Below are 115,343 nucleotides of genomic sequence, written 5' to 3'. Positions count from 1 at the left end.
GCGCTTCCACTGCGAACGTGCTTTGTTTATTGCGCTGCATATGGGCATTCAGGCGCAGTGTTACGCGGTACCTTCACCCAAAAATATGCTGACAGTACGCCTGCGCGAATTTGGCGCCCGCTTTAGTGCGCTGGCGGATCTCTATATTTTTAAACGCGAACCACGTTTTTTAGGCCCGCTGGTTCCTATCCCCACGCAGCATCAGGTGCCGGACGACGCCCAGGGGTATCCGGCAGTTACACCGGAACAATTGCTTGAACTGGAAAAGAAAAAAGGGAAATGATCATGGATGTACAGACGATATTTGTCGCATTAGCCTTTCTGCTACTCCCGCTTTTTTGCTTCCGTGAGGCCTGGAAAGGCTGGCGAACCGGCGCGGTAGATAAAATTGTCAAAAATACGCGAGAACCGGTTTATGTCTATCGCCATGCCGATCCCGTACAATATTGGTCTTATCTTTTTCTTTATACCGGATGCGGTTTTTTATTTACTGGAATGATTATTTATCTTCTTTTTTATCGTTAATCTATTTATTATCCCTTTAAAATTGAGAATGGTTATTATTATGATATAAGGAACAAATGCTGTTTTGCATTCTGGTTTCATTTTTTTGTGAATTCTTTCACAGAATACCCTTCTTTCAATGCTTAGGCTGGCGGTAGATTTTAGATCATTAAAACGCGTTATTTGCGTTTCGCCTTAATTTATTCAAGCATTAAGGAAGATTATATGCCGCAACAAAATTATCTGGATGAACTCACGCCTGGTTTTACGCCATTACTGGCAATAAAAGAGGCTTCACGTTGTTTATTATGTCACGATGCGCCCTGTAGTCAGGCTTGCCCGGCGCAAACCGATCCAGGGAAATTTATTCGTTCTATTTACTTTCGCAATTTTAAAGGCGCAGCGGAAACTATCCGGGAAAATAACGCGCTTGGCGCTGTCTGCGCCAGAGTCTGTCCGACGGAAAAATTATGCCAGCGCGGATGTACACGTTCCGGAATAGATAAACCTATTGATATTGCACGCCTGCAACGTTTTATTACCGATTTTGAACAGCAGACTGCCATGCAGATTTATCAGCCCGGGAGTAAAACACGCGGGAAAGTCGCGATTATTGGCGCGGGTCCGGCAGGTTTGCAGGCAAGCGTGACGCTCACGCATTTAGGCTATGACGTCACCATTTACGAAAAACAGCCGCAGCCCGGCGGATGGCTGCGTCACGGCATCCCGGCATTTCGTCTGCCGCAAAGCGTTCTCGATCAGGAAATTGCCCGCATTGTAGAAATGGGCGTCAATATTAAATGTAATTGTGAGGTGGGCGAGTCGCTATCGCTTGCGCAACTCAAAGCCGAATATCGCGCCGTGCTGATGACCGTCGGGATGTCCTGTGGTTCTGATTTACCGTTATTTGAGCAAGCCAATCACGTAGAGATTGCCGTTGATTTTTTACAGCGCGCCCGTCAGGCCGACGGCGATATTAGCGTTCCGCGTAGCGCATTAATTATTGGCGGCGGCGACGTAGCGATGGATGTCGCCAGTACGTTAAAAATTCTCGGCTGTCCTTCCGTCACCTGCGTGGCGCGGGAAGAATTAGCCCAATTTCCCGCCAGCGAAAAAGAATTTACCAGCACGCAGGCATTAGGCGTATCGATTATTGATGGTTTTACGCCTGTCGCCGTCAGCGGAAATAAAGTGACCTTCCACCATGTACGCCATTCAGGAGAACTGACGCTGGAAGCGGAACGTATTATTCTGGCCGTGGGGCAGCACGCGCGACTGGATACCTTTGCGGAGATAAAAGCGCAGCATAATATTATCGACACTCACGATTATCAAACCGCCGCCCCGGCGCTCTTTGCCGCTGGCGATATTATTAAGGGCGATAAGACCGTCGTTTATGCGGTAAAAACCGGAAAAGAAGCCGCTCAGGCTATTCATCATTATTTAGAGGAGGCCTGCTCATGTTAACAAAAGATTTGTCTGTTACCTTTTGCGGCGTTAAGTTTCCCAATCCGTTTTGTCTCTCTTCTTCTCCGGTAGGCAACTGTTATGAGATGTGCGCCAAAGCCTATGATACCGGCTGGGGCGGGATCGTTTTTAAAACCATTGGTTTTTTTATTGCTAACGAAGTCTCTCCACGTTTTGATCACCTGACCAAAGAAGATACCGGTTTTATTGGTTTCAAAAACATGGAACAAATCGCTGAGCATCCGCTGGAAGAGAATCTGGCCGCCATTCGACGGCTAAAACAGGATTACCCGGATAAGGTGCTGATTGCTTCCATCATGGGGGAAAATGAGCAGCAGTGGCAGGAACTGGCGCGTCTGGTTGAAGAAGCCGGCGCGGATATGATTGAGTGTAACTTCTCTTGTCCGCAGATGACCTCGCACGCCATGGGAAGCGATGTAGGACAAAGTCCCGAACTGGTTGAAAAATACTGCCGCGCCGTAAAACGCGGTTCATCTTTGCCAATGCTGGCGAAAATGACGCCGAATATTGGCGATATGTGCGAAGTCGCGCTGGCCGCCAAACGCGGCGGAGCCGACGGTATCGCCACCATCAACACCGTGAAATCCATTACTAACATTGACCTGAACCGCAAAATCGGGATGCCGGTGGTTAACGGTAAATCCAGCATCTCCGGTTATTCAGGGAAAGCGGTGAAACCCATTGCGCTGCGTTTTATCCAGCAGTTGCGGATGCACCCTGAACTGCGCGATTTCCCGATTAGCGGTATCGGCGGCATTGAGACCTGGGAGGACGCTGCCGAATTTCTGCTGCTGGGCGCGGCGACCCTACAGGTAACGACAGGCATTATGCAATACGGTTACCGCATTGTAGAAGATATGGCGAGCGGCCTCAGCCATTATCTGGCCGATCAGGGGTTTGCCTCATTACAGGAGATGATCGGGCTGGCGAATAGCAATATTATCCCGGCGGAAGACCTGGATCGCAGCTATATCGTCTATCCGCAGATTAATCAGGAGAAATGCGTCGGCTGCGGACGTTGCTATATCTCTTGCTATGACGGCGGTCATCAGGCGATGGAGTGGGATGAACACAGCCGCACGCCGCATTGTAATACGGAAAAATGCGTCGGTTGTCTGCTGTGCGGTCATGTCTGCCCGGTCGCCTGTATTGATTTAGGCGAGGTCAAATTTAAAAAAGGCGAAAAAGAACACGCGTTAACTCTGTAGCTCATGGTGTGAAGCCCGGCGCGAAGCCTCGCTGCGCCGGGTAAGCAAAGCAATACGCCTGGATAACTACTTCTTACGCGCGTATTTCAGCGAGTCCAACGCCACGGCGAAAATGATAATGCCGCCTTTGATAATGTACTGCCAGTACGGGTTTACCCCGATATAGGTCAGGCCATAGTTGATGACGGTAAAGATAATGACGCCGGTTACCACGCCGAAGACCGTACCCACCCCGCCGCTAAACGATACGCCGCCGACGACGCACGCGGCAATCGCATCCAGCTCATACATAAAGCCGAGGTTGTTAGTGGCAGAACCAATACGCCCAGCTTCCAGTAAGCCGCCGAAGGCATAAAACACACCGGAGAGCGCATAAATCATCAGCAGGTTCAGCGCCACGTTTACCCCGGAAACTTTCGCCGCCTCCGGGTTGCCGCCAATAGCAAAAATGTTTTTACCAAAGCGGGTCTTATTCCACAGGACCCAGACAAACGCTACCGCAATCAGGGCGTAAAAAGTGATATATGAGAGCCGGAAGCTACCCATCGCCACAAAGCCCTGCGCAAAGGTGGAAAAACCGCTGTCAAAGCCGGAAATGGGCGAAGCGCCAACAAAGTCATAGTAAAGGGAGTTGATCCCGTAAACGATAATCATCGTGCCAAGCGTGGTAATAAACGGTGTCACATTCAGGTAAGCAATAATGATGCCGTTCACAAGGCCAATCACCGCACCAATCGCGCAGACAATCAGGATGACCACAGCAATCGGCATGGTCGCCATTTCCGGAAACACTTTATTAGCGTTTTCCATCGATTGCAGTAATGTTGCCGCCACCACCGCCGCCAGCCCTACCTGACGCCCCGCCGACAGGTCTGTCCCCTGGGTGACGATTAATCCCGCCACGCCCAGCGCGATAATGATACGTACCGAAGATTGCGTCAGAATATTACTTAAATTCAGCAAACTTAAAAAAGTCGGGTCCTGGAAAATAATAATCGCCAGCAACACTAAAAGAACGACGTAAATTCCGCCCTCTTTCAGCCAGGTAAGAAAGCTTTTCTTATTTAACGCACTCATAAGGAGCCCCTGATCTTAAAGGTGCAAAGAAGCAAGACGCAAAATTTCGTTTTGCGTTGTTGTTTTAGTATCGACAATGCCGGAAACGAGACCATTGCTCATCACCAGGATACGATCGGTAATGCCTAATAGCTCCGGCATTTCAGAAGAGATAATGATGATTCCCTTGCCTTTTTTCGCCAGCTCAGCCATAAGCTGATAAATTTCAAATTTTGCGCCGACATCAATACCACGAGTCGGTTCGTCGAGCATTAATATTTCCGGCTGCGTTAATAGCCAGCGACCAATGATCACCTTTTGCTGATTACCGCCGGAAAGCGAACCAATTTGCGTACGATGCCCCGGCGTTTTTACCCGCATGGAATCAATGACCCATTGGGTATCGCTTTTCATGCGGGAATTATCCAGTAACCCCACTTTATTTTTATAATTACGGATATTCGAAATTAACGAGTTAAATCCGATATCCAGATAGGCGTAAATCCCGGTGGAACGACGCTCTTCCGTCACCAGCGCAAAACCGTGGTTAATCGCTTCGTTCGCAGTGTGATTGTTAATTTTCTTGCCATGTAAAGTGATTGTCCCGGACGACTTCTCACGAATGCCGAACAGCGTTTCGACGATATCGGTACGCTTTGCCCCAACCAGACCGGCAATGCCCAGAATTTCGCCCTTATGCAAATCAAAGGAGACATCACGAATGGAAGGCTGGCGCAGCGAGGTCAGGTTACGCACCTCCAGAATCACGTCGCCCGGCTTATTTTCTTTATCCGGAAAACGCTGGTTCAGGGAACGTCCGACCATCATCGCAATGATCTTATCCATATCCAGCCCTTCCAGCGGCTGGGTGGCAATCCACTGACCGTCGCGCAGGATGGTAATTTCATCGCACAATTGGAAAATTTCTTCCATTTTATGCGAGATATAAACAATACCGCAGCCGCGTTCTTTCAGCTTGCGAATAATGGTGAACAGATGATTAACCTCTTTCTCAGTTAACGATGAGGTCGGTTCATCCATAATAACGATCTTAGCGTTATAGGAAAACGCCTTCGCAATTTCGATCATCTGCATTTGCGAAACGGATAACGTTCCCACGCGCGCGCGCGGGTCAATATCGATATCCAGTTCATCAAATATCGCTTTGGTATCCTGGTACATTTTATCCTGGTCGACAAACATACCTTTGGTAGGATAACGCCCCAGCCACATGTTATCCATGACCGAACGTTGCAATACCAGGTTTAACTCCTGGTGTACCATAGAAATCCCATTCTCCAGCGCTTCTTTCGCGGAATGGAAATCCACTTCTTTTCCCTGAAATACAATGCTGCCGGAATCTTTTTGGTAAATACCAAAAAGACATTTTAATAATGTTGATTTGCCTGCGCCGTTTTCGCCCATTAATGCATGAATAGAGTGCGGACGAACGTTTAAGTTGACATTATCAAGCGCTTTCACGCCGGGAAATGATTTGTTAATGCCACGCATTTCCAACAAATATTCACCCGACGACGGAGAAATCGTGCTGACCATAATGATACCCTGTCGGCCTTTTTAATTATGACTATCCGTGCCGGATGTCAGAAGAAATACTTTATCCGGTCTACGGCGCGTCACCCTTCCACAGTTTCAGGGCGCAACGAAATTGCGCCCACAGACGGGAAACTTATTTCTGGGTAAATTCGCTCAGATTGTCTTTGTCCACGCCAACATAAGGCACGCGCACAATTTTGTTCTCAATCTTCCAGTTGGTGCCGTCAGCCGCGCTCTTGCCTTCTGCGAGGTTTTTCGCCAGATCGAATGTCGCTTTCGCCTGATTGTTGGCGTCATTCAGTACCGTACCGGCCATCGCGCCCGATTTCACCAGCGCCAGAGCTTCCGGTAACGCATCGACGCCAAAGACCGGAATCGACGATTTATTATGCGCTTTCAGCGCCTCTACCGCGCCCATCGCCATCGCATCGTTATTAGCGATAACCACTTCAATCTTGTTAGCGTTCGGGCCAGACAGCCAGGCATCCATCTTATCTTTTGCCTGCGCGGTATCCCACATGGCGGTGTCTAACGCCAGTTGCTCGGTCTGAATACCTTTATCATTTAACTCTTTCACCACATACGTCGTACGGGCTTCCGCATCCGGATGCCCCGGCTCGCCTTTCAGCAGGACATACTGAATTTTACCGTCTTTATTCAGATCCCAACCCTGATTAGCCTGCCAGTGTTTGGCAATCAAGTCGCCCTGAATCACACCGGATTCTTTAGAGTCAGTCCCGACATAATACGCCTTGTCATAGCTGTCCAGCGCTTTGCGGGAAGGCTCTTTGTTAAAGAACACCACCGGCACATTTTGCCCGCGCGCTTTTTCAATCACCGTACCAGCGGCAGCCGGGTCTACCAGGTTAATCGCCAGCGCTTTAACCCCTTTCGCCAACAAAACGTCAATTTGATCATTCTGTTTGGACTGATCGTTTTGCGAGTCATTCATCAGTAACTGAACATCCGGCGCGGATTTGCCATCTTTTTCAATAGCCTTACGCACGACGGACATAAAGTTATCGTCATATTTATAAATCGTCACGCCAATACGAGTATCAGCCGCGTGCGCGTGCGCACCGAATAACAGACTTGCCATCACGGCAGAAAGGGTCAATACCTTCTTATTCATGGTAGCTCCGGTTTTATTATGTAGGGTATAGCGTAAAAAAATGCCCGGCTGCTCAGCATGTTAACGTCGTGTTACTGAACGCCGAAGCGTATTTATTCAACTCTTTATTTTGTGGCCGGTAGTCGCGGGATAGGGTGATAACGGTTTTTATAAGCGAAATACCCCTGCAAAACTGATTACCAACTGTTACATATCAGTTACAGTGCGACAAACGTTGTCATCATAGCTATCGCAATGTTAATAAACTGTGAATTTACTCACAGATTGAAAACGGTTATATGCGGTGCGTAATCAGTTAGTGATCAGCACCGCATTCTGTCGCAACGCCACCGAATGGCGCCGCACCAGCGTCGGCATGAAGCAATGCGTCGCCGTAATATCCAGCGTGCCTGCGGCGCCCTGTAACGCCAGTTCGGTCGCGATTTTCGCCATAGAAGCAATAGGATAGCGCACGGTAGTCAACTGAGGATCGGTATAACGAGCGATAGGGATATCATCGAAACCGATGATAGACAGATGCAAGGGAATGGCGATGCCATTATCTTTTAACGCCGTCAGCGCGCCCGCGGCCATGTTATCGTTATAAGCAAATACCGCCGTCAGTTGCAGATTGCGTCCCAACAACTCAACCATTGCCGACTCGCCGCCCTGCATATCCGGGGTGCCGATGCCAATCCAGCTCTCCGACGCAGAAATCCCCTGTTCTTGCAGCGCGTTTAACCACCCTTCTCTGCGCATCGCGTCATCTTCAATACGGTGGCTGGAGGCAAGGTAGCCGATGCGCTGATGTCCATTATTCAGCAACATGCGGGTCGCCATTCTGGCGCCGCTCACATTGTCAAGACAGACACAACGATGCGCATAACCCGGCACGATACGGTTAATCAGCACCATGCCGGGGATCTGATCCATAAAGTCGCCCAGCTCGCGATCGGTTAAGGCTTTTGAGTGAACAATCAATGCGTTACAACGCTGGCGGATCAAGACTTCAATAGCATGTCGCTCTTTTTCCGCCTCATGATAACTGTTGCCAATGAGAACATATTTCTGGTGCTGCTGCGCGACCAGATCCACGGCTTTCACCAGCGCGCCGAAAAAGGCATCGGAAACATCCATGACCACGACGCCGATGGTGTCGCTCACCTGCGTGGCCAGCGCTTGCGCATTCGCATTTGGCCGATATCCCAATAGCGTGACAGCCTGCATGACGGCGTCACGGGTGTCGGGACTGACCAACGCGCTGTTATTCAGTACGCGAGAAACGGTCGCTACAGACACGCCAGCCTGGCGCGCTACATCACGAATGGTGATCATATTCACTGCCCTGTTTGAGTTCAAAAATACTCACAAATGCCCCGTTAGCAGGCGGCTATTTTGTCAGCACCCTGCACAGGACTGCGTGAGAAACATCACAGGGATGGAAACGGTTACAACCATTTTGTTAATGAATGTGATCCAGATCGTTATCTGGATGATCCTGACGCGCGCAACGTGAGTTGGCGCCATAACCACTCGACCGGTCCCTGTCGCCAGAAACGTAGCCAGATGACGGAAAAGAGAAGGTTTATTGCCCATACCGGAACGACAAAGAACAAGAGTTCCAGCCGATTGAATTTCATAAATAAGCCAAACTGATAAAACAGCGTGGTACAGATGATCGTCTGCAGCAGATAATTGGTCAGCGCCATTCGCCCCACGCAGGCAATGGCAAGCGTCAGTCTGCATCGGCTAAGCTGCGGCCAGAAGCCAAACATCAGCGCGGCATAGCCCAGCGTTTGCAACGGCGCGCTCAGTTCGCGCGGCGCCTGCAATAAGAAGGCGCACCAGCGGTACGCCCAATCCAGCCGCCATTGTAAAATGACCGCAGGAAGGTTGATCATTAGCCCTAACGCCACCAGCAGCCCCCCGGTACGGCGATAGTGCCGCAGACTGTACTGACCTTTCAGCCAGCCGCTACGCATTAGCGCGGCGCCCAGCAGCATCATACCCGCCAGTTGCCAGCCATACTGCGCGCCGAGCGCCAGTAAATTATTCGACAACATCTCCGCCCGGTTGCTGATAGCCTCCATGCCGCCGTTCAGCTTCCAGTATTTTTCATACAATATTGCGGAAGCATCCGGCGTCCAGGCGCGACTGGTTTCGCTACTCGATACTACGCCCAGCAGCAGCAGCACGCCAATCCCGACCAGATAAAGGAGTACGCCGGTATTAAACAGGCTTTTTACCGAAGGCGCGTCACGTACCAGCCGCCAGCAGATTAACCCGACCAGACCGTAGGCCAGCAGAATATCGCCGTCCCAAAAGAATAACGCATGGATAAAACCTAACAGTACCAATAGCGTTAAGCGCGACTGAATCCACTGTGTACCACGCGGAAGCAGCATTTGTAACCCCGCGCCAAACAACAACGCGAATAGCGTAAGAAACTTAGCCTGCGCCACAATATCGAGAATCGCCCAGGACCAGGCGTCTTCGGCAATAATCGAGCCGTACCAGGCAGGGTTAAGATAAGCCGCCTTTGGCAATCCAAAGGCGCTGATGTTAAGAAGCAGGATACCGAGGATGGCGACGCCACGTACAAAATCCAGCGTGACATTACGCTCCATCGTCTCCGCCTTAATCAGTGATGATGGCGAACGGCGCGCAGGAACTCCTGGCGCGTATTCTGGCTGGACTTAAATAATCCGCCCAGCGAAGTCGTCGTTGTGGCGCTGGTTGCGTCACGAATACCGCGCGCTTTCACGCAGTAATGCACCGCATCAATCGATACCGCTACATTATTGGTGCCGAGCAAGGTTTGCAGCGCCGTCAGAATTTGCTGGGTTAAACGTTCCTGAACCTGCGGACGTTGGGCGAAGAATTGCACGATACGGTTAATTTTAGACAGGCCGATCACAGAATCTTTGGGGATATACGCGACGGTCGCTTTGCCGTCAATGGTTACAAAGTGATGTTCACAGGTGCTGGTCAGCGTGATATCGCGGACGGTGACCATTTCATCTACCTTCATTTTATTTTCAATGAGGGTAATTTTCGGGAAATTGGCATAGTCGAGACCGGCGAAAATCTCATCAACGTACATCTTAGCGATACGATGCGGCGTTTCCATCAGACTGTCATCGCTCAAATCGAGATTTAGCAACAGCATAATCTCAGTCATATGCCCTGCAATAAGGCTTTTTCGCGTTTCATTATCTAATTCATCCATAGGCGGGCGCAACGGCGTTTCCAGCCCCCGGGCAACTAGCGCTTCATGAACCAGGGCCGCTTCTTTACTGAGTGATGGCATTAATCGTGTTCTCCTGCAGGTGTGGCGCCTTTGCCCTGCGTGGGGCAAAGTTTGTCAATATTGTGACAACGTGATTATTGTGCGTGAGGTAGCGCACATAATCCAGTATTCACGCCCATAATTGTTGAAATTGTCGCTGCCTTTCATGACATCTTTTCCGGCGCGAGAATGATGGCAGGGCAAAGGGCATATTTGTTAACGCAACGTTATTTAAATGATGAAGCATGTTTATGTATTACGGAAGTGAAAGTTACTCACAACGCGGTGAATAATCTGTATTATGAAGAATCTGCATACCTTATCAGGTTCACTATAAAAGGAGCCCCGCATGGAAATGCTCGAAGAGCACCGATGTTTTGGCGGCTGGCAGCAGCGCTGGCGTCATCATGCCGCCACGCTAAACTGCGCCATGACATTCAGTATTTTTCTTCCGCCGACTCAGGATAATGAACCGCCTCCGGTGCTGTACTGGTTGTCCGGGTTAACCTGCAATGATGAGAATTTCGCCACCAAAGCAGGCGCGCAGCGTATCGCAGCAGAACTGGGCATCGTATTGGTGATGCCGGATACCAGTCCACGCGGCGAACAGATCGCCAACGATAGCGGATACGATTTAGGCCACGGCGCCGGGTTTTATCTCAATGCCACGCAGCCGCCCTGGGCCAGCCATTATCGCATGTATGATTACCTGCGCGATGAGCTTCCGGCGCTTATCCAGACCCAGTTTAACGTCAGCGACCGTTGCGCCATCAGCGGGCACTCGATGGGCGGTCATGGCGCGTTGATCATGGCGCTGAAAAATCCGGGCAAATACTCCAGCGTCTCTGCATTTGCGCCTATCGTCAACCCCAGCCGCGTGCCGTGGGGAATCAAAGCGTTTACCGCCTATCTCGGCGAAGATGAATCAGCCTGGATTCAGTGGGATAGCTGTGAATTAATGCTGACCAGCCAGCCGCAGGACGCCATTCCTGTGCTCATCGATCAGGGCGACAGCGATCAATTCCTTGCCGACCAGCTTCAGCCCGCCGTGCTGGCGGAAGCCGCGCGACAAACCGCCTGGCCGATGACGCTACGAATTCAGCCCGGCTACGATCATAGCTATTATTTTATTGCGTCCTTTATCGAAGACCATCTGCGCTTTCATGCCCGGTATTTGCGAGGCGAGCGTGAGGCGTCACCAACATAATGAATTTTCCAGCGCCGCGCTGTAATTCACCTCCTCCGACTGCGGCGCGGAAGATTTATTATTTAAATCCGCGGCCTGCTGGCGTACCTGAAGGCGGCCGCTGCCCTCTCCGCCTTCATAACTTTCGTGAAAATTACGCAGCTCGGATTCAAACAGCACCGCATCAAGATTATGCAACTTATCCAGAGCCCGCAGGAGAGAAATTAACGTATCAAGATTCAGCCCTCCCCCTTTCTCGATACGCTTGATGGTAGCGATGCCAACTTGCGCGCAATCGGCAAGCTGCTGCTGGGTCATCGAAAGAGACAGACGCGTCTCCTTTAAGCGGGCGCACAACGACAGGATAATCTCATCGTTATTCATCGTATTGTATTTCACTCTGTTACCCTCTCTTGCGCGGCTGAATTTTCCCCAGCGAACCATGATACGTTTCACGGTATTTAGCGCTCATGTCTTTACCGGTCTCGTACATCGCAGCAATGATCTCATCGAGCGAAATACAGGGTTCGCTTACGCGGCTCATCGCCATCGTCGCCGCGTTTATCGCTTTCACGGCAGAGATGGCATTTCTCTCTATGCAGGGAATTTGTACCTGCCCACCCAGCGGATCGCAGGTCAATCCCAGATGATGTTCCATGGCAATTTCAGCGGCACTCAGCGTTTGCTCCACGGATGCGCCCATCAGTTCAGCCAGGCCCGCCGCCGCCATTGAGCACGCCACGCCGATTTCCCCCTGACAGCCGACTTCAGATCCCAGAATAGAGGCGTTTTGTTTAAACAACATCGCGATAGCGGCGGCGGTCAGGAAAAAACGGGTCAGCGCACCGAGATCCAGCGGCGTGACAAATTTATCATACCAGCAGAGCGCCGCCGGAATGATGCCGCATGCGCCATTAGTTGGCGCGGTAACAATCTGTCCGCCGCTGGCATTTTCTTCGCTTACCGCAATCGCGAAGGCATTGACCCAGTTCAGAGCGGTTAAAAAATCACTGGCGGAACGGTTGGCCTGTAACGTTTTATGTAACGCGCAGGCGCGCCGCGGCACCTGATATGGGCCGGGTAACACCCCCTCAGTATGTAACCCGCGATAAACCGCCTGCTGCATCACGTCCCATATCTGCGCCAGATAATTTTGCAACGTCTGTGGCGAGTGGCGGCACAGCTCATTTTTCATCATCAGCGCCGCCACAGACAGGCCATTACGCCGACACAGCGCCAGCAACTGGGCGGCATGACTAAATTCAAAGGGCGACACTGTACGCAAAGGAAGCGATGGCGTCAGCGGCTCGCCATGTTTGCGAACCTGCCCGGCGCCTATCGAAAACCAGGTCTCTTCATACACCGTGAAATAATCATCCCTGGCGCGAAACGTCATGGCATAAGGATGCCCTGGGTGCGCCTGATGATTGGCGATAATCTTTACTTTTATCGTAGTTTCGCCCGCGTCGGAGAGCGGGAGTTCGATTTTATTTTCATTTTCCGCACGCTTAATCACCGACATATGCGAACGGAGATCGACATTCTCCGGCTGATAGCCCAACAGCCCAAGATAAAGGGCGGTATCCACATTGTGACACTTGCGGCTTAGCGATAAAGCGCCATACAGCTCGATTTCAATTTCCCGAATTAGCGGCAACGTCTCTTGTTCTCTGAGCAATGAAATAAAGAGCCAGGCGGCGCGCATCGGCCCTACGGTACGTGAGCTGGATGGACCTATTACTATTTTGAATATATCAAGGCAACTCTCCATCGTTATATCAATCCTTTCAGTCTCATTCGCGTTCAGTAATAAATACCATCCTCGCACAGTTGGCATATCAAAAGTGATACCTTTTGTGTCTGAAGTTTACCGGGTATCAAAAACAATGCTTTTTTAGCGTTTTCCTGGCAGTGATATCTGTGATAGCACAAGATTCCACGTCCAAAAAGAGTCATTATAATACCCGTAAATTAAGGGAGTTATCGTATGAGTGTTATTTATTTTATTACCACACAGGATATCGATACGTTTCAGAAAAAATTACAGGAAACGTTATTTAATGCCGTTACCATGCCGTTCCCACTATTATTTGATAAACGTTATGCCGCGCTTATCGATACCGACTATCTAAAATTCACGCTGCCAGCGGAATGTCTTACACCTGAATTTTATCGCTATTTACGCGAGCTCTCATTACAGTGGCAGTTTGATTTTTTTATTAAGCCGCAGCCACTGCCTGTTAACGGTATTATCGCGTTTGATATGGACTCCACGTTTATTGCGGAAGAAGGCGTGGATGAGATTGCCCGCGCGCTTGGCATATCGACGCAAATCGCCGCCATTACCCAACAGGCAATGGAGGGCAAACTTGATTTTAACGCCAGTTTTACCCGACGTATCGGAATGTTGAAAGGCACGCCGAAAGCGGTGCTGAACGCCGTATGCGATCGCATGACCCTTTCGCCAGGCCTGTTAACTATTCTGCCAGTCATTAAAGCCAAAGGATTTAAAACCGCGATTATCTCCGGCGGGCTGGATATTTTCACCCAGCGTCTAAAAACGCGATATCAACTGGATTATGCCTTTTCGAATACGGTTGAAATACGCGATAACGTTCTGACAGATAACATTACTTTACCGATTATGAACGCGGCAAACAAAAAAAAGACGCTGGCTGATCTGGCTGACCAGTTAAATATTGCCACGGAGAATATTGTTGCCTGTGGCGATGGTGCCAACGATCTGCCGATGTTACAGCATGCAGGCACCGGTATTGCCTGGAAAGCAAAACCGGTTGTACGGGAAAAAATCCATCATCAGATTAATTATCACGGTTTCGAATTGCTTCTTTTTTTTATTGAAGATGAATTATAACGCGACGCGCCTCGCCGGAAGGGAATTTTAAAATGAGTATAAAAACATGTATTTTCAGCCAGCCCGATAAGCCGATTGTTAAAGAGAAAAAAGAGATAGACCAGACCTATAAAAAATTTCGTCTTGAGATTATCGCCTCGGTCTTTATCTCTTATGCCGTCTTTTATCTCACCCGTAAAAACTTCTCCGCCGCAATGCCGGCCATGCTGACGGAAACATCGCTGACCGCAGAAGACTTCGCCATTATGTCTTCTATCTTCTACATTCTTTATGGCGCGATGAAGTTTGTCGGCGGGATGCTGGTCGATAAAATTAACCCGAAAGCCATGACCGGCCCGGTGCTGATTGGCGTGGGGATTGTGAATATTCTGTTTGGCTTTTCCGATAGCGTGGCGGCATTCTACGTGCTGTACAGTCTCAACGCGATATTACAGGGCACCAGCTTTCCGCCGATGGCGAAAATTATGGCCTCGTGGTTTTCGAAAAACGAACGGGGACGCTGGTGGGCTATCGTTGAAGCGGCGCACAATATCGGCGGCAGCCTCGCGCCGCTACTGACCAGTTTTGCTATCGCTTTTAGCGGTAGCTGGAAAATGGGGTTTTATGTTCCCGGCGCCATTTCGCTGCTGATGGGGATAGTGGCGCTATTTACTATTAAAGACCGTCCCGGTACGTTAGGTTTGCCCAACGTGGGGCAGTGGCGTAACGACACGACGGAACTGGCCCAGGTCAAGGCCAGCCCGGTCAACCTGAGCTTCTGGCAAATTTTTGTGAAATATATCCTGACCAATCCACTGGTATGGATCATTATTATCGGCGATATGTCGGTTTATATTGCGCGCACAATCCTTAACGACTGGCCGCAGATTTACTATTCGCAGGTTCACGGCTGGAGTCTGATAAAAGCGAACTCGATTATTTCCTGGTTTGAGGCGGGCGGACTGGCGGGCGGGTTGCTGGCAGGCTACTTGTCTGACTTTATGTTCAAAAGTAACCGCTGGATGACCGGATTAATCTTCGCGTTAGCGCTGTGCATATGCATCGTGCTGGTGCCGCTGGTTCAGGACACCTCTTACACCCTCACCGCGATTCTGTTCACCATCATGGGCTTCGCCTTATACGGACCGCATATGCTTTTTGCCGTCGGCTGTCTGGATGTGACCCATAAGGATGCGGCGGGATCGATTACCGGTTTTCGGGGATTGTTCAGCTATGTCGGCGCGGCAATGGCCGGTGTGCCAGTAATTATGGTGAAAAATAGCTGGGCGTGGTCGGGCGTTTATATTTATGCGTTGATCGCCATTCTGCTAACGACTCTGTCGCTGGCGCTACTCTCCAGGCTGCATCGTTTGTAACATTCTGGCGACAGCGGCAAAACGCGGCTGTCGCCAGTCTCTGTCAGAACCGGTAATCCACCGCCATAAAGTAACGACGTCCGTCTTCGGTATAACCGTAGTCGTCGCGTTTGAGCTCTTTATCGCCCACGTTCAGAACGCCCGCACGCAGTTTAACGTTTTTCGTCGCCTGCCATGCCGCGCCGGTATCCCAGACCACATACCCGCCAGGCGTCTTCGCCGTTGCGCTGTCGGCCCGCTTACGCCCGGTATAATTCCCCGATACGTAGAACGACCAGTCTTCAAGCTGCGTCGGTTTCCAGTCCAGCGTACCGTTCGCGGTGTGGAACGGCAGATCGGAAAGCGGCTTGTTCCCGCCATTGCTAATGTCGCGTCCGTCGTTATAGGTGTAATTCAACGACAGTTTCCACGCCTCGTTAAACGGAACTTTCAGCTCGGTTTCCACGCCCTGAATACGCGCTTTATTCACGTTGTAATAACGGAAGACCGGAACGCGCTGTCCCCGACTGTTGGTTTCGAAACCGACAAAGTTGGAATAGCCGGGCGCGGCGTTAACATTAGGGGTACGGCTAATGCTGATGCGATCGTCCACATCGTTACGGAACGTAGTAATGCTCGCTTCTACGCCATCCAGTATGCCCTCTTCGCCACGGTAATAGAGGCCAAGCTCCCAGCTTTCACTGGTTTCAGGTTTCAGATCCGGGCTACCGACAATGCGACATCCGCCACGGCAGGAATTGGTTGCCCAGTCCGGGCTTAATTGCAATAGCGACGGCGCCTTAAAGGCTGTGGCCCATCCACCTTTCACCGTCAGGGTATCCGTTGCGTTATAGACCAGATAAGCACGTGGGCTCCAGTGATCGCCATAGGTTTCATGGTCATCCATACGGATGCCCGTGGTCAGCGCCAGCGGTTCGAAGATCCGCCACTCATCTTCAAGGAACAGAGCGTACTGGCTGGCGGAGGTTTTAGTACTGGAACCACCGGTCAGGTTCACCGCATCGCTCAGTTTATCGTGACGCCATTCGCCGCCGAAGGTGACGAACTGGTTGACAGGCGCTAACGGCAGAACGTATTTCCCGTCAATAGAATTGCTTTCTGACGTGATGGGGCTACTGTTACCGGGGTTTTTGTTCTCCACTTTTTCGCCGTAGAACTTGAGCTCGCTATTGCCGAGATCCCAACGTCCGTTATGGCTCAACGCGTAGTTTTGCCGCTCCAGACGGTTTTTATCCAGCGAGTCGGAGTCCCGGTCCTGGCGGTCAAAACCGTAGCCTGCGGTAACGTCATGATTTTCGTTCGGCGTCCAGGCAAACTCGACGTTTCCATCCCGGCTGGTAAATCCTTCAATGCGCGGCGTTTCACCCGTAGCGGTGGTGGCGGAACGCTGCTGCTCGTCTTTGCCGCGTTTCGCCAGGCTGCCATAGGCTTTCATCCCCAGCACGCCGTCGATCAGCGGGCCGCTGGTAAAGAACTGACCGTTATAAGTGTCGCCACGGTCGCGATGTTCCTGAAGAGTGGAATCAACCGTGACGCTGCCGTGCCATTTCTGACCAATTTTTTTGGTGATAATGTTGACCACGCCACCCAGCGCATCGGAGCCATACAGCGAGGACATGGGCCCACGCACCACCTCAATGCGTTCGATAGCGTCAACCGGTATCCAGTTCAGATCAAAATCATTATGGCGGAAGACCGCGTTACGGGAGTTGACGCGCTTACCGTCGATCAGGATCAGCGTATAGCTGCTATCCAGACCACGAATACTCACGCCTTTACGGTTATCCCCTTCGCTGGTGAGCTGCACGCCCGGTACCTCTTTCAGGACATCTTTCAGGTTTTGCACGGGCCTGCGCTGTAAATCTTGCTGGGTAATGACGCTGATACTTGCCGGTGCGTCTTTCAGATTTTGTTCGATGGCGGACGCGGTAACGACCATGGTTTCACCATCATCTGTTGCTGCGGCAACCGGCCAGGCCAACGTTACTGCGGACACACAAATCCCTACCCGAACGAAAGGGTTCAACCTAAACATTCCATTTCTCCATGAGATAAATACGACAAAAAAATCGGTTATCGCTCACAACGCATTACGTTTCGCCTGCGATAACGGTTATCACGGCGAACTCTTTTTATGCAGGCGAGTCGGGCTGATTAGCGATGGCCGCCCCCGAATCTCTATCCTTCTGATTTTGAGCGTAACGATAAAGCAAACGATAATAATTATCAATTTAATTGTTAATAATTATGTCGCCAGAAGCCAATTGTGGAGAAAAAAACAAAAAACCCTCTCGAATGAGAGGGTTAGAAGGGGCAGTTCAGGCGGTCAGTACCGGATGTCGGCATAAAACCTTATCCAGCCTACGGCGAGAATACTGCGTTACTTTTTAACGCGTTCCGGGAAGTGCATTTCGCTATAGCGCACAAAATGCGTGCCTTTTATCAGCTTGTAGCCGAACCAGATAATCAGGAACAGAGGAATACCGATATAGGTCGCCGCGACGCCGCCCCAGTCGATGGTATCTTTCAGAAACGCTTCATAGTTCTGCCCTAACGTAATAATCAGGCACAGTACGAAGGCGAAGATCGGCCCCAGCGGGAAGAACCCGGAACGGTATGGCAAATCATTCACATCATACCCTTGCATCACGTAACCGCGACGGAAGCGATAATGGCTAATGGCGATCCCCAGCCAGGCGATGAAGCCCGTCATACCGGAGGTGTTCAACAGCCACAGATAGACCGTCTGGTTGCCGAACATTGAGGTCAAAAAGCAAAGACCGGCAATCACGGTGGTGGCATAAAGCGCATTGCGCGGTACGCCGCCGCGGGACAATTTAGCAAAAATACGCGGAGCCTTACCGTCACAGGCCAGGGTGTAGAGCATACGGGTAGAGGCATACATCCCGGAGTTGCCCGCAGACAGTACCGCCGTCAGGATAACCGCATTCATTATCGCCGCCGCAGACAACAAGCCCGCATGCTGGAACACTAAGGTAAACGGACTGACGCTAATGTCTTTGACGTCGTTCCGCAGCAGGTTCGGATCGGTATAAGGAATGATCAGGCTGATAATCAAAATCGCGAAGACATAAAACAGCAGGATACGCCAGAAGACCTGACGCACCGCGCGCGGAATATTCTTCTCCGGATTTTCGGATTCCCCGGCGGCAATACCAATAAGCTCGGTTCCCTGGAAAGAGAAGCCCACGATCATCGCAACGCCAATCATTGCCGCAAAACCGCCAGCGAAAGGCGCATCGCCCGTCGTCCAGTTGCTCCAGCCGACCGGCTCGACACCTTTAAAGATGCCGATAATCATCGCTACGCCAACGATGATGAAGATAATAACGGTCGCCACTTTAATTAACGAGAACCAGTACTCCGCCTCGCCAAAACCGCGCACGGAAATGTAGTTCAGCAAGAAAATGACGCAGAGGAATAGCGCGCTCCAGATCCAGCCCGGCGTATCAGGGAACCACCAGCCCATCACCAGCTGTGCGGCGACCAGATCAACAGCGATAGTCACTGCCCAGTTGTACCAGTAGTTCCAACCCAGCGCGAAACCAAAGCCTTCTTCCACATAGTTCTGACCATACGTCGCAAACGAGCCAGATACTGGCATATAGGCCGCCAGCTCACCAAGACTGGTCATCAGGAAATAGACCATCAAACCAATCAGAATATAAGAAAACAGCGCGCCGCCTGGCCCCGCCTGAGAAATTGTCGCACCAGATGCAACGAAAAGACCTGTCCCGATGGAGCCGCCAATGGCAATCATCGTCAGGTGACGCGCCTTTAATTCGCGACGTAGCGCGGGCGCTTCTGTGGTTTTAGTTTTGGAACCCATGTGAAAATGCTACCCATCCAAAAAATGAGGCGCGATTGTAACAGACGAAATGCTATCCTTCCGGCACAAATGCGCGGTTATAAGAGACCTTCATGACCGGCCACGGATTATAAGTAAAGCAGAGAATAACGTATACGTAAGCGGATACTAAAAATGGCGATGCCGCCCGGGTAGCCCTCCTCTTCACCCTTATTCACAGTAACTCAAAAAACGCTGCAACGCGTTAGAAAGATGTTTCTGCCGATGATGAACACGCCACAACGTGCGCACCAGGCGCGGTAACGGCACCGCGACTTCGCTCAGGGTTCCCGCCTGGAGTTGTTCAGCAATCACCCGGCGCGATAAACAGCTTATCCCCAGTCCATGACGCACCGCATGTTTGATCGCTTCTGAATTCCCCAACTCCATCGCCATATGAAAACGCGGCAAATGCGACAACAGCAAATAATCGACAATTTCCCGCGTACCGGAACCGCGCTCGCGTAAAATCCATGGGGATGCCGCAAGCTGTTCCAGCGTCACCGGCCCCTGCGTCAGCGGCGAGGACGGCGCGGCAAAGACCACCAGCTCATCTTCCAGCCATGGCTCAGAGATAATCTCTGTACTGTGACACGGTCCTTCAATCAGGCCGATATCGACCCGAAAATCCAGCACCGCGTTAATCACGTCCTGGCTGTTTCCCACGCTGAGTTCCAGCGGCAAGGCCGGATAATGCTGGCGATAGCGGGCAATCATGGCGGGTAAAATGTAATTGCCGATGGTGCTACTGGCATAAACCCGTATCGCGCCGTTATCTTCACGAAATAGCTGCTCAATTTCTACCGCTTGCTCCAGCAACGCCAGCGCGCGCGGATATAACAAGCGCCCATGTTCGTTGACCACCAGCCGTTTACCCACCCGGTCAAACAACTGTACGCCGAGCTGACCTTCCAGATCGGTGAGCGCGGCGCTAACGGCGGACTGCGATAATGACAGCATGACCGACGCCTGGGTTGTTGAACCGCTTTTCAGTACTTCAGCAAACACTTCAAGTTGTCGTAGCGTAATATGCATAGTCGTATCCCACCGATAGCGTTTCACTTACCACTTATAAAGATTGATTATAAATATATAATCAATTTTATTTTTAAACCAGATCACCGTAACCTTATTGTCCATATACAGGAGAAGGTTATGACAGAAATCACCTTGCAGAAGCATCGTCGTACAGTGTGGCATTTTATACCGGGGCTCGCTCTGAGCGCCGTCATTACAGGAGTCGCCCTGTGGGGCGGCGCTATCCCTGCCGTCGCAGGCGCCGGGTTCAGCGCCCTGACCCTGGCAATCCTGCTGGGTATGGTTATCGGGAATACCGTCTATCCACAAATATGGAAACAATGCGACGGCGGCGTGCTGTTTGCAAAACAACATTTGCTGCGTTTAGGGATTATCCTTTACGGTTTTCGACTTACCTTTTCACAAATCGCCGACGTGGGCATTAGCGGTATTGTGATTGACGTATTAACGCTTTCCAGCACGTTCATGCTGGCCTGCTTCTTAGGCCAAAAAGTCTTTGGTCTGGACAGGCACACCAGTTGGCTGATTGGCGCCGGTAGCAGTATCTGCGGCGCAGCGGCGGTACTGGCGACAGAGCCGGTGGTAAAAGCGGAAGCCAGTAAGGTTACTGTAGCCGTAGCGACTGTCGTTATCTTCGGCACAATCGCCATTTTCCTTTACCCGGCGATGTATCTGCTGCTGGCACACTGGTTCAGCCCGGAAACTTACGGCATCTATATCGGCTCAACCATGCATGAAGTCGCGCAAGTGGTCGCTGCGGGTCACGCTGTTAGCCCGGATGCGGAAAATGCGGCGGTTATCGCTAAGATGCTGCGTGTTATGATGCTGGCGCCGTTCCTGATCATTCTGGCGGCGCGCGTTAAACAGCTTTCACCGGCGGCCGGCGCGGAAAAAAGCAAAATTACTATTCCGTGGTTTGCTATTTTCTTCATCGTAGTGGCGATCTTCAACTCTTTCCACCTGCTGCCGAAAGCCGTGGTGGATATGCTGGTGACGCTGGACACGATACTGTTGGCGATGGCAATGGCGGCATTGGGTCTGACCACTCACGTTAGCGCCTTGAAAAAAGCAGGGGCGAAACCGCTGCTGATGGCGCTGGCATTATTCGCCTGGCTGATTATTGGCGGCGGAGCTATTAACGTCCTAATCCATAGCCTTATCGCATAAACTATTACGTTTCACGCCTGTTAACCCGTTATCATAGCGTTCGCAATGAACCGTATAGCGGGTTTAACAGGAGTCTTTTATGAAATACATCGGAGCACACGTCAGCGCTGCTGGCGGTCTGGCTAACGCCCCTGCCCGCGCGGCTGAAATTGGCGCAACGGCCTTTGCGCTTTTCACGAAAAACCAGCGTCAGTGGCGTGCCGCCCCCCTTATTCCCCAAGTCATTGATGACTTTAAAATCGCCTGTGAAAAGTATCATTTCTCAGCGGCGCAAATTCTTCCCCACGATAGTTACCTGATTAATCTGGGCCATCCGGTCAGTGAAGCGCTGGAAAAATCGCGCGATGCTTTCCTCGATGAAATGCAGCGCTGTGAACAACTCGGCTTAACCCTGCTTAATTTTCATCCCGGTAGCCATCTGATGCAGATTGCACAGGAGGATTGCCTGGCGCGGATCGCTGAATCTATCAATATCGCCCTCGCGCAGACCGAGGGCGTCACGGCGGTCATCGAAAATACAGCCGGTCAGGGCAGTAATCTGGGATTTGAGTTTGAACAGCTAGCCGCCATCATCGACGGCGTAGAAGATAAGTCGCGCGTCGGCGTCTGTATCGATACCTGTCATGCCTTTGCCGCCGGATACGATCTGCGTACGCCAGAGGCGTGCGAAAAAACGTTTGCCGAATTCGGGCAAATTGTCGGATTTCGGTATTTGCGCGGGATGCACCTTAACGACGCCAAAAGCGCCTTCGGTAGCCGCGTTGACCGCCATCACAGTCTGGGTGAAGGCAATATCGGCCACGATGCGTTTCGTTGGATTATGCAGGATGCACGTTTTGACGGTATTCCGCTGATACTGGAGACCATCAATCCTGATATCTGGGCGGAAGAGATTGCGTGGTTAAAAGCCCAGCAAATTGCCGAAGCGATGGTCTGACGCTCCATGTTCTTCAGGCAATAAAAAAGGCAGAGCGCGCTCTGCCTTTTTTAGCGTGTATCTCTTATGCCGCTTTTGCCGCGACTTCCGTCTCCGGACGTTTTATGACGGCATAAGCCAGCCCTGCTACCAGCGTACCGGCTACAATCGCCAGCAGGTATCCCAATACCGGCGTAATTGCGCCTGGGATAAGCAGAACAAACAGACCGCCATGCGGCGCCATCAATTTTGCGCCTACCGCCATAGAAATAGCCCCGGTCAACGCGCCGCCAACGATACAGCACGGTAGTACACGCATCGGATCGCGTGCGGCAAACGGAATAGCGCCTTCAGTGATAAAGCACAGCCCCAGTACCAACGCCGCTTTACCGCCCTCCTGCTGCGCTTTGTCGAACTTACGACGCGCCACCATCGTCGCCAGACCCAGCGCTAACGGCGGTACCATACCTGCGGCCATGATCGCCGCCATCGGCGCGTAAGTTTGCGTACTCAGCAGACCAACGCCAAACGCATACGCCGCTTTGTTCACCGGGCCGCCCATGTCGGTACACATCATCCCGCCGAGAATCGCGCCCAACAGCACCGCGTTTGCGGTCCCCATGGTTTGCAGCCAGTGGGTCAGCCCTTCCAGAATCCCGGCAACCGGTTTACCGATCAGGTAAATCATCGCCAGCCCCACCACCAGACTGGAAATTAACGGAATGATCAGGATCGGCTTCAGCGCTTCCATACTTTGCGGAAGTTTCAGTTTGGTACTGATAAGCTTCGCCATATACCCGGCAAGGAAGCCGGCAATGATCCCGCCGATAAAACCGGAACCGGTACTAACCGCCAGCATACCGCCAATCAGACCCGGCGTAAGGCCTGGACGATCCGCGATGGAGAAAGCGATATAACCCGCCAGTACCGGCACCATCAGCGCAAATGCCGAACCGCCGCCAATCTGCATCAGCGCCGCCGCCAGCGTGCCCGGCTCCTTAAAGGCTTCAATACCAAAGGCAAAGGAAAGCGCGATACACAGCCCCCCGGCAACCACCATAGGCAGCATGTAAGAAACGCCCGTCAACAGATGCCGATACGCGCCAGCGCTCTCTTTCTTCCCTTCGGTCGCCGCTTGCGATGCCTTACCCGCCGGTTGATACGGCGTCGCTTCCGCTACGGCTTTATCCAGCTCCTGCGCCGTCTTTTTCAGCGCCAGGCCGGTCGATGTGCGGTACATCGGGAGACCGGCAAACTTCGCCAGATCCACTTCGATATCCGCCGCCACAATCACTAAATCCGCTTCCGCCACCTCTTCCGGGGTGATGGCATTGCCGGCCCCCACGGAGCCGCGTGTCTCGACTTTTACCCACCAGCCGCGTTTTTTCGCTTCTGTTTCAATGGCTTCAGCCGCCATAAAAGTATGGGCGACGCCGGTCGGGCAGGCCGTTACCGCTACCACGCGTTTCGGACCGCCGCTCGCCGCAGGAGCAGCCGCAGCAGGGGCGTTGTAAGGGGTCGCATGGCTTTTGGCTTCACTCAGAAACAATTCCGGATGCGCGACGGCGCGACCAATATCCCCCAGCCAAACCTTTTTGCCGTTCAGAGCATTGTCGTTCGGCAGAGATTCGCCCAGCACGATCGCCAGCTCAGCATCATTCGGATTGTCGATAATTTCCAGATTTGCTTTATGCGCCGCCGCTCCAAGCAGGGTTTTCGCCATGTAAGCGCGAGCCTGGCCGAGATTAGCGTCAATTATCAGCAGCGTTTTCATTATGCCTCTCCTGCTGTCAGTTAAACGGTTGTAAGTCGACGCGCGCCATCATTGCGGCCAACTGAGGACGATCGGTAATACCTACATTGCTCTGGCTGACCGCCAGCGCGGCAACCGCCGTCGCCAGACGCAGCGTATGTTCGCTGGACTCGCGCATCAGCAGGCCGTAAATCAATCCGCCAACCATGGAATCGCCCGCGCCGACGGTACTTACCACGTCAACCGCCGGTGGTTTAGCGATCCATTCTCCCGAGGCGTTAACCCACAGCGCCCCTTCCGCTCCCAGCGAAATCACCACATGGGCGATCCCCTGTTCGCGTAACGCGTGCGCCGCATCAATCACATCTTTCATTTCCGGGAGCTTACGACCCGCCCAAATTTCCAGTTCGCGGCGATTCGGTTTCACCAGCCACGGCGCAGCTTTAAGACCAGCGACTAAGGCTTCACGGCTACTATCAAAGATAATGCATGGACACTGGCTGCGCAGACGCGTCATCCAGTCGGTGAACGCTTCCGGACTCACGCCAGCCGGTAAGCTACCGCTGACGCAGACCATATCGAACTGACCCAGCCAGCTCAGGGAGTCGTTAACAAAGCGTTCCCAGTCTGCAGGGGTCACGTCAAAGCCGGAAAAGTTGAAGTCGGTCACTTCGCCATCTTTTTCCGTCAGCTTCACGTTGATGCGGGTCCGTCCCTGAACCACCTGAAAGCGGTTAGCGATACCCAGTTCGCTGAACAATTGCTGAAAACCGTCCTGGTTATCTTTACCGAGGAAACCACCGACGGTGACGTCGATGCCTAAGTCTTTCAGCACCCTGGCAACGTTGATGCCTTTGCCCGCCGCGTGCAGGCCCGTGGTTTTCACCAGGTTCACTTCGCCGCGTTCAATTTCAGGACAAAACCCGACCAGATCATAAGCCGGATTAAGGGTGATGGTGGCGACACGTCTGCTCATTATGCACCCTCCCCGAGACCGGCGGCGATCGCATCGCCAATCGCTTTCAGCGCCTGTTCAGCATCTTCACCCTGCGCGGTAAAGCGCAGACGATGGCCTTTCTTCACGCCTAACGCCACCACTTTCATCAGACTACGTCCGTTTGCCGGCTTGCCGGTTCCATCAAGGTTTGTCACGGTAATTTCACTGTTAAATTGTTTAATCGTATTCACCAGCATGGTGCCCGGACGGGCATGGAGGCCATGCTCATTACGCACTACAAATTCCGCGCTCAGTACATCGTCAGTCAGCGCATCATCACTGGTCAGCAACGCCAGCAGCGTCGCGGCGTCCGCGTTCAGCAGACGATCGGCTTTATTGTCCAGCAACAGGTCGCCGAGGCGTTTTAACACGGCAATCGGCTGCTCGTCGTTCATCGCGACAGTGACTAATAAGGCCGCTTTTTCACCCTCTACGTCAAACGCCTGTGTCGCACGGCTTACTGCAACAGCGCTGCGCAAATTGCCTTCCGCGCTATCGTTCAGCCAGATGCCTTGTCCCAGATTCATCGGACTATCGTTAATCGTTTTTGCGACGAACGCGGCATCAACCGCTCCCGCCTCTTTCAAACGCGCCGCATTTAGCGCCTGCAATGTGACCAGCGAGCTGGCGATGACATCCAGCATCATCGTCTCGTTATCAAGTTTTAATTGTTCACTTTGCTTCTCGCCCATCAGCAATGCGCGCAGCTCTTCCGCCGTTGTCGCGGATTTCAACTGTTCAGCCACGGAGTCATCGCTCAACACATGCGTCAACTGACGCAGCAGGCCGAGGTGTTCGTCCGAACTGGCGGCAATACCAATCGCCACGTAGGCGACCTGACCTTCTCCCCAGGTAACGCCCTGCGGGAATTGAAAAACCTGCACGCCGGTTTTCAGCACCTGATCGCGCGTATCTGTTGTGCCATGGGGAATCGCAATACCATTGCCAAGAAAGGTCGAGGTTTGCTGTTCGCGCGCCAGCATACCGTCAACGTAGCCGCTCGCCACATTCCCCGCCTGCGCTAACGCGGCGGCGATTTGCCGAATAGCCTCTTCTTTATTTCCGGCCTGCTCGCCCGGATGAATGTCCTGAACCGATAACTGGAACATGTGTCTCCTCTCCTGCTGAATTGAAACGATTCAGCCAATATGAGAAAAAAGGCGCCAATCTGGCTTATCAAAAAAACAAGATAGCGCTGAAACGTTTCAATAAGTCTGGATCTTTCTGCTTCAGCACGCAAGAAAAGTTGCCGGGTTTATGGTGATTTTTTGAGGTATAGCACATTTTTTCCCCAATAAACGCTCAAGAGCTGACGCAAAAAAGGCTTCAGCACTTTTCTTTCAGCTACCGTCAGCACGTACTGGTAACAAATTGAAATGCTATTTTGATTTTTCGTGTCGATTTTGATTCAGACACCTGTTTATTTTCTGACGGGCAGCGTAAACTCCGCCTCTCTTCACATCACTGATAAAGAAACATGCACAACAGTCCCGCCGCCGCTGCGCCTAAATCGTTCGACCTGACGTCTACCGCCTTTTTGATCGTGGCTTTTCTCACCGGTATTGCCGGTGCGTTACAGACGCCGACGCTCAGTATTTTTCTGACGGATGAGGTTCACGCCCGCCCCGGTATGGTGGGATTCTTTTTTACTGGCAGCGCGGTTATCGGCATTATCGTGAGCCAGTTTCTGGCGGGTCGCTCAGATAAAAAAGGCGATCGCAAAAAACTGATCGTTTTCTGTTGTGTGCTGGGCATGTTGGCCTGCGTGCTGTTTGCCTGGAACCGTAACTACTTTATTTTGCTGTTCATCGGGGTCTTTCTCAGTAGCTTCGGCTCTACCGCCAACCCGCAGATGTTTGCGCTGGCCCGTGAACATGCCGATCGTACCGGTCGTGAAGCGGTGATGTTCAGCTCAATCCTCCGCGCCCAGGTCTCATTGGCCTGGGTCATTGGGCCACCGCTGGCCTATGCGCTGGCGATGGGTTTTAGCTTTACGGTGATGTATTTGAGCGCGGCGGTAGCTTTTATCGTCTGCGGCGTCATGGTGTGGCTGTTTTTACCGTCAATGCGCAAAGATGCGCCGCTGGCAACCGACGTGCTGGAAGCGCCGCGTCGTAATCGCCGCGATACGCTGTTGCTGTTTGTCATCTGTACGCTAATGTGGGGGACTAACAGCCTGTATATCATTAACATGCCGCTGTTTATCATCAATGAGCTGCATCTTCCGGAAAAACTTGCAGGCGTGATGATGGGTACCGCAGCCGGACTGGAGATTCCCACAATGCTGATTGCAGGTTACTTCGCCAAACGGTTGGGGAAACGCCTGTTAATGCGCATCGCCGTTGTCGCCGGACTGTGCTTTTATGCGGGTATGTTGCTGGCGCACGCGCCGGCGACGTTGCTCGGCTTGCAGTTGTTGAACGCGATTTACATTGGCATTCTCGGCGGAATTGGGATGCTCTATTTTCAGGATCTGATGCCGGGTCAGGCGGGTTCTGCTACCACTCTGTATACCAATACCATACGCGTCGGCTGGATCATTGCCGGTTCGCTGGCAGGAATAGCGGCAGAAATCTGGAATTACCATGCGGTCTTCTGGTTTGCGTTAGTGATGATTGTCGCCACAATGTTCTGCCTGGCGCGTATTAAAGATGTTTAACTCGCAAGCCTAATACTTTTGCTATTCGACGCATTTCAGCGCAGGGTTTATCTCTGCGCGATGTTCCCTACGCTGTCCTTCACTGTCTTTTTCTCAACACGATATTCTGTTAGCGCCCTTTTACATAAAAGAGTAGCTATTGAAAAAATGAAGCCCATCAGCCCGCAAAGGGCCAACACTAGGCGCATCTTATATTGTGGCGTAATAGCAACATCTATCACTTCAATGTTGGCATTATTTTTAACTGCCTCCGACAGCAATGATAGTTTTGCATATGTTTCCGTTTGTAACATATTTTTATGCAAACTATAGCGTTTAATATCACCATCATCGATATACCATGCCGCCATTTTATCAACGCTATTTCTCAGTGTGGAAATAATATTATTGATGCTTTCCTCTCTCCCCTGCGCCTTAAAAAGGATAAGTTGATTTTTCGCCTCGAAGCTTATTTTGTTTTTATACTCCGCAGGCAAAAAGCGGCTAAACCGATTAAGAATAACCGTTACTTTACATTGAATATCATTGATATAGCCGCATAACGCATAGGTAGCAGGCGTATCCAGATTGGGTTTAATTTTAATACTCACAACCCTGGTATCGTGTTGCAAGTTCACAAAAACATAACCAATGGCAACAAAAATAAGGGTAGTCATTACAATACTTAACCATTTTCTTATAAGAAAAAAAGAAACATCGACTAAATCAATTTCACTATTTTCACCCTGCATTTCACATCCCTTTTAAAACGCTAATTGTCAGCCAGGACACTAAAATAACAAAAAGCAACACCAGAGTAAAAATAAACGCCCTGGCTGCGAACGTATATTTCTTCATAAGATAAAACCCGTCCATAAGAATGTGAGTATTTTAAAAGAAAATAACAATACATTCACACTGGTTATATCGATCGGTGAAACCACCAATGATAGGTATAAACTATCGAATTTTCAATATTGATCGTTGTGAATAATTAAAATAGATCGAAACCCCTTGTTTTAATAGTCAAAGGCTATCATATAAATAAAATTGATCGTTTTTGCTTTGTGTGGCAGCTTATTCAGTACACGTTCAGGCGCCGACGACCATGAGCGGCAGTATTTACCGCTTCAGAAGCCACGAAATAAGGGAAGCATGTATTACGCCATTTAACGGTAAAAGGAGGTAATTTGATGTTCAGCTTTTGCAGACTATTTCAGGATATAACGCAAACCCCTACGCGTTTACCAAAAGCGGTTTATCTCATGGTAAGGTTTGCTGTTCGAGTTCCAGCAAATAAATCATTGCCTCTTCCCGGGTCGTTAAACACATATCTCTTGCCGGTTGTAGGCCTGAACACACTTTTGGGCGTAAAGGTGAGCCAAAGATAAGGCACAAGTTATCTTCCGAAAGCTGCACGCATCGAGTATTCATCGGCTTGCCATTCGGCATTCCGGGTATCGGCGACGAAATTGAAGGCGCAATACAGCAAGCGCCACAACCGCTACGACAATCCATGCTCGATCCCTCTATTTATAACCAAATGAAAGATAACAGAATTTGCCCAAAGCAAAATCCAGACTTAAAATGTGGACGTCATCATGAGCAGGTCTGCTCTCAGACATTCCGGAAACAGAAGGGACAACACAGCGCATCCACCATCCGGGCGACATGCCATCGCGTATTCTCGTTGAACGCGGAGCTGAAGCGGGCGAACAGTATCACCTTTTTTGCCCCAGCAAAAGTGACAATTCCACTTGCCTGAACGGCCCGGCGCGAGTAGTTTGACGCGATATTTTAGATAATCTCTACAACAGGATCTCCTCGATGCCAAGAGCGAACGAAATCAAAAAGGGTATGGTACTGAACTACAACGGCAAGTTGCTGATTGTGAAAGATATCGATATTCAGTCGCCTACCGCCCGTGGCGCCGCCACACTGTATAAAATGCGTTTTTCCGATGTCCGCACCGGTCTGAAAGTGGAAGAACGTTTCAAAGGCGACGATATCGTTGATACCGTCACCCTGAGCCGTCGCGGCGTTGACTTTTCTTATGTCGATGGCAACGAATATGTGTTCATGGATAAAGAAGACTATACGCCGTATACCTTCACCAAAGATCAGATTGAAGAAGAGTTGCTGTTTATGCCTGAAGGCGGAATGCCGGATATGCAGGTTCTGACCTGGGACGGCCAACTGCTGGCGCTGGAGCTTCCGCAGACCGTGGATCTGGAAATCGTCGAAACCGCGCCGGGTATTAAAGGGGCGTCAGCCAGCGCACGTAACAAACCCGCTACCCTGAGCACCGGTCTGGTGATTCAGGTTCCCGAATACCTGAGCGCAGGTGAGAAAATCCGTATTCATATCGAAGAGCGCCGTTATATGGGACGCGCGGATTAAGTTTCGCGTTTTTCGGCTGCGCCCCAGGGCGCAGCCTGCCCCTTTTCTTTAGTGGTTTCGACAGTCAACGTCATCCATTAACAGTGATTGCAGATACTGCGCATCCTCGCGCATAAAATGCACCATCATCACTACGGCGAGAACATAAAATCCCCTGGCGTCCCGTTGCTGGCAGCTCGCCATAAAAAGCGGCGCCCAACACAGAATATGGTGTTGCAAAAAATAGTATTGCGTCGCCACTGGCGCTTCCCTGCTGACCTGTTCCGCCATTAACGCCAACTGAATCGCAATATGATCGGAGGCTTCATTTTCTCGTGGCGCCAGTTCTTGTTCCACCAGTAGCGCATTCATCTGCCGCCGCTCTTGCGCTGGCGTAGTATGAGGATAATGTCCGGCATACGGCGAGACGCCCACTGGCGGCGCCAACAAAAACAGCGAGGCGAAGTCTGCCGCCAATTCTTGCGCCCGCGCTGCGCGCTGCAAAACGCGCGTCAGGCTACGTTCAAATCCTTTGATGTCGGAAGCCAGGCCAGGAATGGCGGAGAGCGAAGCAATCCAGACTCGGCTCTCCTGACTGCCAAGCGCGGCCAACTGCGCCTCACTCAGCTCCTGAAACAGCAGTTGCGAAAACCACTGATATATCGCCGCGCGCCGTGAGGTAAGAGGACTATGCCGCATTTTCGCCCTCCTCTTTTACCGTATCCGGACCGCCGAATCCCGTCACGTCAGGCGCCTGCGGCTGATAGCGTTCCACCTCCACCAAAACCGTGTGGGCAGATGGCCCCTGCGCCAGTTGCGACGTGGCGACGTCCGCGCTCAGAACATTGGGATCGCCGTAAGTACACAGCGTTCCCGCCTTGCCGCCTTTCTGCGGAGAATACCAGGCACCCTCGTGAATACGAATGACGCCGGGGACATAATCGGCGCTAATCACCACGCCCGCCAGCACCTGGCCGCGGTCATTAAAAACGCGCGCGATATCGCCGGCTTTCAGCCCGCGCGCCCGGGCATCCTGCTCACACATATAAAGCGGCTCCCGCCCTGCGACGGCGTACGTTTTGCGAAACGCGTCGCTGGAACAAAGTTGAGAATGAAGCCGTTTATCCGGATGGCAGGATTGCAGATGTAGCGGATATTTTGTTTTCGCTTTGCTGTGGCTGCGTTCGAACGGCTCCATCCAGACGGGATGCCCGGGACAATCCGCATAGCCAAATCCGGCTATCGTCTTACTGAAAATTTCGATTAATCCCGAAGGCGTTCCGAGCGGGTTCAGGTCAGGCTGCTCGCGAAACTCGCTATGGCGCACCCACGGCTGCCCCGCCGGATATTCAATGTAGCCTTCGCCCTGCCAGAAGCTGTCGAAATCCGGCAGAGTAACGCCCAGCGCCGCCCCGGTTTTCACCCCTTCATCATAAATAGCATTAATCCACTGCATTTCATCGCGATTTTCGCGGTACGCCGCCTCGCGATCGAAGCGTTTGCACAACCCGGCGAAAATATCAAAATCATGCCGCGCCTCGAATTGCGGTTTGACCACCTGATGCAACGCCATCAGACCTTTATTCGAATGCGTGCCGAACTGTTCAATATCATTACGTTCAAAGCGCGTAGTGACAGGCAATACGATGTCGGCGAAACGGCAGGAGGCGGTCCACTGATGGTCCAGCACCACCACCGTTTCCAGCTTCTCCCAGGCCTCAATCATACGGTTGCGATCCTGCTGCGCATGAAACGGATTCGCCGCGCTATAAATCGCCATTTTGATATCCGGGTAGGTTAATGTCTCTCCGTTAAAGGCGATTTTTTTACCCGGCGTCAGCAGACAATCGACAATTCGCGAAGTGGGAATATGTTCTGACGCGCCGCGAAAATCCGGCTTATATTTTGCCGCTGGCGGATTAGCAATACTGCCAAGCCCGGACAGCACCGGCCCCGCGGAAGTCACGGTCCCGCCGCCGTTATAGTGCCAGCCAAATCCAACGCCGCCGCCGGGCAGACCGATTTGTCCGACCATACTGGCAAGCACCACCAGCATCCACGGATACTGTTCGCCGTGATGCATCCGCTGTACGCACCAGCCGCCCATAAACTGCGTACGCCCACTGACCAATATGCGGGCGAAATCCCGGATGTTTTCCGCGCTCAGGCCGCAAATTTCCGCCGCCCACTGCGCATCTTTCGGTTGCTTATCCGTCGTTCCCAATAAATAAGGCAGGAACTGCTCAAAACCGACGGTGTAATCATTAATAAAATTCACATCGTAACGTTTCTCGACATACAGGGTGTGCGCTACCCCCAGCATCAGGGCGACATCCGTTTGCGGACGCAGCGGTAACTGTTCACAATTAAGATAGTTTTGCGTCTTGCTTCGCACCGGATCGACGCTAATCACGCGTATTTTTCCTTGCGCCACCGCCTCTTTTATCTGCGCCCAGTAGCCGAACGCATCGTGATCGGGCACCAGAAATTCGATCTGCAAATTTTTGATCGGATCACAGCCCCACAGCACAATAGTCTGGCTATGTTCAATCACCAGCGGCAGCGAGGTTTGTTGCTCATAAACTTCCAGTGAGCCAATGACATGCGGCAGAATCACCTGCGCTGCGGCCGCAGAATAGTCGCCAACAGTGGTCACATAGCTCCCATGTAGCCCCAGCCCTCTATCCATCGCTCCGCCAGCCTTATGATATTTCCCCACCATTTGCCAGTCGGCAAGGCCGGTAAACACGCCGGAAGATCCGTAGGTTTTTTGTACCCGCTCCAGCTCCTCATAAAAAAGATCTAACGCCCGATCCCAACTTACACGCACAAAACGATTATCGCCCCGCTGGCGACGATCGGATTTTTCACGCTGACGCAGCCAGTCAAGCCGGACCATCGGATAGCGAACGCGTGAAGGGTTATACACCACCTCGCGAACGGCGTTGAGCATATCGCAGGGATATTTATCCTGTTTGAATGGCCGGGTCGCAACCCACTCGCCATTCATCACTTTTGCTTCAAAAGCACCAAAATGCGAGCCGGACTGAATCCAGTGTTCAGGATTTTCACCGGCAGCCCACGCTTTTTTGATCAGCGGGGACGGCGCAAGCGCGCTGGCGGCGCCCACCGCCAGCATAGCGGTCAGAAAACGTCGACGCGACGCGTTAATCTCTTGGCTATCCATAACTTCTCCTCATTTTTTCTCGGATGTGGTCACATCGCTGGCATGGGTCTGGAGGTATTTCAGCAACGTGCGCTCTTCCACCGGGTTAAGCCGGTAATAGGTGGACATGGCTTTCAATCCGGCTATCCAGCCGTTGGCGGTATAACGGGTCGGCGGCGGCGTGCTATGGCAGGCGCTACAGGTGGATTGCAGCATTTGATCGGCATACTGCCAAAGCGGATCGACGTTATTGATAAATCCCGTTGCGGGACTCCAGGCGGTGACGCTCACCTGCTGCCACTGCTGATGAGATTCAGGATCGATCTGCGTTTGCAGCACTTTGACGTTGTCCATCAGCGTGGCATCCAGTACGGCGGAAAACACGCGCTTGCCCCTGAATTGGGTGATCACTCGCCCGCGGCCTTTACTTTCCCGCCAGCCGGTCACTTCCACCAGAAAGTTACCTTTCTCTCTTTTCAGTACTTTCACCGGCGTTGCCGGGAAAAGCAGAGCTTTCCCGACTGGCGCTCCGGGCGCGGCGGTAAGCGCGTTTTCACTTAGCGTGTACAGCGTGTCGGTATCCGCCTGGGCTTCACCCTGGCGTAGCAATTGTTGATAACGCTCGCGAAAACCGCTGCTCATATCCGGTTTGTGGTGCGCTATTCCTTTGTGACAATCGATACAATTGCTGTTTTTCGCCGCGGCAGCGGACATTTGCGCCGCGGCGTTAGCGGATTGCTTCGCGTGATCCATTGCCTCATAGCGATGACAGGATTTGCAGGTCGCCGAATTGTTGGCGCTCATCCGTTGCCATTCGCGCTGCGCCAGCTCCGCGCGTTTCCCGGCAAATTTTTCAGGCGTATCGATCGAAGGGGAGATAAAGGTGTGGTAAAGATCGTTTAACGCTTCGGTTTTACGCACCAGTGTCGGCACAATGCCGGGGGGAATATGGCAATCTTTGCACTCAGCGCGCACGCCAGAGGCGTTACGAAAATGCGTACTGCTGCGATATTCCTCGCCGACGGTGCGCATTGCATGGCACGATAAACAAAACTCCGTCGTACTGGTGTAATGCACCCCCTGCCAGGTTCCCGCAATAACAAGCACCATCGCCGCCGCGCCGCCAAATCCCCACCATAGCGCGCTCTTTTTTATCCACGACATATCTGCCTCCATTATTTTAATACCGGCACGCTAAGCGATATTAAAAAACGAAAATAGAGACACCCGTGGTGAATGATAGGAACACGCTTCACACTATGAGGCGCATCAAAATAACCGGCTTGCGTAATTCGTAATATACCGTTAGCGCAATAATGAGGAATCTCTTATGCTGTCATTATCTCTGAACAGGGAAAGCACCACGCCGCTGCAATTACAAATATTTCAATATTATTTTCAGGCCATTCAGCACGGCGATTTACTTTGCGGCGATAAGCTTCCCTCCATTCGCGAACTGGCGCTGCGGTTAAATGTGGCGAAAATAACGGTGGTGATGGCTTATGAAAAATTAACGGCGGCAGGGTATATCAAAAGCCGACGAGGAATTGGCTATGAAGTTATCTTTACCGCCCCGTTACGCAGCATCCAGCCTGCTATGCTTTCTGTGACGGGCTCCCCTCCGCCTACCCCAGGGCCGCCAGGCGTAGCCAGCGACGTGTATAGCGAGCAAGGGCGGGAGATCTATTGCCGTATAGGCATTCCCGATCCTAACGCGTTTCCCTGGTCAAGCTGGCGCAAGTGGAATAATGTGCCGGCACTGCAAAAAGAACAATTAATGACCAGATATCATTCACCAAGTGGATTATTTTCACTCCGTGAACAAGTGGTTCGCTATCTTAATTTGTCCAGAGGTATTAATACCTCGCCGGACAATATCATTATTACCAATGGTATTCAGGAAGGACTCTCCCTTCTCAGCCAAATATTTATTCTACACCAGGCGCAGCAGCGGCAAGAAAAATGTCATATTGTGACGGAATCCCCTTGTTATTCCGGCGCCTGGCATCTTTTTAATTATTACGGCGCCGCCGTTACGCCTGTCGCAGTCGATCGACAAGGCATTTGTACCGATAAATTACCTGAATGTAACACCCAACTTTGTTACGTCACGCCAGCGCATCAGTATCCGCTGGGCTATACGCTTTCGTTGGCGCGGCGAGAGGCCTTGTTAAGCTGGGCGCTGCGCGTCGGCACTTATATTATTGAAGACGATTATGATGCGGTCTTCACATACAGCGATAATCCCTTGCCTGCGCTGAAAGCGATGGATTATCACGATCGGGTCATTTATACCGGCACCTTTTCTAAAACGCTGGGGCCAGGGGTGCGTCTTGGCTACCTCATCTGCCCGGACGCGCTGCTTCCCGCCCTGCAAAATATGAAAGCGCTGAGCAATAATGGCAGTCAGTGGCTGCTACAACAGTTTTTAGCGGAGCTGATGCAAAACCAGGTTTTTTATACTCACATCAGTAAACTGGCCTGCCAGTATGCCGCCCGCCAGGCGCTATTACGTACGGGCCTGACAACGCTTTTTAGCGAAGGGGAAATTGGCGGCGCATCCGCAGGGCTGCATCTGTCGTTGCGCATCCCGTGGCCCGCGGCGGTCGTCGCGCAGCTACGCCAGCGCTGTCTGCGCGCTGGTATTTGCTTCGATACGTTGATGGAGATAGAAAACGGCTCCGAAATCGCCTGGCGAAAAGAGAATCACGAAACAGTGATGCTTTTTGGCTTTGGCGGTCTGCCAATACAGCAAATCCGCAGGGTACTGGCTGTCCTGCAACAGGAAAGAGAAGCGTTAAAAAGTTAACATTTTCTGCTCTTAAGAGGGGAGAAGTACGACTTTGTCAACTCGCCTCTTCTCTTTTTCACATTTCTTCGCCAGGATTATTGAAAGTTGTTATGTTGTATCAATACTCTGGAGCTAACGTGACCAAAACCAATCTTATTACTGGATTTCTCGGTAGCGGAAAAACAACCTCTATCCTTCATTTATTAGCCCATAAAGATCCGGCTGAAAAGTGGGCCGTCCTGGTCAATGAATTTGGCGAAGTGGGTATTGACGGCGCGCTACTTGCCGACAGCGGCGCACTGCTAAAAGAGATCCCCGGCGGCTGCATGTGCTGCGTCAACGGGTTGCCTATGCAGGTGGGGCTCAACACGCTGCTGCGCCAGGGCAACCCTGACCGGTTGCTGATTGAACCGACCGGTCTGGGACACCCAAAACAGATTCTGGATTTATTGACTGCGCCGGTTTATGAGCCGTGGATTGATTTACGCGCCACGCTCTGCATCCTGGACCCTCGCCTGCTACTGGACCAACAGAGCGTCGCCAATGAAAATTTCCGCGATCAGCTCGCCTCAGCCGATATTATCATCGCCAATAAAACCGACCGAGCCACGGCGCAGAGCGATGCCGCCCTGCAACAGTGGTGGCAACAGTACGGCGGCGATCGTCAACTGATTCATGCCGAACATGGACAGATAGACGGTAAGCTTCTGGATTTACCGCGACAAAATCTGGCGAAACTGCCGGCCAGCGCCGCGCATTCTCACACTCATGCCAGTAAAAAAGGACTCGCCGCGCTAAATCTACCCGCACAGCAGCGCTGGCGACGCAGCCTCAATAGCGGACAGGGTCATCAGGCCTGCGGCTGGATTTTCGATGCCGATACCGTGTTTGACACCATTGGCCTACTCGAATGGGCGCGTCTGGCGCCGGTGGGCCGGGTGAAAGGCGTTATGCGCATACAAGAGGGGCTGGTACGCATCAATCGCCAGGGCGATGACCTGCACATCGAAACACAGAGCGTTGCGCCGCCGGACAGCCGGGTTGAACTTATCTCAAACACAGAAACCGACTGGAATACGTTACAGACGGCCTTGTTGAAGCTTCGTTTAGCGACGCACGCGTAAGGTTGCCACCGTTTAAAACTATGGCGAAATGACGATGAAAACCCGCTATCCCTTGATAATTCTACTTAATGTCGCCGGTCTGGCGCTGTTTTTGTCATGGTATCTTCCCGTCAATCACGGTTTCTGGTTCCCCATTGATTCTGGCATATTCCACTTCTTTAACCAGAAACTGGTGGAAAGCCACGCGTTCCTCTGGTGGGTCGCCATTACCAATAAGCGAGCGTTTGACGGCTGTTCGCTGCTGGCGATGGGGGGGCTGATGCTCAGTTTCTGGCTGAAAGAAAGCGCGTCGGGTCGGCGGCGCATTGTGATAATCGGGTTGGTCATGCTGTTAACAGCGGTGCTGCTTAACCAGCTCGGTCAGGCGTTGATCCCCGTCAAGCGTGCCAGCCCAACGCTCTCTTTTGAGCATATTTATCGCGTCAGCGAGTTGCTGCACATCCCGACAAAAGACGCGTCAAAAGATAGTTTCCCGGGCGATCACGGTATGATGCTGCTGATATTTTCCGCCTTTATGCTGCGTTATTTCGGCAAAATGGCGGGGATTATCGCCCTTATTATATTTGTGGTTTTCGCGTTTCCGCGCGTTATGATTGGCGCTCACTGGTTCACCGATATTGCGGTCGGTTCGCTCACGGTTATTTTGATTGGCCTCCCCTGGTGGCTGATGACCCCGCTCAGCGACCGGGCGATAGCGCTTTTTGAGAACTATCTTCCGGGCGGAAATAAACAAATTTTAAACAAATAGCCCGTGTAATTAACATTACCTTCAGCGATACTTTTGCATCGTTGAAGGTAATTTATGATGATCCCCCCCGCCTATCATCTTTTGGTCATATTATTCCTCTGCAAAATGAACAGATTGCCCACTTTTTAAACGATTTGCACTTAATTTGACCAGTCCTGATGGCTCACTTTTCGTATCATAAATTCTTATAAAAAATCACGCGAAATCGCTCGCAATGACAGCAACGATCGGGTAATCTCAAATTCGTTTTGCCTCGCCAGATAATTATTCTCATTGCGAATAAATTTGTGCGTTCCGCCACAGATTTGTGCTCAAAGAATTGTCTCAAGCTGTGCAGGTAATTAGTCTCATCACGTTTGGCATTTTTATAACGATATTTATCGTTAAGGACTTCAAGGGAAAACAAACAACATGGTCAAATCTCAACCGATTTTGAGATATATCTTGCGCGGGATTCCCGCGATTGCAGTTGCGGTTCTGCTTTCTGCTTGTAGCACGACCACCAATACCGCAAAGAATATGCATTCTGAGACGCATGCTGTGGGCAATAGCGATAGCTCTTCACTGCAAGCCTCTCAGGATGAATTTGAAAGCATGGTGCGTAACCTCGACGTTAAGTCGCGGATTATGGATCAGTATGCTGACTGGAAAGGCGTGCGTTATCGCCTGGGCGGCAGCACTAAGAAAGGCGTCGACTGTTCCAGCTTTGTACAACGCACCTTCCGGGAACAGTTTGGTTTAGAGCTTCCGCGCTCAACCTATGAACAGCAGGAAATGGGCAAAGCAGTGTCACGCAACAACCTGCGTACGGGCGATCTGGTTCTGTTCCGCGCCGGCTCCACTGGTCGTCATGTCGGTATTTATATCGGCAATAACCAGTTTGTCCATGCGTCTACCAGTAGCGGCGTCATTATCTCCAGTATGAACGAACCGTACTGGAAAAAACGTTACAACGAAGCGCGTCGAGTTCTGAGCCGCAGTTAATCTTCGTCAGGCAGCACTTCCCTTGGCTTACCTGATGAGACGATATCAAAAGCACTGCTTCGGCAGTGCTTTTGCTTATTATCCCTTCTGAATCCGTTTTGCAGAATAGCGTATTCGGCCTGGCAGAATACACCGCCAGGCGACGATATACCGGATGGCGACGCGTGGCGTCTTATCCGGTCTACAACACACGAACATAGGCCTGATAAGCATAGCGCCATCAGGCATTCAGGTCGTATCACCCAGCCACTACTGTGGCAATACGCTTTCCTGCGCATCACAGAAAAGCATGACTATACGGGGTAATCCAGGCTATAGTCTTATAAATCAACCAGTTTAACCGGCATCCGCCCTTTCAGGTCACACCAGGAATTATGCTTACACGCGACTCCTCTTCCGGTCGGAAAATCCTGCTTACCTGTATCATTACGGGGATGGCGGCAGCATTACTTATTGGTAGCCTGCAATTTTTCCTGTCGTGGCATAAACGGGATGTTAAATACAATACGCTCCTTTCTGATGTACAACATTATCTTGTCAGCTATTTCGCCGACCTGAAAGCCACCACCGATATTCTTCAGCCGTTGACGATCAACACCTGTCAGCAGGTTGGCGCAGAACTCACCTCAAGAGCCGCTTTTAGCCTCAATGTGCGCGCCTTCTTATTGATTAAAGATAAAAAAGTCTTCTGTTCTTCCGCCACTGGCGTCATGAATATGCCGCTTCAGCAACTGGTACCGGAGATAGATATCCGTAAAAACGTTGATATGGCGATTCTGCCCGGCACGCCAATGATGCCCAACAAACCGGCAATGGTGATTTGGTATCGAAATCCATTATTAAATGACAGCGGCGTATTCACATCGCTGAATATTAACCTGACGCCCTACTTACTCTATACCACGCGCCAGGACGATTTTAACGGCATCGCTCTGATTGTCGGCAATACCGTGCTGTCGACCTTTTCTTCGCGTCTGCTGACCGTCGCGGAGCTGCCAGGCACGCCATCACGACAGGCAACCATCAGCGGCCTGCCGCTTAAAATACAGCTTTATGCCGATAGCTGGACCTACAATGATTTGTGGTATGCGTTGATGCTGGGCTGTATTAGCGGCATCGTGGCGGGGTTTATCTGTTACTTTATCTATGCCCTCCGGACGCGACCAGGCAAAGAGATTTTAACGGCAATCAAACACGAGCAGTTTTATGTGGTTTATCAGCCCGTCGTCGATACTCGTACGCTGAGCGTCACCGGGCTTGAAGTCTTACTACGCTGGCGTCACCCTACGGCAGGAGAGATTCCGCCGGATGCCTTTATCCACTATGCCGAAGCGCAGCAACTTATCGTACGGTTAACGCAGCATCTGTTCGAGCTGATCGCCCGCGACGCTCCCACGCTACAGAAGGTGATGCCCGTCGGCGCCAAATTTGGCATTAACATCGCGCCGGAACATCTGCACAGCGACAGTTTTAAAGAGGATATGCACCGGCTCAGGGACGCCCTGCCCGCGCGCCATTTTCATATTGTGCTGGAAATCACTGAACGCGATATGCTTCAGCAGCATGAAGCGGCCAAGCTGTTCGAATGGCTGCATTCCGCCGGGTTTGAAATCGCCGTGGATGATTTCGGTACAGGCCATAGCGCCCTGATCTATCTGGAGCGATTTACGTTAGATTATCTGAAAATTGATCGCGGCTTTATCCAGGCGATCGGCACGGAAACCGTCACGTCGCCGGTTCTGGATACCGTGCTGACGCTCTCCAGGCGCCTGAATATGCTGACGGTGGCCGAGGGCGTTGAAACGCCGGAGCAGGCCCGTTGGCTACGCGATCATGGTGTTAATTATTTGCAGGGGTACTGGATTAGCCGTCCTTTACCCCTTAAAGATTTCGTGCTGTGGATGTCGGCGCCTTCTGTGCCTGAATGGTAGTCCCCTTATGGTTTTAACGGATTCACATCAGACGCGACGTCACTTATTATTCAGCGAGACGCCTGTTGGCTTGCAACAGACGATACGATAAGGAAACCGCCTTCAGATGATTGCGCGCGTAATGCTTCTGCTTGTCGCCCTGGTTAGCGCTGGTGCCCAGGCCCAAGCCCAGGCGATCAAAGAAAGCTACGCTTTTGCCGTACTCGGCGAACCTAAGTATGCTTTTAACTTTGATCACTTTGATTATGTGAATCCTGCTGCGCCGAAAGGCGGTCAAATGACGCTTTCCGCTATTGGCACGTTCGATAATTTCAACCGCTACTCGCTGCGCGGCAATCCCGGCGTACGTACCGAAGCCCTTTACGATACGCTTTTTACCACCTCGGATGATGAACCCGGAAGCTATTATCCACTGATTGCCGACCATGCCCGCTATGCCGCCGACTATTCCTGGGTGGAAATTACGATTAATCCCCGCGCCCGTTTTCACGATGGTACGCCCATTACCGCCCGCGATGTGGTCTTTACTTTTCATAAGTTTATGACCGAAGGTGTACCGCAGTTTCGTCTGGTCTATAAAGGCACTACCGTGAAGGCGATTGCGCCTTTAACCGTGCGAATTGAGCTGGCGAAGCCTGGTAAAGAAGACATGCTTAGCCTGTTTTCATTACCGATCATGCCCGAAAAATTCTGGAAAAATCACAAACTCAGCGATCCGCTTTCAACGCCTCCCTTAGCCAGCGGGCCATACCGGATTACTCAGTGGAAAATGGGCCAGTACATTGTCTATTCACGCGTCAAAAACTACTGGGCGGCTAATCTGCCGGTCAATCGTGGACGTTTTAACCTCGACACTATCCGCTACGATTACTACCTTGATGACAATGTCGCTTTCGAAGCGTTTAAAGCGGGCGCATTTGATCTACGGCTGGAAAACGATGCTAAAAACTGGGCGACGCGCTATATCGGTAAAAATTTCGATAATCATTACATCATTAAAGAAGAGCAGAAAAACGAGTCGGCGCAGGACACTCGCTGGCTGGCCTTTAACATTCAGCGCCCGGTATTTAAAGACCGACGGGTACGTGAAGCCGTCACCCTGGCCTTCGATTTTGAGTGGATGAATAAAGCGCTGTTCTATAATGCCTGGAGCCGAACCAACAGTTACTTCCAGAATACCGAATACGCCGCCAGAAATTACCCTGACGCCGACGAACTGGTATTACTCGCGCCGATGAAAAAAGATCTTCCTCCTGAAGTCTTCACTCAGATCTATCAGCCGCCGGTCTCTAACGGCGACGGCTACGATCGCGAAAATCTTCTTAAAGCTGACGCCTTGTTGACGCAGGCCGGATGGGTGATCAACGGACAGCAACGGGTCAATAGCGTCACCGGTAAGCCTCTGACGTTTGAACTTCTCCTTCCTGCCAGCAGTAATAGCCAGTGGGTTCTGCCCTTCCAGCATAATCTTCAGCGTCTGGGCATTACGATGACTATCCGTCAGGTTGATAATTCTCAACTCACCAATCGGATGCGTAGCCGCGACTATGACATGATGCCGAGGCTATGGCGGGCGATGCCCTGGCCCAGTTCCGATCTACAAATCTCATGGGCGTCGGAGTACATTAACTCCAGTTATAACGCTCCCGGCGTACAAAGCCCGGTGGTTGATAAACTGATCGCGCAAATTATCGCAGCGCAGGGTGATAAAGCGAAACTGGTGCCGCTGGGACGGGCGCTGGATCGCGTGCTGACCTGGAACTATTACATGCTGCCGATGTGGTATATGGCGCAAGACAGGCTCGCCTGGTGGGATAAATTCTCCCATCCGGCGATTCGCCCGGTATATACCATCGGGTTAGATACCTGGTGGTATGATGTCAACAAAGCCGCCAAACTACCGGCAGCCAGGAGGTAGCGAGAACGAATGGGCGCCTATCTTATCCGCCGTCTGTTACTGGTGATCCCCACGCTATGGGCCATTATTACCATTAACTTTTTTATCGTGCAGATCGCTCCCGGCGGCCCTGTCGACCAGGCGATTGCCGCAATTGAGTTTGGTCAGGGCGGCGCGTTGCCCGGCGCCAGCGGCGAAGGCGTTCGCGCCAGTCATGCGCAAACCGGCGTCGGCAATATCAGCGACAGCCATTATCGCGGCGGCCGAGGGCTCGATCCGGAGGTGATCGCGGAGATCACCCATCGCTACGGCTTCGACAAACCGCTGCATGAGCGTTATTTCAAGATGCTACGGGACTATCTCTCTTTTGACTTCGGCGACAGTCTGTTTCGCAGCGCATCCGTACTGACGCTGATCAAAGATAGTCTTCCCGTCTCTATTACCTTAGGTTTATGGAGTACGCTGATTATTTATCTGGTGTCTATCCCGCTGGGGATTCGCAAAGCCGTCCATAACGGCAGCCGCTTTGATGTGTGGAGCAGCGCGTTTATCATTATCGGTTATGCGATCCCTGCCTTTCTGTTCGCTATTTTATTAATCGTCTTTTTTGCCGGCGGCAGCTACTACGATATCTTTCCGCTGCGTGGCCTGGTCTCCGCCAACTTTGACACGTTACCGTGGTACCAGAAAATCACCGATTATTTGTGGCATATTACGCTACCGGTGTTGGCGACCGTCATTGGCGGTTTTGCCGCCCTGACGATGCTGACGAAAAATTCGTTTCTCGACGAGGTACGTAAACAGTATGTCGTTACCGCTCGTGCTAAAGGCGTTAGTGAAAAAAACATTCTCTGGAAACACGTATTTCGTAACGCCATGCTGTTGGTCATCGCCGGTTTTCCCGCCACCTTTATCAGTATGTTTTTTACCGGATCGCTGCTGATTGAAGTCATGTTCTCGCTCAACGGCCTGGGACTGCTGGGTTACGAAGCCACCGTTTCGCGCGACTATCCGGTGATGTTCGGTACGCTTTATATCTTTACCCTGATTGGCTTATTACTGAATATCCTGAGCGATATCAGCTATACGCTGGTCGATCCACGCATTGATTTTGAGGGACGATAATGCCGCGATTAAGCCCGGTCAATCAGGCGCGCTGGGCGCGTTTCCGCCATAATCGCCGGGGCTACTGGTCGCTATGGATTTTTTTGGTCGTATTCAGCCTGAGCTTATGCGCGGAACTGATTGCTAACGATAAACCATTGCTGGTGCGCTATGAAGGCCAGTGGTATTTTCCGCTGGTGAAAAATTACAGCGAGCGCGATTTCGGCGGCCCGCTGGCGACAACAGCGGATTATCAAGACCCCTGGCTACAACGGCAGCTTGAGAATAGGGGCTGGGTGTTGTGGGCGCCCGTACGTTTTGGCGCCAATACCATTAACTTTGCCACTACACAACCTTTCCCCTCCCCGCCTTCGGCGAAAAACTGGCTGGGCACCGATGCGAATGGCGGCGACGTTTTCGCCCGCATCCTGTACGGCACCCGCATTTCTATTTTATTCGGCCTGATGTTAACGATTTGCTCCAGCGTCATGGGCGTACTGGCGGGCGCGTTACAGGGCTATTATGGCGGCAAAGTCGATTTATGGGGACAACGTCTCATTGAAGTCTGGTCGGGGATGCCGACCCTGTTTCTGATCATTTTACTTTCCAGCGTGGTGCAGCCTAACTTCTGGTGGCTGCTGGCTATAACCGTGCTGTTTGGCTGGATGAGTCTGGTGGGCGTCGTGCGCGCCGAGTTTTTACGGACCCGCAATTTTGACTATATCCGCGCCGCGCAGGCGCTTGGCGTCAGCGATCGTGACATTATCCTGCGTCATATGTTGCCTAATGCGATGGTCGCTACCCTGACATTTTTACCGTTCATTTTATGTAGTTCCATCACTACTCTGACGTCGCTGGATTTTCTGGGATTCGGTCTGCCGCTTGGCTCTCCTTCTCTCGGCGAACTTCTCTTACAGGGGAAAAACAACTTACAGGCACCCTGGCTGGGGATCGCCGCCTTTCTGTCTGTCGCCATTCTGTTATCGCTGCTGATTTTTATTGGCGAAGCGGTACGCGACGCCTTTGATCCTGCCAGGGCGGTATAAGATGACATCTCCATTGCTTGCAATTGAAAATTTATCGGTAGGTTTCCGTCAGCAACAGAACGTGCGTCCTGTCGTTAACGCCATCTCGTTACAGGTGAACGCCGGGGAAACGCTGGCGCTGGTCGGCGAGTCCGGGTCAGGAAAAAGCGTGACGGCGCTTTCCATTCTGCGTCTTTTGCCTACCCCTCCCGTCGTCTACCTCTCCGGCGATATTCGTTTTCACGGCGAATCATTGCTTCATGCCAGCGAGCAGACGCTACGCGGCGTGCGCGGCAATAGAATCGCCATGATTTTTCAGGAACCGATGGTTTCACTTAACCCGCTTCATACGCTGGAAAAACAGCTCTATGAAGTACTGTCGCTCCATCGGGGAATGCGTCGGGAGGCGGCAAGGGCTGAGATTATCAATTGTCTCGATCGGGTCGGCATCCGCCAGGCGACTCAGCGTCTGCGCGATTATCCTCATCAGCTTTCCGGCGGCGAGCGCCAGCGCGTCATGATCGCCATGGCGCTGTTAACACGGCCGGAATTACTTATCGCCGATGAGCCGACCACCGCCCTCGACGTCTCCGTACAGGCGCAGATTTTACACCTGCTGCGGGAACTCCAGCGCGAGCTCAATATGGGATTGCTGTTTATCACCCATAATCTCAGCATTGTAAAAAAACTGGCGGATTCGGTGGCGGTAATGCAATACGGCAATTGCGTAGAGTACCAACGCGCCGACACGCTGTTATCCGCGCCGACTCATCCGTACACGCAAAAACTACTCAACAGCGAACCCGCAGGCGATCCGGTCCCTCTCCCCGCCGGGCAGGCGCCATTGCTGGAAGTGGACAGGCTGCGTGTCGCCTTCCCGATCCGCAAAGGCATTCTGAAGCGCGTCGTGGATCATAATGTGGTGGTTAACAATATCAGTTTCACCCTGCATCCAGGCGAAACGCTGGGTCTGGTCGGCGAGTCAGGGTCGGGGAAAAGTACCACCGGTCTGGCGCTGTTACGGCTTATCCACTCCGAAGGCCGCATCGTATTTGACGGTCAATCGCTGGATACGTTAAACCGCCGCCAGCTTTTACCTGTTCGCCACCGTATCCAGGTCGTATTTCAGGACCCGAATTCATCGCTAAACCCGCGTTTAAACGTCTTGCAAATTATCGAAGAAGGCTTGCGCGTCCACCAGCCCACGCTTTCAGGCGCGCAGCGCGAACAGCAGGTGGAAGCGGTCATGATGGAAGTCGGCCTGGACCCGGAAACGCGGCATCGTTATCCCGCTGAGTTTTCCGGCGGCCAGCGTCAACGTATCGCCGTCGCCAGGGCGCTGATTTTAAAACCGTCGCTTATCATTCTGGATGAACCGACCTCATCGCTGGATAAAACCGTTCAGGCGCAGATTCTTGCTCTCCTGAAATCGCTACAGCAAAAGCATCGTCTGGCCTATATCTTCATTAGCCACGATCTGCAGGTAGTCCGCGCGCTGTGTCATCAGGTTATCGTGCTGCGGCAGGGGGAAGTCGTTGAACAGGGGCAATGCGAGCGCGTGTTTACCGCACCGCAACAGGCGTATACGCGTCAGCTACTCGCGTTAAGCTGACGCTTAAAAAGGATTATGGTTAGAAAAAGGTTCCGCTATCGCCACGCCGAAATTTTTCAACCGGCAGGTGGCGGCGAACTCATCCTGACGATTAACGAACAGGCATGGTTCCCCTTCGCACTCCAGCACGGAGCAAGGGACTTCAATATCGCTTAGCGCCTGGCTGAGCTTATGCATCACCGACCACGCGCTATCGCCTGCCGGACTCAACAGTTTAAGCGCCACCAGACTATTCTCGGTGCTCTGCCCGTTTTGCGGAATCGGTTCAACCTTTGACCCCGCGAAACCCGCCGACCAGCGATAGTTTTGCGGCAGGCGATGAACAATTGAGAGCTGTAATGTATTCACTTTCTTTCCCCGGAAGCACAATTACTTCACAATTTATTTACATCAATATTAACACATCATTGACAATCCGTCCTTAAACAGATTGCTAACGCCCGTATCTCCGTCAGTGGCTCTACAGCAAGCGGGTGTTAAAATATTTTTACCGGCGCGGAGATAACGGCGGGCTATATGTACCCGTTTCTGCGATCTAACTCAACCTTTTTAACTACAATGATGTGACTTTTTACATAAATGGATTTTACATAAAATAAACATAAAGAAGGGAAATGATGAATTGGTAATTGATATACATCAACTACGGAAGCCGTTTGGCTTTGCCATCGTGTAGCTGATAGCGTCCCTCAACGCTTCCTGCGCGTTCTTCGCCAGTCATTTGAGGGACACACCACGCCGGTCACCGTTTTTTGGGACGGCTGGCGTAGAGATAAAACAGAATGGAACAGGCGGCGCAAAGCGCAATCGACCAGATCATCGGCCACGCGCTGGTAAAGGTAGCCAGTGACAGCAACGCGCCGACGATGGCGCCAATACCAAAACGGAAGGTGCCCGCCAACGAAGATGCCGTTCCGGCCATATGCGGAAACTCATCCAAAATGACCGCCATCGCATTGGACGAAACCATCGACACACAGCCGACAAACGCCGCAACGCCGACCACCAGCGCCCAGAATCCAATGCCCATCAGCGCGCTGAAAACCATCCACGCCGCCATCGCAAACTGAATCCATAGCCCGGCCCGAAACATGTTTAACGCCCCTACTCGTCTGACAAAACGGCTGTTGATAATCGTCATCACAAACAGGAATACGATGTTCAATGCGAAGTAGTAGCCGAAATCCTGCGGCGGAACATGATTAATTTCGATATAGACAAATGGCCCTGCGCTCAAAAAAGAGAACATACCGGCAAAACTAAACCCGCTCGCCAGCATATAACTCAGTACGCGTTTGTGGCGAAACAATGCAGCAAAGTTACCTATTGTGGTACGAATATGAAAAGGCTGACGCCGCTCAACGGGAAGCGTCTCTTTAATCAGAGCAAAGATCATGACTGACGCCAGAATCGCCGCGATGGCCAGTATCCAGAAGATATAGTGCCAGCTTAACCATACCAACACCCAGCCGCCGACAATGGGCGCCATTAACGGCGCTATCGTGGTGACCAGCATGACAAACGACATCATGCGCGAAAACTCTTCCTTTGGATAAATATCCCGCATCAGCGCATTGATGACGACGCTTGCCGCCGCTGCCGCCAAACCGTGAAAGAAACGCATCACGATCAGTTGATCGATAGTCTGCGCCAACGCACAGGCGACCGCCGCTGCGGCAAACACCAGCGTCCCGCCCAGGATGACTGGCTTACGCCCGAGGCTATCCGCCATCGGACCATAGATAAGCTGACCCAGCGCAAACCCCAGAATATAGGTGCTGAGCGTCATCTGCGCGCTACCGGCAGGCACGCCGAATTGTGCAGAAATCACCGGCAGCGCTGGAAGATACATATCAATCGACAGCGGCATTAACATGGCCAAAAGGCCAAGGATAAAGACAATGGCAAAGGAAGAGTGCTGCCGGGTAGTCACATCGAGCTCCTGAATTTAACGAGATAGTTAGCCGACGCTGGCGATTTCTTCTTCAGTCAACGGGCGATACTCGCCGGGAGCCAGATTCTCATCCAGCGTAATGGCGCCAATCCGTTCGCGGTGCAGTTCCACAACGTGATTGCCTACCGCGGCAAACATGCGCTTCACCTGATGATAACGGCCTTCGCTGATGGTCAGACGGACCTGCACAGGCGTTACCACCTCCAGCGTAGCGGGTTTAGTAAGATCTTTTTCATTATGCAACTGCACACCTTTAGCAAATTGCGCCGCCGTATCGTCTGCCACCGGAGTCTCCAGGGTCACCAGATAGGTTTTTTCACAATGATGGCGCGGCGACGTAATGCGGTGCGACCACTGACCGTCATCTGTCATTAACACCAGACCGGTAGTATCGATATCCAGACGTCCTGCGGCATGCAGCTTATACGCCACCGGCTCATCCAGGAAATACAGCACCGTTGGATGATCGGGATCGTCGGTTGAACAAACGTATCCCTGCGGCTTGTTAAGCATAAAATAGCGTGGCCCGTGTTGCTGCGCTAAGGGATTACCGTCATACGCAACCGCATGTTCCGGGAGCAGTTTGAAGGCCGCATTTTTAATGATGTCGCCATCGACGGTAACGCGGTTACCACGAATTTCACGCCCGGCAATAGCGCGGCTGACGCCAAGCTGCTGAGCGATAAATTTATCAAGTCGCATGTATGTGATTTAGCCTGTAAGAATACGGAAATCGGGCATTCTACCCGAAAAAAGGAAATTGCTATCCGCTCAGTATAGCGGGCTAACTATATCCCTCAAGGGAAATGATTCATGGCATACTATTCCCGGAACCGTTTAATGTAGTGAGACCATGATTTTTACACTCCGCCCCTACCAGCAAGAAGCCGTAGACGCCACGCTCAGCCACTTTCGCCGCCACCGTACCCCTGCCGTGATTGTTCTGCCGACCGGCGCAGGTAAAAGCCTGGTGATCGCCGAACTGGCTCGCGTCGCCCGCGGACGGGTACTGGTGTTGGCGCATGTGAAGGAGCTGGTCGCGCAGAACCACGCCAAATATTGCGCTCTGGGGCTGGAAGCGGATATTTTCGCCGCCGGCCTCAAACGTAAAGAAAGTCAAGGTAAGGTCGTGTTCGGCAGCGTACAGTCGGTGGCGCGTAATCTTGACGCCTTCCAGGAGGAGTTTTCGCTGTTGATTGTCGATGAATGCCACCGCATCGGCGACGCTGAAGATAGTCAGTATCAGCAAATCCTCACTCACCTGAGTAAAGTTAATCCTCACTTACGTCTGCTTGGGCTAACCGCCACGCCTTTCCGCCTCGGAAAAGGCTGGATTTATCAATTTCATTATCACGGTATGGTGCGCGGCAACGAGAACGCTCTGTTTCGCGACTGTATTTATGAACTGCCGCTGCGCTATATGATTAAACACGGCTATCTGACGCCGCCGGAGCGTCTTGATATGCCAGTCGTACAATATGATTTCAGCCGCCTGCAGGCCCAAAGCAATGGGCTGTTCAGCGAAGCCGACCTGAACCGCGAGCTGAAAAAGCAGCAACGGATTACGCCGCACATCATCAGCCAGATTATGGAATTTGCGCAGACGCGCAAAGGCGTGATGATTTTCGCCGCCACGGTCGAACATGCGAAAGAGATTGTCGGCCTGCTTGCGGCGGACGACGCGGCGTTGATTACCGGCGATACGCCAGGGCCCGAGCGCGACGCGCTGATTGATGATTTCAAGGCGCAGCGTTTTCGCTATCTGGTTAACGTCTCGGTGCTGACCACCGGCTTTGACGCCCCGCACGTTGATCTCATCGCGATTCTGCGCCCCACCGAGTCAGTTAGTCTTTACCAACAAATTGTCGGGCGTGGTCTGCGCCTTGCGCCGGGAAAGACCGATTGCCTGATTCTTGATTACGCTGGTAACCCGCACGACCTGTATGCTCCGGAGGTCGGCAGCCCGAAAGGAAAAAGCGATAACGTCCCTGTCCAGGTATTTTGCCCGGCCTGCGGCTTTGCCAACACCTTCTGGGGGAAAACCACTACCGACGGTACGCTGATTGAACACTTTGGCCGTCGCTGCCAGGGCTGGTTTGACGATGACGACGGCCATCGCGAGCAGTGCGATTTTCGCTTCCGCTTCAAAAACTGCCCGCAGTGCAATGCCGAAAACGATATTGCCGCCCGACGCTGCCGGGAATGTGACGCCATTCTGGTCGATCCGGACGATATGTTAAAAGCGGCGCTCAGGCTCAAGGATGCGTTAGTCCTGCGCTGTAGCGGAATGACAATGCAGCATGGGCAGGATGAGAAAGGCGAATGGCTGAAAATCACTTACTATGACGAGGACGGCGCGGATGTCAGTGAGCGCTTCCGCTTGCACACGACCGCCCAGCGTACCGCTTTCGAACAGCTATTTATTCGCCCGCATACCCGCACGCCCGGCGTTCCTTTACGCTGGATCACGGCGGCGGATATTGTCGCGCAGCAGGCGTTGTTGCGGCATCCCGATTTTGTGGTCGCACGGATGAAAGGCCAGTACTGGCAGGTGCGTGAAAAAGTGTTCGACTATGAAGGCCGCTTCCGCCTGGCGCACGAATTACGTGGTTAATCGCACTTTTCATTGATGTAACGGCGATTTGAGTATAGAATCTCGCCCGCTTTTGCATACGCAAAGCAGATCACTTACCTGTTGCTGGGTCGCCTGTAGCAGGAATTATTAAAGAGAGATTTAAATGTTTACTATCAACGCAGAAGTACGTAAAGAGCAGGGTAAGGGTGCGAGCCGCCGCCTGCGCGCCGCTAACAAGTTCCCGGCAATCATCTACGGCGGTTCTGAAGCCCCGATTGCTATCGAACTGGACCACGACCAGGTGATGAACATGCAAGCTAAAGCTGAATTCTACAGCGAAGTTCTGACCCTCGTTGTTGACGGTAAAGAAGTAAAAGTTAAAGCTCAGGCTGTACAGCGTCACGCTTACAAACCAAAGCTGCAGCACATCGACTTCGTTCGCGCGTAATTGTCGACACGTTGCAAGAACCCCGCTCCGGCGGGGTTTTTTTATGGCGTTTTTGGTTTTTGTAGGCCGGATAGACGCCGCCATCCGGCATTGCCTGATGGCGCTACACTTAGGTTACTTTCCGCCCGACGTGCGCCGCTGCAACTGATCGCGCAAATTCGGCGGCGTCCCTTTGATAGTCAGCGTATCGGTTGCCGGGTCCCAGAAAATCCGCTCGCCCAGTAGCATCGCATCAAAGTTAATGGTTAACCCGCCGCCGCTGCCGGCATATTTCGTTAGCTGGCGCAGCGTACTCCGATCCGCCGGAAAACTCTCTTCCAGCTCATAGCCTTTTTCAGCGGTAAATTCGCTGAAACTTACCTCACTGACGCCGGAAAGCTCCTTCGACAGCGATTCCAGCTCAATCTCTTCCCCGGCTTGTAACTGTTCGTTACAGTAGCTGTAAACCTGTTGACGCACGTTCTGACGTTCTGCTTTATCCAACTGCGCTTCTGCGGTGAAATCATCTACCGCCTGCAACAGGCCTCGATTCTGCGCTTTGGCATTCAGCCCTTCACTGGCGCCGAGGAAATCCATAAAAAAGTCAGCGACCTTGCGCCCTACCCGACCTTTGAGAAACGTCAGATAGCGGGTCGATTGCGGATTAGTTTCCCACTCGGTAAGATCGATACGCGCCACGATATCCGCATGGTTGATATCAAGATAATGCGTCGGGTTAATGTCCAGATTTTCATTTACCCGCATACTGCTCAGGTTGTTCAGTACCGTAACCAGCAGATACTCCACCGCCAGGTAACGATAATGGCAGAACAGCACAATGCCGCCGTCCGCAAAGGGATACTTCGCCAGTTCGTCCCGCAGGCGTCCGGTCGCCGCCCGGCTAAAGGCAAGAAAATCTTCTTCCCCCTGACGTTGCAACCGCAGCGCTTGCGCCAGTTCACTCTCTTCGCTAAACAGGCCATACGCCTTATTCTTGGCGCTATAGACCCGATGCAGTTCAGCCACCATCTCGACAACGGTGGTTGTCGGCTCCAGCAATGAATCGCGCAAGACCAGCTCAAGATTTTGCTCATCGCGCTTGATAAGCTGGTGCAGGGCAATCTGGTTGATATCCAGACTCATGATAAACTCTCCTTTAAGACCGGGCGGTATTCAACCACCGCCTGCCGGAAGACGCAAGCCGATCGCCCTGTCATTTCAGGCGTTATCCGTAACGCGAATGATTTAGGGGATAAAAATGCAGAAAAAAAACTGTTGCTACGGTAATATGTTGCCCTTTCATGAACAAACAGATTTTGATTTATGCCACAACTCTCCCGCTATAGTGATGAACATGTTGAACAATTACTGAGCGAACTGCTCAGCGTACTGGAAAAACATAAGGCGCCGACCGATCTTTCCCTGATGGTGCTGGGAAATATGGTCACCAACCTTATCAATACCAGCGTTGCACCAGCTCAACGCCAGGCGATTGCGAACTCTTTTGCCCGCGCATTGCAGTCTTCGATTAGCGAAGACAAAGCGCACTAAAAAGCCGACTCCGGAGAAACAAGCGACAGGTATGGTAACTCATCGTCAGCGCTACCGTGAAAAAGTCTCCCAGATGGTTAGCTGGGGGCACTGGTTCGCTCTGTTCAATATACTGTTGGCTACGCTGCTCGGCAGCCGTTACCTGTTTGTCGCCGACTGGCCGACAACGCTTGCAGGTCGTATATACTCTTACCTGAGCATTGTCGGGCACTTTAGCTTTCTGGTGTTCGCCGCCTATTTGCTTATTCTTTTTCCGCTCACGTTTATCGTGATGTCCCAGCGGCTGATGCGGTTTTTATCGGCTATTCTGGCGACGGCGGGTATGACGTTATTGCTTATCGACAGCGAGGTCTTTACCCGTTTTCACCTGCATCTTAATCCCATTGTCTGGGAGCTGGTCATCAACCCTGACCAGAACGAAATGGCGCGCGACTGGCAGCTTATGTTTATTAGCGTGCCGGTTATCTTATTGATTGAGATGTTATTTGCGACATGGAGTTGGCAAAAGCTGCGCAGCCTCACGCGCCGCCGCCATTTCGCAAGGCCGCTTGCGGCATTCTTTTTCGTCTCCTTTATCGCATCGCACCTTATCTACATCTGGGCAGACGCTAATTTTTATCGGCCGATTACCATGCAGCGGGCAAACCTGCCGCTCTCTTATCCGATGACGGCGCGACGTTTTCTTGAAAAACACGGTCTGCTGGATGCGCAGGAGTATCAGCGCCGTCTGGTAGAGCAAGGCAATCCGGAAGCGGTCTCCGTACAGTACCCGCTCAGCGATTTGCACTATCGCGACATGGGCACCGGTCAGAATGTGCTGCTCATTACTGTAGACGGCCTGAACTATTCTCGCTTTGAGAAACAGATGCCGGAGCTGGCTAAATTCGCTGAACAAAACATCGACTTCACCCGTCACATGAGTTCAGGGAATACCACTGACAACGGTATTTTCGGCCTATTTTATGGTGTATCGCCGGGCTACATGGATGGCGTGTTATCCACCAGAACGCCTGCGGCGCTCATTACCGCGTTGAATCAGCAAGGCTACCAACTGGGACTGTTTTCCTCGGATGGCTTCACCAGCCCGCTTTACCGGCAGGCATTACTGTCCGATTTTTCGATGCCGGCAGCGCAGACGCAGTCTGATGCGCAGACGGCCAGCCAGTGGATAGACTGGCTTGGGCGCTATGCACAGGAAGATAACCGCTGGTTCTCATGGGTATCATTTAACGGTACTAACATTGATGACAGCAATCAGAAGAATTTTGTTAAACGCTACGCCAGCGCCGCCAGCGACGTGGATGCGCAAATCAATCGGGTTCTGAACGCACTGCGTGAGGCCGGTAAACTCGACAATACCGTCGTGATCATTACCGCTGGTCGCGGCATACCGCTAACGCCGGAAGAAAACCGCTTCGCCTGGTCGCGAGGACATCTGCAAGTGCCGCTGGTGATCCACTGGCCGGGGACGCCTGCGCAGCATATTAATGTGCTTACCGACCATACCGATGTGATGACTACGTTGATGCAACGCCTGTTACACGTCAGTACGCCAGCGAACGAATATTCACAGGGCCAGGACATCTTTACCGTTCCACGTCGCCATAACTGGGTAACGGCGGCAGACGGTAGTACACTGGCAATTACGACGCCGCAAATGACCCTGGTGCTCAATAATAACGGTAATTATCAGACATATGACTTACACGGCGAAAAGATCAAAGATCAGAAGCCGCAGCTCAGTCTGCTGCTGCAAGTGCTGACAGATGAGAAACGTTTTATCGCTAACTGATTAATTATAAATCAGTTAGCACCGCCTCCCCTTGCATTCGCGATGGAAAGCGGTAGTATTAGCACCCACAAGTCGGCACGTAGCGCAGCCTGGTAGCGCACCGTCATGGGGTGTCGGGGGTCGGAGGTTCAAATCCTCTCGTGCCGACCAAAATCCCTTAGAAAAACCAACCACTTAAGGTTGGTTTTTTTATGTCTGTTTTTTGTACGGGGAAGATTTCGGGAGCTATCGGGGAAAAACCCCCGAGGCCATTCATCTATTACAGGGCATCAATTCAGCAGATTACATCACCTGACTCCCGTCAAACTCCCCTGATCTTGCATCGCTAATGACACACTGATCATGCCAAATACCGACGGAGCACGACGATACCCGTCTTCATCCGCTGGTAGCCGCTCTTTTTTTGACTCCAAATTGCCTGGTGAAGCCGCGGATAGCTTCTGTACTGCTTAATACGTAACCGGCTGATAAATTCCTATGCCACGCTGTAACCCGGGCTGTCGTAAATGTAAAAAATCAGGGAGCAGATTTAATTAAACCTGTCACTTAGCCTGAAGCAGGTCTTCTCCGATCATGATGGTTGCCGGCATCCACGTTACAAACTGCCCCGAAAAATATTCCTGACCTACCCCCTATTGACGATACCCTGCGCCCACCAGACCCGGTGACATCCCCGGTTCATAGATCACCGGGGGCAGTAATCATGCCGGATCTGGCGGACTAATACCCCATTATAAGGGGTTAGAATAAGGCAATGCGGGTAACAGGGTTACCTACGGGTAAAGGACAGTGTCGCGGCAGTCATCGTTTCGTCGCAACGGGAAATATCGCTGTAAGCCGATTTCTGCTTTGTTAACAACAGCCATTCTCCGGCAGGCAGTTGATTTACGGTGATAATCCCTGTTGCATCACTTTTTAATATCATTTGCGAGGCATGCTCATGATGTTCAACTGTGTTTCTGTGAGAACGGTGATCGTGGTGATGCTGAGAAACATACTCCGCAGAGTTGATCTCCACTTCCGCATTCTCCAGGGGGACGTTTTTATACATTATCCTGAATTTTGCAGGATGCTCGCTGGCTTTCAGCGGATTCGTCACAGGAATGATCTCCAGCTCCTGGCCTGTCGGTTGGGCTATGACAGCCATATCAGCCGGACCTCCGGTGCCTGTGATGGTCCGGGCATATTTTGTGGCAAATTCACAGTAGGTCACATCCGGCCGCTGCTTTTTATCGGCAGCCCTCCAGCCTGCTGAGGTACGGGACCAGAACGTCGGTTTCATACTGGCGGTAATAATATAGCTTTCTGGTACCGGGATATTTTCAGCCCGATAGATATAGGCCTCCCGTGTGGGCTGCAGTGTGATGATCTGTTTTCCATCCGTCAGTCGGGGAAGGGAGAAGTAATGTTTTCTGCCAGGCAGCGTTCCCCTGTCTGGAAAATGGTGACCGTAACCAATCACTGCCACAACCTCCCTCTGTTCAGAATGAGACGTCACCCAGACATCGTGCGCCCGCACGCTGAAAGCCATAAGGGAGAGAAGAAACGTGGCTGAAACGGGTAGTGTTTTCATTTGATGTTATTCCTTTTACCATTGGTAACTCAGAAAGAAATTCAGTGAACGCCCGGGAGACGGTAGCCCCTGTACGCTATAAGCCTGCTGATTAAAAGCGTTATCCAGCACCAGAGACGCTGTCATCCCCGCTTTAGTGTCAGGAAGATGATAATCAAGCGAGAATGCATGCAGGGCATATCCGGGCTGTGTTTCTGCATCTGCTTTTACGTGACGGGCGGGAGCAACAAAGGTACTGCGCCATCCCGCCGCGAGTCCCTGACCGGGAAGGGGGAATGCCAGAGTGCTGACAACCGTGTCCGGGTTCAGCGTTCCCAGCCACTCCCGGCTGGCATCATCCATCCCTTCCGTTCGGTTATATGACAAATCCCAGTTAAACCACCGGGTGGCGTAAGCCGCCTGAACGTCCCAGCCCCAGATTCTGGCGCGCGGAACGTTATAGGAGTAGGTTCGTTTTCCCGGCATATCGACTCGTGTGGCAATGTAATTTCTGGCATGCGTACTGAAATAGCTGCCTTTCAGCCGAAGCTCATCATCTTCCGCAAACAATGAAACAAAACGCAGTCCGGCCCCTATTTCCTGAGAAGTATTGGTCTCCGGTTTCAAATCGGGATTTGGAACCCAGTAATTAGGCCGGCCGCGGGCATAAAAATGCAGGCCATCCCGGTACATTTCCTCCATTGTCGGTGCCCTGAATGCGGAAGAAACGGACCCATATATGGTGAGCCATTCAGTTGGACTGAGGGTCAGTGCCATTCTGGGCGATAATTCCCCGGCCGTCAGTTCCCCGTACTGGGGATTGATACTCTGGTAATGATCGTAACGGATACCCGCCACCAGTGAGACAGGAAAATTCCGCAGAGTGATTTCATCCTGCAACAGGCCGGAATAAAAATTAATTTTGCCCTCCGGATAACGCGTTTCGGCTCCGGAAGGCGTGTGGCGCTGCTGGTAATACTCGACTCCCCAGGAGAAATGATGGGCTGTTGTCTGTGTCTGAATCTCACTACGGTTAAGGACCTTCATGCCGTAGGTTACGCTCTGGCGGTTCTGACTTTCCCGGCCATCAGGCCTGGCCTTAATCCGGACGTCTGAGGTATACAGACGGGTTTCCAGATCCAGCCAGCTCTGATCGGCAGGATGCAGGTTATAGTTCAACTGCGCATCGCGTTGTATGATATGCCGTAAATACGCCGCCGGATTGCCGTTGCCCGGGCGACTCAGTGTGGGGTTACCGGGTTCTTCTGATGTATTATCATAGAGTCGGATACTGCCGCCTAAAGACTGAGCATGATCGAACTGATAGAGGCCCTTTGCGAGCAGAGCCCCAGGCTTCTCGTCATCAGGGGCGGTTCCGCCGTCACTTTGTCGAATATTTCCCCGCTGGCGTTTAATTACGGACAGGAGCCCGTCAAAGTTGTCGGTACGACCGAAGGCGGAAATACCGCCTCCCAGACTGCGATCGCCCGTTGCTCCGGAGGAAAAAATGCGCCAGCCCGCATGCCGGCCATTTTCCAGTAAATCTGCGGCACTGACGGTCTGGTAGCTGATGACCCCACCAAGGCCTCCGCTGCCATAGAGACTGGACATTGGTCCCCTGACGACTTCCGCTTTTTTGATTAATGCCGGCTCCAGGAAAGTGGCGCTGCTTTTATCCATCCCACTGTCCTGTCTGACACCGTCCACCATAACAAGCACACCGCTTTTGTCATAACCCCGCAGGTTAAATGTTTGTCCGTTGGTTCTGCCGACCCCCACGGGGGTGATACCGGCAATGCCCCGAAGAAAGTCGCCGGCGGTAAAGGCTGTCCGGGTATAAGCCGCATGATTATCAATCACGTTGACGACAGAAGGTGCCTCAAAAGCTGAGATTTCGGTCCCGGTTGCGGTAATGGTCATAGTGTCCTCTGCGGGAGAGGACGCATGGCTGAAGGCGGGCATACAAAGCACAAAAATGGGATAACAGTGAATGGTTGGTAATTTCATCATGGTGTAAGAATTGTAAAAAAAGAAATGTTATAACATAACATTTTACAAAAAACACCATTTGGATATGAAGTTAACGGTTTCCCCCGTGCCACCTCCCCAGGCTGTTATCCGTAATATATTATCGTATATTACGTAATAACCTGTTTCTGACCCCCGGCTGAATCTGGGCAGCCGATGAGTATCATCCACCTTCGCTGTTTTCAGGTACAGGCTACAGTGGACCTGCGGAGGAAATGCATTCAGAACAGCATTAAATCCGGTAAATTCAATATATTTAATCTGAGTATCACCACCGGTATGTCACAGTTAAATTGTTTATCCTGCCCTGCAGTCGCATTTCCTGTATTTTTTGTATAGATCAGAATATTTCCCATAATGGTATAAGCGGACCGCAGTGTGATTTTGGTTGTCCTATATGTCGAGCCTGTCCTCACTGCCGATAGGTATAGATCGACAGCCACCGTCTATGGGAATTAACTGAACTGTCGGACGCAACTGTAACCACTTTATTATGAACTCAAATTATGGCTTTTATAAATTTTCTGTATCGTATCGATAGCCCTACATCATAAATAGTGGTCAACCGCTGGTTCGATTCTTTAATAAATTGATGGAATAATTAATCATCATTTAATTACCGTGCTAACCTTTTGAAGAGAATTACCTCAAAAGACGGTTCTGTGCTATTCGTCACATAAACAGCAATAGCGGTAATAATATGTTTGACCAGACATCTACTTAATCGCAAAATACTGTACATATATCCACTACTGGGTATATGTACATATAAATTCATTAAGGAAGGAAAGAGTATGACTGTAGAAAAATCCGTGGTTTTTAAAGCTGAAGGTGAGCATTTTACTGATCAGAAAGGCAACACTATTGTCGGTAGCGGCTCTGGGGGAACAACCAAATATTTTCGAATTCCAGCAATGTGTACAACCTCAAAAGGTACCATTGTTGTATTTGCTGATGCGCGCCATAACACTGCCAGCGATCAGTCCTTTATTGACACAGCAGTGGCCCGTAGCATAGATGGTGGGAAAACATGGAGTAAAAAAATTGCGATTTATAATGACCGTGTCAACAGTAAACTTTCCCGCGTCATGGATCCCACGTGCATCGTGGCGAATATTCAGGGAAGCGAAACAATCTTCGTCATGGTCGGCAAATGGAATAATAATGATAAAACATGGGGCGCATACAGAGATAAAGCTCCAGATACTGACTGGGATTTGGTTTTATATAAATCAACTGATGATGGCGTTACCTTTTCAAAGGTGGAAACGAACATCCATGATATAGTAACTAAAAATGGAACGATATCTGCAATGCTTGGCGGTGTTGGATCTGGTATTCAGCTAAATGACGGTAAACTGGTTTTCCCGGTACAAATGGTTCGTACTAAAAATATCACCACAGTTCTAAATACATCATTCATATACTCCACTGATGGCATAACATGGTCATTGCCATCAGGATACTGTGAGGGTTTTGGTTCAGAAAATAACATCATAGAATTTAATGCTTCTTTGGTTAATAACATCAGAAACTCTGGCCTCCGCCGTTCTTTTGAAACAAAAGATTTTGGAAAAACATGGGCTGAATTTCCTCCGATGGACAAGAAGGTTGACAACAGGAATCATGGAGTACAAGGTTCAACAATTACTATTCCATCAGGCAATAAACTTGTCGCGGCTCACTCATCCGCGCAGAACAAGAATAATGACTATACCAGAAGTGATATCTCTCTCTACGTTCACAATTTATACTCCGGGGAAGTAAAGTTAATTGATGATTTTTATCCGAAAGTCGGTAATGCCAGTGGGGCGGGTTACTCTTGTCTTTCATATCGTAAAAATACAGATAAAGAAACACTGTATGTTGTCTATGAAGCCAATGGAAGTATTGAGTTCCAGGACCTCAGCCGTCATTTACCCGTAATAAAATTATACAATTAAACATCAAAAAATAGCCATTGCTGCTATATGTTATATATAGCAGCAGTTTCTGCTACATAGTTATATTTTTATCGCTGAGCTGGTTTTTCCGGCAAGTCAGCATTTGAGGCATCAACCCGATTTACCACCCTATATTTTTCCATTCGTCGAGCTGCGCTTTCTCATCATCTGTTGCAATTCCAGGATCAACGGCATCCGGTAATGGTGCGGCTTTCAGCCATTTAAAAACGGCGCCATGGGGTGTCGGAGGTTCTAATTCTCTTGTGCCGACCAATCAATCATCTGTACCAGTCTACAGTCATGCAGACTGTAGACTGGTACAGAACCCCCTTAAAAAGTTGTGCTCTTGCATCCATGGTTTAAATGTCTGTGCTGTGACCGATCGGTCAGCCGACCAAAAACCAACCAGCCACAAACTTACTTTTCCCTAATAAATTCAATTAATTATTGGGATAACTGTAATGCAAAAGCCACGAGCACTCACCACTATCGGGATAAAAAATACCCGCTGAATCATTAAAGTAATGGATTATGCCCTTACCCGCTCTGCAAACGCAAAACGCTGCGTGAATGACTACTGGATTTACTGATTGGTCAGCTTTATGAACATGGTTGCAGTGAACTCAAATCCCGCCTCAACCCCTCCGTTAATTATCTTCCGGGTAGTCTGTCCTCAAATGCTTTACTGGTGATCCGCAGAATAAACCAGGAAGACATCCTTGCCCGCCAGCGGTGAAGAAGAGCTCCCGCCTTAACGATAAACTGCTCGCCCCCCCTCTACAAGTTGCTCAACAGCTAAGCAGAGGGTTCACCAGTATCAGCGAAAGCAGCTTCATTGAGCTTCAGCGTGTTGCAGCCTGGATGGAAGCTGGTGCTGCAGCAATATGTGAAGCTATTAATAGCAGGCGTGACGGTGTAGTCGGAGTATGCGAATCGTCTCAAAATGCTGAAACGGCAAATGTGCGGGTGAGCCCGATTCGAGCCAATGAGACGACGGGTGATGAGTTCTCTGGCGTGAAGGGCGCTATTCCTATTGAATATAATGCATTTATTTCTTCTGTATAAAAATAAATCAGCCAGAAAACACCTCAATATTCATAATAATAACCTATTGAAACAATACAATTGATAGCCACACACTATTATTTATTAAAGCAACGTCAATACTTATCGCTTTTTGCACTAAAAACGGCAAAAAAAAATTTTTTCGATAAAAATTTCAAATTAGAATTTCCTGTAAATAAAGACTAGAATTATTACTAATTATTACTAATTATTGCCGAGTAAATAGATATGGGTATTTTCATTTCAAAAAAGTTAAAATATTTTATAATGGCTATGGAAAAGCGTTCTTTTGCCAGTGCTTCTGAAGCATTGTGTATCACACGCTCACCATTAAGCAAAGCAATCACTGAAATTGAAGAGCATCTAGACGGCAAATTATTTATCAGAAAACATAACGATTTAATACCCACACCTCTGGCAATAGAATATTATAAAAAATGCAAACCGATATACGAAGATTTATTAAAGCTGGAGCAAAACAAAACGGTAAAATCATATAAGATAATTTTCGACAGTTATTTTCCTTTGAGTTTTGTAAATTTCTTACGCGATTTTATTGAGGCGCCAGGTATTGAATTCCGCGTTGAACACACAATTATTACACCTGAGAACCTATTCTCTCTTAAAAATGAAAACAAAATATTTATAACTTTCAATGATATAATTGACATTCCGGATGAAAATAAATCCTTATTGACAACCGGAGGCTTGCTCATGATATCACCATTTATCCCATCAAATAATAACGTATTCGTATGCAAAGATATTTATATTAATTTCCTGAAAAATATATTTTCAAAAATTTTAAGAGATTCTTTACGTGACATTAACTTTGTTGAACACACTTACGATCTTTCCTCTTTGATCTACAAAGTAAAAAATGGCGACGGCCATGCATTGCTCACCAACAAATTAGCACAGTACTATAACCTCAATGGAATAAAAAAAACGCCAATAAAAGAATATAACAGTCGCTTAGTCATTTATCATGATGCGTCTGTTCTGGATAGCAAACCTTTGTTAAAATTGAAACAAATACTTAATGATTTTATTTAGTAAAAAACCGCCTTTTTAGAAGGCGGTTTTAGTACCAATACACAAGTACTAACCCAAAAAGTCAAATCGAAAGTTTTGCTAACTCTATTAGGGCTAATCTAAAAACCCTCCCCTATTTTCACTCCTGATATCCATAGCATCGCTCTTCACGTCTATAGACAGGCATCTTCTCTATAAGATCGCGTTAGTTCACTTTTCTTATCTGATGACAAAACTGCACTTATTGAGTCATTTATTGAAAAAAAAACCACCCAAAATATTTATAATACTTATTGTAGTGTGATTAAGAAAAACATAATTCATTGTCTCTATCAAAAGTAGAGACATATCAACTATACAAGTAATGCCATTACATATACTGCGTAAAAGGCATTATCTGTAACAATAAAGGATAGTAAAATGAGTATGACAGCCACTTTATCTCTCAAAAAGTTAGAGGAGCATTTTGGAATACAGGACCAATTATCCAACCGCGGATATTATTCTATATTTGATATCCTGAAGCTATCAAAAAGTGAATTTACTCGCCAGTATCAAGGCCTTTTTGGTGCTAAAGCCAGTAAAATCTACGATACCGCTTCCGGTTACGCAACGCAGATTATGCTGTTGTTTCGCAAAAATAACCTTGCTCAGGCGGTGCAGACGTCGGTGTATTCCACTCAGTTGCAGGATAACGATTCTGTAGTGCCCACAAAGGGCGGCCCGACGTGGCAAACCCTATTTGCTGATGACTGGCGTGAATATTGTCAGAATAGCGCACCGGAAGCCAATGACTCTCCGGTTTCTTATCTCTCCTGGCTGTATAATCAGGCCACGAATTTTGAATCACAGATGGGGGTCGATAATATTATCCCGCTGGCTGTCCGCCGCCCTGACTTAGCAGAGCTTATGCTGGATAATGACGCGATTAATCAGGTTGTGCCCTCTTTGCAATTGGTTAATAAAGTACTTGAGCAGTCCGTCACTCCATACGTTAATAACATCGTCCCGAATACCAGCGTTAGCGAAACGCTAGCTGCCACCCGTTATTCAACGCTTCTACCTTATCATTACCCACATCAGCAGACGTTGCTTTCTCTGAAAGCCAGTGACGAATCTCTACAGAATACAATTAAAAAAACCGATACCGCCTGGCCTTATTTTGTGAAGCAGAACCTGCGTGCAGGGAAAGCGGAAACAGCATGGCAACTGGGCAGTGATCTGGCGCCTGAGCAGCAGAACATTCTTATTGAAAATTTTGCTGATCCTACAACCGAATTAACTAATTTCTACTATCAAAGTCTTGGGTTAAATTCCAGTAATTTTGAACCTTTCGTAAATAGTGATGTTTTATGCCAGCAACTCGGCATTACCAAAGAGGAGATGGAAAACTTAATCGCCTCAACCTGCAACGAGTCTAAAGTCTCTATTTCAGATAATTACCAACCTGCTTATCAGGCATCCGGTTCTGATTTGTATGGTGCCAGTTATATTAATAGTTATCTTAACGACCCTGCATTGTTGCAGGACAGAAGTGTGGTAAAAGATGAAGGCACTAATCCGACGCCGATGTATATCAGCTCACAAGGAGTTAGTTTTGTAGCTGGCAAGTTTGGTTCAGCGTTAAAAATTGATGCGACAAAAAATGCTGAAGTCTATTTCAAATCAAATATTGCTACTGATGGTTCCCAACTTATTCCTTTTACATTATCGTTCTGGTGTAATATCCCAGCGAATATAAAGTCAAACAGTTTGGTGGTGACCAATAAAACGGATCATTATGTTTCAACTGCAAAAGGAATTACCGTTAAGGCATCTCCTGGCGAGAATGGTAATTGTAGTCTGGAATTAAGTGCGTCAGATGGCGAAAACGACCCGCTGGCCGTGTCACGTGTATTCCCTGCTGATACCTGGATTTTCGTGTGTATTGAATACTCACTCAACACGAATCTTTACTTGATAACTAATGTTAATGGTTCTGGTTCTACACACTACGACACCATACAAATAGACTCCCCAGAAAGCATCGCATTAGAAGAGGAGTATTGGGGATTTAATGGAAATTATGGCAACAAATACTATAAAGATCATAGTAGTTGCCGTTCAGTCCTTTTATATGACGATATTGCAGTCTGGAATAATAGTCTAAGCGATAGTGAGATAAATACTTATCTTTCAAAAGGTACCACAGCGCTAGCGTTAAATGATCCAATTCAGTATTATTCCTGTGATGCTGCTGACGTTTCTATCACAAAAGAAACATCGTCAAAAATAGAAGTTTCCCAATCGCAAAATGAATATTATCCAGAACTACTATCCGATAGATATGGTGGATATTATAAACTCTGCGCAACGAAAAATAACCACATCCGCCTGAATGATACTATTTGTAATCAGTTCGATGGTAATCAGGATTTTTCATTCGGTTTTTGGTTTAAATACTCCGAACGTCCAACAGACAGAACCCCGGTAGCCATGAATATATATCCACAAAATAGTGAACATGGGTTTTCCATTGAACTTTATTCAAGCGGCAGTCTTCACGTCATTGCACAAAATGATCACAACTACAAAAACCTTGATACCGCTGCATTAATTACAGACACATGGTATTACGTTGCTCTCGTATGGTGCACATCGACTATGGTTGCCACCCTATATTTGGTGGAAGAGGGTTCAAGTGATATCAACGTTTATGAAACCAATGCGGTTAACGCGGGTTCATTTACTAAAAACGGTGAATTCTGCTGGACACTCAACGAAAGTGGAAATGTTAACCGAACATGGTACACCACGGACAATGATTCTTCAGTAGCACTCTGTTTTTCTGAGCCTGCATTCTGGTCTGGCCTCATCAACCAAAATGATGTCGCGCTTATTGCCTCATTACAGAGTTCATTGAATGACAAGGATTCGGGACTCAGTTTATATCCAGCGTGTTATTTCGACTTCAATACTTGCCCGACACTCATGCATCTGAGCGATGTACGTATGCAGCGCATCAATCGCATGGTCCGTTTACAACGCTGGCTTGGCCTCTCCTTTGAAGAGGTAGATTTATTAATCAACGCCTGTATTCGCGGTCAGGGTAGCCAGAATAGCGATAACTCCCTTAACGCACAAACGCTGCGCATGTTGGGCGTTTACCGCCACTGGCAGCAAGCGTATCAGGTCACCGCTTTCCAGTTTGCCGCTATCCTGTATCAAATTACGCCTTATGCGATCTCTCCTGCTGTTCCTTTTCTGGACCAGGTATTTAATACCGCCTCCGCTTTTGATGAACCGTTCAAAATTACCGATCGGGCGTTTAACTATACCGCGCTGACCGGCGAGGATGGCCAGATTGTCAAACACATTTGCGCTGGCCTTGGCATCACGCGTACTCAGTTTCAGGTACTGGCAAAGCAGGTAAGCACTGCGCAAAACTGCGGCGCAAATACGCTAATCTGCTCATTAGATGTTATCACTGCGCTCTACCGTCTGGTGATGACGCCTCGCTGGTTGGGCCTTAGCTTTGAGGATGGCGTAGCATTATTAATGCTGGTAGAAGAAGGCAAAGCGCTGGCACGTCTTGCAAATATTCCGGTGTATACGACAGTAGAGAATAGCACCAGCGATCTGCTGGATACCCTGATGGCGCTGTCTGACGCCGCGCAGTGGCTTGCTGATAATAACCTGACGGCGACCGGCGTGCTGTCGATGTTACAAGCCGGAAATCATATTCTGCCCGCAACTACAGCAGAAATAAATTTTATCGCCGGGATTAATCAACAATTACCTTCCACCCTGTTAAATGAAAATTGTTTTTCCTCTCTTCCGCGAGATATCATTTCGGAATCGGTTTACTGTCCAAATGGTATGAATATAGGTAGCTTATATAATAATACCAGTTATGAACTTAACTCAACGGATAAACAATATGCTTGTCTGAGTGATAAAGCTAATGACATACTGAATCCAGGTTCAAACATATCAAGCACACTGGGCATGTGGTGCTATATTAAAAATGGTGCAAGTCAGGGAGCCCCTCTTATTGCCTCGGCTACCATAGAAAGCAATGGTAATGCAGAAACAGGGATTGCCATTACGCTTGGTGATAGCTACAAATTCAATATATCAATGAAAGATGCAAACGGAGAATCAGCAGATATTTCTTCGGACACAGCTAAATGGAATAAAAACGACACTTGGTTCTATTTAACCCTCAGGATGCCTGGCAATGGAATGCTGTGTCTGGATGTTTATTCAGATGATGGTAAAACCATGACCAGTTCAACCTTAGATTACAACAAAATAGGAAACTGTAATGTTGAGGGGAATCGCTGGACAATAAATGAAGATGGATCGCAAAAATTCTATTCAACACACTCAAGCAAAAAAAGCTATATTTTTATTAGCGACGTTACCGTATGGCAAAAAAATATATCAAATGAGGAATTTGAGAGTATCATACAATCATGTCGCCCCGCCAACGAAACAGTTCCAGGAGGAATTCCTTTTATTAAAAGCACCTGGATGGACTCGCTAAATAATCTTATTGATCATAGTGGTCTTGTCTTACCCATTGCAACTGACTATCAGACGATTAGCACTATAGTGCATAACGATCTCTGCTATGGTACCAGCGAATCGCAGCTGAATGAAGTCTCAAATATTATCTATCAGGCAAAACTCGCTCAACAGAATATTGCCGATAGTGCGCTGGCGAAAGCGTTTAATATTGATCACTCATATCCATCATACCTGCTCGCCTGGGCCGCATCCTCTGAATACGATCTGCTCAGCCAGAGCCTGGCGCTAAATGGTATCACGACGCCAGATACAATCCCGGATGAGTATCAACAATATCTGTATCAGATTGCCCGCCGCGCAGGGTTATGTAATACCTTTAACCTGACGCCAGCCATGCTTTCGACGCTGCTGGCCCACCCAGCCTGGTTCGGCGTAGCCGATACTACAATTGATTTTAACTTGTTGTATCTGTTCAGCCGCTATAGCGACTGGATGAAACTGGCCGATAAAGAAGACGCCATGCTGGCTTACCTGCGCCGGGTAAACGGCACGCCATCGCCTACCCCAGAACAGGCCGCCTCCTGTCTGGCGTTGCTAATCGACTGGGAAAGCGATGAAGTCTTACAGGCCGCCGCGCACGCCGACCCAGCCACAGGGATCGCCACAACACTAGCGCACATTGACGTTGTGATGCGCCTGAAAACGTTGTGTACCCATACCGGTACATCCGTTGAAACCATGCTGAATACCGGCGACCTGACCACCACCTCCACTTATCAGGAGTGGCAATCTGTCGGAGAGTCATTAGCCGCCGCGCAAAGTAATCACTAATTATCCAACCCTTTTTGCGGAGCCATCCGCAAAAAGATTTATTAATACCGTCACGGGCGGCGGGACTTTCGTCGCCCTAAAAAAGGAATTATTATGTCAACAACCATTAGCAGTGAATTAAATCAGGGCTACCGTAGTGCCTTACTCGCGTATTATATTGGGCAATATGCACCTAATAGCGGTGACACCACTTTAAGCAATATGATTAAAACATCAGACGATGTTTATGAATATTTGCTAATTGACCCACTGGTCACCAATGATGTGGAGACCTCTCGTGTAGCACAAGCGATGTCCAGTATTCAGCAATATATCAATAGTATTGCGTTGAATATGGAACCGGGCTACAACACGCAAAACCTGGACACGAATCAACTTCAACGATGGAATAAAGGTGCTGATCAATATTCTTTGTGGGGAGGGTATGTTGAACTGGATACGTACCCAGAAAACTATGTTGATCCGAGCTTACGACAAAACCAGACATCTTGCTTTAAAGATCTGGTAACTGAATTGAACCAAAATACCGTCAGTAACAACATGGCCCAGCAAGCAGTAATGAATTATTTAAATAAATTCGAACAAGTGGCCAACCTCACTATTGTTAGTGGCTATACAGACAATGAAGATCAGACTAATGGCATCTATTATTTCTTAGGGAAAACCAACACCTCCCCTGTGCAATATTACTGGCGATCTTTTGATATGCGCCTGGATGTTGATAACGTCGTGGCCTCTAACGCCTGGTCTGAATGGTATCCTGTTAACATTCCTTTAAATGATGACGTTATTCAAACCATTCCTCGTCTGGTTTATTTCAACAACCGCTTGTATCTGTTTTGGTTCGAAAAATCTGACAGTAACGGTTCTAATGAAAGCAGTATGATTACTGCCTATTCTTCATGGTGTGATTATAACCAAAATTGGTCAACACCTTACGCTATGTTATCTATTGATAACGACACCACTAACGCCAGTCACGATACGTATTGTGATTCATTGTTCACAACACAACATCTTTGTACCGCATGTGGTTATAATAAAAACGACAATAACTTAACCATTTCATTATATGATGGCGCTGGTGTCAAACCCACTGATACCGTCTCAACAAAAGGATATTCTGATTTCTCTATTAAAATTGATTACTGGTTTAATTTAACAAAAGAAAAATCTGCCAGCACCGATGACACTGCCACGTTGTTGGCTGAATATCTTTTCCACTTCATTGGCAATGAAAATTGCCCAGAAAACCAAAAAAAAATACAGTCCGTTTATTCACTGGGGTTATTTGATATATATGAATTCAGTTCAACGACGAACACCGATGGGAATAATTTTATTAACTGTGATTTTACCCTGCCAGTTTTGAGCAAAGAAAATTTTTCTGTAAATTACCAGGCAGATGGCACATTCACATTAAACGGCAATATTCCGCAAAATGTAACCACAGGCATTTTTTATAAAAATACAGCAACAAGCGTATACTCTTCGACCGAAAGTGATGTGGGTAGTTTTAGTATGGACATAGCAATTCCATCTAATTCATTAAATACTTGCATAATAAAAAGCATGACTCTGGTAACAAATAAAGATGAGGACGAAATTGGCGGCATAGATCTTGCTCCTTACCCGTCATCTAGTACAGATTATGAAAAATTGTTATTTTCTAAAGGCTATACCTATAATGAAAAAGGTTATACTTTCTCTTCAGAATGGGTAAACCCACAAGCCTTATGGTTTAACTATAAAAATGGCATTACTATTTATTTTACTGATACAAATGGTTACCAGGAAAATTCAGGTTTAATTTCTGAATTTGACAGTATCGATAAGAATAATATCTCACCGTGGAGTTTCACCGTTCGCGATAGCACAGCCTCTGGTTGTTGGCAATCATCTACTGCCAATACGCCTTTCACGCTAACAAAAGATTCATTTACCGCAAATAACTCATCATGGTCTTTTGGTATTAATGATTTCACCAAAGATGAAATAGATGCTGATCATATCATCAGATATATCGCATTTGGTTACACAGACGCCTCAGGTCACGGTCTTTATAATGAGTATAAAGTTACATTACAAACGACAACCAACCTGCCTGAAACGCCGGTTATCTCTTCTCGTGAAGATAGCAACCTGGGTACGGCTGTATTCCTGCAATTTACCGGAAATTTCAGTACTGGCACCCCTATTTCTCCCGTTCGTCTGAACACCTTGTTTGCTAAAGAGTTAATCAATAAAGCCAACGTCAGCATTGATGATCTGCTCGCCTGGGACACCCAGCTAACGCTGGAACCCGCAATGGTCAGCGGCGCCAGTCCGACGCCAATGGATTTTTATGGCGCGAATGGCCTCTATTTCTGGGAACTGTTCTTCTATATGCCGTGGCTGGTCGCCAGCCGCCTGAGCCAGGAAGGCAACTACGCCGACGCGCAAAAATGGTTTAACTACATTTTCGACCCTTCCGCCTGCGGCCGCGTAAGTTCAAATGCCGATTACCCGGAGCCGGATTACTGGAGCGTGCGCCCGCTGGTTGAAACTAACTCGCAGGAGAGTCTTGCGGCGTTGGTTCAGCACCCAGACGATCCGGATATTATCGCCAAAGCCGACCCTGCGCATTATCAGAAAGCGATCGTCATGGCGTATCTGGCAAACTTGATTGCGGCTGGTGATGCTGATTACCGTCTTTTAACCAACGATGGACTTGCCCAGGCCAAACTGCGCTATATGCAGGTTAAAACGCTGCTTGGTCCTCGCCCGGATACCTCAACGCTACAACAATGGCAGCCTGATACGCTGGAAAATATTGCCAGCCAGCGCAATACCGACCTCACCGCGCTGGAAGATAGCGCCAGCATCTCGCTGCATGCCTTCTCAGGAAGTAGTACGGTTGCACAGGAAGTTGCCATTAACGACGCGTTCTCGCTGCCGTTAAATGCGCAGTTGCTGAACTATTGGGACGTTATCGACTCGCGGCTTTACAACCTTCGCCACAATCTGTCTATTACCGGTCAGCCGATTACTATTCCGCTGTACGCCACACCGGTTAACCCGGCATTGCTGGTGCAGATGAATGCCACCGGAGGTTCATTGTCAGGCCAAGCTTCTACGCTCAGTATGACCATCCCGCCTTACCGTTTCGCCTCCATGCTACAACACGCCCGCGGCGCGGTCAGCACCTTAAGCCAGATGGGACAAACCCTGCTCAGTTACTATGAGCGTAAGGAATCCACCGGATTACAGGAGTTGCAGCAGCGGCAGGCGCTGGATCTCTCTTCCTTTACCATCAGTCTGCAAAAACAGGCGATTGACGCGCTTCAAGCCGATCAAAAAGCGCTGGAGGCCAGCAAAGATATCGCCCAGCAGCGCTATGACTACTATTACGACCTGTACACCACTGGCATCTCCACCAGCGAGCAGGAAGTGATGAATATGCAATCTTCCACCAGCGCGCTATTTACGTCCGCAGAACCCTTCCTGACGACCGGCGCGGCGTTAAATATGGCGCCGAACATCTTCGGCCTCGCCGATGGCGGGGCCGTCTGGGGTGCCGCGCTCACCGCCAGCGACATGGTATTACAGTTAAGCGCTAACAGTGTGCAGGCCGCGGCGCAGCGCATCCAGGTATCGGAAGAGTATCGCCGCCGCAGCGACGAATGGAAACAGCAATACCAGCAGGCGGATGCCGAGATGACCAGCATTGACAGACAACTGGATGCGCTTGCGATACGCCAGCAGGCGGCCCAGACCTCGCTGCAACAGGCACAGACCGAACAGGCAAACCTGCAGGCCACAATGCAGTACATCTCCAGCCGATTCACGCAATCATCGCTATATAGCTGGCTTATCGGCCAACTGGCGGCGCTTTACTACCAGGCATATGACGCGGTGTTGTCGCTGTGCCTGAGCGCCGAAGCGTGCTGGCAGTATGAAATGGGTGATTTAACCAGCCGTTTCATTCAAACCAACGCCTGGAACGACAGTTATCACGGTCTACTGTCGGGCGAAACACTGGAGCTAAACCTGCAACAGATGGAATCCGCCTGGCTGTCACGTAACCAACGCCGGCTGGAACTCACCAAAACCGTGTCGCTGAAAACCCTGCTTGGCGATTCTGACTTCGCCAATCTGATCGCGGCCGGAACGGTAAACTTTAGCCTTGATGAGAAGCTGTTTGACAACGATTATCCCGGCCACTACCTGCGCCAGATTAAGTTTGTCACGCTCTCCCTGCCGACGTTGCTTGGCCCATGGCAGGATGTTCGCGCCACGCTCACGCAAACCAGCAGCAGCACGCTTCTGAAAGCGGATATTAATGGTGTGAATTATCTCAACGACACCACCACCGGCAATGCTGCGAACGTGGTCACAAACCTACGCGCCAGTCAGCAGATTGCCGTCTCTTCCGGCATGAACGACAGCGGACTGTTTGAACTCAGTTTTGGCGACGAACGCTACCTGCCATTTGAAGGTACCGGCGCAGTATCCAGTTGGCAGTTGAGTTTCCCTCGACCGAAAAGCAGTGAGCAGAAGGCCATTCTCGATAACCTGAGCGACGTCATTGTGCAGGTGCATTACACCGCCGTCTCTGGTGACAGTGACTTCGCGAGCACCGTTGAAAAAACTCTGTAATTTCCCTTGAAAAGTCACCGGCCAGACCTGGCCGGTGACTGGAGCAAAAAAATGTTAAACGAAAATGCATCTTCATCCACGGCCTCACTTATGGTAACCCCCCCTTCCTTACCAAAAGGAGGCGGCACCTTAAGCGGTATGGGAGAGGCGCTCGGTCAGGCAGGTCCTGACGGCATGGCGTCAATGACATTACCTCTTCCCGTAAGCGCGGGTCGCGGTTTTACACCTTCATTGTCACTGACTTACAGCAGCTCTGCGGGAAATAGTATTTTTGGTATTGGCTGGGCGTGCGCTACGCTGCGCATTAGTCGACGAACCAGTCATGGCGTACCGCAGTATAACGACAACGACGAATTTCTTGGCCCTGATGGCGAAGTGCTGGTCAAAACCATTAGTACAAGTAAGACCCCTAACCCCACCACCTGCCAACAATATGGCAGTACGAAACTATCTCAAACCTGGACGGTTACCCGTTATCAGCCACGTACAGAAGGCGCGTTTCATCGTCTGGAGCGCTGGCAAGGTAAGGCCCCAGAGGATGATTTTTGGTTACTGCATGAAAGCGCGGGTAATGTGCATATGCTGGGTAAAACCGCATCAGCTCGTATCAGCGACCCGCATAATACCGCACATATTGCTGAGTGGCTGGTAGAAGAGTCGGTCAATCCCGTAGGGGATCATATTTATTATTGCTGGCAAGCGGAAAATGACAGCAATATCAACCAGGTAGACAAAAATAATCAGCGAGATTGCTCCACACAACGCTATCTCGCCAACGTACAATATGGCTGTCAAACGCCCGCTGCTGATTTGTATCTCTGGAAAAGTGATAAACCTGACGCAAAATGGCTGTTCACGCTTATCTTCGACTATGGCGAACGGTCACTCGATCCCGGCTCGGCCCCTGCTTTCTCAACGACGACAAGTTGGCCTGCTCGTCAGGACGCGTTTTCCCGCTACGAGTATGGGTTTGAGATTCGTACACATCGTCTGTGTCATCAGGTATTAATGTTTCATCATTTCCCTGATGAACTAAAACAAGATAATGCCCTGGTTTCACGCTTATTACTGGAATATAACGAAACGCCGGTGCTCAGCCAACTGTCATCGGCACAAACGCTTGCCTATGACGCTGACAGCTCGGTACTCTCATGCCCGCCATTAGAGCTTTGTTATTCACAACCTGATATATCTGATACCCAGTGGCAAGAGATGTCATCGCTTGCCGGCCTCGATTCCCCGCCTTATCAGTTGGTGGACCTCTATGGTGAAGGCGTACCGGGCATACTGTGGCTTAATGGCAAAGACTGGCGTTATCGCGCGCCTTGCCGGGGCAAAACGGGTACAGACGAGGTTGTCTATGCCGACTGGGTTAACCTGCCGCAAATCCCGGCCTTGCAAAACACAGCCGCCCGCCTGATAGATATCGACGGCAACGGCCGGCTCGACTGGGTAGTCGCAACACCAGGCATGGCAGGTTTCTTTACTCAACAATCAGATAAAAGCTGGAGCCGTTTTACCCCGTTCAGCGCCCTACCTGAAGAGTTTTTTCATCCACAAGCTCAGTTTACAGAGTTAATGGGGTCCGGACTTATCGATCTGGCGATGATCGGGCCAAAAAGTGTGCGTCTGTATGCTAATGAGGGCAGCGCGTTCAGCGCAGGACTGAATATTAATCAGGATGAAAATATTGAACTGCCAGGCCCTGGGCGGGATGCCCGCGAATTGGTGCTTTTTACCGATATTCTGGGGTCAGGGCAATCACACTTATGCCGCATCCGTTATAACAGCGTTACCTGCTGGCCTAATCTCGGCGGCGGTCGTTTCGGCTCGCCTGTCCAGTTGTCCCTGCCATCGCCGTTAGACAGTGAAGAACAGTTTAATCCTGAAAATTTGTTGTTGGCTGATACCGATGGTTCCGGCGCGCCTGATTTAATCTATGTGCAGCATAACCAGGTGACGGTTTGGTTGAATCAGGGCGGTAATGGTTTCGTTTGCGGTCCAGTATTGCTTTTCCTGACGGCGTCGTTTATGACCGTCTTTGCCAGCTTACTGTGGCGGATATTCAGGGCAATGGCATGGCTGAACTGGTTCTTACTGTTCCCTGGCCAACCCCTGCGCACTGGCATTTTGCTTTTTGTGCACAAAAACCCTGGCTCCTGGCGGGCACGAATAACAATATCGGCGCCAACACCACGCTCTTTTATCGCAGTTCAGCGCAAGAATGGCTGGATGAAAAACAGCAAAACCCACAGGCGACGCCGGCATTACCTTTCGCTATGCATCTGCTGGTTAAAACAACCACAGAGGATGAAGTTACCGGCAACCAGCTTAGCCAGAGCATCCGTTATCGTAAGGGGGTTTATGATGGCAAAGAGCGTGAATTCCGTGGTTTTGGTTATGTCGAAACTGAAGATACCAATGATGATGCGCTCCCGGTTGGCGACGATACCCCTGTCGCCGCAACGCTCCTGATAAAGTCCTGGTTTCATTGTGGCCGTGAAGAGGATGAAAACACACTATTTGGCACGCCCTGGCGCGGTGATACAGAAGAGATCGCGCTTAATGCCACGCTTCTGACAACCTGGCAGTCAGGAGAGGATCAAGTGTTGAACAACGCCGATGAAGCCACGCGCTGGTGGATGTTCCGTGCATTAAATGGAACAGAGCTGCGCAGCGAAACCTATGGACTGGATAACAGTAGCGTCGCCACTTCTCCTTATACCACCACACAACAGCGAATGCAGGTTCGTCTGGTTCAGGATGGCGCGATGCCCGTTGTATTGCCCGTCGCACTGGAGCAAATAACGCATCATTATGAACGTCTGGTTGGCGACCCACAGGTTTCACAACAGGTGACGCTTCAGGCTGACGACTATGGTTGCGTTACCCGGCAAGTTAGCGTTGCGTACCCCCGTCGCGCTTATCATGCCCTTCAACCCTACCCGGCCAACTTGCCTGATGATGCCTGGGAAAATACCTATGATGACCAACAGCAAAAACTGCGGCTGGTAGAGAGCCTGGCATCTTTTATTCACCTGGAAAATTCACAAACCTGGCGATTGGGGCTTCCCTCTCAACAACGGGTAAATCAACTGCAATTCGATTCTGTTCCCGCTAGCGGTATCAGTTACGAAACGCTTCGGGCAGATAACGGCCTGTTAAGTGCCGGACAAACTCGCTATCTGGCCCAACAAAACGAAATTATCTACACGTCGACGCCCCCTGATTTGCCGGCGCTGGTACACTATCAACGCACGGCGGTACTGGATGAAACAGCGCTTAAAGCCTATGACGGGATAACTATCCCTGCTGAATACAGTTTCGATAAGCTAGGTTATGTTAAGACACCGGCACTCTTTTCCTTTACAACCGAAGCCGACCTTTGGGCAGTTGAGCACAGCTTTACGCTCTATAACGATGCCAGCCAGTTCTCAACGGTTGCAAGCCAGCAATCTACTGGACTCGTCGGGGCTATAACCTGTCAGTACGACTCGTATTATCTGGTGCCAATTAGCCAACAAGATGTGCTGGATAACACCGTTAAAATGGAATACGACTATCGTTTCCTGAGCCCATGGCGCATCACTGATATCAATAATAATTATCAGGAGTGTCAACTGGATGCGCTCGGCCGTCTGCTGGCAACCAGTGTATATGGAACAGAAAACGGTGGTCAGGCGGTAGGGTTTGCAAAAATCGCAGACTATCCGGTCTCGTCTTCGCTTACCGTTGAGCAAGCCATTGCGATGGCGACAACGGCGGGGTATCTCCAGCAACTGGCCGCCATCAACGTCACTGATATGTTCAGTTGGATGGGGTGCATTTCCGCTGACCAGGCAAACAGTGTCACTGCTGATGGCTGGTCGACTCTGCTGCAGAACCGCTTTATTACCTTTACCGGGCATATTCGTTCATCAGGTCATCTTTGGGCGCGTAAAAATCCACAACATCCTCTGGCAAATTTACTGGCTGAGGCAACCCGTAATCCCATCCACAATGTGACCCTGACCGCAGATAACTATCCTGCAACGCTTGATCCAGATGACTCAACGACACCCTTGCAACAAACCCGTATTTCGCTGAGCTACAGCGATGGTTTTGGCCGGGCATTGCAGCAATGTGTCCTCTTTCCGGATGGGAAAGCCTGGCACAGAGAAAGCGATGGGGAAATCAGTACAACAGAGATTGATGCCAGCCCTCGCTGGGCCGTTTCCGGACGCACTGAGTATGACAATAAAGGCCAGCCGGTTCGCAACTATCAACCCTTTTTCCTTGATGACTGGCACTACGTTGTCGATACCGCTATGCGTACGAATGGCTATAGCGACACGCATTATTACGATGCAACGGGCCGCAATATTCGCACGGTTACGGCTAAAGGCTATCTGCGCCGCAATACCTACTATGCCTGGTTTACGGTCGCAGAAGATGAAAACGACACGGTGGGCCTGGAGAATATTCCCGTATGACTTTAGCAATCGCCACGCCGGTGATTGCCGTCTGCGATAACCTCGGTATCACCATTCGTACTCTTAACTGGAACCGCGAGGATAAAGACAGTCCGCGCCGGCTTCTGGTTAACCACACCCGGCTGGATACGGCCAGCCGGGCCACCGTACAGCGCGATCCTCGCCGTTTCGCCGCCTGGCAACAGGACGATACGGCGTTGCCGAACCTGTACTGTATGGCATCGTTGACAAGTCAGACGCTGAAACGCGCCAGTACTGACAGCGGCTGGCAGGTAACACGCTTTGATGCCGCCAGCCGCCTTGTGTGGTCCATTGATGGTCGGGACGCCGTACACGCTCAGGTTTACGATACGCTGGGCCGCCCGCAGAGCGGTAGCGAACAGCTAAAAGGCGAGGCATTGCGGGTAAGCTGGCGTCACGCCTACACGGATACCTGTTCTGCAGATGCTAACGCGCAGAAAAACAACCTGCGCGGATTATGCGTACAGCGCTGGGATGATAGCGGTCTGCAAACTGTCGAATCGATGGCGCTGAGCGGAGCAATTCTCTGCCAGACGCAGCAGTTCCTCTTATCTGCGCAAGCGCAGCCTGACTGGCCGGAGGATGATGCCGACAGACAGGCGCTACTGGAGGATAAGATTTATGTTTCGACAATATCTGCCGATGCGCGCGGTATTAGCCTGAACCAGACCGATGCAATGGGGAATCAGCAGAGCTGGCGTTATGACGTCAGTTCCCATGTAAAAAGCCAGTATGCGACACTTTCAGAGGGTAAAAAACAGACACTGCTTGAGGACATTATGTGGAATGCCGCAAGCCAGGTTCTGGTGGAAACCACGGGTAACGGCGTGACCACAACCTACAGCTATGAGCCCGAAACACAGCGTCTCTCGGCGATGAGTGCACTACGCGCCGACAGCGCTCTGCTTCAGGATCTGGTCTACGGCTACGACAATACTGGTAATTTAATTTCAATTACTGATAACACCATTGCGACCCACTACTTTCAGAATCAGCAAACCGACGGATTAAGGGAGTTCACTTATGACGCACTCTACCAATTGCTGGAGGCAACCGGGCGCGAGAATGCCGGTAATACCGCCGTCCCGTATGCTGCTCTCCCCGCCTCTATCCCAATAGACAGCAATCAAACCATCGGTTATACCCGCTCCTTTCGCTATGATGACAGCGGTAATCTGCTCTCCCTCTCTCACCAGGGCGCCGCAAGCTTTACCCGTACAATGGTGATAAGTGATATGTCCAACCGCAGCAGGTTGCAAAACGACACCGGAACGCTGACGCCGGATGACGTTGATGCTGCGTTCGACCCTGATGGCAACCTCCTCAATCTGCAGGTGTCTGCCACTGCCTCTGACCCACTCATCTGGGACGCCAGTAACCATCTACAAACGGTCAACCTACTTGATCGTAACGGCGACATCCAGCAGAGCGATCGGGAGATTTACCAGTACAGCGCCGGGATACGCATGCGCAAACAGACACGCCGCCTGACAAAAGCCGAAGATAACCGGTGGACTGTTGATGAGGTGCGTTACCTGCCCGGTCTGGAACTGCGACGTCACTGGCAGGAGACGGTCAGCGGCGACACCATTACGCCGCAGGCGGTTACTGAAGAACTGCATGTGATAACCACCCAGGCGGGGCGCGCCGGTGTCCGACTGCTGCACTGGAAAACAGGTAAACCTGACAGCATTGATAATGACCAGGCACGCTGGCAGTTGAGCGACAATATTTATGCGCTGGAGCTGGATGCGCAGGGGCAAACTATCAGCCGCGAAGAGTACTACCCCTTCGGCGGTACTGCGGTGTGGGCGACACGCAGTGAGGTGGAGGCCGATTATAACGTGATTCGCTATTCCGGCAAAGAGCGTGACGGCACCGGATTGTATTACTACGGCTACCGCTATTACGCTCCCTGGCTGTGCCGTTGGACGGCAGCCGATCCGGGCCAGGAAATTGACGGGCTGAATCTGTACCGCATGGTGAGAAATAATCCGATCACGTTGACGGACGTTGACGGATTAATGCCTAAATTAGCGTTGACGAAGGAGGAAATCGCAGAATTTGAGCATTTATATGAAAGCGCGCTGAAAAGTGGAAAATATGAAAAAAATTCCCCTGCCATGAAACGCTTCGTTCTCACCAACCATTCACGCGCCAGTACATATTCCTTAAAAAGCGAAACCATTATAAATGTTCTTTTTCACATCATGTATGAACAGTCAAAATATGTCCTTCCACCTGCATCCTCACAGAAAGCCATGAGTGCAAGTAAAGAAGCAAAAGCTAAAGCAGCTCAGGCGGCTGCCGACAATGGGAAAAAAGCAATACTCTATGTTTGGGCTGCACAATCCCCCTTGATACAAAACGCCTCTCCCACAGATAAATTGAACGCAGACAAAATTGTTAGACATATAAGAAAACTAAACAGAGATCCAAATGCAACCAGAGATCGGTATGACATTTTCGAGCAAAACGCACATAAAGGTGTGGCGAACGGCATATATGAACTTGATGGTAAGACTGGCGCAGAACTTGCCGACCTTCTTGATGACTATATTAAGAATCACGCCACATTAATAAAGAAAAAACTCTATCGGGGAACAACGGCATTGCCATCCGTTAGGCCTGGTCAATTCACCGCGACATCGGAAAATCGGGATATTGCTGGATTGTTCGGGCCACATATCGAAACCTTTAGTGGCGGATATGCAGTACGGGTACCCAATATTTATTGCAACAGAGATGAAAAAGAATATTTATTCAGTCGGATCGCCCCGCCCAAACTGGCTCACTCTACTAATCCTCGCCAGAGAGCATTAGATCCTGGCGCTGGGTGTAGTAAAGCCGCCTGAGTCTTCATGTCTTGTCTCATTCCCATTACGGGAATGAGGCTTTTTAAATAATGTTCGGCATTAACCACAATGCGTTGCATTCTGTATTTCCCACTGAAGTGACTATCAATTCAATATTTTTAACTTTTACTCGCCTGATATTCATCATTCTCCATCTATGCCATACAGCGTGCTGTTATTGCACCAGTTACCTCCTTATTTAGCATCATTTCCAATGTTTATCTGGCTACGCTGACAGGATGCGTAATTAACAAGCGTAATACTACTGAGGAGTGAAAATAATGTGCACTGTAACAGTTGCTGCAGGCACTCCGGTTATCAGCGTTAATGATAATCGGGGATTTACCGTACGTATACTAAACTGGAACCGTGAAAAAGCGTCCGTTCCACGGCGTCTTTTGGTTGACCACAGCTACCATGCTGATGAGAGCCCGGTGGAAGAAAAACGTGATCCCAGGCTATTTTCAGCATGGCTAAATGACCGGAGTGTGGTGGCAAATTTGCGCAGTATGTCATCTCTTGCCGGGCAGGTAATCAAAAGGGAGAGTACCGACAGCGGATGGTTGGTCACGCTTTTTGATGCCGCGGCTCGCCTGGTGTGGTTCACTGATGGTCGGGGCACCACGCAAGAGCAAACCTACGATGAACTGGGCCGACCGGTACAGACAAAGGAGCAGCAAAAAGGCGGGGAAAAACGCGTCAGCCGGATAACTGAATATGGCGATAAAGGTCTGGAGGGCGATAATCTGAAAGGGCTACCTGTACGGCAGTATGATGACAGCGGCCTGCAAATCATCGATTCTGTCGCGTTGAGCGGAGCAACCTTACAAATATCGCAGCAATTCCTGGCGTCAGGTGACATCGCGCCAAACTGGCCCGCAGACGACACTAGCAGAAAACGTCTTCTGGATTCGGAAATCTATGTGACTTCACTACAAGCAGATGCTTCCGCAAATACGCTAAACAGAACCGACGCCATGGGGCACCAACAAAGCTGGCGCTATGATGTCAGCGGAAAAGTAACAAGTCAGGCCATAAAACTGGCTGGTGAAACTAAACAGACGTTACTTGAACATATCAGTTGGAGTGCGGCGAGTCAGGTTTTAGAAGAGAAAACAAGCAACGGCGTAACCACGGCATACGGCTATGAGCCTGAAACACAATGGCTATCGACACTGGCAGCACAGCGCGCTGATAACACAGTACTTCAGTCACTGGTATATGGTTACGACAATACAGGAAATGTCACCTCGATTACGGATAACCTGGTAGCAACACGCTACTACCAAAATCAGGTCACGGACGGGCAGAAAGAATTCAGCTATGACGCCCTCTACCAGTTGCTGGAAGCCACGGGGCGGGAAAACGCCGGGAACAAAATAATACCCTACAGCAGTTTACCTGCCGCACTGACGCCTATCCCCACGGACAACAGTCAGTATGTAAACTACACCCGCACCTGGATCTGGGATGACAGCGGCAACTTGCAGTCACTGGCTCACACAGGGGCCGGAAACTATACGCGAACGATGGTAACAGAGACGACATCAAACCGTAGTGTACAAATGAACGACGGTGGAGCGCAGGATTCAGATGAGGTAAGCCAGTGGTTCGATAACAATGGCAACCTGAAGCAGTTACAGATTTCGGCCTCTTCATCCAGTAATAACATGCTCTGGGACGGCAGCAATAACCTGCAGACGGTAGTGCTACTGTGCCGCGACGCCACGGATATGACGCAGAATGATCGGGAAATTTACCAGTATAGCGGCAGCAGGCGCGTGCGTAAGCAGACCCGCACCCTGACGAATGCCAGCCAGCAGCTTTGGAGCGTAGATGAAGTACGCTACCTGCCGGGTCTTGAGCTACGGCAAAGCTGGCAGGAGTCAGTAGAGGATAACAACGTTATTTCAGTAAACACATCGCAAGAACTTCATGCCGTAACCGGTCAAATAGGCCGTGCCGGCATACGGATATTGCACTGGGAATCAGGTAAACCGGATGGCATTGATAACAATCAGCTACGCTGGAGCCTTTGCGACAATATCGGCTCAGCATCGCTGGAACTGGATGCTGATGGCCAGCAAATTAGCCGGGAAGAGTACTATCCTTTCGGCGGTACCGCGGTGTGGGCGGCACGCAGCGAACTGGAAGCCAGCTATAAAGTGATTCGCTACTCTGGTAAAGAACGTGACGGCACCGGATTGTATTACTACGGCTACCGCTATTACGCCCCCTGGCTATGTCGCTGGACAGCCGCCGACCCGGGGCGGGAGATCGACGGCCTGAATTTATACCGGATGGTGAGAAATAATCCACTGACACTTGCGGATGCCGAAGGCCTCGCTCCGACAGCATCAGGTAGCGCTGAGACGCCCAAACTCTAAGCAATTTAAGGAAGTCAACGGAGTCTATAAAAAAATGGCAACGGGTAAACTCTGGCAGAGGAAACCCAATGGTCCGGCAGTAAGTATACCTGGCTCAACTTATGAGGTACGTGCCATCAGCGCCAGGAACATCGAAAATCTGAAAAAAAGGTTGGGGAAAGCAAGCCAGGAACAACTAGATTTTTTTCAAAGGCTTAAGCAGCTTGAATTCCAGATGGTGCATCACACCAATGCCTGGATAACCAATCCTGAAACATTAGAAACGACTTTTTTAAGCCGCGATGAGTTAATAAAAAGAAAGATGGTGTTTGATAAAACCCATACCACCAAAGCTGATGTTGTTCAACTTGCTAATACCGGGTTCGCTTTCTTTGCCCTTTCGGTTAAAGGGATTAAACTGCAAAAGAACAGTAGTCGCTTTGGCAGCAACGCGCATGTGACATCGATAGACAAGGCGAAACAGAAAAGTCCCTATATGGCTGAAGCGCATATGATTCTTAACGATACATTAAAATTCCAGGAGAGAAAAGTATCAGATAGATTAGTTACCCTACTGGGTGGGGATGATATAGCGCGTAAAGATGCGATAGCGTTTAGTAAGCAGGTTGTCGCAGAAAATGCCGTAGATACGCTTTTTCATATTGATGATCTTCATATGGGCCTTTCGTTATCTATTCTCTGGAGTATTAAAACAGCGCCCATTTCGGAAAGATCCAGGAAAATTTTATTGGGTGTTAAGGGCGAAGCACAGTTTGAACAATTAATTACTACCTTATTCAGGCCCCAGATACTGGTTCCTGTGGAATTGACGGTTTAATATTACAGTATACCTACTGTATTAATTGTCTATATAAAAACATACGGCCAATTTTGAACATTTCAGGTTGGCCGCTCATAACATCATACAAAAAATAAGAAACACGTTCACCATCACCCAATAAATAGTGGATAAATCGCTAAACGAGATCGGCTGTAAAATGGAGTGATTCAGAATGCAATGCTTTCGCCTGACTATGCTGGGCCGTCTTTATCGTCGTGATCACCGCCGCGCTAATTACCTGAATTTGCGCGTTTCCCTAAGTATCCGAAGGGGATTGAGCTACAGATAATTTGCCCACGCATTATCTGCCGTCCAGTCAATTACTGCCTCCCGCGATGCTTTACCATATTGATCGACGACATATGTCGTTAAGGTAATCGGAGCATTACCGCTTGCGATAGCGCTCGTTGTCAACGCCACGATGTTTGACCGTTATTTGCCATTTTCATGCCCGCTAAGATACTTTCGTTACTGATGCTGTCCGCTTTTCACCATTTCATCATCACTGATTGGCGTTGTGTTTTTGGTCAGCACTCCAGCTTTACGTTTCTCTTTTAACCGGTAACTCTCTCCTTTGATATTCAGCGTGGTTGAGTGATGTAGCAACCGATCCAGTATCGCTGTTGCCAGCACGTGATCTCCGAACATTTCTCCCCAGTCTGCGAACCCTTTGTTTGACGTCAGTATGATGCTCGCTTTTTCATATCGACGGTTCAGTAGCCGGAAGAACAGGCTGGCTTCCTCTCTGTTCATCGGCAGATAGCCTATTTCATCCAGGATCAACACCCGGGCATAACTCAGTTGCTGCAGCTGACGCTCCAGACGGTTTTCCTGTTTCGCTTTCATCAGTGTCGCGATCAGTCTGTCCAGTGGCATAAACAGTACCCGATGTCCCGCATCCACCGCTTTCACGCCAAGAGCTATGGCCAGATGAGTTTTTCCGACACCAGGAGGTCCCAGCAGGATCACGTTTTCGCTGCGCTCCACGAACGCCAGACCAGCCAGTTCCCGGACAACCTTACGGTCGATGCCCGGCTGGAAGGTAAAGTCGAACTGCTCCAGCGTTTTGACCCACGGCAGACGAGCCTGCTTCAGCCTGGACTCCATACCGCGCTGATGCCTGCCGTTCCATTCCTGCTGTAGCGCCATGCACAGGAACTCCCGGTAGTTCAGCTCTTTTTTAGCTGCCTGTTCCAGCAGGCTTTCAACGTGATAACTCAGATGCTCCATTTTCAGGCGACTCAGCAGGACTTCCAGCTCATGCATCACAACAGCTCCTCATAGGCACTCAGTGGTCGATGTTCCACCTGACTGACCTGCTGCCAGAGCGGGGCGTGATGCTCCGGCACTGTCTGCCAGCCAGACGATGCCGAACAGAGGCGATGTGAGGCCACCAGTTTCTCATTACTGTAGATCCGCAACTCGTCATCCAGCGATATTCGTATCGATACCGGCTGACCACACAGCGCTTCGGGAACGCTGTAACGATTACCACCAACCTCGATATAGCTGTCCCAGGACACATGGCGGATATCGAAGTAACTGGTATCGAAGTCCGTATCCGGTAACGGCTGCAGATGTTCCTGCTCCAGCGCGAAGCGCTGTTCCGGCGTTTCTTTGAACTGGCGAAGTTCCCGTTTGTCAGCCACATCGGCTATCCATTGCTCCAGTTGTTGATTAACATGAGTGAAGCTGTCGAACCTGCGGTACCGGACGAAGAAGTTCTCCTTGAGGTATTTCACCATTCGCTCAACCTTACCTTTTGTTCTGGCCCTGCGTGGACGGCATGCCCGTGGCAGGAAGTTATAGTGGTCGGCCAGCAACAGGAATCCGGAGTTGAACACGACTTTCCCGTTGTTATTCTTCAGCACCGCAGCCTTCTGGTTATCAACCAGCACCGTTTTCACACAACCACCGAAGTAGCGGAAGGCGCGAACCAGTGATTCGTAGGTATGCTCAGCATCCTGTTTTGGTGCTGCGAAGACATGGAAGCGGCGGGAGAACCCCAGCGTATTAACCGCAAAGTTAACTTTGCACCGTTGCCCGGCAACCTCCACCTCAACTTCGCCCCAGTCGTGCTGGAGCTGGTATCCAGGCTGAGTTTCGAAGCGAACTGTTCTTTTTGACGGACGCATTTTACGTTTGGGCTGGATGTAGTAACGCAGCATGGAACGTCCGCCCGTATAACCCATTGCCTTAATCTCCGCGAAGATAACCTCACTATTCCAGACATTCTCTGCCAGGCGCATGTCGATGTAATCCATAAACGGTTTCAGCTTAACCATTTTGTGGCGGGTCTTTCTGGCTGGCGGTTCAGGGTATTTGAGGTAGCGTCTGACCGTCCGTTCAGAGCAACCAATCTGAGTCGCAATATCGACAATGTACGCGCCCTGCTGGCGCATTTGCTTTATCATGTAAAAGTCCTCTCTGCTCAGCATGTTGATGTCCTTTCTGGTGTGAGAACCTTAAGGAAACAACATGTTGGGTGGAGCGGACAATCCAAATGGTGAATTACCGTCTTATATCACTGGCGCTGACATCGTGGCTGACGCATCCAGCCTGGTGAGAAGCGATGCCGTCCAGTGTATAGTTATTGACGCCGCTGCGCTGCCAGGCTGGCAGCGCTATCACAAATTGCTCGGGGCTACTGGTCGTGATTTTAACGCCGTGGTTGAAGAAGGTACCACCGTGCCATTCAATATGATCCAGGCCATATTTGGTTTTCACTTTTGCCATTATTGCCTGTTTTGTCTGCTTGCCCTTTGCCAGTGCAAGAGGTAATGAAAGTGAAATCAGATCCTGTTTACGGCGCTCAGGGGCAATATTAGTTATATATGATTACTCTTGTCCGCTTGTAAATCAACTATCCGTTTTCCTAAAAAAACGAGTACACGAATAGAAAGCGTAGAGGCAACAACAGCCCCAACGGACGAAGGGATTATTAACATCACAGAGAAGTGTTTATCAATTAAATGCGTTAATGCTAACGCAACCAAATCAGCGCATATAATACCTATAATTACTGATACAACAAAAAGGATAATGCGGACAGATAGTATATACTCCGACGCCGACACTACAAATACTGTACTTCCAGCAATTGCCCCAAGAATAATCCATACTGTATCTTGCCCAAGTAACTGGAGCATTGATTCCTCCTTACCTTCTTAAGTTAATATCCTTATGAGCTTACATAAATTATAAAAACCGTATTATCCTGAAAGGATCTATTGGTTAATAACAAAATTATATACCGGTGCCCATTGTCCTGTTTCGATTACTGTAGCATGTCTTTCAGCCCGTTCCGGTGTCTGTTTTGCCCAAATACTCCTTCTCATTTCATCTGCTGCGTTATTCCAATCCTGCCCAGTTATCGCCACGAGCATATTATTAAAACCAGCAAGACCATTCACCCCCATCTGATATGCCATTGATATCAGGATATCTGCACGTACTGAATTGCTGTATAACAAAGCCCGATTGATCTTCTCATTCCGTTGCATGCTCCTGTAAACCCTATCAATATTTTCCTGAAGCCAGGCCTCGATGACATTATCTGTTAAACAAAATGTATAGTTTTTCAGACTAGCACCTTGTGGACCAAGCTTAAATCCAACGCCAACAGTAGGATAACCGAGACTATCAATATAAGGTTTATGACTAACTCCCTCTTCCATTTTTAGCAATGAGAAAATTTCGCTATTTTTATACATTTATCTAACCTTACATTATTTTAGATAACCTTTTTATAGTTTACTGTGTCGCTATTATTTTATAGCGATAGACATTAAACCGATTGAATCGATTATACCAGGATATAAAATTACACAATCCACTGGTTATAGTCGTGATTGTTTTTAATTCAATCTCGCGATAACAAGTTTAATAAAATATTAAATTTGTTTTTACAAAAATATTTCCCAAGCTATTACATTGTGTAACATCATTTAAAAATACTTATCAAGTATAAATTATTCGGTGCCATTACCTTTTACTACTCTCCGTGAATGCAATAATGATAGCTTGTTAAATATAGTGTTTTTATCATTTTTTACGCAAATCTGCTCAAATCTAAAAACAATGATTAGGTAGTGAATTCCGCCTGTACCTACTACAATCAATTGCATGAAAATAACTAATCATTTGAAATTAATAATATTTAAAAATAATGCCGTATGATTTAACTTAACAGAAGTCCTTTTGCCGGATGGCGGCGCAAGCGCCTGCTCCTCGGACAAGCAGGTATTCATGTCATTTATCCCTTTACAGGTTTTACTACTAACCCATGCACTAATTAGGGTAAAATTTACGCTCTTGGCAATGTGGTGAATCTGGACGATTTCCGCGCTGAAAACAATAATCATTCTAATAAAACTCAGGAGATACAGCATGCCTGAAGTAACACCTTTTCAGGTGCTTATTGTGGACGACCATCCACTTATGCGGCGAGGTATTCGTCAATTACTGGAACTGGACCCGGCTTTTCATGTCGTTGCCGAAGCGGGCGATGGGGCAAGCGCGATCGATCTGGCGAATCGCATTGAGCCCGATCTGATCCTACTGGATCTGAATATGAAAGGTCTGAGCGGGTTAGATACCCTGAACGCGCTACGCCGGGATGGCGTGACGGCGCAAATTATTATTCTTACCGTCTCGGATTCCGCCAGCGATATCTACGCGCTGATCGACGCCGGCGCCGACGGCTATCTACTCAAAGATAGCGATCCGGAGGTACTGCTGGAGGCCATTCGCAAAGGCGCTAACGGCGGTAAAGTCTTTAGCGATCGGGTTAGCGAATATCTGCGTGAGCGCGAACGGTTTGGCGTGCAGGAAGATCCCTTTAGTATTCTGACCGAACGAGAGTTAGATGTCCTGCATGAGCTGGCGCAGGGGCTTTCTAACAAACAGATTGCGTCAGTGCTGAATATTTCTGAGCAGACGGTTAAGGTGCACATTCGTAATCTGCTTCGCAAGCTTAACGTGCGCTCGCGCGTCGCGGCGACCATTCTGTTTTTACAAACGCGCGGAATGCAGTAACAAAGTATGCCCGATGGCCTGGCACCACCGGGCCGTCAGGGCATTATTTCTCCTGCGCCAGCGCCTGGTGGATACTGCGCTCAATCACCGCCCGCCGGGCGTCGCCAGCCGGCAGTAACTTCAGCATCATCTCCCAGGCCGCCACCGCCTCGCCAGAGCGCCCCTGCTCAAAGGCGCTGAACGCATACAGGCTTAACACCCGGATATCCGTGTGGTCGCGGCTCACCAGCCGGCGCAGCAGCTCCCCGCCGCGACGGTTATCCTCCGGGTCGGACGAGCGCGTCAGCGCCTCCGCGTAGCCCAGCGCCGCCCCGCGGTTTTCCGGGTCCAGACGGTAAGCATTCGCATACGCCCCTGTGGCGGTACCGGCGTCGCCCAGCGCCATGCCGGCCCGGCCGAGCATCATCCAGCCTTCGGCGTTGCCGGGGTCGCGCTGCAGGCGCGTGCGCAGCCCCAGCGCCAGCCGCGCCATCTCTTCCTCATTCAGCGGCTGCGCCGCCGGGTCCAGCGCCCTGTCCAGCAGCCCGGGCGCCTGCGCCGTCGCCTGCTGCCAGGCCCTCACCTGCGGATAACTGCCGGTCAGGGCGTAGCCGCCGGCGCTGACCGCCAGCGCGATGACGGCCCCCGGCACGTAAACGCCCCACCCGGCGCGCGCGCCGGGAGCCGGGGGGTCCGCCGGCAGCGGCTCCCGGCGCAGGCGCACCCGCCGGCGCGTGCGGGCGATGATTATCCAGCCGCCCGCCACGATGGCGGCCAGCGGCAGCACCCACAGCAGCACCGTCAGCGGGGTCAGCGGCGGGTCGTAGGTGACGAAGTTGCCGTAGCGCGCCACCATGTAATCGATGATTTCCTGCCTGCTCTTCCCCTCCTGCATCAGGTCATACACCTTCCGGCGCATGTCGGTGGCTATCATCGCGTTCGAGTCCGCAATGCTGTTGTTCTGGCATTTCGGGCAGCGCAGCTGCTCCGTGAGCTGGCGGAACTGCTGCTCCTGCGCCTCGTTTCTGAACGGCATCACGTCGGTGGTCGCCCGCGCCGGCGCGGCCATCATCAGCACCAGCATCAGCATGCCCGGTAAAAATCTCATTGCGCCGCCTCCCGGCTGTATTTATCCCACAGCGGTTTCATTTCACTTTCCCACACCCGGGCGTTCAAATCGCCCGCATGGCGGTAGCGGATAATCCCGTTGCCGTCGATGAGGAAGGTTTCCGGCGCGCCGTACACGCCCAGGTCCAGCCCCAGCATCCCGTCGCTGTCCGATAAACTCAGCGCATACGGGTTGCCCAGTGTGTTTAACCAGGCCACCGCCTTCGCCCGGTCGTCCTTATAGTTCAGTCCCACCACCCGGATACCCTGCGCGGCAAGCCGGTTCAGGTACTGATGCTCGGCGCGGCAGGTCGGGCACCAGGTGGCCCAGACGTTAAGCAGCACCGGTTTCCCCTGCGTCAGCGCCCCGGCCCCGTAATACTGCCCCGGCCGGTCCAGCGACTCCAGGCGGAACGCCGGCACCGGCTTCCCGGTCAGCGCCGACTCGAGGGCCGTCGGGTCATCGCCCTGCGCATTGCGCGCCAGTTGCCACAGCAGCGCCGCGGCAATCAGCAGAAAAATCAGTAACGGTAATAACAGTACGTTGCGTTTCATACGGCCTCCGGCGACGGGCGGCGCGGGCGGCGGTAGCGCGGGTCCGCCAGACTCAGCAGTCCGCCCAGCGCCATCAGCAGCCCCCCGGCCCATATCCAGCGGACAAACGGCTTGTAGTACAGACGCACGGCCCACGCGCCGTTGTCCAGCTCCTCCCCGAGCGCGGCGTACAGGTCGCGGGTCAGCCCGCCGTCAATCGCCGCCTCGGTCATCACCATCCGGCTGGTGTTGTAGAGCCGTTTCTCCGCGTGCAGCACCGCCTCCGGCGCCCCGTTGCGCGTCACCCCGATGATGGCCACCCCGCCGCGGTAGTTGGGTCCGGTGATGTCCCTCACCTCCCGGAAGGTGAAGCGGTAGTCGTGAATGGTCACGCTGTCACCCGCCCGCATCCGCACGTCACGCTCCACGCTGTAATTCTGGCTGAAGGCGATGCCGGTAATCGTCACCGCCAGCCCGAGGTGCGCCGCCACCATCCCCTGGTAGCTGAGGGAAATCCTGGCGCCGCGGGACACGCGCTGTACGGCTTCGGCCACCGCCAGCACCCCAATCCAGCAGGCCATCGCCATCCCGGCCACCGTCATGGCGGCGATGCGGTCCTGAAACAGCCACGGCAGCAGTACCGACAGTGCCAGGGTGGAGACCAGGGCGGTGAGCAGCAGCGTTCTGATTTTACGCGGCCGGTCCCGGCCCCAGCGCACCAGCGGCCCCACCCCCAGCAGCAGGGCAAAGGGGACCATCAGCCCGCTGAACATGGTGTTAAAGAACGGCTCCCCCACCGAAATACTGCCCAGCCCCAGCTGCTTGTGCACCAGCGGCAGCAGCGTGCCCAGCAGCACCACCAGCATGGCGGCCATCAGCAGGACGTTGTTGCCGAGCAGCAGCGACTCGCGCGACCACAGCGCATTGTTCACCCGCGAACGCACCCTGTGCCCGCGCACGGCGAACAGCAGCAGCGAACCGCCGGTGACCAGCACCATAAAGGCGAGGATAAACATTCCGCGCGCCGGGTCGGAGGCGAAGGCATGCACCGACACCAGCACCCCGGAGCGCACCAGGAAGGTGCCCAGCAGGCACAGCGAGAAGGCGCAGATGGACAGCAGCAGCGTCCACGCCTTAAAGCCGGCGCGCTGTTCGGTGACCGCCAGCGAGTGCAGCAGGGCGGTGCCCGCCAGCCACGGCATAAAGGAGGCGTTCTCCACCGGGTCCCAGAACCACCAGCCGCCCCAGCCCAGCTCGTAGTAGGCCCACGCGGAGCCGAGCACGATACCCAGCGTCAGGAACACCCACGCCGCCAGCGTCCACGGGCGGGCAAAACGGGCGAACGCGCTGTCCAGACGCCCGCCCAGCAGCGCGGCGATGGCGAAGGCGAAGGCCACCGAGAAGCCGACATAGCCCATGTACAGCAACGGCGGGTGGAAAATCAGTCCGGGGTCCTGCAGCAGCGGGTTCAGGTCGCGCCCCTCCACCGGGAAGGCCGGCAGCGTGCGGGCGAACGGATTCGAGGTGAACAGGATGAACACCAGAAAACCGGCGCTGACCATCCCCATCACCGCCAGCACCCGGGCCACGATATCCGCCGGCACCGGCCGGCTGAACACCGCCACCGCCAGGGTCCAGCCGCTCATCAGCAGCACCCACAGCAGCAGCGAGCCCTCGTGCGCCCCCCAGGTGGCGGCCACCCGGTACCACACCGGCAGCTGCGTGTTCGAGTTGCCGGCGACATAGGCCACGGTGAAGTCGTTGACCACAAAGGCGTGCACCAGCACGAAAAACGCACCCGCCACGCAGATAAACAGCAGCCAGGCGAACACCCCGGCCGACGCCATCATCCGCGCGTCGCCGCGCGCCGCGCCCCACAGCGGGTAAACGGACAGCAGCAGCGCCACGCCGAGCGCCAGGCACAGCAGCGCGTTGCCGTATTCAGGCATCATGATGAGGTGTCCTTATCGATACTTTGCGGACGACGGTGGTTTTCCTGCATCGCCTTTTCCACTTCCGGCGGGGTGTAGTTCTCGTCATGTTTGGCCAGCACCTCCTGCGCCAGGACGTGGTTGCGCGTATCCAGCTCCCCCTGGACCACCACACCCTGCCCCTCGCGGAACAGGTCCGGCAGTATCCCCTCATAGCTCACCGCCACCGAACCTTCAGCGTCGTAGAGGCTGAAGTTCACCTTCAGCGAGTCCGGGTCGCGCCTGACGCTGCCGGGCATCACCATCCCGCCGACGCGCAGGCGCTGGCCCACTTCCGGCAGCTGCTGCGTCTCGCGCTTGCCGTAGAGAATTTCGCCGGGGGTATAGAACAGGTCGATATTCGCGCGCAGCGCGTACAGGACCAGAGCGGTGGTCAGCGCCAGACCCGTCAGCACCGCGCAGGCCACCCATAACCGGTTTCTGCGTCGCTGGTTCACGCGGCCTCCTGTTGTGCCTGTGCGGCACGCATCCGCGCCTCGCGCGCCCGCTGCTGCGCCACGCCGCGCAGAATGGCCCGGCGCTGCAGCACCGTGTGCAGCGCCAGCGCCGCCAGCGGCACCACGGTCATCGCCACCGCCAGCCAGACAAAAAAGGCGTACCCGCCCATGGCGAAAAAATCGCTCCACGATGAAAATGCCGTTCTCACCGGCGCCCCCTTTTCAGTATCAGTTCGCCCACCCACGGGCGGCGTTTTTCCATGAGTAAAATCAGGTTGCGCATCCGCATCAGCGAAAGCGTCATAAAGAGCAGCAGGTAGCCGGTGATGGCCCAGCGCAGCGGCGAGCGCATCGCCGGGTCGATACTCTGCTGCATCCGCGTCGAGCCCTGGTGCAGGGTGTTCCACCACTCGACGGAATAGTGGATAACCGGCAGGTTCACCACGCCGACCAGCACCAGAATGCCCGCCGCGCGCCCGGCCATTCTGCGGTCGTCAAAGGCGTGCCACAGGGCGATGACCCCGGCGTAGAGAAACAGCAGCACCAGCTCCGAGGTCAGGCGCGCGTCCCACACCCACCAGGTGCCCCACATCGGTTTACCCCACGCCGAGCCGGTGACCAGCGCGATGAAGGTGTACACCGCCCCCACCGGCGCCATCGCCGCGACGGCAAGGCTGGCCATTTTCATCTGCCAGACCAGCCCGGTAAACGCCGCCACCGCCATCGCCGCATAGATACCCATCGACCAGATGGCCGCCGGGACATGCAGATACATAATGCGGTAGCTCTCCCCCTGCTGGTAGTCCGCCGGGGCGAAACCAAAGCCCCGGACCCAGCCCGTGGCCAGCGCGATGATACCGGCCACCGCCAGCCACGGCACGAGCCTGCCGCAAATCTGATACAGCCGGGGCGGCACTGCCAGCTGATGAAGGGTTTTCCACATAGTCGTCACCTGACCTCCTGAAACCAGTAAAATGTCCGTGGTGCCGGACGGCGGCCGGCGCCTTATCCGGCCTGCAAATGCGCTACTGCACGCTGATACGCAGCGCCGCCGCGGTGGCGAACGGGCTTAACGTCGCGCTGCCCGCCAGCAGCGCTCCCAGAACCGCCAGATAGCCGTCAACGGGTAAATGCATCGACGCCGCGTCCATCGCCGCGGTGGCAAAAATCAGCACCGGGATGGCCAGCGGCAGCACCAGTATGCCCAGCAGGACGCCGCCGCGCCGCAGCCCGGCCGTCAGCCCGACGCCCGGCGCGGCGAGAAACCCCAGCGCCGGCGTGCCCAGCAGCAGCGTCAGCGCCATGATTTTCCAGCCGTACACGTCCATCCCCAGCAGCAGCGCCACCAGCGGGGAGAGAATAATCAGCGGCAGGCCGGTCACCGTCCAGTGGGCCAGCACCTTCGCCAGCACCACCGCCGGCAGCGGCACCGGCAGCAGCATCAGCTGCTCAAGGCTGCCGTCGTGCACATCGTCGCGAAACAACCGCTCCAGCGCCAGCAGCGAGGCCAGCAGCGCCGCCACCTGGATGATGCCCGGCGCGATACGCGCCAGCAGCTGCGGCTGCGGCCCGATGCTTAACGGAAACAGGGTGATGACCATCAGGAAGAACCACAGCGGGCTGGCGATGTCCGCGCAGTGGCGAAACGCGACGCGCAGCTCAAGACAGAAGACACGCCACATCACAGCCCTGCCCCCCCGCCGGTCAGCGCAAGGCGGCGGATGGTGTCCGCGGCCCCCGGCAGCGGCTGGTGGGTGGTGAGAATGACCATCCCGCCCTGCGCCGTGTGCTCCGCCATCCGCCGGGTGAGGCGCGCCACGCCGTTAACGTCAATGGCGGTGAACGGTTCGTCGAGCACCCACAGCGCGGCGCGGGTCAGCCACAGGCGGGCCAGCGCCACCCGGCGCTGCTGCCCGGCCGAGAGCTGAGCGACCGGCACGTCCTCAAATCCCGCCAGCCCGGCCTGCGCCAGCGCCTCCGGGAGGCGCGCGCCGTCGCCGGGGTGGAAGAAATGCAGGTTCTCCCGCGCCGTCAGGCGGGTTTTTATCCCCGGCTGGTGCCCGAGCCACAGCAGGCTCTGATGGAAGCTGTCGCGCACGTGGCGCAGGGGTTTACCCTGCCAGTACACCTCCCCGCCGTCCGGGCGCGCCAGCCCGGTCAGCAGGCGCAGCAGGGTGGTTTTTCCCGCGCCGTTGCCGCCGGTGACCTGCACCCACTCCCCGGCATCCACGGTGAACGACAGCCCGCGAAACAGCGTCCTCTCGTCCCGCTCGCAGTGCAGTTCTCTGGCTTCAAGCATTCCCACTCATCAACGTCCTGTCAGAAACCTGGTTTAACATCACGCATATCCGGCAGTTTATGCGCGATCCCTTTGTGACAATCGATACAAGTCTGCCCGTCTTTTACCGCCTGATCGTGCATTTTCGCCGCGACGCCTTTTTGCGCGGTCAGATCCATAAAGTCGAAATTGTGGCAGTTACGGCATTCCTGCGAGTTGTTGTCTTTCATACGCCGCCACTCATTTTGCGCCATCGTCAGGCGATGAGCTTCAAATTTCTGCGGTGTATCTATCAGTCCAAATACCTTCGCGTACAGTTCCTTACTGGCTTTGATCTTACGGATCATCTTCGGCCCCCACTCATGCGGCACATGGCAGTCAGGACAGGTAGCGCGAACGCCACTACGGTTGTTGTAGTGGACGGTTTCCATATATTCCTCATACACCGTGTTGCGCATTTCATGGCAGCTAATACAAAACTCTTCGGTGTTGGCCTTTTCCATCCCGGTATTGAAGCCGCCCCAGAAGATGATGCCGCCGATAAAACCGATTAACAGCAGCGTCCCCAGCGCCAGACGGCTGGGACTGCGCCACCACCGCCAGACGCGCTTTATCCAGCCGGGTTTACGGTTAGAATTTTCCATAATGACCTCTTATTTCCCGTAACCTTGCGAGGGGGTAAAGGTATTGTCGATAATCGGCGCGGTATCAGACTGCGGTACGTGGCACTGCAGGCAGAAATAACGACGCGGCGCGACGTTGCCCGACACTTTACCGTCGCTGTCCATAAAGTGCGTCGGGCTAATACGCGGCGCGCCCGTCGTACGATAACTTTCCACGCCGTGGCATTGCAGACAGCGGTTGGTATTGGTAGTCACCTGGTAGCCCTCGACGCTGTGCGGGATCATCGGCGGCTGGTTGACGTAATTTAGCGGCATACGCTCCTGCTCTTTCGGCATACGAATCGCCCCTTCCTGCGTCCCGGATACTTCCGGCGACTGGCTCAGATCCACTCCGTTTGCCGCCCAAACCGCACCACTTACCACCAGGGCAAGCGTGGCCATCCATTGACACAGCGCTTTCATCAGGTCATGGCTTTTCATTATTTCGCTCCCGAACTCCATCGCGTATACACTTCATCCTTCAAGCTGCCTCTTTGTTGGCTGCGTTCATTCACCCCAGTCACGTACTACTCGTACGCTCTTGGGACGCATTCACTTGCCGCCTCGACGCATCCTAAATGATTTTGTGTATAGTTATTGTAAAAACATCCTCAGAACAGACATCCACGCAGCGGCCACAGGTCATGCAGTCGCGGTGAGTTACCTGCGCCGGGCTTTGCTCATCCAGCACCGGCGCACGCAGCACATGCGGTTCCGGGCAAACATGAAAACAATCCATACAGCGATTACATTTCTCACGTTTTTTGGCCGTCACGGTCACTACGCCTTTACTGCCCAGCACGCCATACAGCGCGCCCATCGGGCAAATATGACCGCACCAACCGTGCTCAACGACTAATAAATCAAATAAAAACAAAGCAATAATAAGCAACGCGCCGCTACTAAATCCCATAACCAGACTACGGCCTAACAGCGACACGGGATTAATCCATTCCCACAGCAGCGTGCCGGTCAACGCAGAACCGATTAACACCACCACCAGAAGGACGTACCGTATATGGCGTGGAATCGTCGCCGACTGATTCAGGTCAAATTTCCTGCGCATCCAGTTAGCCAAATCGGTAACGGGGTTTAGCGGGCAAACCCAACTGCAAAATACTCGCTTTCCCGCCAGCGCATACAGCACAGTGATAATCACTGCCCCCGTCAGCGCCACGGTAGCGGGAAGATGTCCACTGGCGAGACTTTCCAGGGTAATCAGCGGATCGGTCAACGGGAGGGTATCGAACAGCAAGCTACTGCTGTAGTTGCCATGCAGAACCCAAAAACCCAGCCACGGGCCGCTGAGAAACATCCCCAGCACCATAAACTGGCTTATACGACGTAACACCAGCCAACGGTGGCTACGCCACCAGCCTTTTTTCGCCTGCGCTTCTCGCCCGGCGTCGCGTTTACGATTTGCCATCTTTCCCCTCCAGCCAGCCGAAGCGGTAATGGTGTCCTAACTCCCCTTTCGCCAATGACAACGGCAACACTTTTATCGCTGGTTGCTCCAGTACGCAGACTTTTTCGCATTTACCACAGCCGGTACAGGCGTCGCTGTGTACGGTGGGCAGAAAGCGCGCATGTTTGCCGGTGCGCATGTTGCGATCCAGCTCCAGCGTGATGGCCTCATCGATTTTCGGGCATTCGCGGTAACAAACGTCGCAGCGCAGCCCCTGAAAGTTGAGGCAGTTTTCCTGATCCAGCAACACCGCCAGCCCCATGCGCGAGTCATCAATGGAGGCGATATCTTTATTCAGCGCCCCGCTGGGGCAGACTTTGGCGCACGGAATGTCTTCACACATTTCGCAGGGGATGTCGCGAGCGACGAAATAGGGCGTACCTGCCGATAACCCGGAGGCCAGCGTCGCCAGTTTTAGCGTGTCGTATGGACACGCCTGAACGCACTGCCCGCAGCGCACACAGGCGCTGGCGAAGACATTTTCATTCAGCGCGCCTGGCGGACGCAGCCGCACGCCCGTTGCGCGCGCGGTTTGCTGTTGCAAGCCCAGCGCCACGCCAACTGCCGCCAGCCCGCCCGCAGTGCGCACAACATCACGCAGAAAGCGGCGGCGGCCATTTTGGGGTTTCGCTGTACGGGACATAACGCGTTACACCTTCGCCAGTTTAACGGCGCACTTCTTGAAGTCCGTCTCTTTAGAGAGCGGGTCCGTCGCATCCAGCGTCAGGTTGTTCACTAGCTGAGCGGCATCGAAGAACGGCATATACACCAGTCCCTGCGGCGGACGGTTACGTCCACGCGTTTCGACAATCGAAATCACTTCGCCGCGGCGGGACGACACTTTAACCTTATCGCCACGACGCAGATCGCGCGCTTTCGCATCCAGCGGGTGGATAAAGACCACCGCTTCCGGGAAGGCACGATGCAATTCAGGCACGCGGCGCGTCATACTGCCGGTATGCCAGTGTTCCAGCACGCGACCGGTGGAAAGCCACAGATCGTACTCGTTGTCCGGCGACTCCGCCGCGGGTTCAAATGGCAGCGCGAAGATCACCGCTTTGCCATCCGGTTTACCGTAGAATTTGTACCCTTCGCCCGCGTTTACATACGGATCGTTGCCTTCGCTGTAACGCCATTGCGTCTCTTTGCCTTCGACGACCGGCCAGCGCAGACCACGCGCATTGTGGTAATCGTCGAACGGCGCCAGATCGTGACCGTGGCCGCGTCCAAACCAGGCGTATTCTTCAAACAGCCCTTTTTGCAGATAGAAGCCCACTTCTCGGGATTCGTCGTTTAACTGATCCTCTTTCAGCTCGCTCAGCGGGAATTTACTGACCGCTGGCGTGGCGAACAGAACGTCATACAGCGTTTTACCGCGCAGCTCCGGCTTCTGGGCCAACAACGCCTCCGGCCAGACCTCCTCAGTTTTAAAACGACGGGAGAACTGCACCAGTTGCCAGAGGTCGGATTTGGCTTCGCCCGGCGCTTTAATTTGCTGACGCCAGAACTGCGTACGACGTTCGGCGTTGCCATAAGCGCCTTCTTTCTCAACCCACATGGCGGTCGGCAGGATCAGATCCGCAGACAGCGCGCTCACCGTCGGGTAAGGATCGGAGACAATGATAAAGTTACGCGGATCGCGCCAGCCCGGCATCCGATCTTCATTGATGTTCGGCCCGGCCTGCATATTGTTATTACACATTACCCAGTAGACGTTCAGCTTGCCGTCTTTCAGCGCGCGATCCTGCGCCACCGCGTGTAAACCCACTTTTGCCGGAATAGTGCCAGTGGGGATCTGCCAGTGTTTTTCGCAGATATCGCGGTGTTTTTCGTTCGTCACGACCATGTCTGCTGGCAGACGGTGTGAGAAGGTTCCCACTTCACGTGCCGTACCGCAGGCGGAAGGCTGGCCGGTCAGCGAGAAGGGACCGCAGCCAGGCTGGGAGATTTTTCCGGTCAGCAGATGCAGGTTGTAGACGAGGTTATTCGCCCACACGCCGCGAGTATGCTGGTTAAAACCCATCGTCCAGTAAGAGATCACTCTCTTATTCGGATCGGCGTAGAGCTGCGCCAACTGTTCCAGTTGATCTTTCGGCACGCCGGTCATTTCAGCCGTCTTGTCCAAAGTATATTCCGCCACGAAGGCTTTATACTCGTCGAAGCTCATCGGCTCGGAAGCGTCGGAGCCCGGATTCTTCGCCGCTTTTTCCAGCGGGTGCGTCGGGCGTAAGCCGTAGCCGATATCCGTCGCCCCTTTACGCAGATTCACATGCTTTGTGAAGAAATCCTGATTTACCGCGTTGTTCTGAATAATGTAATTAGCGATATAGTTAAGGATCACCAGATCGCTTTGCGGGGTAAAGACAATACCGTTGTCCGCCAGTTCAAAGCTACGGTGCTGGAAGGTGGAGAGGACGGCGACCTTCACGTTCGGGTCGGACAAACGGCGGTTAGTGATGCGCGACCATAAAATCGGGTGCATCTCCGCCATGTTGGAACCCCACAGCACAAACGCATCGGCCTGCTCAATATCGTCGTAGCAGCCCATCGGTTCATCCATACCAAAGGTGCGCATAAAGCCCACCACCGCCGAGGCCATGCAGTGACGCGCATTCGGGTCGATGTTGTTAGAGCGGAAACCAGCCTTGAACAGCTTCGCGGCGGCATAGCCTTCCCAGATGGTCCATTGACCAGAGCCAAACATGCCGATCGCTTCTGGTCCTTTCTCTTTCAGGGAGGTTTTAAACTTCTCTTCCATCACATCGAAGGCGTGTTCCCAGCTCACGGGCGTAAACTCGCCGTCTTTGTGATAGTTGCCGTCTTTCATGCGCAGCATCGGCTGCGTCAGACGATCTTTACCGTACATGATCTTGGGCAGGAAGTAGCCTTTAATGCAGTTCAGACCACGGTTGACCGGCGCGTCGGGATCGCCCTGGCAGGCGACCACACGGCCCTGCTGCGTTCCCACCAACACACCGCAACCCGTTCCGCAAAAACGGCACGGCGCTTTATCCCATTTGATGGCTTCCTGCTGCCCGACAACGGCGCGGGCGACGCCCGGCACGCTCAGACCGGCAGCCGCCGCAGCGGCCGCAACGGCGTTAGCTTTCATAAAGCTACGACGACTGAGTTTCATGGTGTTTCCTCACCTTGCTCATCCTGCTGGTGATAAACCAGCGACACCGCCAGTACGCCCTCAACATTACGTACTGACTCAATTGTTTGCATCAGCGCTTCGCTCTGATCTGCTTCCACCACCACGATCAGTTGCCCACTTTCAACATCGCTTAACGCGACTTCGCAACCCGGCAACGTCTTCAACTGTGCGCCAATGGCGGCGATATTCTGACTTTTGGCCTGCACGACCAGACTACAGACCTGCCAGTTAGTGTGCATGGGGGTTCTCCGCTTTGATGGCTGACACGGGACAGATAGCCACACACGCCCCGCATCCGTTACAGGCCTGCGGGTCAAGCTGCGGCTGGTAAATGCCGGATAATGTGGGACGAAAAGTAATGGCCATAGGTTCACAACTGTCCTGGCAACGATGGCATTCAACCGATTGCCTGGCGAGGCAGTTTTCTGTGAGCGTAAAAATCAGATCCCAGGCCCTGGTGTGGCGCGGAAGAAAAAGAGATTCGGTACAGGCTTGCGCGCAGGCATAACAAAAGCTGCACTCGCCCTGTTTGAAATTTACGCTCGGATATCCCCCCGCCCCTCGCTGCAGGATGTCGGTCTCACACGCCTGGATGCAGGCGTCGCAACGCAGACAATGTGCGAGAAAATAGGTCGTTTCTCTGGCCCACGGCGGAAGAATCCCATTGCTGGCGTTGCGCCAACTGCCGGTCAACATGCTTCGACGGGATAAATCAGCCATGATATCGCCCTTCCATAACGACACGCTTCCATAGGGGTGAATAACAATAAAAACCGTACAATTTATGAGTGGTTATTTTTGTAAATAAGATATTTCAGAATGTGTAAGAGATGCATACCCCGATAGAGGTAAATGCTGTTGCCGGATCAAAAGAGTGTTGGGTAAGGGCCAGTGAACGTGCTTTTTCTCTCATTTCAATGAGTTATATAGATACTTATATAACGAAAATCACAAACAGCCAATAATATCACTTATATTGATACTATCAGAATATTCCACTGGATAAAGAGACCCTATTTTATTAATAATCTTTAAAGTATGAGTAAATACAGATTAATAGATAATATGAATGTGTTAGTCTGTCGCCCGTGCATACAGAAAACAGCAGAAAGGAAATACTGTGAACAATAAAATGAAGATGTTTGTCCCTGCCGTCGTCTTCGCCGCCCTCGCCAGCGCTTCTGCCTGGGCTGCCAATGGCGATACCGCCCAGCCGCTGGAGAAAATCGCCCCCTATCCGCAGGCGGAAAAAGGAATGAAGCGGCAAGTGATTACCCTTCCCCCACAGCAGGATGAATCTACCCTCAAAGTAGAACTGTTGATTGGTCAAACACTGAATGTGGATTGTAACCAGCATCGACTCGGCGGCAAGCTGGAAACAAAAACGCTGGAAGGCTGGGGCTATGACTATTATGTCTTTGATAACGTCACTTCTCCGGTATCGACCATGATGGCCTGCCCTGAAGGTAAGAAAGAGCAAAAATTCGTCACCGCCTGGCTGGGTGAAGATGGGATGCTGCGCTACAACAGCAAGCTGCCGATCGTGGTATATACCCCGGCGAATGTGGACGTGAAATACCGCCTCTGGAAAGCGGACGCTAACGTACAGAACGCCGTAGCGCGATAATGTTATGCTGCCCGGTCACGCTTACCGGGCATCTGAACGCTCCGGCTCACGTAGCGCTGCGGGGTTCTTTTTAAAACACTTCTGGAAACCCGCTCGCCCGCCGCAGAAAAATAACTTAATGCCTGATGGCGACGCGCAGCGCCATCAGGCAGTTCATCCGGCGTCATAGTCGCATTACGCGGTACGCGCTACCGCATCACGCGAGGCGGCGTCACGTTCTTCGCCGGTGAGTTCTGTTAGCTGTCCGTTACGCATTTCAAGCAGACGATCGGCGTGAATAAAATAGTGATCATCATGGCTGATGGCGAAAATGGTTTTCCCCATTCCCTGCATTAACGGCAGCAGTACCTGATAAAACTCCCGGCGGAAATGCGGGTCCTGATCGGCGGCCCACTCATCCAGCAAAATAATATCGCGCTCTTCCGCCAGCGCCAGTAGTAGCGCAATGCGTTTTTTTTGCCCTTTCGACAGGTTAAGATTCAAAATGCGCCCGTCGTTTAGTTCCAGCTTGTGCGTCATTTTCAGGTGCTCAAGCCACTTATCGACCAGCGCGGGATTCGCGGGTTTCCCCTGCGGCCCCAACAGGCGGTCGAATAACCAGACATCGGTGAACACCGCAGAAAACAGTTTGCGATAATCTTCCGGTTGCCCGGCGGCAATAGGTTGACCATCAAGTAAAATCGTTCCCGATTGCGGCTGATACAAACCGGTCAATAGCATGGCCAGTGTCGATTTCCCGCTACCGTTGCCGCCAATTAAAAACAGCAATTCGCCGCGGTGAATCGTCAGGTTGATGGGCCCCACGGAAAACGCGTTATCCTGATAGTGAAAAACCACGTTGCGCAGCTCCAGCGTCTTCCAGTCCGGAAAGGCTTTCGGCTGCGGAAAATCAGGCTTATACGGGGCGAGCGCGAATTTATTCAGTTTATTAAACGCCACCTGGGCGGTCAGTAGCGTTGGCAACGCCCCCACCGCAGACAGTAGCGGCGTGCGCAGGAACAGCAACGTCAGTGAATAGGTCGCCGCGACGTTGGTATCCGCCCAGCCGAGACTATTCGCCATCCAGAAGACCAGGCCTATCGCCCCCAGCATCATGATATTCGACCAGTTGACGGCGCTCAGGTGAAAAGTATCGGCACGGATAATGTGATGACGGTACTCTTTGGCGTCCGGGGTATAGCATTGCTGAAAAATCTGCTCTGCGCGCTCGCGGTTTAGCGTCAGCTCCTTGCGTCCTTCCAGCACTGTCTGATAGTCGTTGTACAGCTTATCTTCGGTCTCGCGCAGGGTCGCCATATGCTGGTAAACCCGCGCCACCAGCACGAATCCGCCCCAGATAGTGACAGCCATCCAGATAACCGTAACCAGCAGCATTTTTGTCGACAGCATCGCCAGATACGCCGCCGAACCGACGGTGAGGATAATGCCCTGCACCAGCTCAGGCAGACGCACAAAGGCGATAGTAATATTGCGAATATCGCTGGTCAGACCGGCCAGTAAAGAGGCGCTGCCCAGTTGTTCAATACGTTCAACGTGCGTATCCAGAATACGCTTGATAAATTCGCTGCGCAGGCGGTAAACGAAATGGTGTCCCAGAGTGGTTAGCGCCAGTTGGGAACCTAATGTGACGATCATTAGCAACAGGAGCAGACCGAGAAATTCCGGCAGCACCATGACTGTGGTATCCACCGTTTCAATCAGGCGCTGATTGATAAACGCGATCAGGCCAATGCCCAGCGCCGCGCTGGCGAGGCTCAGCGCCATCACGCTAATAAATGGCCAGCGGTACTGCCGCCAGACAAGAATAAGAAGTTCCATGCATACAACCCGGACCGATAATAACAGCCCGCAGTTTAACTAACTCCACCTGCACAGCAATAATAATTCTTATTTTTATTCTTTTTCAGCCGCCTGACGGAAGGTGAGATTGTAACGAAATTCACCTGTCATGGGATGAAAGCCCGCTTTAAGCGGCTGGATACCATGATAAAACAGCCGGGACTCGCCGCCCCAGACTACGATATCGCCATGCTCCAGTAAGATCCGCTGGAGCGGATCGCTGCGACGCAGGCCGCCAAACTGAAAAACGGCCGGTACCCCCAACGAAACTGAGACGATAGGCGCGCGCAGATCCGGCTCGTCTTTATCCTGATGTAAAGACAGCTTTGCGCCGGGCGCGTAGCGATTGATCAGGCAGGCGTCCGGCTGGAAGCTCTCATACCCCGCTGCGATCGCCGCCTGACGACATACGCTGGCAAACGATAACGGCAGCGCAGGCCAGGGTTTATCGGTCAACGGATCGCGCACAGAATAACAATAACCGTGATGATCGGTGGTCCACCCTAACCCGCCGCAGTTGGTCATCGCCACCGACATGGTGTAGCCGCCCGGCGTCACCATCTGACGAAACGGAGACTGACTGGCGACAAACCCGATATCGTCTAACAGCGACTGCGCCGCGCGAAAAGCAAAACGGCGCAACACCACCGCGCCAGGTGCCAGCGGCTCTTGCCAGGGCACTTCATCAGTAAATAGATCCAGCATCGCTACTCCTCTTTTTGCGCTTCTCGCTTTAATAGCTGCGCTTTTCGACGCACACCCCAGCGATAACCGGAGAGCGCGCCATCGCGGCGCACGACCCGATGACACGGGATCACCATCGCCAGTTTATTCGCGCCGCACGCGCTGGCGACCGCGCGCACTGCCGTGGGTTTGCCGATAGTCGCGGCAAGCTGTTGATAGCTCACCGTTTCACCGCAGGGAATCGCGCGTAACGCTTGCCAGACCTGCTGTTGAAACGCGGTTCCCTGGATATCCAGCGGCAACGAGAGCAGCACATCGCGTGTGTTGATAGCCGCGACAACCTGCCGCACCCGTTGCTGAAAAGGCGCGTCGGCAGGTTCGTGGCGGGCCGCCGGGAAAAGGGTGTGTAATTCAGCCAGTAGCGCATCATCGCTATCACCGGGGAGAATCGCGCAAATCCCCCGCTCGCTCTCCGCCACCAGACACCGTCCGTAAACCCAGTCCGTCAGTGCATAGCGAACGGAGACATTATCGCCACCTTTGCGAAACTGTTTTGCCGTCATGCCCAGCGTTTGGTCGGCATGACGGTAGTAGCTACTGCTATCCGGGAAGCCGGCGCGGTAAATAGCCGCCGTGACCTGCTCTCCTTTCGCCAACGCCTCACGCAGCCGACGGGCGCGCCACGCCTGCTGCCACTCTTTCGGCGTCATTCCGGTACTCGCTTTAAACAGACGGTGCAGATGAAACGGACTCATCGCCACCGTCTGCGCCAGGGATTCCAGAGTCACCGACGCCTCCTGCTCAAGTAAACGGCAGGCGCAGGCAATCTTATCCAACCGCCGTTGCTGCGCGCGCGCGTTATCCGGCTGACAGCGCTTACAGGGACGAAAACCGGCGTCCAGCGCCTGCTGCGCGTTGGCAAAAAAGCGAACATTTTTGCGTAACGCCCGTTTCGAGCGGCAAGAGGGACGGCAAAAAACGCCCGTGGTTCGCACCGCAAAAACGAAACGCCCATCCGCGCTGGCATCGCGCGCCAGCACCCGTTGCCAGCATTCATCATCGGTGAGTAACGCTTTTTTCATCATAGACTCCTTCATTAAGCATAGTGCTTGCTTACATGCAGTGTGTCCGTAAATCCGCCCACAAAAACCCGCAATCTTGCGTTTTAATTCTTATCGCTCACCAGAAACGTTTTGAACTGCGGCGACATCCAGGTTGTAAAGCCTTCGCCCTCTTTCATGATCATAAAGACCGCCAGTCCTTCCCGCCGCACGACCTCTTTCGCCTTTTTCGTACCGAGCACCATCAGGCCGGTGTCCCAGCCGTCTGCTTCCAGCGCCGTTGGCGCGATGACCGTGACCGATACCAGGTTATGTTCAATGGGGCGTCCCGTTTGCGGATCGATAACGTGTGATACGCGCTTGCCATCCAGCTCATAATAGTTGCGGTAGCTGCCGGAGGTACTGATACCATGCCCGTTGATATCCACAATCGCTTGTACCGCGTTTTCCCGGTCGGTCGGTTTCTGAATCGCGACACGCCACGGCTGCCCCTGCGCATTCATCCCGCGACTGCTTAATGCGCCGCCCACCGAGACCAGATAACGCGCGATGCCCTCCTGCTCCATCAGACGCGCCAGATGATCCGCCGCATAGCCCTCCCCGACCGTTGAGAGATCAACATAAAGATCCGGCAGATCTTTTTGCAAAAACTGATGTCCGGCCCTGTCGATAACCTGCAAATGCTGCAGGCCTGTTTTCGCTTTTGCCGCATCGATTTGCGCTTGTGTTGGGATATGCAGCGGCTGCCGATCCGGCCCAAATCCCCACAGATTGACCAACGGGCCCACGGTGATATCCATCGCGCCATCCGTCTTCGCGCCAATACGCAGCGCCGAGGTCACGATATCCGCCATGGCTTCATTGACCGGCCAGGGCGCAAGACTGCGTGAATGGTTAAAACGCATCAGCGCGGAGTCTTTTTTGTAAGTAGAGAGCAACTGATCGTCAGCATCAAGCTGAGTCTGGATTTTCGTCTGTAACTCTGCGGCGCGTTTCGCATCGATGCCAACCACGCTCACCCGCCAGACGGTGCCCATCGTTTTACCTTCCAGCACCTGAGCGGCAGGTGACGTTGTCGTCGTTTGGGGAGCCTCGTCGCAACCCATGAATAAAAAAGTGGTCGCCAGAAGCACGGCCCGGCAAAATTTCATTTTCATCGCTGATTATCCTCATTCGAATGGACGCAAGCGTATATCAAAACGTCGTATTTGTACGCCGGAATAAGGTATGAAAAAAGGGCCCGCAGGCCCTTTAGCAACATCTTTTTGCTGATTAGAACTGGTAAACCAGACCCAGCGCTACGATGTCGTCGGTGTTGATGCCCGCATCGCGGGTAAAGTCGTTTTTATCCAGCAGGTTGATTTTGTAATCAACATAGGTGGACATGTTTTTGTTGAAGTAGTAAGTCGCGCCGACATCAACGTATTTTACGATGTCCTGGTCGCCATAGCTGGCGCCGTAACCGTTGCTGATGTCCTTACCTTTAGACTGCAGGTAAGCTACGGACGGACGCAGACCAAAGTCGAACTGGTACTGAGCTACGACTTCAAAGTTCTGCGCTTTGTTGGCAAAACCGTAAGAGGTAGACGGGCTGCTGCCGTTAGAGGTACCAAAACGGGTCGCGTTATAGGTCTGAGAATACTGCGCCGCCAGATAGACGTTGTTCGCATCGTATTTCAGGCCGCCGGTGTAGACCGTAGCGCGATCGCCGTTACCATACAGGCGAGCGTTAGCGGTGTTGTTCTGATCGGCAGTACGTTTAGACGTGGTGATAGCGCCACCAACAGAGAAACCTTCGCCGATTGCATAAGTCAACGATCCGCCGTAACCGTCGCCGTTCTGGTTCAGCAGGCTGCGACCGCTGGTATTTTCACCGCTCACGCTGCCGTTTTTGCCCTGATACTGCAACGCGAAGTCCAGGCCATCCACCAGGCCGAAGAAGTCGGTGTTACGGTAGGTCGCGTAGCCGTTACCGCGCTGCTGCATAAAGTTGTCAGCACCGTAGGTGTCGCCACCGAATTCCGGCAGAACGTCGGTCCAGGAGGTCACGTCATAGGTTACGCCGTAGTTACGACCATAATCGAAAGAGCCTGCGTCAGCGAATTTCAGACCCGCAAACGCCACACGCGTCCAGGAGTCGTTGCTGCCTTCAGTCTGGTTGCCCTGAATCTGATATTCCCACTGGCCATAGCCGGTCAGCTGATCGTTAACCTGCGTTTCGCCTTTGAAGCCGATACGCATGTAGGTCTGATCACCGTCGCTGCCTTTGTCGTCAGAGAAATAGTGCAGGCCATCTACTTTGCCAAACAGATCTAATTTGTTGCCGTCTTTATTATAAATTTCAGCCGCATTCGCTGCGCCCGCCACCAGCAGAGCCGGTACCAGGAGGGACAGTACTTTAACTTTCATGTTATTAACCCTCTGTTATATGCCTTTATTGCTTTTTTATGCCACTGCTTACTGGTTAACCCCCATTAACCAGTCGGCAAGTCCATTCTCCGCAAAAATACAGAATAATCCAACACGAATATGATACTAAAACTTTTAAGATGTTACAGTTATCCACATACATGTTTCAAAATATGAATTTTACGGAACTTTTTTAAAGCAAAAATCAAGTTAAAATAAGCACAAATAGATAAAATATATTTGCAAGTCTTTTAAAATCAACAGGTTAAATTCATAAAATTCATAGCACTGAATGATAAAACAGAATCTTCATTCGCAACTAAAATAGTGACCGCTATCATCATTAACTTTATTTATTACCGTCATTCATTTCTGAATGTCTGTTTACCCCTATTTCAACCGGATGCTTCGCATTCGGTTTTTTTTACGCTTTTTTACACAAAATCGACTGTTCTATGCTACCCGCCTAAAACTATCACGGTTATTCACTACTATCTTCCCTTCAAGCTGTTATCCATTATCAAATAATTTCTTGATATTTAGTGCTAAATAATTATAAGCCATCTTTATATTTGTACCGCCCCGAGAATATTGTACGCTTTTCCCGCTACACCGACAGAGCGCGTGTTAAGTTGTCCGGCATGACGTAAGAGTCTGGAAATTCATTCATTACCCTTTATACTGCCCTTTCACCTTCAGCGTTGCTTTTACAGGTCGTAAACATAAATGAGTCAGTCTGACACAACGGTCTCTACCCGATTCTCCCTTCTACCGGGAAGCATTACCCGTTTCTTCTTATTGCTGATCATTGTGCTACTGGTAACGATGGGCGTTATGGTACAGAGCGCCGTCAACGCCTGGTTAAAAGACAAAAGCTATCAAATTGTCGATATTACCCACGCTATTCATAAACGCGTAGATACCTGGCGGTATGTCACCTGGCAAATTTATGACAACATCGCCGCGACCACTACGCCATCGACAGGTGAAGGGCTTCAGGAAACGCGTCTGAAGCAGGATGTGTACTATCTTGAAAAGCCGCGGCGTAAAACTGAAGCGCTGATTTTCGGCTCCCATGACAGCGCCACGCTGGAAATGACGCAGCGTATGTCAACCTATCTTGATACGCTGTGGGGCGCGGAAAATGTACCGTGGTCAATGTATTACCTCAACGGACAGGATAACAGCCTGATTCTTATCTCCACCCTACCGTTGAAAGATCTCTCTTCCGGCTTTAAAGAGTCCACTATTGGCAATATCGTCGATTCCCGTCGGGCAGAGATGTTGCAGCAGGCGAATGCGCTGGATGAGCGCGAAAGTTTCTCCTCATTACGAAAACTGGCCTGGCAAAACGGTCACTATTTTACGCTGCGCACGACCTTCAATCAGCCGGGACATCTGGCGACCGTGGTGGCGTTTGATCTGCCCATTAATGATTTAATTCCGCCGGGAATGCCGCTGGACAGTTTTCGAATCGAGCCTGACGCAACCCAGGCAACGGGACGAAACAGTGAAAAGGAAGCGCCTGATAGCGTCAGTATTAGCTTTAACGGTTCAAAAATTGAGATCTCCTCAGCACTGAACTCTACCGGAATGCGCCTGATCTGGCAGGTGCCATTCGGTACGCTTTTGCTTGATACGCTGCAAAATATTCTGCTGCCTTTACTGCTGAACATCGGGCTGCTGGCGTTAGCGTTATTTGGCTACGCCACGTTTCGCCATCAGCCGGGACGGACGACGGAATCAACATCCGGCAGCGCGGCGAATAACGAGCTTCGCGTCTTACGCGCCATTAATGAAGAGATCGTTTCTCTGCTGCCGCTGGGTTTGCTGGTCTACGATCAGGAAGGAAACCGCACCGTGATCAGCAATAAAATCGCCGATCATCTATTGCCGCATCTCAACCTGCAAAATATTACCAGCATGGCGGAGCAGCATCAGGGCGTGATTCAGGCGACGATTAACAACGAACTGTATGAGATCCGTCTGTTTCGTAGCCAGGTCGCTCCCCGCACGCAGATCTTTATTATTCGCGATCAGGACCGGGAAGTACTGGTGAATAAGAAGCTTAAACAGGCGCAACGTCTGTATGAGAAGAATCAGCAGGGGCGCGCCGCCTTTATGCAAAATATCAGCAACACGCTTAAAGAGCCCGTACGCCAACTGGCGGTTAACGCCGCAGCGGCCACCACGCCGGAAAGCCTGAAACTGGTGGATCAAGCGGATGTTTTGGTACGTATGATCGATGAAATCCAACTGGCGAATATGCTGGAAAATGACGCATGGAAAAGCGAAGCAACGCTGTTCTCCCTTCAGGATCTTATTGACGAAGTCGTGCCGGAAGTGCTGCCCGCCATAAAGCGTAAAGGGCTGCAACTGCTGATTAATAACCACCTTAGCGGTACCGATGAGCGCTGGGGCGATCGCGATGCCCTGCGCCGGATTTTGCTATTGTTGATTCAGTACGCCGTTACAACGACCGCTATGGGTAAGATTACGCTTGAAGTTGAGCAGGATGAATCTATCACGGAGCGTCTGACTTTCCGCATTCTGGATACGGGCGAAGGCGTAACGTTAAACGAGATTGATAATCTGCATTTCCCGTATATGAATGAAACTCAGGGCGATCGTTACGGCAAAGCGAATCCGCTCACGTTCTGGCTATGCAATCAACTGGCACGCAAACTGGGCGGTCATCTCAACATTAAAGCGCGAGAAACGCTAGGCACGCGCTATACCGTTCATGTCAAAATGCTTCCTCACGATCAGCATACTCAGGTCGAAGAGCGCCTGCTGGACGACGTCAGCGTGATGGTCGATGTGACATCCAACGAGGTCCGCGCGATTGTGCTGCGTCAGTTAGAAAACTGGGGCGCCACCTGCATCACGCCGGATGAACGGCAGATAAGTCAAGAATATGATCTCTTTTTAACGGATAATCCGTCTAATCTTACTGCCTCCGGCTTGCTTTTAAGCGATGATGAGTCAGGCGTGCGGAAAATTGGCCCGGGCCAGTTGCGCGTCAACTTTAATATGAGCAATGCTATGCAGGAAGCTGTACTACAACTTATCGAAGAGCAACTGGCGCAGGAAGAGATTCCCGCCTCCCCGCTCGGCGGAGATGAAAATGCCGAGCTTCATGCCAGCGGTTATTATGCGCTATTTGTAGACACAGTACCGGATGATGTTAAGAGGTTGTATACTGAGGCGGCAACCAGCGATTTCGCTGCGCTGGCCCAAACGGCCCACCGCCTGAAAGGGGTGTTTGCCATGCTTAATCTGGTACCCGGCAAGCAGTTATGTGAAACGCTGGAACATCTGATTCGTGAGAAAGATGCTCCAGGTATAGAAAAATATATCAGCGACATTGACGCCTACGTCAAAAGCTTGCTGTAGCAAGGTAGCCCAATACATGAACAATATGAACGTAATTATTGCCGATGACCACCCGATTGTACTGTTCGGTATTCGCAAATCACTTGAACAAATCGAGTGGGTGAATGTTGTCGGCGAATTTGAAGATTCCACAGCATTGATCAATAACTTGCCGAAATTAGATGCGCATGTATTGATCACGGACCTCTCCATGCCGGGAGATAAATACGGCGATGGGATCACCTTGATCAAGTACATCAAGCGTCATTTTCCGAGCCTGTCTATTATCGTTCTGACCATGAACAACAATCCGGCGATTCTGAGCGCCGTGTTGGATCTCGATATTGAAGGGATTGTACTCAAACAGGGTGCGCCGACCGATCTGCCTAAGGCGCTGGCCGCGCTGCAAAAAGGCAAAAAATTCACCCCGGAAAGCGTTTCTCGTCTGCTGGAGAAAATCAGCGCTGGCGGTTACGGGGATAAACGCCTGTCGCCAAAAGAGAGCGAAGTATTACGCCTGTTCGCCGAGGGTTTCCTGGTCACCGAAATCGCCAAGAAGCTCAACCGCAGTATTAAGACCATCAGCAGCCAGAAGAAATCGGCGATGATGAAACTGGGCGTAGAGAATGATATCGCGCTGCTCAACTATCTCTCTTCCGTCACTCTGAGTCCGACAGACAAAGAATAAATCGCTTTCAGGTTACTATGCCTGATGGCGCTGTGCTTATCAGGCCTACCAATTGATGCATCTTTTGTAGGCCGGATCAGGCAACGCCGCCATCCGGCATTTTTTATACCCGCGTTTTACGTACCCGCTCGGCATATACCGCCAGCGTCTGTTTCAACACATCCAGCGTCACAGGCTTCGACAAACAGCTATCCATACCGGACTCCAGGCAACGTTGTTTCTCTTCCGCCAGCGCGTTCGCCGTCACGCCGACTACCGGCAGCGTCAGCCCAAGCTGACGGATACGCTGCGTCAGGCGGTAGCCGTCCATGTTCGGCATGTTCACATCGCTCAGAACAATATCGATAGAATTTTTACTCAGCACATTCAGGGCGTCCACGCCATCATTGGCTGTCTTACACTGATACCCCAGTGATCCCAGTTGATCGGCCAGCAAACGGCGATTGATCGGATGATCGTCAACGACCAGAATCATCATGTCGTCATTTGAATCTGCGGTTTTATCCGCCGTCGGCAATGCGCTGGAAAGCGCTTCACTATCCAGCTCAATACTATAGATACGCGCCAACAGCGCGGGCAACTCATGCACCGACGCTACACTATGCACCCACTCGCCCGGCGCTCTTTCCAACGGAATCCCGATATGACGGCGGCAAAAGACGACCGCCGCCCTCCCCTGCCAGGTATGCTCCAGCGCATCATCGACAATCAAAATATCGTCCGCGGCGGGTTCTTGTCCTTCATAACGCTGCGTATGAACGCCGCTACGCGCCAGACTGGTCTCAATAAACTGGCACAAAGAAGTATTGCGCACCGCCAGCCAACAGCAGGTTCCGGCGAGTCCTTCCACGCCCTTTTTCACAGGGTATTGCGCGCCATAAAGCGGGATGCGCAGCGTAAACTGGCTTCCCATGCCAGGCTCCGAATCAACGGAAATATCGCCGTCCATCATGCTGATCAATTTTTCGCAAATCGCCAGCCCCAGACCGGTCCCCTGAAAGTTACGTTGTACGCCGGTTCCCACCTGGAAGAAGGGATCGAACAGGCGAACCACCTCTTTCGCCGGAATACCGACGCCAGTATCCCTCACGCGAATGCTGAGATAATCGCCGTCACAGCGCACATGCAGCACGATGCAGCCAATATCGGTAAACTTAATGGCGTTGCTCAACAGGTTTGAAATGACCTGCTGTAAACGCATCGGGTCGCCGTTCAGCGATACCGGTACGTCAGGCTCAATAAAACAATACAGGCCGAGCTGCTTACGCACCACCAGCGGCAAATAATTGGCAGTGATATGGTTCATCACCTCTCGCGGTGAAAATTCGCGTGGCTCAATCTTTAGCTGTTCCGACTCGATTTTCGAGAAGTCGAGAATGTCGCTGATAATTTTCAACAACAGGCTGGAGGAGTTATTCATCGCCGTGACCAGACGATCCACGCCTTTTGGCAGCTCTTTGGTTTGCAGCAGATCGAGATTACCGATAATGCCGTACAGCGGCGTGCGCAATTCATGGCTGACGGTCGCAAGGAACATGGATTTAGACTGGCTTGCCTGCTCCGCCGCCTGCGCCATCTCCTGCAGCGACTCTTCCATTTTGACGCGCGTACTCACATCTACCAACACGCAAATCGCGACGTTTTCATTGCGATAGCGGGAATGTACGAAGCTAATTTGCAAATTGGTATTATTGCTGGTCAATACATCAACGAAGTTGACCTGCTGGCCGCAAATGATTTGCGTCAGGCGCTGTCTGTCTTCATGCGTGAGCATGTTCAGGTAGGTGTGCGCCAGTTCGTTACTCAGAATATTGACACCATCAATAGTGCGCAGAATACAGATCCCCACCGGCGCGGAGGCGACGATTTTACGGTTGAACTGTTCATGCTCTTCCAGACGCTGAGCATCGCTCTCCGCCGGAATAAAAATGCGCCGCTCATACATCCGCGCAAGCGTAAACAGCCCTGCGCCCACCAGCACGTTCAGCAGGATAGCGTTCAGGATAAGAATACGAATACGCTCCAGGACTAAATCTACCGGCACAGAATAGACAATACTCAGCGAGGATGGCGGCAGGCTTTTTTTAAGAACCAGTTCGTGAAAACCCGGCGTATAACCAAACCAGGAACGCTCCTGCATCCAGCGCGGTTCCGCTTTAATATTGCCATCAGGACCGGTCAATGAAATCAGCGAATGGCCGTTCTCATCAATAATGGTGACGCCCATCGGCAAACTGCCCGGCGTGAAAAAATTTTCCATGCGGATGGACTGCTCGACGCCCAGCAGCGCCTGCAGACGGTTGGCCAGATACACCGGCGTCAGCGCATAAAAATAGCCCACGCCCTGACGCGAGCCCTGGCTTATCCAGAAAAGGTTATTCCCACTTTCTTCCTGCGGCGCGTTGCGGTATTTCATAATCCGCTCATGCAGCGCTTTTAACGCATCATCGCGCTCCACGGGCATTTCACGCAGGCCGAAATTCGCCATGCAGAGATTATCGCTGCCAATCAGGAAAACGCGGTTAAGATCATACGCCGCAGAAAAGTTGTCGCGCCAGTAACGCATAAACCAGGCCAGTGACTCCAGCGAACCGCGCCAGGCGGAACCCATTGCCGCACAGTCAGAGTCGGCGAATAGCGGTTCAAAATCCGGCACCACCATTTTGTCATCACGCGCACGCGACGACATGACGCCGTTTTCCGCCGTTAAACGGTTCTCGGCGATATATTTGAGCTCTTTCATCACGTCCGACGTGCGCTGGATAAAACGCTGCGCCTGATCGGAGCTAAGGTTGAACTCCTGACGAATTTCAGACTCCCGCTGGTGCAGGGCATTGACGATGTAAAACACCGAAACAAAGGCGATTAAGAGCCAAATGAGTAACGCCAACGCTCTGAATAAGTAGCGCGAGACTTTCAGTGTGGTTCGAAAGGAAGCAAGGTATTTCAAAGGGGCGAAGCTCCGCCTCAGGATGTAAATAGAGTGTGACTAAGGTAGCGGTAAATGACGTAGCCCGCAACGGCAAAGAAAAAGGGCCGGATATCCGGCCCTCGCACAGCAATAATATTACTCGTCAGCGTCATCCGCAACGTCGTCATCGCTTTCCGCTTCCGGGGCGATATCCTCATCCCCTTCCGCCACGCTGCCGTCGATAGCGTCGAGTTCTTCGTCATCTACCGGTTCAGCAACGCGTTGCAGACCCACCACGTTTTCATCTTCCGCCGTGCGGATAAGGATAACGCCCTGGGTATTACGTCCCACTACGCTGATCTCGGACACACGGGTACGCACCAGAGTACCGGCATCCGTGATCATCATGATCTGGTCGCAATCGTCTACCTGTACCGCGCCGACAACGGAACCGTTGCGCTCAGTCACTTTGATAGAGATAACGCCCTGCGTCGCACGAGACTTGGTCGGGTACTCGTCCGCTGCGGTACGCTTCCCGTAGCCGTTTTGCGTTACGGTCAGAATAGCGCCTTCGCCGCGTGGGATGATCAGCGAGACCACTTTATCGTCTCCCGCCAGCTTAATACCGCGCACACCGGTCGCAGTACGCCCCATCGCACGGACGGCGTCTTCTTTGAAGCGCACCACTTTACCCGCGGCCGAGAACAGCATGACTTCGTCAGAACCAGAAGTCAGGTCAACGCCAATCAGTTCGTCGCCGTCGTTGAGGTTCACCGCGATAATACCGGCGGAACGCGGACGGCTGAATTCGGTCAGCGCCGTTTTCTTCACGGTACCGCTGGCGGTCGCCATAAAGACGTTCACGCCTTCTTCGTAC

At 51.7% G+C, this 115,343-nt stretch carries 91 protein-coding genes, 1 tRNA gene and 4 pseudogenes (2 of these 96 only partly in view); 40 read left to right on the top strand and 56 right to left on the bottom strand.

Features of this window, described 5'->3' with window-relative positions; genetic code table 11:
* From sanA to preA, 4 genes are all read left to right on the top strand, one after another.
* A protein-coding gene (gene sanA / locus ACE15A_RS07430; protein WP_023248319.1) for an outer membrane permeability protein SanA crosses the window boundary here: on the top strand, positions 1–283 show its 3' end. 437 nt of this gene lie to the left of the window's left edge; only the last 283 of its 720 coding nucleotides appear in the window; its start codon lies off the left edge, out of view; the stop codon is at positions 281–283.
* Positions 280–525 carry a DUF2542 family protein gene (locus ACE15A_RS07425; RefSeq protein ID WP_072156800.1) on the top strand — a complete coding sequence of 82 codons (246 nt, stop codon included), beginning with the start codon at positions 280–282 and terminating at the stop codon, positions 523–525. The genes sanA and ACE15A_RS07425 overlap by 4 nt, the downstream gene beginning before the upstream one ends.
* A gap of 204 nt (positions 526–729) precedes the next feature.
* The gene (locus ACE15A_RS07420; protein WP_064055880.1) at positions 730–1,971 is read left to right on the top strand and encodes an NAD(P)-dependent oxidoreductase; all 1,242 of its coding nucleotides are present in this window, start codon (positions 730–732) and stop codon (positions 1,969–1,971) included.
* Positions 1,965–3,200: an NAD-dependent dihydropyrimidine dehydrogenase subunit PreA gene (preA, locus tag ACE15A_RS07415; RefSeq protein ID WP_023248322.1), complete on the top strand. Its 1,236-nt coding sequence runs from the start codon at positions 1,965–1,967 to the stop codon at positions 3,198–3,200. The genes ACE15A_RS07420 and preA overlap by 7 nt, the downstream gene beginning before the upstream one ends.
* 66 nt (positions 3,201–3,266) lie before the next feature.
* On the opposite strand, the gene mglC is transcribed toward preA, so the two are convergent.
* From mglC to folE, 6 genes are all read right to left on the bottom strand, one after another.
* Positions 3,267–4,277, bottom strand: coding sequence for a galactose/methyl galactoside ABC transporter permease MglC (mglC, locus tag ACE15A_RS07410; protein ID WP_023248323.1), 1,011 nt, complete (start codon positions 4,275–4,277; stop codon positions 3,267–3,269).
* A gap of 15 nt (positions 4,278–4,292) precedes the next feature.
* The gene (gene mglA, locus ACE15A_RS07405) at positions 4,293–5,813 is read right to left on the bottom strand and encodes a galactose/methyl galactoside ABC transporter ATP-binding protein MglA (protein WP_023248324.1); all 1,521 of its coding nucleotides are present in this window, start codon (positions 5,811–5,813) and stop codon (positions 4,293–4,295) included.
* Positions 5,814–5,946: 133 nt separating this feature from the next.
* The gene (gene mglB, locus ACE15A_RS07400; protein WP_023248325.1) at positions 5,947–6,945 is read right to left on the bottom strand and encodes a galactose/glucose ABC transporter substrate-binding protein MglB; all 999 of its coding nucleotides are present in this window, start codon (positions 6,943–6,945) and stop codon (positions 5,947–5,949) included.
* A gap of 291 nt (positions 6,946–7,236) precedes the next feature.
* Complete coding sequence (gene galS, locus ACE15A_RS07395; protein ID WP_023248326.1) at positions 7,237–8,259, bottom strand: HTH-type transcriptional regulator GalS; 1,023 nt, start codon at positions 8,257–8,259, stop codon at positions 7,237–7,239.
* Between the two features lie 149 nt (positions 8,260–8,408).
* Positions 8,409–9,551 carry a DUF418 domain-containing protein YeiB gene (yeiB, locus tag ACE15A_RS07390; RefSeq protein ID WP_023248327.1) on the bottom strand — a complete coding sequence of 381 codons (1,143 nt, stop codon included), beginning with the start codon at positions 9,549–9,551 and terminating at the stop codon, positions 8,409–8,411.
* 14 nt (positions 9,552–9,565) lie between these two features.
* The gene (gene folE / locus ACE15A_RS07385) at positions 9,566–10,234 is read right to left on the bottom strand and encodes a GTP cyclohydrolase I FolE (RefSeq protein WP_023248328.1); all 669 of its coding nucleotides are present in this window, start codon (positions 10,232–10,234) and stop codon (positions 9,566–9,568) included.
* Between the two features lie 328 nt (positions 10,235–10,562).
* On the opposite strand from folE, the gene fghA reads away from it, so the two are divergent.
* The gene (fghA, locus tag ACE15A_RS07380; protein ID WP_053510447.1) at positions 10,563–11,420 is read left to right on the top strand and encodes an S-formylglutathione hydrolase; all 858 of its coding nucleotides are present in this window, start codon (positions 10,563–10,565) and stop codon (positions 11,418–11,420) included.
* Here fghA and ACE15A_RS07375 read toward each other — a convergent pair.
* Together ACE15A_RS07375 and ACE15A_RS07370 are read right to left on the bottom strand one after the other, a co-directional pair.
* Entirely contained in the window at positions 11,409–11,798 is a 390-nt protein-coding gene (locus tag ACE15A_RS07375; protein ID WP_023248330.1) for a helix-turn-helix transcriptional regulator, read from the bottom strand. The genes fghA and ACE15A_RS07375 overlap by 12 nt on opposite strands.
* A gap of 4 nt (positions 11,799–11,802) precedes the next feature.
* Complete coding sequence (locus ACE15A_RS07370; protein ID WP_053510460.1) at positions 11,803–13,170, bottom strand: L-serine ammonia-lyase; 1,368 nt, start codon at positions 13,168–13,170, stop codon at positions 11,803–11,805.
* A 216-nt stretch (positions 13,171–13,386) separates the two neighbouring features.
* On the opposite strand from ACE15A_RS07370, the gene serB reads away from it, so the two are divergent.
* Positions 13,387–14,274 (top strand): phosphoserine phosphatase SerB, encoded by an 888-nt coding sequence (serB, locus tag ACE15A_RS07365; protein WP_063390623.1) that lies wholly within the window; start codon positions 13,387–13,389, stop codon positions 14,272–14,274.
* Positions 14,275–14,306: 32 nt separating this feature from the next.
* The gene (locus ACE15A_RS07360; protein ID WP_053510464.1) at positions 14,307–15,629 is read left to right on the top strand and encodes an MFS transporter; all 1,323 of its coding nucleotides are present in this window, start codon (positions 14,307–14,309) and stop codon (positions 15,627–15,629) included.
* Positions 15,630–15,672: 43 nt separating this feature from the next.
* On the opposite strand, the gene cirA is transcribed toward ACE15A_RS07360, so the two are convergent.
* The 3 genes from cirA to yieE form a co-directional block, all read right to left on the bottom strand.
* Positions 15,673–17,664, bottom strand: coding sequence for a catecholate siderophore receptor CirA (cirA, locus tag ACE15A_RS07355; RefSeq protein WP_053510466.1), 1,992 nt, complete (start codon positions 17,662–17,664; stop codon positions 15,673–15,675).
* A gap of 345 nt (positions 17,665–18,009) precedes the next feature.
* On the bottom strand, positions 18,010–19,479 hold the full coding sequence (lysP, locus tag ACE15A_RS07350) for a lysine-specific permease (RefSeq protein ID WP_000535001.1): 1,470 nt from the start codon (positions 19,477–19,479) through the stop codon (positions 18,010–18,012).
* A gap of 189 nt (positions 19,480–19,668) precedes the next feature.
* The gene (gene yieE, locus ACE15A_RS07345) at positions 19,669–20,532 is read right to left on the bottom strand and encodes a DNA-binding transcriptional regulator YeiE (RefSeq protein ID WP_000548317.1); all 864 of its coding nucleotides are present in this window, start codon (positions 20,530–20,532) and stop codon (positions 19,669–19,671) included.
* Between the two features lie 120 nt (positions 20,533–20,652).
* Here yieE and ACE15A_RS07340 point away from each other — a divergent pair, with 120 nt between their 5' ends.
* On the top strand, positions 20,653–21,702 hold the full coding sequence (locus ACE15A_RS07340) for a YeiH family protein (RefSeq protein ID WP_129382391.1): 1,050 nt from the start codon (positions 20,653–20,655) through the stop codon (positions 21,700–21,702).
* A 79-nt stretch (positions 21,703–21,781) separates the two neighbouring features.
* On the top strand, positions 21,782–22,639 hold the full coding sequence (gene nfo / locus ACE15A_RS07335; RefSeq protein ID WP_053510468.1) for a deoxyribonuclease IV: 858 nt from the start codon (positions 21,782–21,784) through the stop codon (positions 22,637–22,639).
* A 64-nt stretch (positions 22,640–22,703) separates the two neighbouring features.
* On the opposite strand, the gene fruA is transcribed toward nfo, so the two are convergent.
* Genes fruA through fruB form a run of 3 tightly spaced genes read right to left on the bottom strand, consistent with a single transcriptional unit; the run spans position 22,704 to position 26,477 of the window.
* Positions 22,704–24,392, bottom strand: coding sequence for a PTS fructose transporter subunit IIBC (gene fruA, locus ACE15A_RS07330; RefSeq protein WP_053510470.1), 1,689 nt, complete (start codon positions 24,390–24,392; stop codon positions 22,704–22,706).
* Positions 24,393–24,408: 16 nt separating this feature from the next.
* Positions 24,409–25,347: a 1-phosphofructokinase gene (fruK, locus tag ACE15A_RS07325; RefSeq protein WP_023248338.1), complete on the bottom strand. Its 939-nt coding sequence runs from the start codon at positions 25,345–25,347 to the stop codon at positions 24,409–24,411.
* Entirely contained in the window at positions 25,347–26,477 is a 1,131-nt protein-coding gene (gene fruB, locus ACE15A_RS07320) for a fused PTS fructose transporter subunit IIA/HPr protein (protein WP_023248339.1), read from the bottom strand. Before fruB ends, fruK begins: the two co-directional genes overlap by 1 nt.
* 368 nt (positions 26,478–26,845) lie before the next feature.
* Between fruB and setB the strand changes: the two genes are divergently transcribed.
* Entirely contained in the window at positions 26,846–28,027 is a 1,182-nt protein-coding gene (gene setB, locus ACE15A_RS07315; protein WP_000551941.1) for a sugar efflux transporter SetB, read from the top strand.
* A 47-nt stretch (positions 28,028–28,074) separates the two neighbouring features.
* Here the strand turns inward: setB and ACE15A_RS07310 are convergent, their stop codons facing one another.
* The 3 genes from ACE15A_RS07310 to ACE15A_RS07300 all read right to left on the bottom strand — a co-directional run bounded on the left by ACE15A_RS07310 (position 28,075) and on the right by ACE15A_RS07300 (position 29,524).
* Complete coding sequence (locus ACE15A_RS07310) at positions 28,075–28,758, bottom strand: GNVR domain-containing protein (protein WP_023248341.1); 684 nt, start codon at positions 28,756–28,758, stop codon at positions 28,075–28,077.
* Position 28,759: 1 nt separating this feature from the next.
* Positions 28,760–28,882 (bottom strand): hypothetical protein, encoded by a 123-nt coding sequence (locus ACE15A_RS07305; RefSeq protein WP_053510472.1) that lies wholly within the window; start codon positions 28,880–28,882, stop codon positions 28,760–28,762.
* Between the two features lie 387 nt (positions 28,883–29,269).
* On the bottom strand, positions 29,270–29,524 hold the full coding sequence (locus ACE15A_RS07300; protein ID WP_023248343.1) for a YkgJ family cysteine cluster protein: 255 nt from the start codon (positions 29,522–29,524) through the stop codon (positions 29,270–29,272).
* Positions 29,525–29,833: 309 nt separating this feature from the next.
* Between ACE15A_RS07300 and yeiP the strand changes: the two genes are divergently transcribed.
* Positions 29,834–30,406 (top strand): elongation factor P-like protein YeiP, encoded by a 573-nt coding sequence (yeiP, locus tag ACE15A_RS07295; protein ID WP_001136822.1) that lies wholly within the window; start codon positions 29,834–29,836, stop codon positions 30,404–30,406.
* Between the two features lie 48 nt (positions 30,407–30,454).
* Here the strand turns inward: yeiP and torD are convergent, their stop codons facing one another.
* The 3 genes from torD to torC are packed head-to-tail and all read right to left on the bottom strand — an operon-like array spanning position 30,455 to position 34,715.
* Entirely contained in the window at positions 30,455–31,084 is a 630-nt protein-coding gene (gene torD, locus ACE15A_RS07290; protein WP_053510475.1) for a molecular chaperone TorD, read from the bottom strand.
* Entirely contained in the window at positions 31,074–33,572 is a 2,499-nt protein-coding gene (gene torA / locus ACE15A_RS07285; protein WP_053510476.1) for a trimethylamine-N-oxide reductase TorA, read from the bottom strand. The genes torD and torA overlap by 11 nt, the downstream gene beginning before the upstream one ends.
* A gap of 9 nt (positions 33,573–33,581) precedes the next feature.
* A complete protein-coding gene (torC, locus tag ACE15A_RS07280) occupies positions 33,582–34,715 on the bottom strand; it encodes a pentaheme c-type cytochrome TorC (protein ID WP_053510481.1) in 1,134 nt (377 codons plus the stop codon).
* Between the two features lie 166 nt (positions 34,716–34,881).
* Here torC and ACE15A_RS07275 point away from each other — a divergent pair, with 166 nt between their 5' ends.
* From ACE15A_RS07275 to yejF, 9 genes are all read left to right on the top strand, one after another.
* A complete protein-coding gene (locus ACE15A_RS07275) occupies positions 34,882–36,360 on the top strand; it encodes a PLP-dependent aminotransferase family protein (protein WP_053510483.1) in 1,479 nt (492 codons plus the stop codon).
* A 119-nt stretch (positions 36,361–36,479) separates the two neighbouring features.
* Positions 36,480–37,466, top strand: a complete 987-nt coding sequence (locus ACE15A_RS07270; protein ID WP_023248348.1) for a GTP-binding protein — start codon at positions 36,480–36,482, stop codon at positions 37,464–37,466.
* A 28-nt stretch (positions 37,467–37,494) separates the two neighbouring features.
* Positions 37,495–38,214 carry a phosphatase PAP2 family protein gene (locus ACE15A_RS07265; RefSeq protein WP_053510486.1) on the top strand — a complete coding sequence of 240 codons (720 nt, stop codon included), beginning with the start codon at positions 37,495–37,497 and terminating at the stop codon, positions 38,212–38,214.
* 411 nt (positions 38,215–38,625) lie between these two features.
* Positions 38,626–39,198 carry a bifunctional murein DD-endopeptidase/murein LD-carboxypeptidase gene (mepS, locus tag ACE15A_RS07260; RefSeq protein WP_053510488.1) on the top strand — a complete coding sequence of 191 codons (573 nt, stop codon included), beginning with the start codon at positions 38,626–38,628 and terminating at the stop codon, positions 39,196–39,198.
* Positions 39,199–39,572: 374 nt separating this feature from the next.
* Complete coding sequence (locus ACE15A_RS07255; protein ID WP_053510490.1) at positions 39,573–41,129, top strand: cyclic di-GMP phosphodiesterase; 1,557 nt, start codon at positions 39,573–39,575, stop codon at positions 41,127–41,129.
* 106 nt (positions 41,130–41,235) lie between these two features.
* The gene (locus ACE15A_RS07250; RefSeq protein WP_053510495.1) at positions 41,236–43,047 is read left to right on the top strand and encodes an extracellular solute-binding protein; all 1,812 of its coding nucleotides are present in this window, start codon (positions 41,236–41,238) and stop codon (positions 43,045–43,047) included.
* 9 nt (positions 43,048–43,056) lie between these two features.
* A complete protein-coding gene (locus tag ACE15A_RS07245; RefSeq protein WP_000501623.1) occupies positions 43,057–44,151 on the top strand; it encodes a microcin C ABC transporter permease YejB in 1,095 nt (364 codons plus the stop codon).
* Entirely contained in the window at positions 44,151–45,176 is a 1,026-nt protein-coding gene (locus ACE15A_RS07240; protein WP_001137762.1) for an ABC transporter permease, read from the top strand. Before ACE15A_RS07245 ends, ACE15A_RS07240 begins: the two co-directional genes overlap by 1 nt.
* A gap of 1 nt (position 45,177) precedes the next feature.
* Positions 45,178–46,767: a microcin C ABC transporter ATP-binding protein YejF gene (yejF, locus tag ACE15A_RS07235; protein ID WP_053510507.1), complete on the top strand. Its 1,590-nt coding sequence runs from the start codon at positions 45,178–45,180 to the stop codon at positions 46,765–46,767.
* 3 nt (positions 46,768–46,770) lie between these two features.
* Here yejF and ACE15A_RS07230 read toward each other — a convergent pair whose 3' ends face one another.
* From ACE15A_RS07230 to rsuA, 3 genes are all read right to left on the bottom strand, one after another.
* Positions 46,771–47,115: a YejG family protein gene (locus tag ACE15A_RS07230; RefSeq protein WP_023248354.1), complete on the bottom strand. Its 345-nt coding sequence runs from the start codon at positions 47,113–47,115 to the stop codon at positions 46,771–46,773.
* A gap of 394 nt (positions 47,116–47,509) precedes the next feature.
* Positions 47,510–48,700 carry a Bcr/CflA family multidrug efflux MFS transporter gene (locus ACE15A_RS07225; protein ID WP_023248355.1) on the bottom strand — a complete coding sequence of 397 codons (1,191 nt, stop codon included), beginning with the start codon at positions 48,698–48,700 and terminating at the stop codon, positions 47,510–47,512.
* Positions 48,701–48,727: 27 nt separating this feature from the next.
* The gene (rsuA, locus tag ACE15A_RS07220) at positions 48,728–49,423 is read right to left on the bottom strand and encodes a 16S rRNA pseudouridine(516) synthase RsuA (RefSeq protein ID WP_053510511.1); all 696 of its coding nucleotides are present in this window, start codon (positions 49,421–49,423) and stop codon (positions 48,728–48,730) included.
* A gap of 151 nt (positions 49,424–49,574) precedes the next feature.
* Here rsuA and ACE15A_RS07215 point away from each other — a divergent pair, with 151 nt between their 5' ends.
* Both ACE15A_RS07215 and rplY read left to right on the top strand, forming a co-directional pair.
* Complete coding sequence (locus tag ACE15A_RS07215) at positions 49,575–51,335, top strand: DEAD/DEAH box helicase (RefSeq protein WP_053510514.1); 1,761 nt, start codon at positions 49,575–49,577, stop codon at positions 51,333–51,335.
* A 124-nt stretch (positions 51,336–51,459) separates the two neighbouring features.
* Positions 51,460–51,744, top strand: a complete 285-nt coding sequence (gene rplY / locus ACE15A_RS07210; protein WP_000494191.1) for a 50S ribosomal protein L25 — start codon at positions 51,460–51,462, stop codon at positions 51,742–51,744.
* Between the two features lie 114 nt (positions 51,745–51,858).
* On the opposite strand, the gene yejK is transcribed toward rplY, so the two are convergent.
* Complete coding sequence (gene yejK, locus ACE15A_RS07205; protein ID WP_000050812.1) at positions 51,859–52,866, bottom strand: nucleoid-associated protein YejK; 1,008 nt, start codon at positions 52,864–52,866, stop codon at positions 51,859–51,861.
* Between the two features lie 180 nt (positions 52,867–53,046).
* On the opposite strand from yejK, the gene ACE15A_RS07200 reads away from it, so the two are divergent.
* The 4 genes and pseudogenes from ACE15A_RS07200 to ACE15A_RS07185 form a co-directional block, all read left to right on the top strand.
* Positions 53,047–53,274 carry a YejL family protein gene (locus tag ACE15A_RS07200; RefSeq protein ID WP_001135903.1) on the top strand — a complete coding sequence of 76 codons (228 nt, stop codon included), beginning with the start codon at positions 53,047–53,049 and terminating at the stop codon, positions 53,272–53,274.
* A 31-nt stretch (positions 53,275–53,305) separates the two neighbouring features.
* Positions 53,306–55,066, top strand: a complete 1,761-nt coding sequence (gene yejM, locus ACE15A_RS07195) for an LPS biosynthesis-modulating metalloenzyme YejM (protein ID WP_023248358.1) — start codon at positions 53,306–53,308, stop codon at positions 55,064–55,066.
* A 73-nt stretch (positions 55,067–55,139) separates the two neighbouring features.
* Positions 55,140–55,216: transfer RNA gene (locus ACE15A_RS07190), tRNA-Pro, on the top strand.
* Between the two features lie 310 nt (positions 55,217–55,526).
* Positions 55,527–55,616 (top strand): annotated as a pseudogene (locus ACE15A_RS07185) (SOS response-associated peptidase); the annotation flags it as partial.
* Between the two features lie 219 nt (positions 55,617–55,835).
* Here ACE15A_RS07185 and ACE15A_RS07180 read toward each other — a convergent pair.
* From ACE15A_RS07180 to ACE15A_RS07170, 3 genes and pseudogenes are all read right to left on the bottom strand, one after another.
* Positions 55,836–56,639: a DUF4198 domain-containing protein gene (locus ACE15A_RS07180; protein ID WP_023248359.1), complete on the bottom strand. Its 804-nt coding sequence runs from the start codon at positions 56,637–56,639 to the stop codon at positions 55,836–55,838.
* 15 nt (positions 56,640–56,654) lie between these two features.
* The gene (locus tag ACE15A_RS07175; protein WP_226998576.1) at positions 56,655–58,538 is read right to left on the bottom strand and encodes a TonB-dependent hemoglobin/transferrin/lactoferrin family receptor; all 1,884 of its coding nucleotides are present in this window, start codon (positions 58,536–58,538) and stop codon (positions 56,655–56,657) included.
* A 501-nt stretch (positions 58,539–59,039) separates the two neighbouring features.
* Positions 59,040–59,147 (bottom strand): annotated as a pseudogene (locus ACE15A_RS07170) (DNA polymerase V subunit UmuD); the annotation flags it as partial.
* 203 nt (positions 59,148–59,350) lie between these two features.
* On the opposite strand from ACE15A_RS07170, the gene ACE15A_RS07165 reads away from it, so the two are divergent.
* Positions 59,351–60,589, top strand: coding sequence for a sialidase family protein (locus ACE15A_RS07165; RefSeq protein ID WP_077944445.1), 1,239 nt, complete (start codon positions 59,351–59,353; stop codon positions 60,587–60,589).
* A 68-nt stretch (positions 60,590–60,657) separates the two neighbouring features.
* Here ACE15A_RS07165 and ACE15A_RS07160 read toward each other — a convergent pair.
* Positions 60,658–60,803: pseudogene (locus ACE15A_RS07160) on the bottom strand (tail fiber assembly protein); the annotation flags it as partial.
* A 518-nt stretch (positions 60,804–61,321) separates the two neighbouring features.
* On the opposite strand from ACE15A_RS07160, the gene ACE15A_RS07155 reads away from it, so the two are divergent.
* The 9 genes and pseudogenes from ACE15A_RS07155 to ACE15A_RS07115 all read left to right on the top strand — a co-directional run bounded on the left by ACE15A_RS07155 (position 61,322) and on the right by ACE15A_RS07115 (position 83,222).
* On the top strand, positions 61,322–61,654 hold the full coding sequence (locus ACE15A_RS07155) for a hypothetical protein (RefSeq protein ID WP_053510564.1): 333 nt from the start codon (positions 61,322–61,324) through the stop codon (positions 61,652–61,654).
* A 228-nt stretch (positions 61,655–61,882) separates the two neighbouring features.
* The gene (locus tag ACE15A_RS07150) at positions 61,883–62,710 is read left to right on the top strand and encodes a LysR family transcriptional regulator (RefSeq protein ID WP_053510566.1); all 828 of its coding nucleotides are present in this window, start codon (positions 61,883–61,885) and stop codon (positions 62,708–62,710) included.
* Between the two features lie 399 nt (positions 62,711–63,109).
* Complete coding sequence (locus ACE15A_RS07145) at positions 63,110–68,032, top strand: Tc toxin subunit A (protein WP_129382389.1); 4,923 nt, start codon at positions 63,110–63,112, stop codon at positions 68,030–68,032.
* 93 nt (positions 68,033–68,125) lie between these two features.
* Entirely contained in the window at positions 68,126–72,670 is a 4,545-nt protein-coding gene (locus ACE15A_RS07140) for a neuraminidase-like domain-containing protein (protein WP_129382388.1), read from the top strand.
* A 51-nt stretch (positions 72,671–72,721) separates the two neighbouring features.
* A pseudogene (locus ACE15A_RS07135) lies at positions 72,722–73,633 on the top strand (SpvB/TcaC N-terminal domain-containing protein); the annotation flags it as partial.
* 1,031 nt (positions 73,634–74,664) lie between these two features.
* Complete coding sequence (locus tag ACE15A_RS07130) at positions 74,665–77,142, top strand: toxin TcdB middle/C-terminal domain-containing protein (RefSeq protein WP_241489902.1); 2,478 nt, start codon at positions 74,665–74,667, stop codon at positions 77,140–77,142.
* A complete protein-coding gene (locus ACE15A_RS07125) occupies positions 77,139–80,018 on the top strand; it encodes an RHS repeat-associated core domain-containing protein (RefSeq protein ID WP_053510572.1) in 2,880 nt (959 codons plus the stop codon). The genes ACE15A_RS07130 and ACE15A_RS07125 overlap by 4 nt, the downstream gene beginning before the upstream one ends.
* A 281-nt stretch (positions 80,019–80,299) precedes the next feature.
* The gene (locus ACE15A_RS07120) at positions 80,300–82,405 is read left to right on the top strand and encodes an RHS repeat-associated core domain-containing protein (RefSeq protein ID WP_226998572.1); all 2,106 of its coding nucleotides are present in this window, start codon (positions 80,300–80,302) and stop codon (positions 82,403–82,405) included.
* A gap of 34 nt (positions 82,406–82,439) precedes the next feature.
* Complete coding sequence (locus ACE15A_RS07115; RefSeq protein WP_226998571.1) at positions 82,440–83,222, top strand: hypothetical protein; 783 nt, start codon at positions 82,440–82,442, stop codon at positions 83,220–83,222.
* 282 nt (positions 83,223–83,504) lie between these two features.
* Here ACE15A_RS07115 and ACE15A_RS07110 read toward each other — a convergent pair whose 3' ends face one another.
* The 6 genes from ACE15A_RS07110 to ACE15A_RS07085 form a co-directional block, all read right to left on the bottom strand.
* Entirely contained in the window at positions 83,505–83,645 is a 141-nt protein-coding gene (locus ACE15A_RS07110; protein ID WP_164984568.1) for a hypothetical protein, read from the bottom strand.
* A gap of 48 nt (positions 83,646–83,693) precedes the next feature.
* Complete coding sequence (gene istB / locus ACE15A_RS07105; protein ID WP_000544830.1) at positions 83,694–84,491, bottom strand: IS21-like element IS21 family helper ATPase IstB; 798 nt, start codon at positions 84,489–84,491, stop codon at positions 83,694–83,696.
* A complete protein-coding gene (gene istA, locus ACE15A_RS07100) occupies positions 84,491–85,663 on the bottom strand; it encodes an IS21-like element IS21 family transposase (protein WP_000952373.1) in 1,173 nt (390 codons plus the stop codon). Before istA ends, istB begins: the two co-directional genes overlap by 1 nt.
* A gap of 73 nt (positions 85,664–85,736) precedes the next feature.
* The gene (locus ACE15A_RS07095; protein WP_053511199.1) at positions 85,737–85,961 is read right to left on the bottom strand and encodes a hypothetical protein; all 225 of its coding nucleotides are present in this window, start codon (positions 85,959–85,961) and stop codon (positions 85,737–85,739) included.
* A 92-nt stretch (positions 85,962–86,053) separates the two neighbouring features.
* Positions 86,054–86,374, bottom strand: coding sequence for a putative holin (locus ACE15A_RS07090; protein WP_053511197.1), 321 nt, complete (start codon positions 86,372–86,374; stop codon positions 86,054–86,056).
* 78 nt (positions 86,375–86,452) lie between these two features.
* On the bottom strand, positions 86,453–86,938 hold the full coding sequence (locus ACE15A_RS07085; RefSeq protein WP_023248370.1) for a glycoside hydrolase family protein: 486 nt from the start codon (positions 86,936–86,938) through the stop codon (positions 86,453–86,455).
* A 676-nt stretch (positions 86,939–87,614) separates the two neighbouring features.
* Between ACE15A_RS07085 and narP the strand changes: the two genes are divergently transcribed.
* On the top strand, positions 87,615–88,262 hold the full coding sequence (gene narP, locus ACE15A_RS07080) for a nitrate/nitrite response regulator protein NarP (RefSeq protein ID WP_023248372.1): 648 nt from the start codon (positions 87,615–87,617) through the stop codon (positions 88,260–88,262).
* 43 nt (positions 88,263–88,305) lie between these two features.
* On the opposite strand, the gene ACE15A_RS07075 is transcribed toward narP, so the two are convergent.
* The 15 genes from ACE15A_RS07075 to napF form a co-directional block, all read right to left on the bottom strand.
* Positions 88,306–89,349 carry a cytochrome c-type biogenesis protein CcmH gene (locus ACE15A_RS07075; protein WP_380913172.1) on the bottom strand — a complete coding sequence of 348 codons (1,044 nt, stop codon included), beginning with the start codon at positions 89,347–89,349 and terminating at the stop codon, positions 88,306–88,308.
* A complete protein-coding gene (dsbE, locus tag ACE15A_RS07070; protein ID WP_023247226.1) occupies positions 89,346–89,903 on the bottom strand; it encodes a thiol:disulfide interchange protein DsbE in 558 nt (185 codons plus the stop codon). The genes ACE15A_RS07075 and dsbE overlap by 4 nt, the downstream gene beginning before the upstream one ends.
* Positions 89,900–91,834: a heme lyase CcmF/NrfE family subunit gene (locus tag ACE15A_RS07065; RefSeq protein ID WP_053530180.1), complete on the bottom strand. Its 1,935-nt coding sequence runs from the start codon at positions 91,832–91,834 to the stop codon at positions 89,900–89,902. Before ACE15A_RS07065 ends, dsbE begins: the two co-directional genes overlap by 4 nt.
* Entirely contained in the window at positions 91,831–92,310 is a 480-nt protein-coding gene (ccmE, locus tag ACE15A_RS07060) for a cytochrome c maturation protein CcmE (protein WP_053511203.1), read from the bottom strand. The genes ACE15A_RS07065 and ccmE overlap by 4 nt, the downstream gene beginning before the upstream one ends.
* A complete protein-coding gene (gene ccmD / locus ACE15A_RS07055) occupies positions 92,307–92,519 on the bottom strand; it encodes a heme exporter protein CcmD (RefSeq protein ID WP_023247223.1) in 213 nt (70 codons plus the stop codon). The genes ccmE and ccmD overlap by 4 nt, the downstream gene beginning before the upstream one ends.
* Positions 92,516–93,253: a heme ABC transporter permease gene (locus tag ACE15A_RS07050; protein WP_053511205.1), complete on the bottom strand. Its 738-nt coding sequence runs from the start codon at positions 93,251–93,253 to the stop codon at positions 92,516–92,518. The genes ccmD and ACE15A_RS07050 overlap by 4 nt, the downstream gene beginning before the upstream one ends.
* An 82-nt stretch (positions 93,254–93,335) precedes the next feature.
* Entirely contained in the window at positions 93,336–93,995 is a 660-nt protein-coding gene (gene ccmB / locus ACE15A_RS07045; RefSeq protein ID WP_053511207.1) for a heme exporter protein CcmB, read from the bottom strand.
* The gene (gene ccmA / locus ACE15A_RS07040) at positions 93,992–94,609 is read right to left on the bottom strand and encodes a cytochrome c biogenesis heme-transporting ATPase CcmA (RefSeq protein WP_053511209.1); all 618 of its coding nucleotides are present in this window, start codon (positions 94,607–94,609) and stop codon (positions 93,992–93,994) included. The genes ccmB and ccmA overlap by 4 nt, the downstream gene beginning before the upstream one ends.
* A 20-nt stretch (positions 94,610–94,629) precedes the next feature.
* Entirely contained in the window at positions 94,630–95,232 is a 603-nt protein-coding gene (gene napC / locus ACE15A_RS07035; RefSeq protein WP_000431778.1) for a cytochrome c-type protein NapC, read from the bottom strand.
* A 9-nt stretch (positions 95,233–95,241) separates the two neighbouring features.
* Positions 95,242–95,691 (bottom strand): nitrate reductase cytochrome c-type subunit, encoded by a 450-nt coding sequence (napB, locus tag ACE15A_RS07030; RefSeq protein ID WP_000835182.1) that lies wholly within the window; start codon positions 95,689–95,691, stop codon positions 95,242–95,244.
* 133 nt (positions 95,692–95,824) lie between these two features.
* Positions 95,825–96,676: a quinol dehydrogenase ferredoxin subunit NapH gene (gene napH / locus ACE15A_RS07025; protein ID WP_023248466.1), complete on the bottom strand. Its 852-nt coding sequence runs from the start codon at positions 96,674–96,676 to the stop codon at positions 95,825–95,827.
* Positions 96,663–97,358 (bottom strand): ferredoxin-type protein NapG, encoded by a 696-nt coding sequence (napG, locus tag ACE15A_RS07020; protein WP_000091679.1) that lies wholly within the window; start codon positions 97,356–97,358, stop codon positions 96,663–96,665. Before napG ends, napH begins: the two co-directional genes overlap by 14 nt.
* Before the next feature lie 6 nt (positions 97,359–97,364).
* On the bottom strand, positions 97,365–99,851 hold the full coding sequence (napA, locus tag ACE15A_RS07015) for a nitrate reductase catalytic subunit NapA (RefSeq protein WP_023248468.1): 2,487 nt from the start codon (positions 99,849–99,851) through the stop codon (positions 97,365–97,367).
* On the bottom strand, positions 99,848–100,111 hold the full coding sequence (gene napD / locus ACE15A_RS07010; protein WP_053507744.1) for a chaperone NapD: 264 nt from the start codon (positions 100,109–100,111) through the stop codon (positions 99,848–99,850). Before napD ends, napA begins: the two co-directional genes overlap by 4 nt.
* Complete coding sequence (gene napF, locus ACE15A_RS07005) at positions 100,101–100,592, bottom strand: ferredoxin-type protein NapF (protein ID WP_023248470.1); 492 nt, start codon at positions 100,590–100,592, stop codon at positions 100,101–100,103. The genes napD and napF overlap by 11 nt, the downstream gene beginning before the upstream one ends.
* Positions 100,593–101,004: 412 nt before the next feature.
* Between napF and eco the strand changes: the two genes are divergently transcribed.
* Positions 101,005–101,499, top strand: a complete 495-nt coding sequence (eco, locus tag ACE15A_RS07000) for a serine protease inhibitor ecotin (RefSeq protein ID WP_053507833.1) — start codon at positions 101,005–101,007, stop codon at positions 101,497–101,499.
* A 174-nt stretch (positions 101,500–101,673) separates the two neighbouring features.
* Here the strand turns inward: eco and ACE15A_RS06995 are convergent, their stop codons facing one another.
* The 5 genes from ACE15A_RS06995 to ACE15A_RS06975 all read right to left on the bottom strand — a co-directional run bounded on the left by ACE15A_RS06995 (position 101,674) and on the right by ACE15A_RS06975 (position 107,492).
* Positions 101,674–103,317, bottom strand: coding sequence for a multidrug ABC transporter permease/ATP-binding protein (locus ACE15A_RS06995; RefSeq protein WP_053507745.1), 1,644 nt, complete (start codon positions 103,315–103,317; stop codon positions 101,674–101,676).
* A gap of 75 nt (positions 103,318–103,392) precedes the next feature.
* Complete coding sequence (gene alkB / locus ACE15A_RS06990; RefSeq protein ID WP_023248473.1) at positions 103,393–104,043, bottom strand: DNA oxidative demethylase AlkB; 651 nt, start codon at positions 104,041–104,043, stop codon at positions 103,393–103,395.
* 2 nt (positions 104,044–104,045) lie between these two features.
* Positions 104,046–105,107: a bifunctional DNA-binding transcriptional regulator/O6-methylguanine-DNA methyltransferase Ada gene (ada, locus tag ACE15A_RS06985; RefSeq protein WP_044136400.1), complete on the bottom strand. Its 1,062-nt coding sequence runs from the start codon at positions 105,105–105,107 to the stop codon at positions 104,046–104,048.
* 80 nt (positions 105,108–105,187) lie between these two features.
* Entirely contained in the window at positions 105,188–106,240 is a 1,053-nt protein-coding gene (gene apbE / locus ACE15A_RS06980; protein WP_053507746.1) for an FAD:protein FMN transferase ApbE, read from the bottom strand.
* A gap of 115 nt (positions 106,241–106,355) precedes the next feature.
* Positions 106,356–107,492 carry a porin OmpC gene (locus tag ACE15A_RS06975; RefSeq protein ID WP_023248476.1) on the bottom strand — a complete coding sequence of 379 codons (1,137 nt, stop codon included), beginning with the start codon at positions 107,490–107,492 and terminating at the stop codon, positions 106,356–106,358.
* A gap of 726 nt (positions 107,493–108,218) precedes the next feature.
* Here ACE15A_RS06975 and rcsD point away from each other — a divergent pair.
* Together rcsD and rcsB are read left to right on the top strand one after the other, a co-directional pair.
* Positions 108,219–110,888: a phosphotransferase RcsD gene (rcsD, locus tag ACE15A_RS06970; protein ID WP_053507747.1), complete on the top strand. Its 2,670-nt coding sequence runs from the start codon at positions 108,219–108,221 to the stop codon at positions 110,886–110,888.
* A 16-nt stretch (positions 110,889–110,904) separates the two neighbouring features.
* Positions 110,905–111,555, top strand: a complete 651-nt coding sequence (gene rcsB, locus ACE15A_RS06965; RefSeq protein ID WP_001061919.1) for a response regulator transcription factor RcsB — start codon at positions 110,905–110,907, stop codon at positions 111,553–111,555.
* A gap of 103 nt (positions 111,556–111,658) precedes the next feature.
* Here the strand turns inward: rcsB and rcsC are convergent, their stop codons facing one another.
* Positions 111,659–114,505 (bottom strand): two-component system sensor histidine kinase RcsC, encoded by a 2,847-nt coding sequence (gene rcsC / locus ACE15A_RS06960; protein WP_053530057.1) that lies wholly within the window; start codon positions 114,503–114,505, stop codon positions 111,659–111,661.
* Between the two features lie 117 nt (positions 114,506–114,622).
* On the bottom strand, positions 114,623–115,343 hold the end of the coding sequence (gene gyrA, locus ACE15A_RS06955) for a DNA topoisomerase (ATP-hydrolyzing) subunit A (protein ID WP_001281275.1). 1,916 nt of this gene lie beyond the right edge of the window; 721 of the gene's 2,637 nt are visible here — the last part of the coding sequence; its start codon lies off the right edge, out of view — the gene reads right to left on this strand; it ends in the stop codon at positions 114,623–114,625.

Origin of the sequence: Salmonella sp. HY31, from assembly GCF_042604575.1 — a bacterium.
Taxonomy (GTDB): Bacteria; Pseudomonadota; Gammaproteobacteria; order Enterobacterales; family Enterobacteriaceae; genus Salmonella; species Salmonella diarizonae.
Note: the sequence above shows the minus strand (reverse complement) of the source record. Positions and strands in the feature narration are given on the sequence as shown.

Bases quoted from the DNA above. Each gene is read 5' to 3' on its own strand.
- ACE15A_RS07425 (WP_072156800.1), top strand. From the start codon at position 280: ATGATCATGGATGTACAGACGATATTTGTCGCATTAGCCTTTCTGCTA.
- ACE15A_RS07420 (WP_064055880.1), top strand. From the start codon at position 730: ATGCCGCAACAAAATTATCTGGATGAACTCACGCCTGGTTTTACGCCA.
- preA (WP_023248322.1), top strand. From the start codon at position 1,965: ATGTTAACAAAAGATTTGTCTGTTACCTTTTGCGGCGTTAAGTTTCCC.
- mglC (WP_023248323.1), bottom strand. From the start codon at position 4,277: ATGAGTGCGTTAAATAAGAAAAGCTTTCTTACCTGGCTGAAAGAGGGC.
- mglA (WP_023248324.1), bottom strand. From the start codon at position 5,813: ATGGTCAGCACGATTTCTCCGTCGTCGGGTGAATATTTGTTGGAAATG.
- mglB (WP_023248325.1), bottom strand. From the start codon at position 6,945: ATGAATAAGAAGGTATTGACCCTTTCTGCCGTGATGGCAAGTCTGTTA.
- galS (WP_023248326.1), bottom strand. From the start codon at position 8,259: ATGATCACCATTCGTGATGTAGCGCGCCAGGCTGGCGTGTCTGTAGCG.
- yeiB (WP_023248327.1), bottom strand. From the start codon at position 9,551: ATGGAGCGTAATGTCACGCTGGATTTTGTACGTGGCGTCGCCATCCTC.
- folE (WP_023248328.1), bottom strand. From the start codon at position 10,234: ATGCCATCACTCAGTAAAGAAGCGGCCCTGGTTCATGAAGCGCTAGTT.
- fghA (WP_053510447.1), top strand. From the start codon at position 10,563: ATGGAAATGCTCGAAGAGCACCGATGTTTTGGCGGCTGGCAGCAGCGC.
- ACE15A_RS07370 (WP_053510460.1), bottom strand. From the start codon at position 13,170: ATGGAGAGTTGCCTTGATATATTCAAAATAGTAATAGGTCCATCCAGC.
- serB (WP_063390623.1), top strand. From the start codon at position 13,387: ATGAGTGTTATTTATTTTATTACCACACAGGATATCGATACGTTTCAG.
- ACE15A_RS07360 (WP_053510464.1), top strand. From the start codon at position 14,307: ATGAGTATAAAAACATGTATTTTCAGCCAGCCCGATAAGCCGATTGTT.
- cirA (WP_053510466.1), bottom strand. From the start codon at position 17,664: ATGTTTAGGTTGAACCCTTTCGTTCGGGTAGGGATTTGTGTGTCCGCA.
- lysP (WP_000535001.1), bottom strand. From the start codon at position 19,479: ATGGGTTCCAAAACTAAAACCACAGAAGCGCCCGCGCTACGTCGCGAA.
- yieE (WP_000548317.1), bottom strand. From the start codon at position 20,532: ATGCATATTACGCTACGACAACTTGAAGTGTTTGCTGAAGTACTGAAA.
- ACE15A_RS07340 (WP_129382391.1), top strand. From the start codon at position 20,653: ATGACAGAAATCACCTTGCAGAAGCATCGTCGTACAGTGTGGCATTTT.
- nfo (WP_053510468.1), top strand. From the start codon at position 21,782: ATGAAATACATCGGAGCACACGTCAGCGCTGCTGGCGGTCTGGCTAAC.
- fruA (WP_053510470.1), bottom strand. From the start codon at position 24,392: ATGAAAACGCTGCTGATAATTGACGCTAATCTCGGCCAGGCTCGCGCT.
- fruK (WP_023248338.1), bottom strand. From the start codon at position 25,347: ATGAGCAGACGTGTCGCCACCATCACCCTTAATCCGGCTTATGATCTG.
- fruB (WP_023248339.1), bottom strand. From the start codon at position 26,477: ATGTTCCAGTTATCGGTTCAGGACATTCATCCGGGCGAGCAGGCCGGA.
- setB (WP_000551941.1), top strand. From the start codon at position 26,846: ATGCACAACAGTCCCGCCGCCGCTGCGCCTAAATCGTTCGACCTGACG.
- ACE15A_RS07310 (WP_023248341.1), bottom strand. From the start codon at position 28,758: ATGCAGGGTGAAAATAGTGAAATTGATTTAGTCGATGTTTCTTTTTTT.
- ACE15A_RS07305 (WP_053510472.1), bottom strand. From the start codon at position 28,882: ATGGACGGGTTTTATCTTATGAAGAAATATACGTTCGCAGCCAGGGCG.
- ACE15A_RS07300 (WP_023248343.1), bottom strand. From the start codon at position 29,524: ATGGATTGTCGTAGCGGTTGTGGCGCTTGCTGTATTGCGCCTTCAATT.
- yeiP (WP_001136822.1), top strand. From the start codon at position 29,834: ATGCCAAGAGCGAACGAAATCAAAAAGGGTATGGTACTGAACTACAAC.
- torD (WP_053510475.1), bottom strand. From the start codon at position 31,084: ATGCGGCATAGTCCTCTTACCTCACGGCGCGCGGCGATATATCAGTGG.
- torA (WP_053510476.1), bottom strand. From the start codon at position 33,572: ATGGATAGCCAAGAGATTAACGCGTCGCGTCGACGTTTTCTGACCGCT.
- torC (WP_053510481.1), bottom strand. From the start codon at position 34,715: ATGTCGTGGATAAAAAAGAGCGCGCTATGGTGGGGATTTGGCGGCGCG.
- ACE15A_RS07275 (WP_053510483.1), top strand. From the start codon at position 34,882: ATGCTGTCATTATCTCTGAACAGGGAAAGCACCACGCCGCTGCAATTA.
- ACE15A_RS07265 (WP_053510486.1), top strand. From the start codon at position 37,495: ATGACGATGAAAACCCGCTATCCCTTGATAATTCTACTTAATGTCGCC.
- mepS (WP_053510488.1), top strand. From the start codon at position 38,626: ATGGTCAAATCTCAACCGATTTTGAGATATATCTTGCGCGGGATTCCC.
- ACE15A_RS07255 (WP_053510490.1), top strand. From the start codon at position 39,573: ATGCTTACACGCGACTCCTCTTCCGGTCGGAAAATCCTGCTTACCTGT.
- ACE15A_RS07250 (WP_053510495.1), top strand. From the start codon at position 41,236: ATGATTGCGCGCGTAATGCTTCTGCTTGTCGCCCTGGTTAGCGCTGGT.
- ACE15A_RS07245 (WP_000501623.1), top strand. From the start codon at position 43,057: ATGGGCGCCTATCTTATCCGCCGTCTGTTACTGGTGATCCCCACGCTA.
- ACE15A_RS07240 (WP_001137762.1), top strand. From the start codon at position 44,151: ATGCCGCGATTAAGCCCGGTCAATCAGGCGCGCTGGGCGCGTTTCCGC.
- yejF (WP_053510507.1), top strand. From the start codon at position 45,178: ATGACATCTCCATTGCTTGCAATTGAAAATTTATCGGTAGGTTTCCGT.
- rsuA (WP_053510511.1), bottom strand. From the start codon at position 49,423: ATGCGACTTGATAAATTTATCGCTCAGCAGCTTGGCGTCAGCCGCGCT.
- ACE15A_RS07215 (WP_053510514.1), top strand. From the start codon at position 49,575: ATGATTTTTACACTCCGCCCCTACCAGCAAGAAGCCGTAGACGCCACG.
- rplY (WP_000494191.1), top strand. From the start codon at position 51,460: ATGTTTACTATCAACGCAGAAGTACGTAAAGAGCAGGGTAAGGGTGCG.
- yejK (WP_000050812.1), bottom strand. From the start codon at position 52,866: ATGAGTCTGGATATCAACCAGATTGCCCTGCACCAGCTTATCAAGCGC.
- ACE15A_RS07200 (WP_001135903.1), top strand. From the start codon at position 53,047: ATGCCACAACTCTCCCGCTATAGTGATGAACATGTTGAACAATTACTG.
- yejM (WP_023248358.1), top strand. From the start codon at position 53,306: ATGGTAACTCATCGTCAGCGCTACCGTGAAAAAGTCTCCCAGATGGTT.
- ACE15A_RS07180 (WP_023248359.1), bottom strand. From the start codon at position 56,639: ATGAAAACACTACCCGTTTCAGCCACGTTTCTTCTCTCCCTTATGGCT.
- ACE15A_RS07175 (WP_226998576.1), bottom strand. From the start codon at position 58,538: ATGACCATTACCGCAACCGGGACCGAAATCTCAGCTTTTGAGGCACCT.
- ACE15A_RS07150 (WP_053510566.1), top strand. From the start codon at position 61,883: ATGGGTATTTTCATTTCAAAAAAGTTAAAATATTTTATAATGGCTATG.
- ACE15A_RS07145 (WP_129382389.1), top strand. From the start codon at position 63,110: ATGAGTATGACAGCCACTTTATCTCTCAAAAAGTTAGAGGAGCATTTT.
- ACE15A_RS07140 (WP_129382388.1), top strand. From the start codon at position 68,126: ATGTCAACAACCATTAGCAGTGAATTAAATCAGGGCTACCGTAGTGCC.
- ACE15A_RS07125 (WP_053510572.1), top strand. From the start codon at position 77,139: ATGACTTTAGCAATCGCCACGCCGGTGATTGCCGTCTGCGATAACCTC.
- ACE15A_RS07120 (WP_226998572.1), top strand. From the start codon at position 80,300: ATGTGCACTGTAACAGTTGCTGCAGGCACTCCGGTTATCAGCGTTAAT.
- ACE15A_RS07115 (WP_226998571.1), top strand. From the start codon at position 82,440: ATGGCAACGGGTAAACTCTGGCAGAGGAAACCCAATGGTCCGGCAGTA.
- istB (WP_000544830.1), bottom strand. From the start codon at position 84,491: ATGCATGAGCTGGAAGTCCTGCTGAGTCGCCTGAAAATGGAGCATCTG.
- istA (WP_000952373.1), bottom strand. From the start codon at position 85,663: ATGCTGAGCAGAGAGGACTTTTACATGATAAAGCAAATGCGCCAGCAG.
- ACE15A_RS07095 (WP_053511199.1), bottom strand. From the start codon at position 85,961: ATGGCAAAAGTGAAAACCAAATATGGCCTGGATCATATTGAATGGCAC.
- ACE15A_RS07090 (WP_053511197.1), bottom strand. From the start codon at position 86,374: ATGCTCCAGTTACTTGGGCAAGATACAGTATGGATTATTCTTGGGGCA.
- ACE15A_RS07085 (WP_023248370.1), bottom strand. From the start codon at position 86,938: ATGTATAAAAATAGCGAAATTTTCTCATTGCTAAAAATGGAAGAGGGA.
- narP (WP_023248372.1), top strand. From the start codon at position 87,615: ATGCCTGAAGTAACACCTTTTCAGGTGCTTATTGTGGACGACCATCCA.
- ACE15A_RS07075 (WP_380913172.1), bottom strand. From the start codon at position 89,349: ATGAGATTTTTACCGGGCATGCTGATGCTGGTGCTGATGATGGCCGCG.
- dsbE (WP_023247226.1), bottom strand. From the start codon at position 89,903: ATGAAACGCAACGTACTGTTATTACCGTTACTGATTTTTCTGCTGATT.
- ACE15A_RS07065 (WP_053530180.1), bottom strand. From the start codon at position 91,834: ATGATGCCTGAATACGGCAACGCGCTGCTGTGCCTGGCGCTCGGCGTG.
- ACE15A_RS07050 (WP_053511205.1), bottom strand. From the start codon at position 93,253: ATGTGGAAAACCCTTCATCAGCTGGCAGTGCCGCCCCGGCTGTATCAG.
- ccmA (WP_053511209.1), bottom strand. From the start codon at position 94,609: ATGCTTGAAGCCAGAGAACTGCACTGCGAGCGGGACGAGAGGACGCTG.
- napC (WP_000431778.1), bottom strand. From the start codon at position 95,232: ATGGAAAATTCTAACCGTAAACCCGGCTGGATAAAGCGCGTCTGGCGG.
- napB (WP_000835182.1), bottom strand. From the start codon at position 95,691: ATGAAAAGCCATGACCTGATGAAAGCGCTGTGTCAATGGATGGCCACG.
- napH (WP_023248466.1), bottom strand. From the start codon at position 96,676: ATGGCAAATCGTAAACGCGACGCCGGGCGAGAAGCGCAGGCGAAAAAA.
- napG (WP_000091679.1), bottom strand. From the start codon at position 97,358: ATGTCCCGTACAGCGAAACCCCAAAATGGCCGCCGCCGCTTTCTGCGT.
- napA (WP_023248468.1), bottom strand. From the start codon at position 99,851: ATGAAACTCAGTCGTCGTAGCTTTATGAAAGCTAACGCCGTTGCGGCC.
- napD (WP_053507744.1), bottom strand. From the start codon at position 100,111: ATGCACACTAACTGGCAGGTCTGTAGTCTGGTCGTGCAGGCCAAAAGT.
- napF (WP_023248470.1), bottom strand. From the start codon at position 100,592: ATGGCTGATTTATCCCGTCGAAGCATGTTGACCGGCAGTTGGCGCAAC.
- eco (WP_053507833.1), top strand. From the start codon at position 101,005: ATGAAGATGTTTGTCCCTGCCGTCGTCTTCGCCGCCCTCGCCAGCGCT.
- ACE15A_RS06995 (WP_053507745.1), bottom strand. From the start codon at position 103,317: ATGGAACTTCTTATTCTTGTCTGGCGGCAGTACCGCTGGCCATTTATT.
- alkB (WP_023248473.1), bottom strand. From the start codon at position 104,043: ATGCTGGATCTATTTACTGATGAAGTGCCCTGGCAAGAGCCGCTGGCA.
- ada (WP_044136400.1), bottom strand. From the start codon at position 105,107: ATGATGAAAAAAGCGTTACTCACCGATGATGAATGCTGGCAACGGGTG.
- apbE (WP_053507746.1), bottom strand. From the start codon at position 106,240: ATGAAAATGAAATTTTGCCGGGCCGTGCTTCTGGCGACCACTTTTTTA.
- ACE15A_RS06975 (WP_023248476.1), bottom strand. From the start codon at position 107,492: ATGAAAGTTAAAGTACTGTCCCTCCTGGTACCGGCTCTGCTGGTGGCG.
- rcsD (WP_053507747.1), top strand. From the start codon at position 108,219: ATGAGTCAGTCTGACACAACGGTCTCTACCCGATTCTCCCTTCTACCG.
- rcsB (WP_001061919.1), top strand. From the start codon at position 110,905: ATGAACAATATGAACGTAATTATTGCCGATGACCACCCGATTGTACTG.